Genomic DNA, 115,343 nt, shown 5'->3' with positions numbered 1-115,343 from the left:
TTGTGATCCTCCATATATGGGTGATGAGAAATGTTTTACTAAATATCATCACACTGATTTTACTCACGCTCATCAAATTGAATTAGCTCAAGCGTTAAAGGCATTAAACCAATCGCAAGGTAACCCGATTACCGTCTCTAATTCAATTCACGCCAAAGAGCTGTATGCCGACCTCGGTTTTATTATTCACGAGATTGATGCGCCTCGTTCTATTTCTGCAAATGGAAATCGCCAATCAGCAAAAGAAATTATCGCCGTATTGCCGGAGCTGTGCTGATGGAACAGGGCTATGTTGATATTCAAGATCCAAAAAATGGGGTGCATATTACTGGCACCCGTTTTGCTATCGTTTATTGGAAAAAACAATTTGGGTTAATTGAAGTAACCTTTATTGATGGTCGTGTGCGCCGTGAAGTGATTGCGTGGTATGACTCTGCGGTAAATGTGACGGCTGGCGTTGTTGGCGCACATGTGAGTCGTGTTATTTGTGCAGAAATTCAGTCTATCTCTGAATTGATAGAGATAATGACTCACGTTGCTAAACTGTGCGAAACAGCCATTGAAATTATTGATCCGAAGCGTTTAGGCGGTGTGCTGTAATGGCTAGCCGTCCGATTGATTTTTCTCAGCCTCCTGTTTCCTATCCTGCTGATATGCAATGGACATATTGGTGGAATGGGAAACAGCACGAACCGGTTGTTTATGAAAGACCGCTTACCCGTGAGCAATTGGCTCAGGGGCAAGCGATTTTATTCGATATTGAAAAGCTGCCTCGTTTTCTTAAATCCCGCTTATTTAAATACATCGAACATCTTAGAAAAGAGAAAACACCTAAAGAAGTTCATAACTGGCTGGTGTTTAAGTTTCATAAAAGTGTCTATCAGCGTTTGCAAGCTGTTAATGCGCGTTATGGTTTAGCGAAAGATAAGCGTCAATTCTTGTTAGATAGAGATTTTGATCAAGCCATGTTCTTTAATCGCTTGCCCGATGCGCATGACAAAATATTGCGTCATATGGCGAAGTCATTCGCGAATGCGTGTGACAACTTATTCGATGAATTAGCTGATCAGGCAATTGCTGAAAACAACGGTGATCGTGAGGTTTTACTTAACCTAAAAGTGATTAACCCTATTTACCAACAATTAGGACAGTTAATTACCTATTTGCATGTAACGCCGTTGTTTTGGGGGAAGGCTCAAAAAGGGAAATTAACACCCGAAGATGCACTATCAGGATTGAGTCGGTTAACGAATGAAGATTGGTGGTTTAAAAAGTTAAAAGCTCATCGTCAGCGTTGGCGTGAGTCTTTGCATATTGCTTTTGGTGATGTGAATTCAGATAAGACGCCTTACGCCAGTAAAAATGCAGTACGTGAAGTCAGAGCGCAACGTTTAGCAAATATGAATTATCTTGAAATGATGGATATTCAAGACGTTGAATCGGGTGATCGCTTTGATTTAATGGAAAAAGTATTAGCAAGTATCGCTAACCCTAAAATTCGCCGTATGGAATTAATGGCGCAAGCCGCAGGCATTCAAAAAGTTGCAGAAGAAAGGGGCGATATTGGTTTATTTATCACCTTAACCACACCTTCAAAATACCATCCCACCAAGCAAATTAACGTTTCTAAAGATGAGAAAAAGAAAAAAGTTCTCATTAACGAGAAATGGAATAACAGCGCATACACTCCGAAAGACGGTCAACGTTATTTAGTGAAAGTTTGGGCGAAAATTCGCACCGCTTTTAAAGATAACGATATTAACGTTTACGGGATTAGAGTTGTTGAGCCACATCATGATGCAACACCACATTGGCACATGATGATGTTTCTGGATAAATCTCAACGTGCATCAGCGATTGAGATCATGCGTAAGTACGCCCTTGAAGAAGATGGTGAAGAACGGGGCGCAAAGAAACACCGTTTTGAAGCAAAGCATTTAAATAAAGGCGGTGCTACGGGTTATCTCGCGAAATACATTTCAAAAAATATCGATGGTTATGCGTTAGAGGGTGAAGTTGATGACGAGTCGGGAGAGTTATTAACCGAAGTTGCATCAGCCGTTACCGCGTGGGCATCAACTTGGCGTATTCCTCAATTTCACATGTTTGGCTTACCGTCTAAAGGCGTATGGCGTGAGTGTCGCCGTGTCCGAGGTGTAAGTATCGCTGATAAGTTGGGTGATATAGCGGAAAAAGTAAGAGCGTCTGCCGATGCGGGGGATTTCGCTGCTTATATCGAGCACCAAGGGGGTCCTAACGTTAAGCGTAACCTACAAACGTTATTAGTCGCTCGTACTGTTGCCGATGAGCCGAACTCTTATGATGAAGAAGTGATGCGCGTTATTGGGCTATGTTCACCATTGAAAAGCGGGGATTTAGTAAAAACGCGTGAGCGTCAGTATCGTTTAGTCCGTAAATCTAAGCAGGATATTGAGGCAATTGAGCATAAGCGTAAGTCAGAAACGGGTCGTGTTTTGACTTTAAAAAGCGCGATCAGCGCGCCTCGGAGTCCTGTCAATAACTGTGGATCGGGCAGTTCACCTGATATTAAAAACCCACACGATAGGGGCTTAAAATCGCCCGTATGGGGGATTTCTGAGCCTGATGTTTTTGACCTACGTTCACAATATAGCGATTGGGAAAAATCATTTGGCGAGGTTTTAGTGCATAAAAAGGGTCAGCGAATAATTTCAACGGTGTCATTAAGTGAAAATCAGGCACGTTTGATACCTGAATTCAAAGCCTTTGCCGAAAAAATGGGGTTGGATTTACCACCAGACACAATGTGGTCAATGGTGATGAACGGTATGCGTCTTAATTATGGCGATGAAGTGATTTGGTTTGATGGTAGTAGGGTGCAGATTTCATCAAAGAAATAACAAATAACCATTTGAATTTTATAAAAATAATTAACGGTATCTTTAACTAGTTACCGTTAATTTTAGAATAAATACTTATATTTCAGCATAAGTTTTTAATAATGAATTGAAAAGTAGATCCGTTACATCTCTCTCATGTTTAGTTTCTATAGTTACTAATCCTGTTCGAGATATTTTAACTTTTCCTGAGTAGTTAGGATGTAGCATTGAAATATGAACTTTATCAATTCTGGGAGGTTTTTCATTATTGAATGATTTTTCGTAGTATTTTCGTAAATCTTTACTGCTTGAAATTTGCATTCTAGCTAAGGCATGTTCATCAACTTTTATTTGTGATAATTCTAGTTGAACTAGTTCTAAAGGAGTTATTTTTGATATTGAATTAACCCAGAGTAGAGGGTCAATATTCATATCGTCTAAACTAACACCTAAACCTAAAGCTTTTACCATATTTATAGCGAATGGTTTTAATGTTCTAGGTGGGTTAATTATAGCTATTATTGGTAATGCCTTTTCCGTGATATAAAATTCTACGATTCTATATTCAATACGTTCAAATGTTGTAGCCTCTCCATATAAAACAGGTATAACCTCTTCAGAAATTATTTTCTCAACAAATCTGCCTGTTACCTCATTATCTCTAACTTTATCAAATATAAATCCTTTTCCTTTAATATCAGTATAAGTTAATGATTTCATTTTTTGAACTATTTCTGTTATTGATAAGGAAACATTAAGAAACATCCACTTTATTTTCTTCATTTTCGCCTCCTTCAGATTTGGGGTTTAACTTTTTATATGCTTTTTCTGCAGAATCTTCGATTAATTTACCAATGCTTTTCTTTTCGATTTCTTTTGCACTTCTAGTTGTTACATTTAATTTACCTTTACTAAAGTTATTTATACCTTTTATATTATAAGCAAAGTCTGTACATAATTCTGAATTCTTAAAAAAAGCTTCTAGAATTATTCTATCTCCATTACTTGATGATGGAATACTAGCCCATGAAACTTTACTTATATAATAACCTTTCTTATGAAGATCAGAAAATATTGATGATGAGTTGACGGATTCTCCTTTTAAAACAGCTTTTTTAACATATCCAGTATCAATAGCTTCATCATCATCATTTTCAAAATCGTGATTGCTAAGCCGATTAACCTCTATATTATTAACATCTTCAACATCATACCCTTCAATACCATGCATTAGGTCATGAAAAAATTGACTGCGTAAATGAGGACTTGTTACTGAACGTAATTCTATTTCAAATCTTGATATTTCTTCATTTTTTATTGTAGCAAGTTGAGTTTCTATTAATTTTGCGAGTTCTTTTGCTTTCTCATTTTGAGGCATCCTTATGTCAACTTCATCCTTATTTATAGAAAAATCTAATTTAACACTTTTTTTATCAATTTGTCTGAGTGCGGTTCTAGATAAATCAATGTCATCATAATGTAATTCAACAGAAAGCCCCCCATCTTTTTTTGTTGTTATTTGAAATACTTCAGATTTTGTTTTTGGATAGCTTTTTTTAATTGTCTCTATAGCTTCTTTTATTTCTTTTTGATCAGTTGTTGTGGATAGAGATATTTTAGTTGAACTTTCTTTTGGGTCATAGGTCTGAATTCTATTTTTTATTTCTTGTAGATCAATAAATCCGTGAGGTAATTTACACACCTCTTCGATTAAAATCTCTTTATCTAATCTATCTGAAATAATAATTCCTTTTCTTAATAAAATATCTTGTAACATAGAAATTGTTATGCGTTTATGATGAAGCGCATCATAAATATTTTTTTCGGTAGCGTAATATAAAGTATTAGTGGAATTCATTATCTAATCCCCATTCCAATTTCTTCTAGGTTAAAATTAACAATAGTTGTTTCGCACATTTCCATGTTGATTTTTTTAAAGAAACGTTCTTGTTCACCTAGTAACCAGCAAGAACTATATTTCTTTTTAGCATTAATGAAATTTTGAGGTGCTTCAATGTGAGGATGAGCATGGACTAATCTGATATCTATCTTTTTATTTTCTGTTAGAATTTGAAAGTTTGATAGCATATCAAAAAAATATACGAACTCATCAACGCTACTTCCTTCTTGGTTATAGTATATAACATAGCCTTCTTCACGAATTTCTTCACCATAACTAAATGATTCATATTTTATGATAAGATATGATGAAGTCAGAGCTTCAATAGTAGCTGGAGTTGATTTATTTAAGGGGTGCTTTAATCGAGTTAGTGACATATCAGGGTAATAAAAATAATATTTATCAGGGTGTGGTAATTTACCTTCACCTGATAAATATTTAATATCAAAAGCAATATTTATCAAATCAAAAATTTTAAATGGATCAAGTAAATATATTTTCTGTCCTATAGGTAATGTTAATTTGGAAATATCAACATTTTTCATTATTGAATTATAAAAGTCAGCATCATATAATTGATCATGATTATAAAGAAATAATAATCCTCTAACATTAAAACCTAATGAGTCATCTTCCAGATATTTTTTTCGCCATTCTTCATTTGAATTAGCACATTCTACTGCTAAAGATAATGAAATTAAAGCAGACTCTACACCACCTTTTTTAATTGAATTTTTACTATAGCTTTTTAAGTCGGTATTTAAATATACAACTTCTTCTTCATATGGGTTTGTATAATAAAAAACAACATCACTTGGGTGAGTTTCTTTTTCATGGGCTTTAGTTTCACAAGGCCAGTTCATGTCCTCGCGAAGTGCTCTTTTCCATTTGAATACAGTGAATATTTTTTGAGTTATTAGATTAGCTACACGTTGGATTGCTGCTGTTTCTCCGCCAGCCATACAGACTCCTTAATGGTTGATTGTTTTTAAGAATAAATGATAACAAAAATTTATTAATTATTAATCTTATAAATTGAACTTCTATCTATTCTTAGATGTATATCTATTTTTTGCATGTGATTGCATAGAATTGCATAAGAAAAAACCTTTAATAAGATATCACGTATCATCCTAGTAAATAGTGCTTGAGAGGCCTATATATCTGCACAAAAACCGACACATTTAGTGCGCGGGCGTGGCGGGGTCACGATTGCGTTTTGAGGGGGTTAAAAACATTATTCCTCGCAAATTTCCGGAGCGTAGAGCGATTAAAACAAGAAAAAGATATCTGATGCCAAATAAATTACATGCGCTTAAAATGGATTGTAGGAGCATTGAATACGGGTTTAAAAGGGTGAAAATTAGGCGGATTCGCCTTATCAGGGGGTGAAGGGTATAATAGAATTGGGTCACTATTATTATTAGTCAGACCGATACTTATACCTTACAGGTAAAAAAATACCGCCAGTGTCGGCGGTATTGTTCTTTGTGCGGTGAGGTTACTCATCATCTAATGTGTACTTATCAAACTTAATCACTTCTTCACCTAGCCAATCATTAATCTGTAATATCTTGCTTTGCAGTGGCGCCAACTCATTACGAAAGAAAACCTTTGCCGCTTTTTCTACGTCACCAAAGCCCCCAGTATTTTGTGGAATGATCCCCATCATTTGAGGCGGTACGCGGTGAGCCGCTAACATATCGTCACGGCTGACATTCTTGATATTAAGAAATTCATCTTTTGCCGCAATCTCACTTAGTGGAATAACTTGTACCCCGTCTTTCTTGCCGTTCGGAGCATTGATAAGTAAATTACGAAAATTGCCGGGGCCTTTGGAATTTTTCATTGCATCACGAATTTTATCAATATCACTTGGCGTTTGTGAGGCATCACTAATGTATAAAATAAATCCGGCATGGCTACCATTACGATAATACTTAAGGCGGAATAGGGTAGCAGCTTCATTAAGTAACACTGACATGGTGGACGCCAGATATTCTGGTAACCCGTATAACTCTTGATTTAAATCGGGTTCGTATAACTGAAACACGCTACCGAGTTTAAACTCATAAGGCTGTGAGTCATAGCCATAACGCACAAACCAATAACTATCATCAGCAACACCACGGCGAGTATATTTTGCTAACGTTGGTGTGAGTTTTAATAAATTACCTGCCATATTATTACGTCGTTCAAGATAGGCATTGCCAAAGGTTAAAAAGTCGAGCGCAAACCGGCTAAAGTCTAACTTAGAGAGAAAACGGTTAGGCTGGAACGTACTCACTAAGATATTACGTTTGACATAAATCGCACTGCTATGATGAGTCGCCGCACGAAACAGTTTTGATAACCCATCAAAGCTAATCGGTGGCTCATACCAATTATCAATTTGCGCACACTCCAGATAATCAAAAATTTCTCGTTTATCTAACACCGGAACGGGATCACCAAAGGTAAAAGCTTCCATGCTGTTATTGGCGGTTGCCGTTTGTTGTGCTTTAAAACTTTTTTTATTTTTACGGCTCATCAATAAATCTCCACAATATTATTACTGTTCTCGGTGGTGCCAGTTAAGGGTTCGTTGAAGAGGGCGTGCATTGTTGCCCATGCAAGGTCAGCATGTCCGCTTTCTTCACTGCGTGAGGCTTCATAAGTAGGGCGGTTACCGCTTCCGGTGGTCGTACGGCGAATGGAAGTAAAAGACTGAATGATATCAACGTACTGCGCATCGAACTCTAAGCGTCCGTGACTAATCACGTCATAAGCTTTAATGACTAAAGCATTTTTGACATTCGGGTTATAAATAAACTCACGCGCAGCAGGAAAAAACTGGATGACATTTTGATAAACACCATGACCTAAGCCCGTGGTATCAATGCCCATATATTCCACATAGAAACGTTCGGTGATTTTTTTAATGGCGTCAGCTTGTGCGCGAAAATCCATGCCTCGCCATTGATGGCGTTCTAATATGCGGAATTTTCCTCCTGGTACTTTCGGCGGAGCGATAACCACACAACCGGCACTATCACCATTTTCACCGCCTTTGCTGGGGTCGTAACCTACCCAAACCGGATCATATCCATAAGGGCGTAGCGCTAATGGTTGAATGTCATCCCACACCTCCCAACTGTCCACCATGCAATTTTGCATCATGTTAAAGTTGAATAGGGATTCGATATCATCCATAAAGTGACACATTAACAGGTTGTTATATTCGTCTGGGCTATACTCTTTTTTGAGTTGCTCTAAATCGAATAAATCACAACCGCCTCGTAGTGCATCTTCAATATTGACGATTTGTCGCCATTGCCCATCCTCACATAAACGCCCATTGACTAACGCTTCATGTGAGATATCAATATCAACTCTGTCTTCTTTTTTGCGTCCACGGTTATATAGCTTGCCCGACCAAAACGGGTACGCTTCATGGCTCATGGTTGACGGTGTTGAAAAGTAGGTTTGTCGCCAATGTTTTTGTATGGCCATGCCCGAAGTGACTTTACGTAACTCCTGAAATTTAGGGATCCAAAAGGTTTCATCAAGATATAAATTGCCGTGATAACTTTGTGCTGTGCGGGCGTTAGTGCCGAGGAAATAGAGCGTTGCACCGTTACTTAACATCAGTGGGTCGCCTTTTAATTCAACATCAACCTCTAATGCCATTTTGATAATGTATTCACGGAACATATAGGCTTGTGCTTTACTGGCAGATAAGAAAACTTGATTACGTCCTGTGGTCAGTGCGTCAATAAAGGCTTCTCGCGCAAAGTAGAGTGTTGCGCCGATTTGACGGGACTTTAAAATATTGCGAATGCGATGATGACCGGCGCGATACCACACCTTTTGATATTCAAATAACTTATCACGAAAGATATCTTCCAGTTTTTCAATTTGTTCTTCTGAAAAGAAGTTTTTCTCTGGTTGACGGCGCTCGCCTTTATTGCGGTTGGCAATCTTAGGGTTAAGGTCAGTTTCATTACCGCCGTTTTGATATTTTCTGATCCGTGCCATGCGTTCAAGTTGACGCCCTAATAAGTCAATTTCTTTAAAATCTTTGCCTTCTTTGCTCTCTTTTAAAATCAGATGGCAATAACGCGCTTCAACAGTTAATTCTGCGCGTTCGGTTGGATTAATTTCATCCCAATTATCACGGCGTTTCCAACTGTGAATAGTGGACGCCTTTTCGCCTAGCGATCCCGCTATGCGAGCAATGCGGTAACCTGAAAAATACAGGTGCATTGCTTTTTTTCGGTTATCAATAGTCGTTGTAATAGCCATTGCACAATCACTATTTCTTGCTTAAGTTATGGCGAGTCTATCAACCGTCTGGAACGGATCCGCTGGCTTCCCTTTGTGCCATTTCTCAAACAAGCCTTATCCATTGTTTAACGCCCCTTTTAACCGACAACATACAGACCAACGAATAAACGGCAGTCTGGAGTAGTGCATGTCGAAGAAATCAAAACCGGTTCGTCTTTGTGTTGAAGGGGCGACAACGGACGGGCGTCGAGTTGACCGCGAATGGTTAACCCAAATTGCGAAAAACTTTGATCCCGCGGTTTATGGTGCGCGAGTGAATATCGATCACTATAACTATTCATGGGCACCACGCTTTGGTGATGTGGAATTGGTGTATACCGAGGAAATCAAAAAAGGAACACTAGCGGGTAAATTGGCATTATACGGCGTGATCAGTCCAACACCGGAATTAGTAGAACTCAATAAAAAACGTCAAAAAGTTTATACCTCTGTTGAAATCAACCCGAGTTTTTCAGATACCGGTGAAGCCTATCTGGTCGGTCTTGCAGTGACCGATAACCCTGCGAGTTTAGGCACTGAAATGTTGCAATTTAGTGCCAATGCACAAAGTAGCCCACTTTCAGAACGCAAACAAAGCAAAGATAACGTCTTTACTGCCGCAGAAGAAACGCATCTCGAATTTACTGACGAAAAGCCTGAAAACGATAAGCCGGGTCTTTTTAGCGTCATTAAAGAAATGTTTTCTAAAAAGCAACACAGTGATGATGCGAGATTTACCGATGTGCATCAGGCGGTAGAGCTGTGCGCCAAAGAAGTGCAAACCCTTTCAGCAGAAATTACCGCATTAAAAAACGCAGACCAAAGCGAAGCGGTAAAAGCACTTACGCAACAACTCACGGAATTAAAAGCCCAATTTGAAAATACAGACGCCTCGTTCTCGCATCGTCCGCCGGCAACGGGTGGCGAAAATAACGGTGAAGTGCTGACGGATTGCTAAGGTAGTGAACAAACCATGAAAAAAGAAACTCGTTTTAAATTTAATGCATATATGACGCAATTAGGGACAATTTATGGTGTCACGGCACAAGAGTTTAGCGATACCAAAGTACCAATTGAACCGTCTGCTGCTCAAAAATTAGAAACTACGATCCAGCTATCGGCGGAATTTTTAACGCACATTAATATTGTGCCGGTTGATGAGCAAGTCGGTGAAGCCATTGGTTTAGGTATCGGTTCGACTATCGCGGGAACCACTGACACAACAACAAAAGACCGTGAAACAAGCGATCCGATTAAGCTGACAAAAAATAGCTACCATTGCCAGAAAACCAATTACGACACCCACCTTGAATATTCGAAAATTGATATGTGGGCGAAGTTTGCCGACTTTCAAACCCGTATCCGCGATGCGATTATCCGCCGTCAGGCATTAGACCGCATTATGATTGGTTTTAATGGTACGCACCGTGCAGATAACTCTGATCGTACAAAATATCCCTTACTGCAAGATGTGAATTCAGGTTGGTTACAAAAAGTGCGAGAGCGTGCGCCAGAGCATGTGATGGGCAGTATTACGCAAAACGGTAAAACAACAGCCAAACCGGTTTATGTTGGTAAAGGGCGCGCGTATCAAAATTTCGATTCGTTAGTTCAAGACACCATTGATAAGGCAATTGATCCTGAATATCAGGACGATACTGGGCTTGTTGTGATTTGTGGGCGTAAATTATTAGCAGATAAATATTTTCCACTGGTCAATAAAGACCAAAATAACAGTGAAAAACTGGCGGCAGATACCATTATTAGCCAGAAACGTATCGGCGGTTTACCGGCTGTACGTGCGCCATTCTTCCCTGAAAATGCCTTTTTTATTACTCGTCTTGATAACTTGTCGATTTATTTCCTTGCGGATTCTCGTCGTCGCCAAGTGCTGGATAATGCAAAACGTGATCGCATCGAAAACTACGAGTCAGTGAATGAAGATTTCGTAGTTGAAGATTTTCGTGGTGTGGCATTAGTTGAAAATATCGTTTGCGAAAATGCCGAAGAAACACCACCCGAAACCACAGACATTATCGCCTCTGAAAATGACATCGTTACAGTCGATAAAGCGGTGACGAAAGAGACTCTGGTTGAATAAACGCTTACTGAAAATAAAAAGGCGAAATAATGTTATCTCCGTGGGAAAAACACCGCATGAGCCTAAATGCGCAACAGTCCACCCAATTGGGTGGGCATGTTAGTCGCAACACGAAAGGCTATCACATGATGCTGTTACGTCTTGCGACAGATAAAAAAGAACTAAAACATTTTCAGTCACGCGAACGCAAAGAAGCTTATAAACGCCATATATTAGCCAATTATCAGCCGTGGGTTGATGGGGCGTTGTCCGGTGGTAGCGGTGTGCAAGATGATGTCTTAATGACGATTTTGCTTTGGAAAATTGATGCAGGTGATTATGAGGGTGCGTTAGATATTGCCGTTTATGCATTAGCTAACCGTTTAGTGATCCCCGGTGTTAACCGCACCACGGGCACGGTGATTGCCGAAGAAATTGCCGATTCGGCAATGCGAGCGTATGCCGTGAAATCACCGGTATCTTTAGCAACGTTAGAGCGTACACGCGCCTTGACCGATGATGAAGATATGCCCGATGAAGTAAGAGCAAAACTCTACAAAATCTTAGGGTTAGTGCTACGCGATAATAATCGACCACAAGAAAGCTACTGCGTATTAAGTCGAGCCTTAGAGTTAAATATTAATGTCGGGATAAAAACCGAATTAAAACAACTCGATAAAGTGCTAAAAGCCCAGCGTGACGCTGAAAAAGCATTGTGACACCACGTCAGGGCGGCACGGAAAAAGCCACTCGCTTTCTTTCGTCCACCGCCCACCTATTTTAAGGTTTTCTTATGGATTATGTTTCTGCTAACCCTGTGCCACAAAAAGACGAAACCATTAAAAATAATGGTTTTTTCCCTGATATTCAAACTCGTGATTTTCAATTGCAAACTCGCGTCGATGGTACGGTGACACCGGAGCGACTAAAAAGCACGTTACTGAACGCCATAATTGAAGTGAATCGCGAGTTGTATCAGTGGCGCATTGGTCAATCTGTGAAAACATTAAAAGACGTGCCCGCAGAACAGATTAACGGTGAAAGTGAACTGATGATTTTATATCAGCGTGCGGTGTTCTGTTTTGCAAAAGCCAGTTTAATCGAACGTTATCGCGATATTGATACCACCGCACAAGGTAATAAAAAAGCCGACACCATGACACCGGTGATTGATGAAGTGTGGCGTGATGGTCAATGGGCTTTACAACGAATCAAAGGGGAAACCCATAACACGGTGGCGCTTATCTAATGCGGATTTACACCCAACAAGGGGATACCGTCGATGATATTTGTTGGCGTTACTTTGGTCAGTCATCCGGCATGATTGAGCAAGTGTTAGAGGTAAATCCGGGGCTGGTTGAATTAGGGGCAATATTACCCACCGGCACCGCGATTGAGTTACCTGATGCACCCCAACAACACAGCACCACACCGATTTTACAACTTTGGGATTAACCCCTTTAAGGGGAAAGGTATGAAGAAGATGCCCTATAAAGATCCAAATAATATGAATTGGCTGACAGCGTTATTAGTTAGCTTAATGGCGCTCTTTGGCAGTATCGCCAGTTATGCCAACAAGGTATTAAAAGGGGAACCGTTCCGCTTTGGCATTTTAATTGCACAAATTATTGTTTCCATGTTTGCGGGTATGTTTGTCCTGTTGGGTGCCAGTTATTTTCAATGGCAAATAGAGATAGCGGGTAGCTTTGCTGGCATGGCTGGCTGGTCGGGTGCTGCATTGGTGAGTGCATTAGAAAAACAATTCTTAAGGAAGGCATCAGGTGAGTAAATTTATCTTCAGTCAGCGCAGTAAAAATAACCTTATTGGCGTTAACCTGTTATTAGTGAAAATTGCTCATCGTGCATTAGAAATCTCTACGGCGGATTTTGCAGTAATAGAAGGTGTTCGCACACTTGAAAAGCAACAAGAAAACGTTAAAAAGGGCGTTTCAAAAACAGTAAACAGCCGTCATTTAACAGGCGATGCCATTGATATTTTACCCTCTGCCATTAAACCGGGGATGGAATGGCAACCGCATTTTTTTGAGCCAGTCTTAATGGCATTTAAACAAGCCGCAGATGAAGAAGGGCTGATATTACGTTTTGGTAAAAACTGGAAGCGTGATCCGACTTTATCCGTTGAAACCGGCTTTCCTGATTACCCTCATATCGAGATCCCATGATGAAAAGGAACGTACTGTTTATCATTGTCGCGGGCGTGATGGGCTTGCTACTGATATTTAAGTTTGATGCCTTGCTCACTGAGAATAGCCAGCTTAAGGGTGACAATCTCGCTCTTAAGCGAAATGTTATCAGTCATCAAGACGCTATTGAACGCTATCAGAAAGAACTTACTCGCTTATCAGAACTGGATAAAAAACACACAAAGGCGCTAACCGATGCAAAAAATGATATTAACCAGCTTAATGATGAGTTGCGCAATAATACTAAACGGGTGTACATCAAAGCCGATTGCCCCAACCCCGATAATCGTACCGCCGCCACCGCCGGCATGGGTGATGCACCCCCCGCACGACTTACCGAAACAGCTCAACAAGATTATTTACGTCTCCTCGAAATGATGGCAGAAAATAGGGCACAAACGGAATATTTGATTGATTATACAAACCGATTATTACAATACATCAATAAGTTAAACTATGAAAAAGCCTGCAAGCCTACGTGATACCTTAATTAATAAAGTGAGCTATTTAGGGGATAACCCCGATAGGCTCTACACCTTTATTGACGGTGGGGCGATTGTGGCAACCGGTGCCCGCAGTCAATCTTATGAGTATCAATACAATCTCAATATTATTATTGATGATTATCCCGGTGACCAAGATGTGTTAATGGCGGTGATCATTGGTTGGATTGAACAACACCAGCCTGATATTTTTCTCAATCCCGATAAACGGCAAAGTCATTTTACCTTTGATGCCTTTATTGATAGCAACCAGACCGCCAGTATTAGCATTGATTTAAAGCTGACTGAGCGTGTCCTTGTCAATGTGCAAGCGGATAAACTCATTGTTGGTGCCATTGAAGAGCCGGCTGATCCGTTTGAAAGTTGGGAGAGCGTAGCTCATGAACGCCAATGATTTCAGCCCATTAACCCAAGCATTAGCCGCTATGTTGGCAAAAGCGTCACCCAATGCCCGTAAAAAATTGGCCCGTGAAATTGCCCGTGATTTACGCAAAAGCAATTTACAACGTATTCGCGCGCAAAAAAATCCCGATGGAACGGCATTCACCAAACGCAAGGCCTCAACGGTTACCGTTCTACGAGGAATGAAATTTGTCTGGAAAGGGCAACCGCGCAGTTTAAAAAATTGGCGATTACGTAAAACGAAAAAGGGCGAGGTGATCACCGGCTATGATTTAGAAAAGAGAGCTGAACGTAGTTTTTATAAGCGCGATATTCTGCGTTTTATTGAAGTAAAAAAAGACAAAATCAGCACCGCAAAACCCAATAAACAGACTCGCATGTTTAAGCGTCTAGCCACCGCCCGTTATTTGCGCATGTCGGCTAATGATAAAGGTGTCTCCCTCTCTTTTGCCCCTCAAGTTGCGGGCATTGCTGCGGTGCATCATTACGGTTTAAAAGAGCGTGTGCGGGGTAAGTCATTAGAAATTCAATACCCTGAAAGAAAGCTATTAGGCTTTTCACCGGCAGATATTAAACATATCGAAAATCAATTACTGACATTCCTTTCCCGTTAATTGTCCTGTCTTTGAAACAATTCCAATCTCGTGAGTTTTTTTATTTCCCGTTGCACATTGCGAGTATGAATATCGCAGAGCTTATCCGAAAAATACAAAACTTGATCCGCACTGGCGTTGTGATTGATGTCAGTGCGGAAAAAGGGTGTCGAGTTAAAACGGGCGACAATGAAACTGACTGGCGCCCGTGGCTTACTGCGCGTTCCGGTAACTCGCGTTCATGGTGGGCGCCGAGTATCGGCGAACAAGTGTTATTGCTGTCAATCGGTGGCGATTTAACTACCTCGTTTGTGTTGCCGGCAATATTTAGTGACGATTTTTCAGAACCGTCAACCTCATTAACCGCCCATCGTCATGAGTATAAAGACGGTGCAGTAATTGAATATGAACCCGCAACCGGGGCGTTAATAGTCACGGGAATTAAAACTGCCGAGATTGAAGCCAGCGAGTCGGTCACGGTCACATCACCCGACATTACGTGTGTCGCAGAAAGCAAAATTACCTTAGATACCCCTACCGTTATTTGTACCAACAACTTAACCACGGGATCACTGACGGTACAAAAAGGCGGCACGATGACTGGCGATATTACCCATGTTGGCGGAAAAATGTCCTCTAATGGCGTGGTGGTTTCAGCCCATACCCACGGTGGTGTGCGTACGGGTGATGATAATACGGGGCAACCGCAATGAACTATCTTGGCATGAACAGCCAAACTGGTGAACGTATTACCGATATTGAGCACGTTCGCCAGTCGGTGAGAGATATTTTTAACACACCCATTGGTAGCCGATTGATACGGCGTGAATATGGCAGTTTGCTTGCCGATTTAATTGACGGCCCTGTTAACGCCAAGATGCGACTGCAATTAATGTCGGCGTGTTACACCGCGGTTTATCGTTGGGAGCCACGTATTGTGATGACCGCCATTGATATTCATAGCCAACACGAACAGGTGATTGTCGATATCACCGGCTATTACGCCCACAACCAACAACCGATTAATTTCTCTCTACCGGTGACATAACATGCCAGCGATTAACTTAAGCCAATTAACACCGCCTAATGTGATTGAGTCGTTAGATGCAGAACAACTCTTACGCGAACGCAAAACGGCGTTGATTGCTGCGATGCCAGTACATTTACTTAATGCGGTTGCTAACACGTTATCGTTAGAGTCTGAACCACTGACCAAGCTGTTAGAAGAAAACGTCTATCGTGAGTTGTTATTACGCCAACGAATTAATGAGTCTGCGCGTGCAGTGATGGTGGCGTATGCGAGAGGGGCAGATTTAGATCAGTTAGCCGCGAATTATAATTTATCGCGTTTAGTGTTACGCCCAGCAAATAACAAAACTATTCCGCCCTCTCCGGCGATTTTAGAATCTGATGATGATTTGCGTTTACGCATTCCCGCCGCTTTTGAGGGGTTAAGCGTTGCGGGGCCTGTGGGCAGTTATGAATTTCATGCCCGTAGTGCCGATGGTCGGGTGTCCGATGTGTCCGCGATCAGTCCAACACCGGCAAATGTCACTATTTCCGTGTTATCTCGTGAGGGTGACGGCACTGCATCGGAAGAATTGCTGCGCATTGTTGAACATGCGTTAAACGATGAAGATGTACGACCGGTTGCTGACCGAATCAAAGTGCAATCCGCCCAAATTATTCCCTATCAAATTGATGCGACGTTATTTCTTTTTCCGGGGCCTGAGTCAGAGCCGATACGTAAAGAAGCTAATCGACGTCTGACGCAATACATCACAGAGCAACACCGCTTAGGGCGTGGTATTCGCTTGTCGGCGATTTATGCCGCTTTGCATGTCGAAGGGGTACAACGTGTGGAATTAAAGCAACCCACCAAAGATGTGGTATTGGATAAAACTCAAGCTTCTTATTGCACCCAAAGTACCTTAACCATTGGTGGTTCGGATGAATAGCTTGTTACCGTCAGGCAGTAGCCCATTAGAAAAGGCGGCTGCTATTGCTTGCCAATCCTTGCAAACCTTACCCGTGCCATTGCGCCAATTATGGAACGCCAGCACATGCCCGGTTGAGTTATTGCCGTACCTTGCATGGGCTTGGTCAGTGGATCGATGGGATGAAAACTGGCCTGGATCCGTTAAGCGTCAAGTGGTGCGTGATTCGATGTTTATTCATCGACACAAGGGCACCATTGGTGCATTGAAGCGTGTCGGTGAGCCGTTAGGTTACATCATCAAAGTCACGGAGTGGTGGCAAACCGACGATCCGCCGGGCACATTTCGCCTTGATGTGGGTGTGCCAGAAAGCGGTATTACCCAAGAAATTTATGACGAATTAGAGCGTTTGATTGCCGATGCACGCCCCGTTAGTCGGCACTTATTAGGGTTATCCATCAACCTTGATTCACAAGGTGAGTTTTATCTTTCTGCCGCCACCTTTAGCGGTGATGAGTTAACGGTTTACCCGTATTTTGCCGAAGAAATTACCGTGTCTGGTGCGCCATTAACGGCGGTCGGAGTACACATTATTGATAAAGTTGAGGTCGCACATGAGCGCTAAATTTTTTGCCTTATTAACGACGATTGGTGCCAATAAACTGGCAAAAACCACGGCATTAGGCACCACCTTAAAAATTACCCAAATGGCGGTGGGTGACGGTGGAGGAACGTTGCCGACACCTGATACACAACAAACTAAACTCGTGGGTGAAAAACGTCGTGCGGGATTAAATACCTTATTTGTTGATCCAAAAAATGACGGACAGATTATTGCTGAGCAGGTTATACCTGAAAATGAGGGCGGTTACTGGATACGTGAGATTGGTTTATTTGATGATGAAGGTAGTTTAATTGCTGTAGGTAATTGCCCTGAAACCTATAAGCCCCAATTACAAGAGGGAAGCGGGCGAACGCAGACTATTCGAATGATTTTAACCGTTAGTCATACCAGATCCGTTGAGTTAAAGGTTGACCCCTCGGTGATATTGGCGACCCGTGAATTTGTGAATAATACGATTGAAACCGCATCAAAACAGATATTGGCAGAAGTGGGTGAAAATTATGTCACCAAAAACGAATTAGGTGCCGGTTTAAAGCGGGCACAGACCTTAGCGCATTTCGCTAACACCCGCGTACCTAACACTCGCAAAGTAAATAATAAGCCACTGATTGAGGATATTACGTTAACGGCAGGGGATGTGGGCGCGGCAACACTCGCACAAGTTAATGACATCAATATCGTAGCAAACGACGGAGTCCGTAAAGCTAATGCAGCACAGATAACGGCTAATGATGCGAAGAGCAAAGCCAATACCGCACAAACTACAGCAAACAATGCGAATACCAATGCTAATAGTCGAGTGCCTAACACTCGTAAAGTGAACAATAAGCCACTGATTGAGGATATTACGTTAACGGCAGGGGATGTGGGCGCGGCAACACTCGCACAAGTTAATGACATCAATATCGTAGCAAACGACGGAGTCCGTAAAGCTAATGCAGCACAGATAACGGCTAATGATGCGAAGAGCAAAGCCAATACCGCACAAACTACAGCAAACAATGCGAATACCAATGCTAATAGTCGAGTGCCTAACACTCGCAAAGTAAATGGTAAGGTGTTAAGTGCTGATATTGTATTGAATACAACAGATATTGGTGCTTACTCTACAAGCCAATCTGATGATAAATTTCAATTAAAAAATATGGCTAATAAGAGAGATAGAGGTTGGTGGAAATGTAGCCATACAGGGATTATTTTTCAATGGGGGAAATGGCATAACCCTTATAAAAGCAATGATATTGGTGGTGATAATAACATTCCTATTGCAAAAAATATTACAGAAACTTTTACTATCTCGTTTCCTAATATATGTACGATTATTATTCCAACCATCACAAATAGTGATACGAGAAAGAATATAAATAGTCCCAAAATAACCGTACACAGTTTTTCAAAAACACAATTTATATTTCAAGTGGATGAATTCTGGTCTGCTATTCAAGATTCTTTTATTTATTGGTTTGCGGTGGGGTATTGATATGTATTATTACAGTGCAAAAGAGAATGCTTTTTATCCAGAGGCGCTTAAACAAGATTATATAAATGCAAATACTTTTCCTGATGATGCTGTCATTGTTGATGATAAAGTTTGGTTAATATTTGAGATAAACCAGCCACCTATAGGAATGGTGCGAGTAGCAGGAAAAGATGGCCTTCCTCAATGGAATAAACATCCACTATTATCTCCCATTGAGCTAGTTAAACAGGCACAATATGAGCGCACATTACGTTTAAATGAAGTGAGTAAATATACACAGAATTGGCAAACCCAATTAATGTTAGGAATAATATCAGAAAATGATAAAGATAAATTATTAAAATGGATGAAATATGCACAATTGCTGCAAGCAATGGAAATAACAACAATAATAGATTTACATTGGCCAGCTAAGCCAGAATAGCCTTTGTATCACGTCTCAAACAACCTCATTTTCGTGCAATTTGCCCACTAATTTTTCATGCTATACGGACACAGTTATAGGAGTCCGTGAGTATGGCACAAGAATATCATCACGGTGTGCGCACCATTGAAATTAACGAAGGCACTCGACCCATTCGCACTATCAGCACCGCTATTGTTGGCGTGGTTTGCACTGCTGAGGATGCGGACGAAAAAACCTTCCCACTAAACAAACCCGTTTTACTGACCGATATTTTGCAATCTATCGGTAAGGCCGGAAAAACGGGTACCTTAGCCAGCACCTTAAAAGCGATTTCCGATCAAGCTAAACCCATCATCATTGTTGTGCGCGTAAAGCAAGGTGATAGTGAAGCGAAAACCACCACCAATATCATTGGTACTATAACCGCAGAAGGGATAAAAACAGGATTACAAGCACTGCTGGCATCACAAGCCAAGCATGGTATTAAACCCCGTATTATCGGTGTGCCCGGTTGCGATACGTTAGCTGTTGCCAAAGAAATTTCCGTGATTTGTCAAAAACTCCGTGCCTTTGGTTATGTTTCTGCTTACGGCTGTAAAAATATCAGTGAAGCGATTAAATACCGTGCCAACTTTGGTCAGCGTGAATTGATGGTCATTTTCCCAGATTTCACGTCATGGGATAGCACCACCAACAGTGAGTCAACCGCTTACGCCACAGCGCGTGCGCTAGGTTTACGTGCCAAGTTAGACAATGATATTGGTTGGCATAAAACGCTATCCAATATCACCGTTAACGGTGTGACGGGCATTTCTAAAGATATCTATTGGGATTTACAAGACCCCGCTACTGATGCCGGTTTACTGAATGAAAAAGGCGTGACGACACTTATTCGCCGTGATGGTTTTCGTTTTTGGGGTTCGCGTACCTGTTCGAATGACCCATTGTTTGCCTTTGAATCTTATACCCGAACTGCGCAAGTCCTTGCTGATACGATGGCAGAAGGGCAAATGTGGGCGATTGATAAGCCGTTAACACCGTCTTTGGCGCGGGATATCGTTGAAACCATCAACGCGAAATTACGTTCACTGGTCAGTCAGGGCTATTTGTTAGGCGGTGAATGTTGGTATGACCCGACATCAAATAGCAAAGAAGAACTTAAAGACGGCAAGCTCACACTGGATTATGACTATACACCCGTACCACCAATGGAAAATCTAATGTTACGTCAGCGTATTACCGATAAATACCTGATGGATTTCGGTAACAAAATTAAGGGGTAAATCATGGCGTTACCACGCAAGCTAAAGAATTTTAATTTATTTATGAATGGCACCAATTATGTGGGCGTTACTGAAGAACTCATGTTACCCAAAATCACCCGCAAGTTAGAAGCCTATCGCGGGGGCGGTATGAATGGTTCGGTACAAATTGATATGGGGCTTGATGACGGCGCGTTAGACAGTGAATTTACCCTCGGTGGTGCTGATATTGACGTTTACCGCCAATGGGGTGCATCGACCATTGATGCCGCACAACTGCGTTTTTGTGGTGCTTATCAGCGTGATGATACTGGCGAAGTGCTCGCCGTTGAGGTGGTTCTGCGCGGTCGTTATAGCGAAATTGACGGCGGTAACTGGAAATCGGGCGATAACACACAAACCAAAGTTACGGTAAAACCTACTTACTACAAGTTAGTGATGGACGGCCAAGAAATCATTGAGATTGATATTGTCAATATGGTGGAAAAAGTGGACGGTAAAGACTTATTGCAAGCACAGCGTGACGCGCTGGGGCTTTAATTAAATGCGGAAAAAGAACAATGGAAAAGCAAATCGAAGAACAAAACCAAGAGCAAATTGAATGGGTTGTTGTTAATGGCGACCAAGCCACGGTGACCTTAGAACAACCAATTATGCGCGGTGAAACGAAAATTGAAAAAGTGACGGTGCTTAAACCCAATTCGGGGGCATTACGTGGTGTGCGATTACAGCCCTTAATGGATATGGACGTAGACAGCATGATGCAGGTACTACCGCGCATTACTATGCCAACGTTAACCAAAAACGATGTGCTGTCTTTAGCCGCAGGCGACTTGGTAAACCTAAGTGTGCAGGTGGTCAATTTTTTATTACCGAAGTCGGTTATGTCCGATTCCCTAGCGAATTAACCACCGATGAACTGGCGGCAGATATTGCCGTCATTTTTCATTGGTCACCGGCAGACACCGGCAAAATGAGCCTTTCAGAATTATTGTCATGGCGCTATCAAGCGGCGAAACGTAGCGGACAACAGGATGAGTAATAACTTAACATTACAAGTTGTACTGAGTGCAGTTGATAAATTAACCGCACCGTTTCGCAGTGCGCAAGAAAGTAATAAACGATTGGCATCGGCAGTGCGCCAGTCGCGTGACTCGTTAAAAACTCTTAATCAGCAAGCCTCACAAATTGACGGCTTTCGCAAAATTAAACAGCAGTTAACCTCTACACAGCAAGCGTACCAATCCGCCACACAACGTGTTGCCACCCTCGCCAAAGAAATTGCCAACAGTGAAAATCCGACAAAAAAACAGTTAGAGGCATTTAAAAAAGCGCAACGGGAAGCGGGGCAACTCAAAACCAAGTATGAGCAATTACAGCAGTCGGCACAGCGACAGCGCTCGGCACTACAAGCGAATGGCATTTCCACTAACCAGCTTGGTCAAGCACAACGGCGACTTAATGGTGATATTGAGCGCACCACGCAACAGCTCCGCCGGCAAGAAAACCAGTTAAGGCGCAGTGCCGAACAAGAACGGCGTATGGCGGCGGCTAAATCGCAATATCAAAAGACGCTTGATGCGCGAAATAAAATGGCGGGTGCCGGTGCGACAATGACGGCAACTGGTGCGGGTATGTTGTATTCCGCGAAACAAACCTTAATGCCGGGGTATGAATTTAATGTAGGGATGTCAAAGGTGCAGGCATTAACGCGCCTCGATAAAAACTCTGATGAATTTAAGATGTTGCGTGAACAAGCGCGAGAGCTAGGCGCAACCACGGCATTTACGGCTAACCAAGTAGCGCAAGGTCAGGCATTCTATGCAATGGCGGGTTTTAAGCCTGAGCAAATTAAAAATGCTATGCCCGGAACGCTGGCAATGTCATTGGCGGGTGATATTGATTTAGGTACCACGGCAGATATCGGCTCCAATATTTTAACCGGTTTTAAACTCGACTCGGATCAAATGGGGCGAGTGAGTGATGTGTTAGTCGGCGCTTTTACTCGTTCAAACACCAGTTTGACCATGCTCGGCGACACCATGAAATACGTTGCACCGGTTGCGTCAGGGTTAGGCGTTGATTTAGAAACCGCAGCCGCCGCAACGGGCAAGCTGGGTGATGCCGGTATTCAAGGCTCAATGGCGGGTACTTCATTACGCGCTATTTTAGGTCGTCTTGCCCAACCGCCGAAAATGGCCGCTAAAGCATTAGAAGAACTCGGCATTAAAACCCGCGATGCAAAAGGAAACTTACGTGATTTCCCTGAATTATTAGCCGAGTTGGATAAGAAAACCGCCAATATGGGTAATGCGCAACGGGCGGGATTCTTTAAGCATATTGCTGGTGAAGAAGCTTTTTCCGCGTTATCGGTACTGGCAGAACAAGCGGGCAAAGGGGAGTTGCAAAACCTTGTGGCCGATTTAAAGAAAGCTAAAGGTGAAGCTCAAAAAGTCGCGGGCACCATGACGGACAACTTAAGCGGGAATATGAAAAACCTGCAATCTGCATGGGAAGATTTAGGTATTCAGATTTTTGACGGTATTGATAGCCCGTTGCGTCAGATATCACAAAGTATCACCCGTGTGATTTCTAAAGTCGGTGTATGGATGAAAGAAAACCCTGAATTGGCTAAGACGCTGACGATAATCGGTTTAGCGATAGCGGGCATTATTACCACGCTCGGTATTCTCTCGTTATCCATTGCTGCAATGTTAGGGCCATTGGCTGCCGCAAAATTAAGTCTATCAATTTTAGGCATTAAAGGCGGTGGTGCGTTAACACTGTTATTAAAACCAATAAAATTATTAGGCAGTGCATTTTTATGGTTGGGTAAAGTCATGTTAGCTAACCCTATTTTATTGGCTATTGCTGCTATTGCTGCTATTGCCGGCGCGTTTTATCTGATTTATAAAAACTGGGATAAGATTGAGCCGTATGTCACTAAAGTGTGGGAGTCTGTTAAACAGCGTACCGCTATTGTATGGCAGGCGTTAAAAGATACGATTAATAGTGCATGGGAAGCCATTAAATATATCTTCTTTAACTGGACGATACCGGGCTTAATTGCAAAACATTGGGATAGTCTTGTCGGCTATACCAAAACCGCGTGGGCATCGGTTAAATCTGTGATTTCGGGAATATGGGAAGGCATTAAAACCTTTTTTATGACACAAACGTTACCCGGAATTATTTATAGCAATTGGGATCAAATCGTTAAGTACACCCAAGAAAAATGGGAATTTCTTAAAACAACGATATCCACTAAATGGGATGAAATTGTCGAAGATACTAAGGCACTACCAGCTAAATTTTTGCAGTTTGGTAGTGACCTGATTGATTCCATTATTCAGGGAATAAAAAACAAATGGACGGGCTTTAAAAATAGCATTGGTGGGTTAGCAATAGCAGCGAAAGAAGCGCTGATACCTGACTTTATGAAAAGTGATGATCCTAAAGTGCAGTCTGCGTTAGATCCTTACAATAGCAATTTTGCCGGTATGTATGATTCAGGGGGTTATATCCCACGTGGTCAATTTGGTATTGCCGGCGAAAATGGCCCTGAAATTGTCGAAGGCCCTGCAAATATCACCAGTCGTAAACATACCGCCATGTTAACGACTGCCGCATTATCGCTAGGCAGTGCCTTTTCATTACAGGCACAAAATGCGCCATTGCACCCGCATAGTTTACCGATTGAAAACTATCGCACGGCACCAGCTAATGTGAATATTCAACAACAGCGTTATCAAGGCGCGCCGGCACATTATGAAATTAATATTTATCCTCAACCAAACCAATCCGCGCAAGATATTGCACAGCTTGTTATTGCGGAAATTGAACGTCGTGAGCGTAACAAGCAAGCACGATTAAATAGCCGTTATCAAGACAATTATTCAGACAACGAGGTGTGGTAATGATGGCAGCACTTGGGGTATTTGTGTTTGAGTTACGCACCGTACCTTATCAATCGCTACAAAAACAACAAGCATGGCGACATGGTTTTACTCAACGTGTCGCACGCCGACCAGCACAACAATTTATTGGCCCTGATACCGATGTGATTACGTTATCGGGTGCGCTTTATCCCTCATTAACCGGCGGTAAAGTTTCATTGTTAGCGTTGGAGTTAATGGCAGATAGTGGTAAAGCATGGTCGTTTATTGATGGTACAGGCACCATTCACGGTATGTTTGTGATCACCGATTTACAACGGACTCACACCGAATTTTTCCAAGATGGTGCTGCCAGAAAAATTGATTTCTCGCTGACATTAAAACGGGTGGATGATTCCATCAGTCAGATGTTGGGAGATTTAAGCGACCAATTAGGCATGATGGCGAACGGTGCCGGTGAAGCCATTAAAGGGGGTTTATCATAATGTTACCAGAAATGATCACCGGTAAAAGTAGCACGCCGGCTTTTGTGTTAATTGCCGGTGATGAAGATATCAGCGCCAAAATTCAGGGGCGATTAATTTCGCTTTCATTAACGGACAATCGGGGCTTTGAAGCTGACAGTCTTGATATTGAGCTAGATGATTCTGACGGCGCATTAATGATGCCAAAACGGGGTGAAGTATTGACCTTGCATCTTGGTTGGCAGGGTGAAAACCTTATTCATAAAGGCTCGTTTACGGTCGATGAGATAGAGCATTCAGGTGTACCGGATAAAATGACATTGCGCGCTCGTAGTGCCGATTTTAGGGCAACGCTGAATGTCCGCCGTGAAATGTCTTACCATCAAAAAACATTAGGCGATATCGTTAGAACCATTGCAGGGCGCAATAATGTCACGGCGGTGGTTGATCCTGGTCTTGATATGGTAAAAATTGAACATATCGACCAGACCAATGAATCAGACGGCAGTTTTTTAACCCGCTTAGGGCAATTGAACGGTGCCACCGCCTGTGTTAAAAACGGGAGTTTGCTGTTTATGGTGCAAGGGGGCAATACCACCGCCAGTGGTCAAGCATTACCGCTAGTACAAATTATCCGCAGTGTGGGAGATGGGCATCGCTTTTCATTGGTGGATAGAGGCGCTTACACCGGTGTGACCGCCAATTATTTAAATACCCGTAAACCGCAAGAGAAAGCACAGTCACAAATTCGCCGTAGAAAACCGACCACCGATAAACCGAAAAAAGAAGAAGAAAAACAAGGGGAGTATCTTGTTGGTGAAGAAAGTAATGTAATGGTGTTATCTCACACTTACGCAAGTAAAACCAATGCCGAACGTGCCGCTAAAGCCGCGTGGGAAAAAATACAGCGAGGCGTTGCCTCTTTTAGTATTACCCTTGCGAAAGGGCGTGCAGATCTCTTTCCTGAATTGCCGGTACAAGTGAGCGGGTTTAAGCCTGAGATTGATGAAGCCTATTGGACGTTGGTCACCGTAAGTCATTCACTGAATAATAGCGGGTTTACCACCTCGTTAGAATTAGAAGTTAAAAGCAGTGAGATAGATATGGATAAGGAATAGTGCCTGTGTATAATTACAGGTAATTTCCACATCATAAAGAGGTAACCCGTTTATGATGATTTGTCCTGTTTGTGGTCATGCCGCCCATACTCGTAGTAGTCAGCAAATATCTTCCGATACCAAAGAACGTTATAACCAGTGCCAGAATATCAATTGTGGCGCGACGTTCGTCAGCCATGAAACCGTAACGCGGTTTATTTCAAAGCCTCAATTGATTGAGACAGTTGTACCACATGGAGAGCAAACCATGTTGAATTTATGATATTCGTTAAGAATTATTATTGCCAACGTTTATAACGTATTACGTTTTTAAATATAAATACTATAAATGAAGTAAACCTCAAAAGGTTACATTTTATATATTGAAAATGATATATATAAAATGTAACCTTTTATTTTTAATAATATATATTGGAAGTAAAATGTTTAACGCGACAAATCTTTTAAAATCTAAAAAAAACTATTTTATTTTAGTTGGTAAAAATGGTAGTGGGAAAAGTAGAATGTTGAATCAGTTGGCAGAAGAACAGCATGATTTAGGATATAATACTGTGGCTGTATCAAATACATTATTTGATAAGTTTCATCTACATCCAACAAGTCTTACTTACGATTATATCGGCAGTAAGTTAGGTAGAAATTATCCAGAACAAGCTATAAAAAAAACTTTTTCTACTAATAGTATAGATAAAATAAAACGTGTTTTTTCTGTTTTAGATCATATAGGTTATAATCCAGAAATTGGAATAAAAATAAATTTTAGAAAAAAATTTAAAGAATCAATGAGATATTCTAGTTATTTAGGTAATATTAATGAAAATATTCCTGATGAATTAGGTAGAGCAATTGAAAAGGCAATGCATCAGACTGGTTATGGCCATAATGCTGTTATTCGATTAACTCCTTATGACAATGTGTTTGATGAAGGAGGCTTTAGTTTTTATTTGATTTTACTTAAGTACGAAAAAATATTAAAAAGAGCTAATATAATATCAGGTATAGAAATTTATTTAAATAAAGGAAATAAATTATTCCCTTTGAGTCAAGCAAGCTCTGGAGAATTATCTTTTATTGCTTTACTTGTTCATATTACATTTTGTGTATGTAATAACTCTTTTATTTTTATTGATGAACCTGAGAATAGTTTGCATCCAGAATGGCAAAGAAATTATTTTAATTTTTTAAAGGGTGCCATTGGATATAATCAATGTAAAGTTGTAGTAGCAACGCATTCTCCTCTTATAATAACTTCAGTTTCAGACGATAATCAATTTGAGGTTTATAAAAGTGAAATAAATGGTTTTAAGAAAGTTGATTACTTTAGCGATAATGCTGAAGAATTGTATATTGATTACTTTGATACATTAACACCTAAAAATAGAGAATTATCTAATCGATGTGTTGATATTATAGATCAACTAGATATTGGGAAAATAACATTAGGGTCTGCAAAAAAAAATATATCAAACTTTATAGATATGACAAATAATTCAGCTCAAAAAGAATTTCTTAAGGGAGTAAATATATTGCTTGAAAAAGTTAATAATAAGAAAGGAATAGCTAATGAGTGATATTTCATTTACTGGTGAAGAAATAGAATTAATGAAAAATGCTATCGCAAAAGGGCATCAATTTTGGGGATCTGAATCTCTAAAAGATCTAAAAAGAAAAATTAAAAATTATTTAAGACAACATCAAGTGGAATGTTGTTGCTATTGCTCTAGAAGTACAGATGATGAATTTAATATGGTACTCGATATAGAGCATATTATACCAAAATCTAAAATAGTATCTGAAATGTTTGAAATGAGGAATTTAGCTGTATCTTGTAAAAGATGTAATATGAGAATTAAAAAAGAAGATATTTCATTTATTAATGAAGATTTTGAGTCTTTTAAAAATAACATTAGTTATTATCAATCAGAAAAATATAAATTTATTCATCCGAACCTTGATGGATGGGATGATCATCTGATTTACCTGGTGCAGCAACAAAATAGAAAAAAAATAGTTTATTATCAGGTTGTTGGTGGTAGTAGCAAAGGTGAATATACAAAAAACTATTTTGAATTAAGTAAGATACAGGTAAATACATTTGATGAAACTCAAGGGACTACTGGCAGAAAAGAACCTTGTGACGTCAATATTGCTAAAGAATTTTCTCAATTAGTGGCTTTGGTGTTGGATGAATAATAAATTTTATCAAAGTCAAAAGTCTCTCTTTTGAAGTAACCCCCAATAATTGGGGGTTACTTTACCTTGTAATAACTTAACGCTAGTTGCTACCAAAATTAGTATTTATTCATTTACTATTAATTCATTAAAGAATTTATCAAAGCCTTTCTTACCGCTATCGTCATAACGTAATTCATTAAACTGTTTTGTAAATGAACAATTTTCATCAATTAAGTCATTCAATGAATTTATTGGAATATATTTCTGAGTAATTTTTAACGCTTGATCTTTAGTGAGTGTAGTTGTGTATTCAGGGCTATCTTTAAGTTTTTGGTGATTATCATTATTAATTAGGTAAGACACTACCGTCACATCATTATTATTTGTATTGATAAATGTACGTAATACTCCATAAATAAGAGCGCGCTTTGCTAAATTATCTTTTACATCGGTTGGATCATTATCGTAAGCAGTTGCTGATAATCGAATTTTTAGAGGCGATTCACTGATGATTTCAAACGCATTAGTATCAGAAGGATAGTCTCCAAAATCTTCCATCATGCTTGTGACGGTAGGATAAATAGCATTTTTATTACTGCATACAAAAGAATAGATTATTTTTTCTTTAGTTTCGGTGATTTGATTGTCAGGAATACCGGGCGAAAAATTAACAATTCCAATGATTGATAAAACAAAGGTAACGAGAAAAGCAATAAATGATTGTTTGCGGCCTTTTAACTTGATAATACTAGGTTTTATCATGCCTAGAGTTATACAGATAACAGATATTAAAAATAAAAAAATTGATACAATAAATAGAAATTCCATGTTTTTTCCTTTCTGACGATAAACAGAATAACCTTAAGAATTTCTAATGATGAGGCACAAAATGTGGTAAGTAAAGCCTCTCTTGCAAGAGGCTCTCTGAAATGTGGTCAACATGTGGACATTGACGCTGATTAAATCCTTTTATATCAGTCTATTAAAGCTATTTAAAACGCCTCACTCAGCGCCTTTGATTATTTAATTCGCACCACTGCAAAATAAGCAAATCTAAAATAATCAATATGTTATACAGAAAGGCGTCTTTTTTAAGATGCCTTTTTTTGTACATAAAATGAGTGATTCATAAATCTAATTCAGCAAAAAGTTATACTCATCGTTATAAAACACTCTGTGTTATCATCCTTTCTGGTCGTTAATCATAGAGATGTTTAAATGGATATAAATAAAAAAAGTTACCTGCAAATCGCTCGCGTAGTGGTGTTTTCGCTTTTATGCTCAAGCGCATTTTCTGCAAATGCTAAAATAGAAGTGCGTGATGAAACTTTGTTTGAAGCGCATCAGCGCTTTAAAACTAATATTGTGAACGATAGTTTTGATAATATTGATCCACCTTGGGAAGCGCCACCAGAAATATTTAATATTATTAAATACCCGGCAAAGCAAGGGGATATGTTTGCATATCTAACACCTCCACCAGAAAATAAAAGCATTAAATTGCCTGCTGTTATCTGGTTAAATGGCGGTTATGGTGGAATAGGTGGTGATGATTATTTCTGGCAACCCAAACCTGCTGATAATGACCAAACGGGTGCAACTTTCCGTGATCCAAATATGGTATTAATGATACCTTCATTCCGTGGAGAAAATACTAATCCCGGCCGTTATGAAATGTTTTATGGTGAAATTGAAGATTTAGAATCAGCAAGAGAATATCTAGCTTCTCTTGAGTATATTGACCCTAAACGTATCTACGTTGTAGGGCACAGTACTGGCGGAACCCGTGCATTATTGGCAAGTGAATATAGTGATAAATTTAGAGCCGTCTTTTCATTAGGTGGAATACCTGATCTTGAATTACGAGCAGCAGGAAACATGATTGTTGAATTACCATTTGACGAGAATAATAAAGAAGAATTTAATGTCCGCTCAGTATATCGTTATATTAAATCTATAAAAAGCCCAACCTTTTATTTTGAAGGCCGTGGTTATTTTTGGGATGAATTTAATGAAATTCGAGAAGTTGCGATGGTGAATGATATTCCATTAAAAATATACAATATCAAATACGGCGATCACTTTAATATCATTGTTCCTGTATCTAAACTAATTAAAGAGAAAATTTTACTAGATACCGATACTACTAAAGAGAGTAGTATTCAATTCAGTAATGCTGATATTAAATGGATAAATAAACAAGTTAGATAAATTAACTATAGTATTTTCTAATGGGAATTTCTGTAAATCATACAGAAGTTCTTATATTACAATAAAACCACTCTTTTATTTAAGCGACAAAAGAGTGGTTTAAGTAAGATTTATATATGATTATCTTAATTAATTTCTACAAAATTAACCTGCAAATCCATCACACAACGCTTGCAATGTGTTAATCATTCTTCCCATATGGAAACCATCACAAGTCGCATGATGTACTTGTACTGATAATGGTAATAAAATCTTACCATCAACTTGGTAAGATTTCCCCATGGTAAAAATAGGGGGATAATAATCCTTAACATTGGCGATATTAAGGTTAAAACCATCAAAACTTATCCAAGGTATCATTGATATACAAAAATGATTTTCAGGATGATGAGGTTTGGCTGATAAAGCTAAATTATCTTTGTAATACTGATAATCTTGCTCGTATCGTTGTAAAAACGTCATCCAATCTTCACTATATTCACTCCAAATTTCAGAAAAAGTTTCTGTTTCTTGGTGAAAAAGAGTATAAGCAGGATTTATTTGATCCCATATAATCAGCTCATCATCTTTTATTGCCATTCTCGATTCAGGATAGCTATTGACTGTTTTAGCTATCAAGAAAATTAATGTGGGATACAGCTTAAGATTTTTATTAGTTAATATTGTTTTTAATAATGTAATGTCTAGCTTAGTTGTTAAACTAAAGCCACATTGCAAGTTATGACGATAATGAAGGAAATGTTCCTTTCTATTCCATTGTTCTAAATCTACTTTTGTATAATTCATTTAATAAGCCCTTCTTGTTAATTTAAAGTTTTTTAACGAAGAAGGGCATCTCTGGTTGTTTGAATAGGCATCACATAATCCTTATTTTTATTGAAAGCTTGTTAAGTTTAATACAATTTACTTTTATCTCATATGATTGAAATAGCATTATAGAGTAATATGATAAAATAGACTTAATAAATCATGAAGTGACTTATGCTATCAACTAAATTATCGTATCAATGGAAGCAAAAAAAACGAGCAAGGTTATCATTTTTAGGTGCAGAATTAGTTTGGTCAGTTTTATTAGGTGTTATTCAAACACTGCTTTATCAAGGATATATTGTACTTTATCCAGAAGATGCAGGTCTTGCCCTTCAAAGTACGTTTTATTACCAATTTTCGTTTAGCCTATTTGGATTAATGGAAACAATGTTTATTATTATCCAAATCTACATATTTACACTTATTTTATCCCAGAGAATAAGAGATATCGGAATAAAATATCCAGTAGCCATTTCGTTTGTTTTTACTGCCGCTTCATTATTATTAATGCCATATACGCTAATTTATTCACCCAATATTATGATGTTGCTCTCTTTCATTATACTAATTGGTTATCTTGTTGCTTTACTTGCACCTTCTGCGCATAAAGTGGATATTGATACCTATAAAGATCTAAAAGAGAAAGAACGTAACAATAAAATTGTGAATTAAAGTAAACATAATTAGAATATAACAATAAAGAGAGCACCAAAAAGATGCTCTCTTTTGTGAAACAGATTAAGGTAAGGCATTAATTTATTACGATAAAATATCAATAGTGCCTTTTTGACCATCTATTCTTACTGTTTGTCCATTCTTTAATATATTCAATATATTACGGACCCCCATAACAGCAGGTAAACCTAATTCCCGAGCAGTTACTGCCCCATGTGATAATGGGCCACCACTTTCTGTAATAATGCCTGAAGCGCGATAGAAAAGTGCAGTCCATGCTGGGTTTGTGGTTCTTGCTACTAAAATAGCGTTTTGCGGAAATTCTGCAAAATTCTCAGGACCATGAACCAAATAGACTTTACCTTCAATAATTCCAGCACTGCCCGCTAATCCTTTTAATAGATGTTCATTAGCAGTATCGACGACATCATCGTTTTTTTCACCATAAACCCATTGTGGTGTCGTTGCTTGAGCTTTTAAATAACCCGTTTTATTTTGATAAATATGCGAACGTAATGCATTCCAATTTGTTAATTCATCAGTATTTATTGCGTTAGCAAGAGGTTGCTCATTAGCAAAATAGATATCCATTGGGTCATCCAAAATACTACGAATAACTAATCGTTCTCCTAATGCTTTTAATCCTCTACGCATTGGCAAAGCAAGACGTGTGGTTTGATAATGCTCTAAATCATCTAATGCAGTATAAACGCGTGCGAGTCGAATAATCTCTTGTAAGAAAAAACGTAACTCTTCTGGAGCATCAGAAATAATAGCAAACTCAGTTTCTGATTGTAGAATTTTTTTGCTAAGTGGATCTTCTGTTCGTTTATCATCAGCTAAGTCAGCCATTGCTTTAATTTGTATTAAAACAATATGCGGTGCATCTAACCAAGTAGGATGATATGCATCAAAATCTAATTCTCGATGTCCGTGATTAGTGAGGAATAGAGTAAATTGCTGATAAAAACAAGGATCAATAGCAGCAAGTTCTTTCATTATAGAACTAGGTTCTATTTTCTCTAATGCGTTAAGTAATACTGAATGCTGACGTACATAACGAGAAAGAGCCCAAAGTTCGGCATTAACTTGTCCTGTTTTAGTGTCAGACATTGCAATTAAATTATCGAATGCATTATGCGCGTACTTTTCTTCTTTAAAGAAAAGTTTTAATAATGCCATCAAAGCAGAGTAAAGTGAGCGCTGAGTTAATGATATCGCGATATTAGGTAAGAAATAGTCAGATCCTAATTTATTAATACGTTGTATATAGTCCCATAACTGCAATAAATTTTTATCTTCTAATGGTTCATTCATTAACGCACCAATAGAGATTAAATATTTATCTAAATCGCGCATCCATGTTATTGGTAATTCTTGCACCCAACTAAATTTTTGAGCAATTTCAGGTAACGATTTTAATAGAGTAGGTAAATCATTCATCATTGAAGTAGGTAGGCGATTGCTATATAAAGAAACCGCATTCTGGTTACCATAAATATAATAGTCCTGTACTCCAAACCACTTACCATTAAAAGAAGGTAACCCCATAAGATTAAGGCTAAAGTTTAATGATGAATGAAATCCTGCTTCACACATATCCCATGTTAATGGGGTTATTGGATTAGGAAAACGTTCTGCTGATTCTTCTCTTGTCCAAATAGGTGCAATTTGAGTTACATTACGAGATTGTAAGAGCCAGAGTTTCCCATGATGAAATGCCCATTCAATATCTTGCGGAAAATCAAAATATTTCTCAGCTAAAATTGCTAACTCAGCAACTTGTTTGCATTGTTCGTCGTTTAATGATGCTGTATTTTTTCTTTCGTTATCAATGGGTAATATTTTAGTCCCATTTTCCACCATCACAATAGCATTTGTTTTTTCAGCAATAGTTTGCTGTTTTAAGGTTAAAGAATCTCTGTCGATAAGGTACTCATCGATAGGCTCTTCACCTGCAACAACTGTTTCACCAAGGCCAAAAGCAGCATTAATTAATACTGTTGAAAGTGAGCCTTGAACAGGATCTATAGAGAATGCGACACCCGCTGCTTCATTTTTTTGAACATCAACCATTCTTTGTAAAACAACAGCCATAGAGGCTTGTGAATGAGATAAATTTAAATGTTGGCGATAAAGCATTACATGAGTGTGCCACAGTGAGGCATAACATTGGCGAATAGCGTCAAGCAACATAGGTAATGTTTTAACACCTAAAAGCGTATCATGTTGTCCTGCAAAAGCGGCTCCTGGCATATCTTCTAAAGTACCGGAGGATCTGACTGCTAAAGGCGTATTATTTAAATCTAACTCATCAAGCATTAAACCTAATGCATAGGTTAAATTTTCAGGTAAAGTGGCTTGCAAGATAACTTGTCGAATTTGATGACTTATTATTTTAATATCTTGATCTTGTGTTGATAAGAGATCATTAATTTTTGGCAGTAATGGCGAAATAAATAATTGATATGCTTGGCAAGATAAAATCAAACCATCAGGAACAGGTAGCGATTGAATTGTCTTGGCTAAACTAGCTCCTTTTCCACCGCTTATTTGTACATCAGTAGCAGTAGGATCGTTAATCTTATAAATGAGTTCCATAAATGACCTTATTATTTTTACACGTAAAATAAAGTACAAACAGCGCTAGTAATGCACCACAAATAACATCAATACCATAATGATAATGTAGGTAAACCGTAGCTAAGATAAGTCCCATAGCGATAGGAAATAAACAATAAGCTATTTTTCGATAACCAGAAAAATAGCAAAAACCAACGATGTAAATTGTTATTCCGGTATGTAATGAAGGAAATACATCCATTCCGGTAATACCTTTATCAACTAACTTTGTTAAAAATAGCGTCATTGCTCCTGTGTGAACGGGGTAGGTAAAATCCATAGGGAAAGCGGTATAGGGCCCTGCTGCAGGTATTGAAAAATACCCAATAAAACCCCAAAAATACATTAACATTAAGCCAAAAAAATAATTGTTTGTATGTGTTGGCTGACGGATAAAAAAGAAAAATAATGCACTACCTATAATTAAAAAATAGAAACTAAAATAGCAAAATGCGAGCAATTCACTTAATAATCCTGATTGTATAGAAATAGACCACTCTGGTAGGCTTTTACCAAACCATAAGAATTTATCCAATTTATATAAAATAGAATCAAAATTTTCTTGATATAAACCGCATCGAATAGATTTAAAAAGCGGAAATATTGACCAACAAGCTATTAATTGCAGTAAGCCAAACCAATAAAATCGAGGAGGTGATGCGAGATTTCGGTTTTTATATCCAATATAAATGAGTAAAAGCCAGAAAAATAAACCGGAAATAATAGCGGGTAACATATCTACCGCATTAAGCAACCAGCTAGCATAAGTACCCAATGACCAAATGATAAATAATTGGATAGAAAATAACTGATTAAATATTTTTTTTGTTTTAGGTACTAACATATTTGTGAACCTTTAGTTCTTATGATCTTCAGTCCTATTAATGCACTAATAAGGCTTACACTGATAAATAATGGTGAGAAAAATAATAAGATAAAAAGTATAGGTAACCAAATAATAGCAGCTAAACTTCCTCCTATAATTTTAAAAAAACTTACTGTATTACGAGCATCAGCAAAACGAGAAGCAATAAGAGCACTAAATAATATCGGAAAAAGAACAAACATAAAACAAAAAGAAATATAACGCCAAGTTTTTATAGAATGAGGAATATTATTCTCTATATTTTTATTTGAGTCCTTATATTTAATTAGATTATTTTGATAATCAATAAACGACTCAGCAAAAGAATCTCCCTTGATTTTTCTATTATAAGCATAATTTGATGTTTTTTTGAATAAGTCAATATCAGGGCAATTAACAGAAATATTATTTAAAGCAAGAGATATATCCTGATGGATATTTTGTTCCCACTCTCTTGATGTTAAATCGCCTTGTTGAGGAATAATAATATTATCGCCTATATACAATTCGACTTCAGAGCTAAATTTATCTGGAGCAAGATAAAACAGCCCTACTGGAACAATATCAAAAACGATGCCTTCATCGAGTAGCGATCTAATTATTCGTGCAGCACCTCGTTGATAAGGCAGGGGTTTGTAACCCCATTCACTGCTACCTTCAGGAAATAATAATAAATCACCGCCGGCTTTGATATGTTCTACTGCCGCCTCTGAAGGGCTAGAAAATGCATTTGAATTAATACCAAAACGAGCCCTATCTTTTTTTCTAACAACAGGAATTCCTGTAAAAAATGCTCTCATTAACCGACTATTTAGTAACTGTATTGAAGCAAGAGCTTGTGCTTTAGGAAATTCTTTTAATACTATATAAGCGTCAAAAGCACTGTTCCGATGACTACAGATTATCAATTTAGGATGTATATCTTTTGATGATTTTCTATTATGGTAAATAGGATTAACGTTAGAAAAATAAATTTCTCTAATACTTTTTGAGACCACCTGATAATAAATAGGAAGTGGTGAGCCCGCAACAAACTGAGGTGTATTTATTGTTGAAGGTAATATTTTAGTAGGCATGGAATTTCCTTATTTTATTCCTTCTACAGAAACATATCATGTCATCTAAAAAATTCACACAGATTTATTGCAAGAAGAAATGGCAATGAAGTAAACGATGAGTTATATAAATTATGCTAATTAACTTTTAACGCTTAATTCTAATGATGAGGTGGAAATGGAAAAAACTCAACTTAGATTGGCAGAACCGCAGGAGGCTAAACGATTATGGTATCTACGAAATCAAGCACTGAGGTTTGGCTGTGAGAATGTGTATTCGCCGACTATTTTAGCAGCTTGGACTCCTGATGAAATGCCAGAAGGTTATCGAAAAGCGATTATTGAAAATCCATTTTATGTTATTGACTATGAAAAACATCATATTCCTGTCGCATCAGGTTTTTTGGATCTTAAAACAGGTTTTGCTGAAGCCATTTTTACATTACCTGAATATATGGGAAAAGGTTTTGCTAGTTTGATCCTGAAACAACTTAAATCAGAAGCGAAAAAAAGAGGGCAATTACAATTATTATTGGATTCCACACCTAACGCAGTGCTTTTTTATTTAAGACAAGGTTTTAATGTGTTGGAAGAACGTGAGTATTATTCAAGTTTGACTAAAACAAATTTACACTGCTATAGAATGTTTATTGATCTAAATACGGAATTGATAGATTAACGTTTAAATTAATCATAAAAAGACTGTTTGTTTCTAATACTATTGATATATAAAAAGCTGTTCTTAAAGTGCGATAACCTATTTATTTTCTTGATTTTTTGAGTTGGCTTTTATATTTTTGATCAAAAATAGTAATTTCTTTGTTGTTGCTATATTGTAAAAAAATAGAACATTTTTAGAGTGATAAAAATTATGCAAAACGTGTTATTAACGTTATGGCCATTATTTGCATTAATTGCGCTAGGAGCAATCTTAAGAAGAAATAAAATATTTGAGCCTGCATTTTGGGTTGGGACTGAAAAACTCAATTACTTTTTACTATTCCCTGCGTTACTGATAAATAGTTTGGCAAAAGCACCTTTGAGCGATCCCCAATTATTTCATCTTGCTGGTGCGATTTTTTCTGTTGTGATAACTATCACTATTTTATGTGTAATAATTAAAAAAATTACAGGATGGAATGCGGGTCGATTTGGCGTCATTGTTCAAGGCAATATTAGGTTTAACACTTATTTAGGATTAGCCATTGTTGCCGATCTATTTGGTACATCTGGCTTAAGTATCGCAGCACTAATACTAGCAATACTTGTTCCACTATCTAATGTTACTTCTGTACTATGTTTAACAGCAGGACAAAATGTAACTTTACGTCAGCTAATTTTACCCATTATAAAAAATCCACTGATTATTTCTTGTGTTATAGGGATTATTATTAATTTATCAGGTATTGGTTTACCTTTGGGCTCAGATCAATTTCTCAAATTATTAGCGGCGACAAGTTTACCTTTAGGGTTGATTTGTATTGGGGCTGCACTGCATATATCAACACTAAAAGCAGAGAGTAAGATGATCTGCATTAATACCATCAGTCGTTTAACTATTGTACCTATTATTGCATATGCAATTGCGAGCGTATTAGAGCTATCATCATCAGTCACTGTATTAATGGTTATTTTCTTTTCTATTCCAACAGCACCTACCTCTTACATTTTAACAAGACAACTTGGTGGTGATTCTGAGCTAATGGCAGGGACTATTACTGCTCAGACCATATTTTCTGCAATTACTCTGCCTATTGTTTTAGGTTTGTTATCAGGGAGATTTTTTGAAACATTTATTTAAATAACATATTCTTTGGATTGGATTGATCATAATTTAGTGGTGTTTTTTTATATAAAAAAATCATGTTATTTATTATCTTTATTTTTCATTTATTTTAAATGGAAATAAAAATTAATATGAAAATATCAAATGCAAGCATTAGCCAGAAAAAAATAAATAAATTAGCAAATAACTCGCCATCTAATGTAATGAGTATTTGGGAGAAAATAAAAGATTGGTTTGGACTCAGTCAGGAAAAAAAAGTATTAACTTTAATTTATAATATTTATTTTAACCAAGAAGCAACAATTTTAGAAAAAAGTAGAGATTTCTTTAGTCTAAAGAAACTTGCTGGAGAACAGTATAAAAATAATTTTAAACATATAGTAGATGGGAATGATATGCAATATTCCATTGATTTTAAAGATGGGGCTATTCGATTTCGCAGTGATATCACACCATTTATTGAAAATATAAAGAATGAACTTAATTTTGATTTACAAAATGAGAGTAATAAATTTTTAGAAATATTTATTAATGATTATTATGATAAAAAAAATTATGACGCAGAAGATTATAAGAAAAAAGTTATTTCATTTAGAACGGCTCTGATGAAACTCATCAATAAAAAGAAATATTATCCCAACGAAAAGAAATTTTCTCTTGATATCTTTGAGCAAAAAAAATCATTTAATGATAAATATAACTATTTGAAAGAAAACAGCAAAAAATATTCAGTTAGCATTAATAAAGATAAATTAATAGAGAAGCTATATAATCCATTGAGTTTGGATAAGCAAATAGAGCTTAGAAAACAGGTAGAGGTCGACATTCCAAGATGTGATCTAAAATACGATAATGAAAATATAACTGATATTAATTCATTAGAAAGTAAGTTAGCTTTACCTAATGGAAAAGATATTTTTCTCATTTTTGAGTTGATTCATCAAGGTATTTTTCCAATAATAAAAGATTCTTTTGATAAATATGAACCTATTGCTTCAATGTATTCAGCCTTTACAGGAAAGACATCTATTGATATAAAAAATAATGAAGGTGTATATGCTATAACTATTAACAATAAAAAAGAAATTAAAGAATCTGATATTGAAAAATTGATTCAATTATCAGATTTTATTTTAAATGATTTTGATTATGATTCTATGAAATTATATATTGATAGTTTTATCGATGATCCTATAACAAAGAAAAAGGTAGATGCAGCATTAGAGCAATATAAAAATACAATCATGGAAAGAACAGAAGATAGTATTGGTGATAAATTTAATTATGAAAAAAATAGATTTCTTCTGCTAGAGGAAGAGATAAATGTAAAATTTGAATTTAATCCTTCTCAAGATAAGGGATTAACTATTTCTACTGACGAAAGTAAAGTTGAATATAGTTTATTAAAATCTTGATTGGGATAAGCAGAGCTTCTTGCTATGATGTAAACAAATTAATAATAAGCAAGAGGCTCTTTTATGTCACATCCTCACAACCCTGAAATTAATAAAATAATCAGTAAGTTAAAACAACAATATCAAAATGCTGTAGAAGCATTACGCAATGCAATTATTGATTATGCGCAAGATGGAAAATTGCCGGATATAAAACAAAGAGCCGAAGGATTATTTTCTTATCCTCAATTAACCGTTTATTGGTATGGTGAAACAAAAACAGAGGATAAAACAAGAGCCTATGGTCGACTACCTCAATCAGGTACTTATTCAACTACTATTACTAACCCAAGTTTATTTGAAAATTATTTAGCAGAACAACTGCAATTAATTGCAGATGCTTATCATGCAACATTTGAAGTTAGTGCATCAAAGCAAGAAATTCCGTATCCATTTGTTATTGATGGAACGGGTATTGGCTTTGATAGATTAATGAGCGCCTCTCTAGCTAAATATTTTCCAACAACAGATCTCTCCAAAATTGGCGATGAGATAACAGATGGCTTAATTTGTGATAGAGAAGTATTACCTCTTTCTCATTTTGATGCGTTACGAACCGATTTCTCTCTTGCTCGTTTAAAACATTACACTGGCACACCACCTGAAGATGTTCAACCCTATATTTTATTTACTAATTATAATCGTTATGTTGATGAATTCGTTCGTTGGGCAAGTGAACAAGTAGCGGATGAAAATAGTCCATATTGTGCACTTTCTTGTGCTGGCTTTCAGCAAATTACGGCAGAAACAGTTGATCCTGAAAAATTTATTTCTGACTTAACGTGGAAGAAATATCAGATGCCGGCCTATCATTTAATTGCTAAAGAAGGCCCCGGAATAACATTAGTTAATATCGGTGTAGGGCCTTCTAATGCAAAAACAATTTGCGATCACTTGGCGGTATTACGCCCGCATGTTTGGTTAATGATTGGTCATTGTGGTGGGTTACGAGAAAGCCAATTAATTGGTGATTATGTATTAGCTCATGCCTATTTACGTGATGATCATATTTTGGATGCTGTATTACCGCCAGATATTCCTATTCCTAATATTGCTGAAGTTCAACGTGCTTTATATGATGCAACTAAAATGATCAGCGGAAAGCCGGGGCATGAAATAAAACAGAGATTAAGAACAGGGACAGTTGTTACAACAGATGATCGAAATTGGGAATTGCGTTTTTCTGCATCAGCAAGGCGGTTTAATTTAAGTAGGGCTGTTGCAGTTGATATGGAAAGTGCAACAATAGCGGCACAAGGTTACCGTTTTCGCGTTCCTTATGGCACTTTATTATGTGTATCAGATAAACCATTGCATGGTGAAATTAAATTGCCTGGTCAAGCGAACCATTTTTATGAAGGTGCAGTATCTGAACATTTACAAATTGGCATACAGGCTATTGAATTATTAAAAGAAGAAGAAGATCGTTTACATTCTCGTAAATTAAGAACATTTAACGAACCGCCATTTAGATAGTTACATATAAAAGAACAAGAACATAAAAACACCCAATCTAACAATATAATTGGGTGTTTTTTTATGCTATTAATCTGAAGCTAATCAGCAGTAGACAGGACGTTTATTAAATAAATTAGAAACGCAAATGACGTGCAGCTTTTCTTAAACGATCATTACCACGTCTATCATAACGCTGAGTAGTCATTATGCTTGCATGCCCCATTGCATCTTTTACGGTGACAATATCTTCACCATTATCTAGCATCGCAGATGCAAAAGTTCGGCGTAAATCATGAGGGGCAAATTTATCAATTCCACTTTCTTGCTGACGAGTTTCTAAAATAAAATAGATAGCTTGGTCGGTAATTCTTTCATCAGTAACATCATCAAATCGACGAATTCGTGTGAATAAGGGGCCATTTTGATCGCCTCTAATTTCATCAGTCCAAAGTTGAACTCTATCCCAAGTATCGTCAGGCATATAAGAAATTCGTTCTTTATTACCTTTTCCTCGAACAATAAATGCTTGATCGCGAAATTGAATATGTTCGTAATTAAGTGCCACAATTTCTGAACGACGTAATCCACACCCTAATAACACACTTAATATTGCAGCATCTCTTAATCCTTTAGATGAATTATCTTTTTCACAACAGCGAAATAAAGTACGAATTTCTTGGCTTGTTAATGCTCGACCTTTTGGTAATCGACTACCTCGAACAGATTTAACCTGTCGAATATGTTGATAACTTTCCGTATCTATTTGTTTCATTGTCCAAGCTTCTAAAGCAACACCTTTTAAAGCAGCAAGATAAGTATTGATTGTTGCTGGTGCTTTATTGGCATCCGATAACATATCAATAATTGCTTGAATATGATGACGGCGAAGGGCACCCCATTGGCAATTTTTTAATGAAGAAAATCCGATCATCCGAGCAACTATAGTCAAAAATGATCCCATTGTCTGACGACTACGTTTTGAACCTAAACTCATTAAATAAGCCAATGCCGGATTATTTTGAGCCGGTGATGTAAAAGTTGCATTTAGATCTAATAGCGACTGTTTTTCTAAATGTACTAGCGATGTTTCAGGGGTGTTTTCTTGATCGCTGTGGTGATTTTCCACTGTAATTTCCTTATTAAATCAACATAACCATGATGAATATTCTAACAGATCTAAATATTAAAAAGTCTACTTTTTCAAAGGATCATTTTAATAAGTAGAATGGATCTAGTCTATTTTTAGAGCAGGTAGAGTGTTATTTGTACTGCTATAGTTCAGATAATAAACAGGGTAAGTTAATCTAAAATAGAATGATCTAAATGAATGGGAAAATTAGTAAAGAAAAGGTCGATGAATAGACTAAGACAAGGACTTTAAAATAGATAATGTACCCTAAGATTTTAATCGTAATTTTTAAAATAGCATACGTAAGTTAAAAATTAGGGTACAAAAAATTATTAATCTTTGTAGATTGCTACTATTGGTTTTCCATCATTACCAACAGTACCTCGATACATTCCTTCAGAATTAAAGGACATGGTGTAGTTTCCTGATTTATCTAAAACAATAACACCACCACTTCCATCAATAGCTTTAACTTCATCTAATGCATTTTTTGCAGCTTGTTCTAATGGAAGTTTTTGATATTTTACTTGGGCGGCAATATTAAATGCAGTTAATGTTCTAATAAACATTTCACCCGATCCTGTTGCTGATACGGCAACAGTTTCATTATCTGCATAATTTCCTGCTCCAATAATAGGGGAATCACCAACGCGTCCATAACGTTTATTTGTCATTCCACCGGTTGAAGTTCCCGCGGCTAAATTACCTTGTTTATCTAATGCAACTGCACCAACGGTGCCATATTTATAATCGTACATCATAGGGTCAATAAAAAGTGCAGCAGTTTTACCGTCATGATCTAAAACCACAGTTTCTTTTTCTATCGCTTTTTGTAATTGTTGCCAACGATGCTCAGTTTTAAAATATGAAGGATCAACAATAGCAAGACCTTGTTCTTTAGCAAAAAGATCTGCTCCCGTAGAAACCATTAATACATGAGGACTTTTATCCATTACAGCTATTGCTGCATTAATAGGATTTTTTACTGTAGTAACACCAGCTACAGCTCCTGCTTTACGCGTTTTGCCATCCATAATTGAAGCATCAAGTTCATTTCGGCCATCGTGGGTAAAAACTGCACCTTTACCCGCATTAAAAAGAGGCGAATCTTCCATAATATTTATAGATTTTTGTACTGCTTCAATACTTGTACCGCCACTATTTAGTACGGCATATCCTGCATTTAATGCTTCAGTCAGCTTTTGTTTATATTCTTTTTCTTGTTCTGGAGTGATGGTATCTTTAGTTATTGTTCCGGCACCACCGTGAATAACTAAACGGATAGGGGGTTCGGTATTGGCTAAAACAGATGAGGCAAAAAGAGTACAGAGAGTGATGGTTGCGAGCTTATACTTAATACTATTCATATAAACCTTCTTATTTTTATTGAAATTAATTTTGTTTTTTATATTACTAGCCATCGATATTGTTATAGGGTAATTATTAACTACAATAATTAATATATAAAAAATTTACTTCACATGTGGTCTGATCACTAATTATTTTCTTACTGATAAATATTAAACATATCTTTTTTGTAAAAAATAAAATTAAATTAAAAAATATTTCTAGAATGTTATTTTAAATGTTGATTTTATATTGAAATATATTATTAATTAAAATTATTTATTTTATTGCTAATTAAATTTAATAAGGTTTTTTTTAAAAAATAATGGGCTGATATTAGGGGTTGATAAACTTTCCACTCAATCTATATATTAAATATATAAATCATTAAGTTAGATGTTTATATTTTTATGGTATCCATGAGTGATTATTTCCTTGGGTTCTAAATGTAATATACCTTCTGTGTCATATACAAATTGTGTGTTTTCTCGAATAATCAAAAATAGATAACGATTATGTGATAAAAGCGCTACATTAATTTGACTTAACGCTCTATGATGAATGTAATATATTTTATAATTCATATGGTTATCTTTTATTTTTTGCATTGGATAAATTAGCTTTATTAATATAAATGAACTATTTTTAACGTAGATAAAAAACAAATTATAATTTTTCTTGCGTTGTTTAACTATTTTTTTACATACAGTAATACACACAAAATATTGATGTAATTTATGGCAAAAGGAAGGTTAAATAATTTATATGAAAAATCAAAAAAAGAATCGATTTTTTGTTTACAGTATTGGGCTTATTGCAATAGCAGCGGCGGGCATTTTCTGGTGGGTATCTCAAACACCGGCACTTCCCGAAGGCTTTGCTCAAAGTAATGGGAGAATAGAAGCAACCGAAATAGATATTTCAACGAAAAGCCCGGGACGTATTGACTCTATACTCGTGCAAGAAGGAGATTTTGTTAAAGCTGGCGAGATATTAGCTAATATGGATACCCGAACATTAAAAGAACAACTTCATGAGGTTCAAGCTCAATTAAATCAAGCCAAAAGTAGTGTTGTCACTGCTGAATCTGCACTCTCTCAACGTCAAAGTGAACAACTTGCCGCTCAAGCGGTTGTTCGGCAACGAATTGCCGAATTAGATGCTGCACAAAAAAGACTTAACCGTTCTCGTGCGTTAGTAAAAACTAATGCCATTTCTATTCAACAACTTGATGATGATATAGCAAGAACAGAAGGCGCAAGAGCTGCCGTTGAAGCTGCTAAAGCGCAGGTAACAGCGGCTATTGCTGCGATTGATTCTGCAAAAGCGGGCATTATTCAAGCAAAAACCAAGGTAGATGCTGCAACTGCCAGTGAACGCCGAATTCTTGCTGAACTGGATGACAGTGTATTAAAAGCCCCACGTAATGGCCGAGTTCAATATCGTGTTGCAGAACCTGGCGAAGTTTTAGGTGCTGGCGGCCGCGTCTTAAATATGGTTGATCTTAGTGATGTTTATATGACCTTTTTCTTACCTACCGAAGCCGCAGGTAAAGCTGCTTTAGGAAGTGAAGTTCATATTATTTTGGATGCTGCACCACATATCGTTATTCCAGCCAATACAACTTATGTTGCTAGCGTTGCACAATTTACGCCAAAAACGGTTGAAACAGATAACGAAAGATTAAAACTGATGTTTCGTGTTAGAGCTCGTATCGCTCCAGAATTACTAGAAAAACATTTGGAATACGTGAAAACAGGTTTACCCGGTCGTGCTTATATTCGTTTAGATAACAACCAAAATTGGCCAGCTGAATTAGAGGTGAAATTACCACAATGAGTCAAACGATGAGAACGGAAAGTCATTCTCATATCATTGAACTGACTCATGTATCCCAACATTATGGTGATACTTTGGCTCTTGATGATGTGACATTGGCAATTCCCGCTGGAAAAATGGTGGGATTAATAGGGCCTGATGGTGTCGGAAAATCGAGTTTAATTTCACTTATTTCAGGAGCAAGAGAAATTCAAGAAGGACAAGTTATTGTTCTTCAAGGTGATATGCATGATGCTGATCACCGAAGAGCGGTATGCCCTCGTATTGCTTATATGCCCCAGGGATTGGGTAAAAACCTGTATCACACACTTTCTGTATTTGAAAATGTTGATTTTTTTGGTCGACTTTTTGGGCAATCAAAACAAGAGCGTGCAGAACGTATAAATGACTTACTTGAAAGTACAGGATTGGCCCCGTTTCGTGATAGACCTGCAGGTAAACTTTCAGGTGGCATGAAGCAAAAATTAGGGCTTTGTTGTGCACTTATTCACGATCCTGAATTACTTATTCTTGATGAACCTACTACTGGGGTAGATCCATTATCAAGAGCTCAGTTTTGGGAGTTAATTAATCGTATTCGAAAACGTCAAAAAAATATGAGTGTGTTAGTTGCAACGGCTTATATGGAAGAAGCTGAACGTTTCGATTGGTTAGTGGCGATGGATGCGGGAAAAATTTTAGCAACAGGTCATGCTGACGAATTAAAAAAACAGACTAATACTGATGAATTAGAAGCTGCATTCATTGAACTTTTGCCGGAAGAAAAACGCAAAAACCACCAAAAAGTGATTATTCCTCCACGAGATAAAAGTGATGACGACATCATTGCAATAGAAGCGCAAGATTTAACAATGCGCTTTGGTCAATTTGTCGCTGTTGATCATGTAAGTTTTCGTATTCCTAAAGGTGAGATTTTCGGATTCTTAGGCTCTAATGGTTGTGGTAAATCGACCACAATGAAAATGTTAACCGGGTTATTAGAAGCAAGCGAAGGGCGCGCATGGTTATTTGGTCAAGAAGTGGATCCTAAAGATATTGAAACACGAAAACGTGTTGGTTATATGTCGCAAGCTTTCTCACTTTATAGTGAGTTAACTGTTAAACAAAATCTTGAATTACATGCCAAACTTTTCCATCTCCCAGAAGAAGAGATATCCCAACGAATCAAAGAGATGAGTGAGCGATTTAATCTCACTGAAGTTGAAGATATGATGCCAGATGGCTTGCCATTAGGTATCCGTCAGCGGTTATCACTTGCTGTCGCGGTTATTCACCAACCTGAAATGCTGATATTAGATGAACCGACGTCGGGAGTTGACCCTATAGCTCGTGATATGTTTTGGAACTTGATGGTTGATCTTTCTAGACGTGACGGTGTCACTATTTTTATATCAACTCACTTTATGAATGAAGCAGCGCGCTGTGACCGAATGTCATTGATGCATGCGGGTAAAGTATTGGTTACAGATACGCCGAGTAATTTAGTTAAAAATAGTCAATTTGATACATTAGAGGAAGTTTTTATTGATTACCTTAAAAAGGCTTCTGGTGAACAAGAAAATCCTGATCTTGAAGATAAAGAGCTGCAACTTCCTGCATCTAGTATCGAAAGTACAGAACAAGCATTAAAACAGCGATTTAGTTTACGTCGATTATTTAGTTACAGTATTCGTGAAGGGATGGAATTACGTCGAGATCCAGTACGTTTGACGTTAGCACTTTTAGGTACAGTTATTCTTATGTTTATTATGGGATACGGTATCAGTATGGATGTCGAAAATCTCCGTTTCGGTATTATGGATAGAGACCAAACAGGCTTAAGCCAAGCATATAGTCAGAATTTATCTGGTTCACGTTACTTTATTGAGAAAGCACCTATTACTGATTATGACCAACTTGAACGCCGCTTACGTAGTGGCGATATTACGGTTGCCGTTGAAATTCCACCTAATTTTGCTCGCGATGTTGCCAAAGGGCATACGGTAAAAATTGGAGTTTGGATTGATGGCGCTATGCCAAACCGCGCTGAAACAGTCCGCGGATATATTCAAGCAATGCATTTAACATGGATGCTTGATATGGCGATGCGTCAACCAACAAATATGGTAGATAAACTAGCCCCCATTGATATTGAAACTCGCTATCGTTATAACCCTGATGTGAAAAGTTTACCTGCGATTGTGCCGGCCGTTATTCCTCTGCTATTAATGATGATACCCGCAATGTTAAGTGCATTGAGTGTAGTACGTGAAAAAGAGTTAGGTTCAATCATTAATCTGTATGTGACCCCAATAACCAAAACGGAATTTTTATTAGGAAAACAATTACCTTATATTTTATTAGGTATGTTTAACTTCTTTATGCTGTGCATACTCTCTGTTTTTATTTTTGGTGTGAGCTTTAAAGGAAGTTTATTAACTCTCACTTTAGGTGCATTACTCTATATCACTATTGCAACAGGTATGGGGTTATTAATTTCATGCTTTATGAAAAGCCAAATTGCAGCTATTTTTGGGACATCAATTATGACCTTAATACCCGCAACGCAATTTTCGGGTATGATTGATCCCGTTTCATCTCTTGAAGGTATTGGCAAATGGATAGGGCATATTTATCCAACCTCTCACTTTTTAACCATTACCAGAGGTACGTTCTCTAAAGGATTAAATCTCTTTGATTTGCCTTGGTCTTTTATTCCTTTATTAATCACAATCCCCATTGTTATTGGGCTGAGTGTCTTTTTCTTGAAAAAGCAGGAGGCTTAAATGTGGCGCACTATTCAAAATGTATTTAATCTTGGAATAAAAGAGTTACGAAGTCTTTCACGAGATAAGGCGATGCTAGCTCTGATTGTGTTTGCTTTTACCGTCTCAATTTATTCATCGGCAACTGTAACTCCAGGATCTTTACATCATGCTCCTATAGCAGTTGCTGATCAGGATAAATCACAGTTATCTGCACGCATTGTTAATAGTTTTTATATGCCGTACTTCTTACCACCAGCAGATATTACGCCAGATCAAATCGATGGTTTTCTAGATAGAGGAACTTATACTTTTGCTCTAGATATTCCACCTAATTTTCAGCGCGATTTACTTGCAGGCCGTAAGCCAGAAATACAGGTTAATATTGATGCAACACGTATGAGCCAAGCATTTTTAGGGAATAGCTATATCCAAAGTATTGTAATGGGTGAAGCAAAAACCTTTTTAGCAAAAAATAGATCAAATGATCCACTTCCTGTTGATTTAGAAGTCAGAATGAGTTTTAACCCCAATCTTACACAGTCTTGGTTTGGTTCAGTTATGGCAATTATCAATAATATCACGATGTTATCGATAGTTTTAACCGGCGCAGCGTTAATTAGGGAACGAGAGCATGGCACTATTGAACATTTATTAGTGATGCCTGTGACTCCCTTTGAAATAATGCTTTCTAAAATTTGGTCGATGGGACTTGTGGTTTTATTAGCTTCAGCTATGTCTTTGGTTTTAGTCGTAAAATCGCTATTGAATGTGCCTATTGAAGGGTCGGTTTTATTGTTTATGTGTGGTGTCGCATTAAGCTTATTTGCGACCACTTCTATTGGGATTTTTTTAGGTACCATGGCACGTTCGATGCCGCAATTTGGCTTGTTAATGATCATGGTTTTACTCCCCTTAATCATGTTATCAGGGGGAATGACATCACGAGAAAGTATGCCTCAGTTCGTACAAAATGTAATGGAAGCAATGCCAACGACACATTTTGTCACTTTAGCTCAGGCAATTTTATATCGAGGTGCTGATTTCTCTATTGTTTGGCCACAATTTATTATATTAATTGTTATTGGCTCTGTATTTTTCAGCTTAGCATTATTGCGATTTAGAAAAACAATCTCAGCTATGGCATAAAACGATAACCGATCCCCGTTTCTGTTATTAGGTGAGTAGGACATGTGGGGTCGGTTTCAAGTTTTTGACGTAAATGCCCCATATATATACGTAAATAGTGACTATGTTCAACAAAGTTAGGTCCCCAAACGTGAAGCATTAAATGGCGTTGAGTTAATACTTTTCCGCTGTTATTAACTAATTCACTTAATAAACGAAATTCTGTTGGTGTTAAGTGAATGGCTTCTTTTTTACGAGTCACCGTCCTATTAACCCAATCAATAGTAATATCGCCAAAAGAAAACTGAGTATTTTCGTTTTCTTGTTTGATTGTTCGACGTAATGATGCCCGCACCCTAGCTAATAATTCACTAATGCCAAAGGGTTTAGTCAGGTAATCATCTGCACCTGCATCCAAGGCTTTAACTTTGTCTTGTTCTGAATCTCTAGCAGAAAGCACAATAATTGGCGTTGCACTCCATTGACGAAAATCTTGAATAAAGTGGATCCCATCTTTATCGGGTAATCCAAGATCAAGAATAACTAAATCTGGTTTTCTTGATGCAGCTTCCATTAATCCCCGCTGGCATTCTGATGCTTCATAAACACGAAAATCTTCGTTCTCTAGAGCGAGCCGAACAAAACGTAAAATTTCTTTTTCATCTTCAATAATCAATATGTTATAAGGCGTCACGGGTTTGCTTCAATCTCATCAATATTAGGAAGTGATTTTAAAGGTAAAACAAAGTGAAAGCTTGCTCCACCTTTTTCATTGTTTTCTGCCCAAATAGAACCTTCATGTAAACGAATTATGGCACTACAAATTGCTAATCCCAAACCAACTCCTGGAATAGCAGATTCTTTCACTGCTCGAGAGAATTTATTAAAGATGATTTGCAACTGTTCTGTAGGAATGCCATTGCCTTCATCCCAAATTTCCACATGAATTTGTTGTTTCTCAATCGTGGCTTTTAATCCCAATCTTGTGTTGAATTCAGTATATTTAACCGCATTCTCTAGTAAGTTTGTAATGACTCGTTCAATTAAATTGCTGTCACAATAGAGCAATAAATCAGCTGAAATATCAATTTTCAAAGGATGTTTGTCGAGCAAATAAGAAAGAGAACGTACCGCACTACCTACGATTTCTTGCAATGAATTCCATTGTAAATTCACTTGAATTCCACCAGATTGAATTCGTGCCATATCTAACAGATTATTAACTAATCGAGATGTAGTAAGGATTTGTTGGCGTATTTGATTAACTTGTTCTGTATGTGCTGAACCTTCAGCACTTAAGTCGAGTAGTAAAATTTCGGATTGGCCAAATAATACTGTTAATGGTGTTTTTAAATCGTGTGAAAGTGCTGCTAAAAGTGCATTTCGCAGCTGCTCACGCTCTATATTAATGCGTGATTGTTCCGCTGTTTTTGCTTGTTGTAGTCGTTCAAGGGCATTAGCAATAAGACCATTAAAAGTCTGCAATAGCTGTTGTTGTTCAGGAATAAGTAATTGACGAAGGTTATTCGGTTCAATGGCCAAAATAGCCAATACTTGTTGCGATGCGGTAATTGGGTGTAATTGATAAGGAACACTTGGTAGTGTATCCGTGCCCGCACCCGCAATTTGATCTTTATCGCAACACCAGCGAGCTATAGCTTCATCAATAGGCAAATGTGCCATACCTTCAGCTTGAAATGGAACCAGTGCATCAGTTTCATTTTTAGTAAGAAGACAAACTTTGGCATCAAAAGCACTAGATAAAAAGTGATAACTTGTGCGTACCACTTCAGGCAAAGTGACTGCTCGGCTTAATTCTCGGGTCATTTCAAATAAATGTCGGGTACGTTGCTCTCGATAACGTGCAACACGCGTTTGATAACGCATTCCGGCAGTTAAATTACCAACCACTAACCCCACAATTAGCATGACAGTAAATGTGATCAAATACTGCATATCTAAAACGGCCAGCGAAAAATGAGGCTGCACAAAGAATAGATCAAAACTAATAACGTTGATTAAAGCTGCAAAAATAGAAGGGCGACGACCAAAAAATAATGCAATTAAAACCACACCTAATAAATAGAGAGTAACTAAATTGGCCTTATCTAATGCCAATAAAAAAGTGCGTGAAAATAGGGTTATCGCTAAACATAGGGCAATAGCGGTGAGATAACCTTTTAGATCTTGCCGCCATCTATCATTTTGTAATTGTGGAGTTTTAGTATGATAACGTAAATCTTCATCTGTTAACGCCACACTAATAATATGCAAATCGGGGGCATACCGAGCCAATCTTTCAGCAAATCTCATGCGTATCCAACGTTTGAGCCATTGCCATTTTTGATATGAACGCTGCCCAATAATGACTTTACCTAAGTTATGTTCTCTGGCGTAACGAATTACGGCTTTTTCAGCTTGATTATCTGAAAGGATCGCAGTTCTGGCGCCAAGATGCTGAGCTAATTTAAGTGAATGTAAAATAGCGCGACGTTTATTTTCACCTATTTGATGTAGTTTGGGCGTTTCTACATAAATTGCATGCCATTGACAACCAAATGCAGCAGCATAACGCGCCGCGGTACGCACTAGTTTATCATTCCCACCATGTGCACCAAGGCATACCATTAAACTATCTGTGGTATGCCAAACAGGAGCAGAACCTTGGCTATCACGAAATTCTTTTACTTGTGTATCAACGCGATCTGCCATTCGACGCAATGCTAATTCACGCAGAGCAATCAAATTACCCTTGCGAAAAAAATGCTCAATAGCACGTTCTGCTTGTCCGGTAAGATAGACTTTTCCTTCATGTAACCGTTGTTGTAAATCATCGGGTGGTAAATCCACCATCACGACTTCATCAGCTTGGTCAAAAATATAATCAGGAATTGTTTCTTGAACACGAATACCTGTAATACTGCCTACAATATCATTAAGACTTTCAATATGTTGAACATTAATTGTCGCTAAAACATCAATACCAGCTTCTAATAACTCTTCAACATCTTGCCATCGCTTAGGGTGCCGACATTTGTGAGGATTACTAAATGCGAGCTCATCCATTAAAATCACAGCGGGATGCCGCGCTAAAGCGCTGTCTAAATCGAATGCGGTGAGTTTTCTACCGCGATGGTGAATACGCAGAAATGGCAATATCGGCAGTCCATCTAATAGGGCTGCCGTTTCTTGGCGCTGATGCGTTTCAACCACACCTGCAAGTACATCAATACCTTGCTGATGTAAACGTTGTGCCTCTTGCAACATAGCGTAAGTTTTACCAACACCCGCACAAGCACCGAAGAATATTTTTAACCGCCCACGAGTTGACGTTTTTGTCAGAGCAAGCAAATCATCAGGATCAGGGCGTTGCCATTGTTGTTTATTTTCCATTTTATAGCCCACTCATTGGCTTTTGTTTTTCAAGCATTAACTTATCAAGCGCTTGATTCAATGTGAATACATTAACTACTGGCTCTCCCATAAATGAAATAAACGGTGAAATAGTATTGTCTTTAATTAGCTGGTTAATTTCATTCCTAGTCAGGTTTCTTTGATGAGCAATAGTATCAGCCTGATAATAAGCCGCTTGTATTGAAATATGAGGATCAAGCCCACTCGCTGATGCAGTAACTAAATCGACAGGAACAGCTTGATGATTATTAACTGTTTTTTGCCATATTTGCACTCTTTGTGTTACTGCATTTAATAATAATGGATTCGATGGTGCGAACTGACTAGCACCCGATGCCATACTGTTATAAGGCAATTCTGCTGTCATTGATGGGCGACCTTGGAAATAATCAGTACCATAGAATTGCTGACCAATTAATGTCGAGCCAATAAGCTTATCATCTTGATAAATCAATGAACCATTAGATTGCCACGGGAAAAATAAGTTGGCTAATCCAGTAACTAATAAAGGATAGGCTAATCCAGTGATAAGTGTGAGTAATAACATCATCACCAGTGATGAACGAAATAAATGCATATTCAACCCCTTAAAATCCAATAAAAGCTAACAACATATCGATAATTTTAATGCCAACAAAAGGCACTAGTAGCCCACTTAATCCATATAAAGTAAGGTTACGACGCAATAATGAATGCGCTGAAACGGGGCGATAAGGCACACCTTTTAATGCTAATGGGATAAGAAACACGATAATTAACGCATTAAAAATGACCGCGGATAGCATTGCTGATGCAGGTGAGTGTAAATTCATCACATTTAGCATATTTAACTGAGGATAAGTCACCGCAAATGCGGCTGGAATAATGGCAAAATATTTTGCTATATCATTGGAAATACTAAATGTTGTGAGTGCACCTCGTGTCATCAACATCTGTTTACCAATATGGACAACTTCAATTAATTTGGTTGGATTAGAGTCTAAATCAACCATATTGCCGGCTTCTTTTGCCGCTTGAGTACCTGAGTTCATTGCAACAGCAACATCCGCTTGTGCTAATGCTGGCGCATCGTTAGTACCATCGCCAGTCATGGCAACTAGGCGGCCTTCTGATTGATATTGGCGAATTAATGCAAGTTTTGCCTCGGGTGTTGCCTCGGCTAAAAAATCATCTACTCCAGATTCAGCAGCTATCGCCGCCGCCGTAAGATGATTATCGCCTGTGATCATTACGGTTTTTATTCCCATTTGACGCAGTTGGGCAAAACGCTCTTTAATACCACCTTTAACGATGTCTTTTAATTCAACAACACCAAGAATTTTTTGATTTTCAACCACAACCAATGGCGTACCACCGGTTCTAGCAACTTGTTCAACAATCGTGGTCACTTCATCAGGAAAGCGGCTATGGCTTACTTCAACGTAGCGACGAATAGCATCAACAGAACCTTTACGAATAAGACGTTCGCCAAGATTAACGCCACTCATTCGGGTCATGGCTGAAAAGGGAACAAAAGAAGCGCCAAGAGCAGTTAAGTCTCGTTCACGTAAATTAAATCGCTGTTTAGCTAGAATAACAATACTACGACCTTCAGGTGTTTCATCAGCCAATGAACTTAATTGTGCAGCATCTGCCAGTTGTTGTTCTGTAATACCAGAAAGAGGAATAAAACGAGAAGCTTGACGGTTGCCTAATGTAATAGTGCCTGTTTTATCAAGTAACAAAACATCAACGTCACCCGCAGCTTCAACAGCACGTCCGCTAGTTGCAATCACATTAGCATCTAACATGCGGCTCATACCGGCTACGCCAATAGAAGAGAGCAATCCACCTATAGTTGTTGGAATTAAACAAACTAATAAGGCAATTAGTGTTACAACAGAGATAACTTCACCACTGTTTTGATATTCCACTGCAAAAACACTAAATGGATACAGTGTGGTACAGGCTAATAAGAAAATAAGCGTTAAAGCAGTGAGTAAAATAGTTAATGCAACTTCATTAGGTGTTTTTCTACGTTTTGCGCCTTCGACCATACCAATCATTCGGTCAAGAAATGAATTACCGGCTTCAGCAGTACAGCGAATAATAAGCCAATCAGATAAAACACGAGTACCGCCAGTCACGGAAGAAAAATCACCACCAGATTCACGAATAACAGGTGCAGACTCGCCAGTAATTGCGCTTTCATCTACAGAGGCACCCCCTTCAATGACCTCGCCATCACAAGGAATAATTTCACCCGCTTTAACTAAAACAATGTTGTCTTTATGTAATGACAGTGAATCAATGATTTCTTGAGTCGCATTAATATCAGCACTTTGTAAACGTACTGCTTTTGATGACTGCTTAGCGCTTCTTAAGCTCGCTGCCTGAGCTTTACTGCGACTCTCAGCTAAGGATTCAGCAAAATTAGCAAACAATAAAGTTATCCATAACCACAATGTAATATGAAAAGTAAATCGACTATCACCTTGGTTATTACTAGGGAAATATCCCAACAGCGACGCTAGCCAAAACAAGGTGGTTAATATTGCACCAATATAAACAATAAACATAACGGGGTTACGCCATTGGGCTTTTGGTGTACATTTTTTTACTGCATCAGCGAAAGCAGATATCATCATTTCGCGGTCAAAAATCTGTGTCTTTTTCACGATATGTCTCCTTATTTCGCCCAAAATGATTGTAAATGTTCAGCAATAGGGCCTAGTGCTAACGCAGGAACAAAAGTAAGTGCACCAATCATTAAAACAGTGAGGATCAGTAATACAATAAACAGCGGAGATGTTGTTGAGAGCGTGGCTAAACTTTCAGGTTGGCGTTTTTTAGCGGCTAGGCTACCAGCAATGGCAAGAACAGGGATCATCACACCAAAACGACCTATTAACATCGCAAACCCAAGTAACAAATTATAAAAAACTGAGTTTGCATTTAAGCCAGCAAAAGCACTGCCATTATTATTTGCCGCAGAAGTTAGCGCATAAAGCACTTCGCTAAAGCCATGAGCGCCTGGATTTAAAATTGCTTCGCGACCTACGTCAGTAAATAGAGCAAGCGCGGTACCGGTTAATATGACAGCAGGTGAAATTAAAATCGCGACAGCCACCCATTTCATTTCAGCCACACCAATTTTTTTGCCTAAATATTCTGGTGCACGACCTACCATTAAGCCCGCAATAAATACAGCCAATAATACGTAGAGGATCATACCGTAAAAGCCAGAACCTACGCCGCCAAAAACCACTTCGCCCGTTTGCATCAACCACATAGGTACTAATCCTCCTAGTGCGGTTAATGAGTCGTGCATGGCGTTAACCGCACCACAAGACGCAGCAGTTGTGACCGCAACAAAGAGCGCGCTACCAATAATGCCAAAACGACTCTCTTTGCCTTCCATATTGAAGGTGCTATCAGCCCCCGCAAGTGTGAACTCGGGATTTCCTTGCCATTCGGCATATAAAATGACGCTAACTGCAACAATAAAAATTAATGACATCCCCCAAAGCAGTGTATAGCCCTGGCGTTGTGCGCCACTTAAGCGACCAAAAGCAAAACACAATGCGGTAGGTAATAAAAATATTGCGAGTATTTGTAGAAAATTACTGAGTGATGTTGGGTTTTCATAAGGATGTGCAGAGTTAGCAGCGAAATAACCACCACCGTTAGTTCCTAATAGTTTAATCGCTTCTTGTGAGGCGACAGGTCCCATTGGTAACCATTGTTGCTGTCCATCAAGACCGCTACTGAGTAATGCGGGATGAAAATTCTGTATCACTCCTTGGCTAACAAATAGTAATGACCAAACAATTGCCAAAGGAAATAGAACATAGAGCGTAATACGTCCTATATCAATCCATGCATTGCCTAATAAGGTGCAAGATGATTGGGTTAATGCCCGAATAAGAACAAAGGCCACCGTAATACCCGTGGTTGCAGAAAGGAAGTTTTGCACCGCTAGTCCCATCATCTGACTTAAATAACTCACAGCAGTTTCGCCGCTATATGCTTGCCAGTTAGTATTTGTCACAAAACTTATTGTCGTATTTAATGCTAAATCCCAATTCATATTAGGAACAGATTGAGGATTTAAAGGTAAATAACCTTGGTTTATCAATATAATAAATAGAAGCACAGCACCCATTAAATTAAATATAAGTAGGGCGAGCATGTAGTGATACCAACTCATGGATTGAATAGTTTTACCTGCTGTTTTAAACCCACAGCAGCGCCAAATAACTTGCTCTGTTTGTGTTATCCAATAAGGTAAGTCGCCTTCAATTAATCGAGCAAGATAATTACCTATAAGTTTTCCCATGATTAACAATGTAATCAGAAAAACAGCAATATATATCAACGCCGTTGTTTCCATTTTTAAAATGCCTCTGCATGAAATAACACATAAATAAGATAAGCAGTGAGCAAGGTAACTAACGCCACAGCACCGAATATCAACATCAGAATGTTCCTTGTACTATTTTGATTCAATGAGCGTACTTAAGGAGCTGTAAAGATGTTGATAAAAGAGAGATGAGCGGTGTAAAAAAAGTATAAAAATGGCGTTAAATAAAACAAAAAAACCAGCCATTAGGCTGGTCTAAAAATAAACTTACAGGCTATTTTAGCAAAATAGTTGTTTCTGAGCTGGTGTTACATTTAAAACAGATTGCCAATTTTTTAGCGTTAATGTTGCCAGCGTTGCTAATCCTTCATAATAAGGAAATGCACCTTGTAATGACAACTTCTCTAAATAACGATAAGCCCAAGGTAATAAATGCTCAGCTAATAGCTCATTTAATTTTTCAGGGCGAGTTTCAGCAATCCACGCAACCATCATAACCACTAAACCAAAATGATCTTCAGGTTCATTTTGGGTCAGGGCGATATCAATGCCGTTTTCTAACATCCATTCGCGTAAATCTAAGGTGGAATTACCAAATAACACATTTTCATTATCTAAATAAACAGAACCCCAAGGTGGTGCGGGTAATGCATAGGGGCCGATAAATAAACGCTGATAAGCTTGTGCTAATGTTTCATCATTTAACGTGGTTTGCTCAAGTAATTTAGCAATACCTTGTTTCTCTTTATCGTTACCATAAGGCCATTCTACAATCCAATTACCACTAGAAAGTAGTTCAACAATGTCATTGTTTTCAGTCGGAGGGTAATAAAAAGCGGCACCAAGAATGCGTGCTGTCAGAGAAATATCTGTAATAATTTGTTGTTCCATAATATTTTTATAATCCGCTCAAAGTTATTACTTTTACTATAGGCGATTTCTTATCTGAAGATAATGACCAAGATTAAAAAAGCGCAGAGCTGTAAAAAAGAAAACCGCCACAATAGTTAAAAAGCCAGTGCTCAAAACTATTATAGCGGTTTTACTAATAGAGTAATGTGCTATTAGCCAACAACAGCCATGCCGACTGTCATGTGTAAACCATAGAATACGCCACGGCCGATAAACTCGCCGGTAAATACTAAAATAAAGCCCAATGTCATAATAGCAACAGAAGGATTATTTTTGCGTAGTAATGGCGTTATCCAGCAACCTAAACCGAGCACTAAAGCAATAAGTTTTAGCCCCATTAAGAAACCATAATCAGGCACTAAATCAACCGCTTTTTGTACTGAGGTTTGAATTGAACCTAATTCAAAGCCTTGAGATATTGCCACTACCGCACTAATCACTACAGCAATAACGCTGAGTAATGGCAAAGAACTCACGCAATTTAAGTTAAAACCAGCAATTCGCATTAACAATGCAGCAAGAATTGGCCCGCCAATAAATGCAGTAAGGATAAAGTTGAACGTGGTGTAACTATTGTTCCAAGTTGGCACGGTATCAATTTGGTAAACACGAGAGATAGCAATGATAAATAACACAGCTAATACCATTACTAATACAAGCCATAATTTACCCAATGCTGCTGGCATTTTATTTAATACAGCAAATAACCAATAAAGCCCACCAAGTGCAAAAAAGGTTGCTCCACTAGCAATCTCATTACTTAGTGATGATTGTCCAAACCGAATAAATGAATTAAAAGCACGCAAAGGAGAACCCATATGCATCATTGAGAGTAAAAAACCAATGCCCATTAATACCCAAAGGCCAAACATGCTGTAATGGACTTTACGATTAAGTTCGGCCGGTAATTTACCCGAGAGGATAGCTAGACCCATAATGATAAAGGCACCCGCAACACTTTGACCAATAACCGTAAAAAACATTAGTGGCCATTCATGTAATCCCATTCCCATCTTAAACCTCCTCTGGGTTTGCCAGGTGGCCTGATGTATCTCCCACAGGGCGGCTATTGGCATTTAATTTAAGTACAATATTTGGATGAGTATATTTAGCCGCAGGCAGTGGTGCAATTTCAGCTAAGTCACCATATTTAGCGCGCAGTTCTTCTATCGGTGCCATATCGAGTGCACGTAGTGGACAAGAATCGACACAAATCGGTTTTTTCCCTTCAGCAACACGCTCATAGCAGCCGTCACATTTGGTCATATGACCTTTTACTTCATCAAACTGAGGAGCACCATAAGGGCACGCCATATGACAATAACGACACCCAATACAAATTTCTTCATTAACAACGACAAAGCCATCTTCACGTTTATGCATCGCACCACTTGGGCATACTTTTGCACAAGCAGGATCATCACAGTGGTTACAAGAGATAGATAAGTAATAGGCGAAAACATTTTGTGTATATACGCCATCTTGCTCAGTCCAATCACCACCCGCATATTCATAAATACGGCGAAAATTCACTTCAGGAGATAAATTTTTAAAATCTTTGCACGCGAGTTCGCAGGTTTTGCAGCCGGTACAACGACTTGAATCGATATAAAAACCATATTGCGTTGACATAACCAGACTCCTTACGCCTTGACGACTTCAACAAGATTACTGTGAGAAGGATTACCCTTAGCAAGTGGAGAAGGGCGTTGGGTCGTTAACACGTTAATGCTACCTGCGTGGTCAATACGATTGCTATCTGGGTTGTACCATGCACCTTCACTTAATCCGACAACACCTGGCAGAATACGAGGCGTTACTTTGGCATTAATTCGCACCTCGCCACGACCGTTATAAATACGTACTAAATCACCCTGTTTAATACCGCGTTTTGATGCATCAACGGGGTTTATCCAAATTTCCTGTGGACATGCGGCTTTTAATACATCAACGTTGCCATAAGTGGAGTGAGTACGTGATTTATAGTGGAACCCCGTCATTTGTAATGGGTATTTTTCCATTGCCGGATCGCCATAACTTTCAAATCCAGCAGAATAGACTGGCAGCGGATCGATAACATCATCAGCAGCTAATTCCCATGTCGCTTTAATTTCAGCAAGTTGAGAGGAATAAATCTCAATTTTACCTGATGGCGTTGTCAGTGGGTTGTTTGCAGGATCTTCACGGAATTTGCGATAAGCGACATGGTGACCTTCTGGGTCACGTTTTTTGAAAATACCCTGAGCACGAAATTCTTCAAAGGTAGGTAACTCTGGCAGCGCTTGACGAGATTGCTCATAAAGATGGCGTAACCACTCTTCTTGAGTTCGGTTTTCAGTGAATTTCTCACCAACGCCCATACGCTTAGCAATTTCACTCGTCATTTCATAAATATTGCGACTTTCAAAACGCGGTTTAATCGCTTGATCGGCAAAAATAACATAAGCCATATTACCCGCTGATGCATCCATACAGAAATCCATCTGCTCTGAAGCGGTACAATCCGGTAACAGAATATCTGCATATTTGGCGGATGCGGTCATATGGTTATCGATCACCACAATCATTTCGCATTTTTTATCGTCTTGCAAAATATCATGAGTACGATTGATTTCAGAATGTTGATTAACTAAACAGTTGCCGGCATAGTTCCAAACCATTTTAATCGGTACATCAAGTTTATCTTTTCCACGTACACCATCACGCGTTGCCGTCATTTCAGAACCACGTAAAATAGCATCCGTCCACATAAACATCGAAATACTTGTGGTTACTGGATTTGTGAATGTAGGCATTCTAACAAAAGGAATACTATATGAGCCTTCGCGAGCCCCGGTATTACCGCCGTTAATACCAACGTTACCGGTTAAAATCGATAACATTGCAATAGCACGAGAGGCTAATTCACCATTAGAACGGCGTTGAGGCCCCCAACCTTGAGTAATATAAGCCGGTTTGGCACTGGCAATTTCACGCGCTAATTTCACAATACGAGAGGCTGGAATACCCGTGATTTGCGCTGCCCATTCTGGCGTTTTTGGTTGACCATCAATCCCATCGCCTAAAATATAAGCTTTATAGTGACCATTTTTAGGCGCACCTTCTGGCATTGTTGTTTCATCATAACCAACACAGTATTTATCTAAGAATGGCTTGTCTACTAAGTCTTCTTTGATCATCACATAGGCGAGGGCATTAACCAACGCGGCATCAGTACCAGGACGAATAGGGATCCACTCATCTTCGCGGCCTGCACCTGTATCGGTATAACGTGGGTCAATAATAATCATGCGAGCATCCGACTTTTCACGGGCTTGCTCAACATAATAAGTGACACCACCGCCACTCATTCGTGTTTCGCCGGGGTTATTACCAAACATCACGACTAATTTAGAGTTTTCAATATCTGAAGGGCTATTGCCATCAGCCCAGCCGCCATAAGTATAATTCAGTCCAGCGGCAATTTGTGCAGTACTGTAGTCACCATAATGGTTTAAGTAACCACCACAGCAATTCATTAAACGAGCAATGAGTGTTGCACCCGGTGGCCAAGATTTTGTCATGGTGCCACCTAAGGTACCAGTACCATAATTTAGGTAGATAGATTCATTACCATAATCTTTAATAAGGCGCTTCATGGTGTCAGAAATAGTATCAAAAGCTTCATCCCATGAGATGCGCTCAAATTTACCTTCACCACGTTTACCAACACGTTTCATTGGATAACGTAAACGGTCTGGATTATATACTCTGCGGCGCATAGAACGGCCACGTAAACAGGCTCTGACTTGGTGTAATTCATCGTAAATATCGTTACCCGTATTATCTGTTTCAACGTATTTAATTTCACCATCAACAACATGCATACGTAACGGACAACGACTACCACAGTTTACGGTACATGCACTCCATACCACTTTTTTATTACTGACTGATGTTTCGGCTCCCTGTTCTGCCGCGATAGCTTGACTGAAGGGGAGTGACAACCCACCCGCAGTTGCGACTAATCCACCTGCTGCACCCGCTTTGACAAAGCCGCGACGAGATAAAGGGGTGGAAAGTAACGCCATCTCTTTGATGTTTTTCATACATTACTCACTTGATTATTTATATTTTTAAGAAGGAATAGAAGATAAAACGGCTTATAGATAAATAGTTATTGTTATTCTTGTTAAAAAATAAGCGACTTAACGTAGGTGATAAAACCCAACTGTTAATGTGGATACTACTTGTATATAAAAAGCGGTAGTTGTTTTACATCAAAGAAAAGTGATTTATTACAAGCGTTACCACTTTTTTAATTAACCCTAAGTTTTTGTATTATTTATATTTAATCAAATGATTTATTTGGTTATATATAAAAATATATAACGATTAGTAATGTATCTTTATATTGAGAGCAAGAATAAGTACGATAAGTAACTATCTATTATTCTTAGTTTTTATTCTTCCATTTGATATTTTTATCAATAATTACAATTTACTTTTTTAAACTATAATTATTTAACAAACTTTTAATTCCACCTAGCTAAACAAGTATAATTATGTTTAGCTAGGTGGTAATTTATCATGGTTATTATATTTAACAAATGAACATTTCATCATCTATTTTGTCGCTTAGATCACAAAAACACCCCGTTTATTAGTATTTGTATTGCTATCTTTAATAGGTTTTTATTTAATCAAGTTATTAGCTAAACCGGTTTAGTTTTTATTTAATAAATACGCTAAATTGGTTTGCAAACAAAAATAAGACTGACCGAGGTTATTATGAATATTGAAAATGTGGCTCGCCAACTTGTACCTTTACTAGGAGGTGCTGAAAATATCGCCAGTGCTGCACATTGTGCAACACGTTTAAGGTTGGTGCTTGTTGATGATTCTAAAGCTGATAAAGAGGCAATTAATAAACTAGAGGGAGTAAAAGGCTGCTTTAGCAATGCAGGGCAAATTCAGATAATTTTTGGTACTGGGTTGGTTAATAAGGTTCATGCGGCATTTATTGCTGCTGCTGGTATTGGTGAGTCAACTAAATCTGAAGCTGCTAATATCGCTGCAAAAAAATTAAACCCTTTTCAGCGTATTGCAAGGTTACTCTCTAATATCTTTGTGCCTATTATTCCTGCCATTGTTGCTTCTGGTTTACTTATGGGATTACTTGGTTTAATGAAAAGTAATCAATGGGTAAGTTCAGATAATGCTCTCTATATCATGTTAGATATGTGTAGTTCTGCGGCATTTATTATTTTACCTATTCTGATTGGTTTTACTGCCGCAAAAGAGTTTGGCGGAAACCCTTACCTTGGAGCCACTTTGGGGGGGATCTTAACTCATCCCGCATTAACCAACGCATGGGGTGTTGCAGCGGGTTTTAATACTATGGACTTTTTTGGTTTAGAAGTTGCCATGATTGGTTATCAAGGCACCGTATTCCCTGTATTACTCGCAGTTTGGTTTATGAGTGTGCTAGAAAAACAATTACGTAAAGTTGTTCCTAATGCCTTAGATTTAATTATTACCCCATTTTTAACCGTCATTATTTCAGGTTTTGTTGCTTTATTAATTATCGGGCCTGTTGGTCGTTTATTAGGTGATGGTATTTCATTTGTACTTAGCACCTTAATAACAGAAGCAGGTTGGTTAGCTGGAATTGTATTTGGTGGTTTGTATTCAGTTATTGTTATTACAGGTATTCATCATAGCTTCCATGCTGTAGAAGCAGGGCTATTAGGTAATCCAAATATCGGCGTTAACTTTTTATTGCCAATATGGGCGATGTCAAATATTGCTCAAGGCGGTGCTTGTTTAGCGGTTTGGTTTAAAACTAAAGATCCCAAAATTAAAGCTATCACAATACCTTCGGGTTTCTCCGCGATGTTAGGCATCACTGAAGCCGCGATTTTTGGTATTAATCTACGTTATGGTAAACCTTTTATTGCTGCGCTTATTGGTGGTGCTGCTGGTGGTGCGTGGGTTGTAGCTTCCCATGTTTATATGACCGCAGTAGGATTAACTGCAATTCCAGGTATTGCTATTGTGCAAGCAGGTTCAATAATTAACTATGTGATTGGTTTAACTATTGCATTTGCAACAGCATTTATCGTTTCACTGTTACTTAAATATAAAGTGGAGTCTGCATAAATGAAAAATAATAAAGGGTTATCCGCTATTTTACAGGCGGTAATGAGCCATAGTGTAATGGCGGTAAAAGATAAATATTATCCACGTTGGCATTTAGCACCCATTACTGGGTTATTAAACGATCCCAATGGATTTAGTTTTGATGGTAAATATTACCATCTTTTTTACCAGTGGAACCCTTTATCTTGTGAACACCGCAATAAATGTTGGGGCCATTGGCGTTCTAAAGATTTAATAACTTGGCAGCATCAACCCATCGCATTAATGCCCGATGAAGTTTACGATAAAGACGGTTGTTATTCAGGTAGTGCTGCAATGAATAACGGTAAATTGACGCTGTGCTATACAGGAAATATAAAATTTAGTCATGGCGGGCGCAGTGCATGGCAATGTTTAGCTGTTGAAAATGAACAGGGTGGTTTTGATAAATTAGGGCCAGTATTAGGACTTCCTGAAGGTTATAGCGGACATGTTCGTGATCCGAAAATTTGGCAATATCAAAATCGTTGGTATATGGTTCTAGGTGCTCAAACCTTAGATAATCAAGGAAAAGTATTATTATATACCGCACCTGATCTTTATCAGTGGCAGTTATTAGGTGAGTTAGCTGGGAGTCATTTAGGGGGATTAGGTGATGCTGGCTATATGTGGGAATGTCCCGACCTTTTTGAACTTAATGGTGCTTTTATATTACTCACATGCCCACAAGGAATTAAACCAGAGGAAAAAGATTTTTTAAATACGCATTCAAGTGCTTATCTTATTGGTCATTTTGATTACAACACTCATCAATTTTCTCATGGTGAATTAATTGAATTGGATGCAGGGTTTGAATTTTATGCTCCTCAAACTACGCTGGCGGCGGATGGAAGACGAATAATGTTTGGTTGGATGGGTGTTCCTGATGGAGAGGAAATGTATCAACCCACGATCATTAATGGTTGGATCCATCAAATGACATGTCCTCGTGAACTTGAAATAAAGCAAGGAAAATTGTACCAGCAGCCGATAAAAGAGTTACAACAATTAAGAAATAAACAACAGCATTGGCATGGGATTGCAGATAATGCACCAGAGTTACACGATTTTTCAGTAGAATTAGATATTCAACTCAGTGGTGGTCTCTCTATTTATTTTTCCGATACGCTAGAACTGATTATTGAGAAAAACCAAGCCATATTAAAGCGGCGTAGTTTTAAAAATGCTCAATGGCATTCGCGTTATTGGCAATATCCTGTAACACAGCTTCAGATATTATGTGATAGCTCTAGCGTTGAAATATTTTTCAACAATGGAATAGGTGTGATGAGCAGTCGTTTTTTTGCATCAGAAAAACAGCAAATTAAATTTTCTGGGAAAGAGAAAATTACACTAACTTACTGGCGATTAAACGATGCCTTGGTAAAATAAGCGAGCTTAAATATCGCACCCTGAAGGTTGTTGAGTACAAAATAAAGTGAAAAAACAAAAACGGATCACCATTACTGATATTGCAAAACTTGCTGGCGTTTCTAAAACGACGGCCAGTTTGGTACTTAATGGACGAGGCAAAGAGATGCGTGTGGCAGATGAAACCATCCTACGCATCACATCTATTGCACAGCAATATCAATACCAACCTAATATTCATGCTCGTTCCTTACGTGATAATCGTAGTTATGCATTAGGATTAGTTATTCCAGATATAACTAACTATGGATTTGCCTCAGTTGCCTACGAATTAGAAGTATTGTGTCGCGAAGCAGGTATTCAATTATTAATATCTTGTACTGATGAAAATGCAGCACAAGAAACATTAGCAATAGAACATCTTCTTTCACGACAAATTGATGGACTGATTGTTGCCTCATGCTTGCAATCAGATTTTGAATATCAGCGTTTAAGTCAGCAAATTCCTGTGGTGTTATTCGACCGTTACTTTGAAGGCACAACACTACCTTTTGTTGCAACTGATGCCATAACAGCAACACAACAACTTATTGCTGATATAACATCCATTGATCAACCCAGCTTATTAGATGAATTCTATTTTTTAGGTGGGCAATCCACACTTTCGCCAACAAAAGACCGTCTATTAGGTTTTACACAAGGGTTAACACAAGCTGGTGTTAACCTAAAACCAGAGTGGATCATTCATGGTCATTATCATCCCAGTTCAGGATATGAAATGTTTGGCTCTCTTTGTGCCAGATTAGGACGCCCACCCAAATTTGTATTTACCTCCGCTTGTGGCTTGCTAGAAGGTGTATTACGTTATTTAAGTCAAAATAAAATTTTACAACAGTCCGTATATCTCGCAGGTTTTGATGATCACTACCTTTATGATTCATTATCTGTGCCAATAGATACTATTGCTCAAAATAACCCTGCATTAGCATCACATTGTTTTCGACTGATTATGGCGTTGATTAATCATAATGATTTAGAAACACACCAAATATTTATTCCTGCTGAAATTCGTAAAAGACATTAATAAATGAGCAATAATTAATTTAACTCATTGGCTTAAAATAAAATTTTAAGCCTTTCTATTTTGGATCAGCCTCAAAAAATGATTAATATGCCCAGTAAAAACAGCATAAATATAAACCATTTTTATTTCCCTGAGTAAAAGACACAAAAAAGTAACATTATGTAATCGCATTTAGCTTAACTTTCTGATAATGATTATCTAGATAATTTCAGACAGGAAGGCAGGGAAATGGAACAGATAGACAATAAAAAAGAAAATAATAAAGAAAACAGCGTTAATAGTGTTTTTTGGTTGGGCGCTTTACATGCATTACCATTGTGTCTTGCAGTTGTACCCTGGGGAATATTAGCGGGATCAATGGCTGTTGATGCAGGTCTAACATTTGCACAAAGTGTTGGAATGTCTGCAATTATATTTGCAGGCGCTGCTCAGTTAGTAACATTAGGATTAATCACTTCTGGCGCAGGCATTTTAACTATTATTATTTCGGTTTTTTTCATCACGGCACAGCATTTACTTTACGGTTTAACCTTACGGCCACATGTTGCTCATTTAAAATGGTATCAACGTATCAGTATTGGTTTTTTATTAACTGATGAACTGTTTGCTGTATCTATGCAGCAAAAAACAAAACTAACACCCGCTTATATGATTGGTGTTGGACTCTGTTTTTATATCGTATGGGTGGGTGTCAGTATTATTGGCATTTTTATGGCAAGCCAAGTCTCTAATTTAGCAAGTTATCATCTGGACTTTTCAATTGTGGCAACTTTGCTAGCTATCGTTATTCCGTTAATTAAGACATTTAGCACCTTAATTGGGGTAATTGTTTCATTTAGTCTTTCTATTCTTTTTAGTTGGTTAAATATAGAAGGCGGTGTGGTTATTGGTGGGCTTGCAGGAATGTTTATTGCTGTTTGTGTAGCAAGAGTAAGAGGAGAGTAAAAATGACATGGACATTACTGTTAATTTTAGCACTGATTATTTTCCTTTTACGTTATTTCTTTCTTGAACCAGCAGTACCAGTAAGATTACCCGCAGTTATCAGACAAGCTTTAGGTTATTCTGCACCATGTTTATTAACCGCTATTTGTGCACCTATTGTATTACTGGAAAAAGGGCAGTTTAAAGGAGTATGGGATAATCCTTATCTTTGGGGAACGCTATTATGTATTGTACTAGCGCTAAAAATACGCAATACCTTAATTATTGTTTTATTAACCTTAGCCGGATTTTATCTATTAAATTATCTATTTAATTAAATAGTGACTTGTTAGCTAATCTAGTTAGCTCGTGAAATAAATAAAAGCAGCATTAGCATAAAACTGATGCTGCTTTATTGTTTTTCCGTTAAAACTATTAAGACAGAAGATGTCCATATTGTGCTAAATCGACATTACCACCACTAATAATAATGCCAATTTTTTTCCCTGTTAATTTATCATCAAGCTGGCGAGCCGCGGCTAAACTTAAGCATCCCGTTGGCTCAACAACTATTTTCATACGTTGAGCATAAAATTGCATCGCGGATATTAACTCTTCATCAGTTGCAGTTAAAATATCATCAACATCTTTTTTAATAATATCAAAAGTATAATTACCTAAATGCTGTGTTTGTGCTCCATCAGCAATTGTTTTAGGTGTATCAATATAAACAATTTCACCTTTACGAAATGATTGTTGGCCATCATTTCCAGCCTGTGGTTCTACCCCAAATATTTGACAGTTTGGTGAAAGTGCACGAGCTGATAATGTTGAACCAGAAAGTAGCCCCCCACCTCCCAGTGGTACAAATAACATATCTAATTTACCCACTTCTTCTATCAGCTCTTTTGTTGCAGTACCTTGCCCAGCAATAATATGAGGGTGATCATAAGGTGGAATTAATGTTAGTTTTTCCTTTTGTGCCAGTTGGCGACCGATTTCTTCGCGATCTTCTGTATAGCGGTTATAAGTAATAACGCGTCCACCATAACCTTTTGTGGCAGCCATTTTCGCTTTAGGTGCGTCTTCCGGCATGATAATAGTTGCAGGAATACCTAATAATTTAGCAGATAACGCAATGGCTTGAGCATGATTGCCAGAAGAAAAAGTCACTACGCCATTTTTACGTTGTTGTTCACTAAACTGCGATAACGCATTCATTGCACCACGAAATTTAAAAGCGCCCATACGTTGAAAATTCTCACATTTAAAATAAAACTGAGCACCTGTTATTTCATTTATTGTACGAGAGGTGAATACTGGCGTTTTATTAATATAAGGTAATATGCGCTGGTGAGCGTTTATTACATCTTGGTAAACAGGGGCTGATAATTTATTCATACACAAGGCTCCTTAATCACTATTGCTTCAATTTCAATCTTACTACCGAAATGCAGCTCTTTAACACCAGCCACTAAGCGAGCGGGCTTATGTGATCCTATCCATTGTGCATATAATGTATTTACAATTGGCCATTCGTTAATATCAGTAACATAAACTTTGACCTGAGCAATATCGGTCTTTTGTGCATTTATTCCGATCAGACAAGCATTCAGATTTTCTAGTACCTGAGTAATCTGCTTTTCTATTTTTTCATGTGCTAATGGTTTTCCATCGTTATTGATAGGAAGTAACCCCGAAATAAAAGACATATGATTAGCAGTAACTACATGAGAATAATGCCCACCAGGTGATGATAGGGCTTCAATATTTTGTTGTATAAGGTGAGAGGTCATTTTCTTATCCTACTTTATTTAAGATAGGTAAAGCATACACTCAATTATACATAATGTCTAATATTAGAATTATAATACAATTAATGCTTTTTTATTTAATTATCAGATTTAGGAGAAATAATATTTTCACTTCGTTTACTTATTGCTTTTAACACTAAATTTTGTATCTTTTGATGTAACTCGTTAAAGAAGGCTAAGGGAGTTTCATTATCACAAAGTAGAATTCCGTAGATATTTTTTGCTATTTCATAGTACAAGTCTCCTTTTATTCTTGATAGTTTTAAATTATTATTTTCACCAGCATTTATCTCTGACAATATGCTTTTAAAGTTAATATTTGATTCTTTTTTTAAATCTTCATCAATTTTTAGTGAATTTATTTTATCTGTAATAACATTATCAAAAGAAAGAGATTGAACAATAGAGGTTTGGGTACATTTACTATCTAACTTTATATTATATATTTTTTATTTCTTCAAATATGTCTATTCTTTCATCATGAGTCAGACTCTTCTCTTTAGTTAGGGGAAGTTTATCAATCTCTCTATTAATAAAGGCAGAATGTAGTGTGATTTTTTCTTCTACTTTCCAATCTTTTACCATTTTATCTATATCTATAGCATTATTATTTTTAATGGTATTTGGGCTTAATTTTACAGTAGCAAGTAACATCATTACAGCTAATCTTTGAGTAGCATCCTGAATATTAATTTCTACTGATTTATTTTCATAATTTAATGTCATTAATGTATTTTTCATACTCCTAATTTTTTCCAATAACTCCTGATAGCTAGAAACGCGTTCAACATTAAATGATGTTAATTTATTTGATACTTTATTTGAAACTAGATTAAGTCTCATTTAATTACCCTAATGTATAAGCCTAAATTAACATTAATTATTAATTTAATTTGAAAACACTTCTTTAAGAAATTAATCTAATACTGTTTTCTATATCCAATAAAAAGAATGAACTTTGTAAGAACTCAACTAGGTATAAAAATAAAAAGGGTGCTAAAAAGCACCTCTTAGTGATGGATAATTAAAGTATCAAGTTAATAAGAGCGACGAGTAATCTTCCATGCAGTATAAATTGCAACTAATGGAGCTAATGCAAGGAATAAAAATAAAGCAGATGCAGAAGATGAAAGCCCCTCAGCCGTATCGCTATTAAAGCCATTTAAATTAACAATCATCCCAGCAAAGGCGGAACCTAGCGCGGTAGCAAATAATTGTACTGTGGTAATTGATGCACCAGCAATGTCTTTATCTTCTTCACCAGCAGCTTGCAATATACGTGTGAGTAAATGTGGCCAACCAAAACCGATACCATAACCAATAAAAAATAAGCCAAATAGAATAATAGTGAGCATCATTGTATTATCTGTTTGCAGTATTGGATTAGGAATTGCCCATGCTAATACCAGTAAACCAATAAAAACAATAATAGGGCCACTAAGGATACTAAAGCGCATTTTAGCCCCTTGCCAACTTGCACTCATAACTTCAGCAACAGTCCAACCTAATGCCATTAATGCGCTCATATAACCGGAAGCTAAAGGTGTTTGACCATGTAAACTTTGCAAATAATAAGGAACAAAAACTTCACAAGTCATACCTATCGCAAGTAATGAGATAGTGATATATAGCAATGCGTGTAACGAAAATCCTTTAAAAGTATTGGCTGGTAATAAGCGAACAGATAAGTGTTTTTCAAAAAATATAAGCACAGCAATTAAAGCCAAAACGGCCACAATACTGAGTAAATTAATAGTAAGAGACGATGAAAGACTTCCTGATGAAATAAGTAACACTGCGATAGTTAAAATAATTAATTGTAGATAAGGTAATGGCTTCTTCGTATTTTTTCGCGAAGTTTCTTTATTTTTAGGCAAGATAAACCATAAATAAATACCATAAAAAATCATCACTGGTAACATAATACCAAAGGCATAACGCCAAGCATCTAGCTGAGCAAAAATACCACCAACAGCTGGGCCAATAAGCGTTGCAACACCCCACATTCCTGAAATTAATGCCATTGCTCTAGGCCAAAGTGCCTGATCATATACAATATTTACCATAGCATAAGCAAGGGCAAATAAAATACCACCACCAAGCCCTTGAACAAATCGGCCTATTAGCATCGTTTCCATTACTGGAGCGATAGCACATAACAAACTACCAATAAAAAACAGCAGCGTTGCAATTAAATAAGCACTTCTAGCACCGAGTGAACTTAATAATCTAGCTGATAGAACTGAACCAATAATAGATGCCGCAACAAACAGCGTTGTATTCCATGCATATAAACTGATACCACCAATATCATTAACCACTGAAGGTAAGATCGTTGTTGCCATTAAAATATTAACAGCATGGATAATCACACCAAAAGAGAGTGCAAACGAGATAGCGCCATTTCGCCCAGAAAAAAGATCGCGCCATTGGCTATTGTTATTAGGGATCATGACAAAAATATCCTTCTTATTATTGCTATTCCGACATAGCTTCGTTAAATTAACAAGATAAAACTTGGATTAATAAATACTGAGCCAGCTAATATGTCAAGAAAAAACTTGGAAAATAATTATCCCGCACAACGCACTGTCGGAGATAAAATATTATTTCTGATTAAAAAACATGGGCCTATGCAAGCTAATGAGGTTGGTCAGCGACTAGGTACTAGCAGCGAAGCTGCAAGACAACAATTTGTAAAATTAGCGAATTTAGGATTTGTTGAAGCGATTACAGAGCCAAGAGGTGTTGGTCGTCCTATTCAATATTGGCATTTGACTGAATTAGGACAAAAACAATTTCCTGATACTCACGCAGAATTAACAGCACAAATTTTATTAACCATTCGTGAAGAGCTGGGTGAAAGCGCAATAGAAAAAGTGATCCTTGCTAGAAAAAAACAGAGTTATGAACGTTATATGAGTGCAATAAAAGAGGCTGATGAACTAACAGAACGCCTTGATATTTTAGCGAATATTCGTAGCCAAGAAGGTTATATGGCACATTGGAAGCAAGTTAAAGATAACGAATTTCTTTTTATAGAAGATCACTGTCCAATTTGTGCAGCTGCAAAAGTGTGTCAGGGATTTTGTAATGCAGAACAAACACTTTTCTCTGAAACGTTAGGTGTTGAATTCGAACGAGTTGAATATATTCTTGAGGGCGCAAGACGCTGCGCTTATCGTATTGTTATTTAACCACAATGCAAAATTAGTACAACAGAACCACGTAAAATGTGGTTCTGTTGTTTTTCACCCAACATTATTTAAGTGAAATCGCAGTTGCTTTCCATATTCTTTGCATATATTCCGTTACAGCTCTATCAGCAGAGAAGTAACCCATTTGACAGATATTAAGTGCAGACTTTCTTAGCCATGCATTTTCATCATGATAAAGTGCATCGGCTTTATCTTGTGTATCGACATAACTACGATAGTCAGCTAATACTTGGTAGTGATCACCAAACTCAATCAAACTATTAAATATCGATTTGTACTTATCAGGATCATTGTTATTAAAAAAGCCGTTTGCGATTTGATTAAGTACTGTATGCAATTCAATATCTTCATCATAATAGCGACGAGGTGAGTAACGTTGTCTTAGCTCTGCGACTTCTTGGGCGTTATTACCAAAGATAAACATGTTATCAAAACCAACATGCTCACCAATTTCGATATTTGCACCATCCAGAGTACCTATGGTAAGTGCACCATTAAGGGCAAATTTCATATTACCTGTACCTGAGGCTTCAGTACCAGCTAGCGAAATTTGCTCTGATAAATCAGCCGCTGGGATTATTTTTTGCGCTAAGCTAACACCATAATTAGGAATAAAAATAACTTTTAATTTATCTTTAATACGCTCATCATTATTAATAATAGAGGCAATATCGTTGATAAGACTAATGATTTTTTTCGCATTATAGTAAGCTGATGCCGCTTTACCACCAAAAATAAAAACGCGAGGTACCCAGTTTTTTTCTGGATTTTGTAAAATACGGTTATAACGCGTAATAATACCAAGTACATTGAGTAATTGACGCTTATATTCATGAATGCGTTTAATTTGTACATCAAATAACGCATCAGGATTAATAGTGATGCCCATCTTTTGCTGGATCAGTTTCGCCAAATTCTGTTTATTAATACGTTTGGCATCTTTTAATTGGTGTAAGAATTTAGTCTCTTTAACTAGTGGCATTAATTCACCCAATTGTTCTAAATTAGTCCGCCAACCTTCACCAATATAACTATCAATAACATTGGAAAGAGGAGGGTTCGCTAATGCCAACCAACGACGAGGTGTAATACCGTTAGTAATATTGCAGAATTTCTTAGGATATATCATAGCGAAATCCGTGAAAAGTGACTGCACCATTAATTGGCTATGTAATTCAGAAACACCATTAACTTGATGACAAATAATCACTGCTAGCCACGCCATGCGAATATTTCGCCCATTATCTTCATCAATAATAGAAACCCGGCGTAATAAATCGTTATCATCAGGAAATTGCGTTTTAACTTGTTTTAAAAACTTGTCATTAAGTTGGAAAATGATTTGTAAATGACGAGGAAGTGCGCGGCCAATCATCTCAACAGGCCAAGTCTCAAGCGCTTCACCCATTAACGTATGATTAGTGTATGAGAATATACAAATAGTTTGTTCCCATGCATCATCCCAACTCATTGCGTGGTTATCAATCAGCTGACGCATTAATTCAGGAATAGCTAGAACTGGGTGTGTATCATTCAGGTGAATGGCTATCGACTCTTTTAAGTTATCAAAGCGATTATGCAGATGATAATGGCGCTGCAAAATATCTTGAACTGATGCGCTAACTAAAAAATATTCCTGCTGTAAGCGCAGCATTTTGCCAGACAAGGTAGAATCATCAGGATAAAGGATTCGTGATATATTTTCAGAGCGATCTTTCGCTTCAGTCGCTTCCAAATATTCACCTTTATTAAACTTACCCAAGTTAAGCGCGTTGTTGGCTTTTGCCGACCATAAACGAATGGTATCTGTTGCTTGAGTATTATATCCAGGAACTATGGAATCATAAGGTTGAGCAACAACATTCAGAGTATCAATCCAAAGACTTTTATCGTTTTCTTGTTGCAAACGACCACCAAAATTAACTTGAAACTGGGCTTCGTGGCGAGGAAATTCCCAAGGATTACCATTTTCCAGCCAGTTATCTGCTATTTCGTGTTGTTCACCATTGATGATTTTTTGACGAAACATTCCGTATTCATAACGAATACCATATCCCATAACGGGATAACCTAAAGTGGCACAAGAATCGAGAAAACAAGCAGCAAGACGACCTAAACCGCCATTCCCTAACCCCGGGTCGGGTTCAAGATCGATTTGTGACCCTAAATCAAGCCCTAACTCAAGTAGCGCTTGTTTTACTTCTTGATAAACCCCTAAAGAGAGCATGGCATTTGTTAAGAAACGCCCCATCAAAAACTCCATAGAAATATAATAAACTTGTTTAATTTTCGGTGAGATTTCTGCTTTAGTCGATTTTAACCAACGTTCGACTAATCGGTCTCTAATGGCATAAGAAGTCGCATTTAACCAATCAGATTCGGTGGCATATTCAGGAAATGTGCCAACAATAAACATAAGTTTATAGACAATAGATCGTTTAAGGGAGGCAATATCTTTATCTGGTGATAAATAATCGAATTCACATAAATTTTTCATTATAAGTCTCTTTACTACTTTTTATTCAAATAGACATCGTATCTATAATCGCTGATACAGTGCCGCATAAGTGTTTGCAGCCGTTTCCCAACTAAATATAGTTTGGCTCATTGCGTCTTGTTGCACTTGTTTCCACTGTTTTGGCATTGACCATAAAGTGAAGGTACGCTCAATTGCAGAGCGTAAGTCGTCTAATGTCGTTTCATAAAAAACAAACCCCGTTGCTTGATGTCGTGCCAGATTTTCTAATGAGCAATCATGTACGGTGTCAGCTAAACCACCAGTATGTCTTACTAAGGGTAAGGCTCCGTATTTCAAAGCATATAATTGAGTTAAACCGCAGGGCTCAAAGCGACTTGGCACCATAATGACATCAGCACCAGCAATAACTTGATGAGAGAAACTTTCATCATAACCAATATGAATAGCTACGTTTTGTGGGTATTGTTGTTGAGCATTTAAGAATGCGGTTTCAAGATCATTATCACCCGTGCCAAGCAACACAAATTGGCCACCTTGTTCAACAATATCAACAAGGGTCGCTAATACTAAATCAAGACCTTTTTGAGAGGTTAAGCGACTAACAACAGCAAAAAGAGGTGCGTCGTTATTGATAGGTAAACCACATTTTTTTTGGAGAACTGACTTATTTTCACTGCGTTTATCGAGTGATTTCACACCATAACGATGCTCAATCAGCGTATCTATGACTGGATCCCAAATCGCCTCGTTGATACCATTTAAAATGCCACTAAGGCGCTGCTCATCATTACGTTGCTTTAATAAACCCTCTAAACCATTACCAAATTCATAGGTGGTTATCTCTTTAGCATAAGTTGGGCTAACCGTTGTAATGTGATCCGCATAAAACAGACCCGCTTTTAAAAATGAAATTTGCCCGTAATATTCCAATCCATTGATAGAAAAACAGTCGTCTGGCAACTCAAGTTGATGAAGATGATGGGGGGAGAATTCGCCTTTATAAGCAAGATTATGCACAGTAAATACAGATTTTGCTGCGTAATGTTTTACTGCTAAATAAGCACATGCAAGCCCTGCGTGCCAATCGTGGGCATGAACAATCTCAGCTCGCCATAAAGGATCAAGTCCCGCAGAGAGCTCACTGGCAACCCAACCTAGCAGGGCAAAACGAAAAACATTATCATTATAGGCGAGTTGGTGCTTGTCGTGATAAGGGCTACCTGCACGCTGATAAAGATAAGGAGCATCAATAAGGTAAAGATCAACACCTTGGTATTGCCCATAAAGTAAGGAAATATTTCCAGCAAAAGTATTAATATTAATGACTAATTTTAAGTCGGCAATATTATCTTTAATTGCAGGAAATGCAGGTATTACAACCCGTGCATCTAAACCTATTCGTTTTTGTGCTAAAGGAAGAGAACCCATAACATCAGCCAATCCTCCTGTTTTTAGCAGTGGAAATAATTCAGAGCAGCAGTGGAGAACATTCACGAAAAAGCCTCCTCATTTTGCGGTTTTTGCTTGTTTTCTATTTCATTGGATATTGTGCTGTTAGGTGTTGCGTTGTCAGGTGATGTGTTGTAACGCGTTGTTTTATCTTGTTTTTCAGATTCTTTTTGAGCCAATTGTTCAAGCATTTCTCGAGTAACTAATACAATACCTTCTTCAGTACGATAAAAACGTGCCGCATCTTCTTGTGCATTCATTCCAATCACAGTACCTTCAGGGATAGTACAACTACGCTCAATAATGCAGCGTTTTAAATAACAATGGTGGCTAACGGTTACGTCTGGCAAAATTACAGAATCTTCAATATGACAAAAAGATCCCACTCGTACTAATGGGAATAAGACAGCAGAATAAAGTGTTGACCCGTTGATAATACAGCCATCAGCAATCAATGAGTTCATCATTTGACCATGTTCGTTATGATTATCTTGTACAAATTTTGCGGGTGGTAATGGCGTCATAAAAGTACGAATTGGCCAATCTTTCGCATATATATCAAGCGCAGGCGTCACAGAAGCTAAATCTAAGTTTGCAGACCAATAAGCTTCAATGGTTCCTACATCACGCCAATAAGGCGGTACTGATGGATCTGAACTCACACAAGAAAGTTCAAAAGGGTGAGCTAATACATCACCACGTGCCGTAATTTTGGGAATGATATCTTGGCCAAAATCATGATGAGAATTAGGATCAAGACTATCTTCTTCTAATAAATCAAATAGATATTCTCTATCAACCACATAAATACCCATACTGGCTAAAGCATGTTCGGGATCACCAGGAATACAAGGAGGATTTGATGGTTTCTCTAAAAAGTTGAGTACTTTACGGTTTTCATCAACATCCATAATTCCAAATTGGAATGCATCTTTTTTAAGTACAGGAATACAAGCAACGGTAAATTTTGATTTATTTTCAAAATGATCAAGTAATAAACGCGCATAGTTCATTTTATAAATATGATCACCGGCTAAAATCACCACATATTTAGCATTATAACTACGAAGAATATCGAGATTTTGATAAATAGCGTCTGCTGTGCCCATATACCAATGTTCAGTATTTTTACGCTGTTGAGCCGGTAATAAATCCACAAATTCATTCATATCTTCATTAAAAAATGACCAGCCACGTTGTATATGCTGAACCAATGAATGCGATTGATATTGTGTAATTACACCAATACGACGGATGCCAGAATTGAGGCAGTTTGATAATGTAAAATCGATAATACGAAACTTCCCACCAAAAAAGACTGCCGGTTTTGCTCGTTTTGCTGTTAACGCTTTTAAGCGTGTACCACGACCTCCCGCTAAAATGAGTGCAATTGCATCCTTAGGAAGTTGTTGTGCCAACATCAATTTTTGGCCTTGTTCTGTTGTCATCATAGTTATAGCACTCCAATCAAATTACTCAGTCTGGGAGGAAATCGTTGGTAACTTCTCAGCGCAAGGCTGAGGATAAAAAACGCGACTTCGCCAGAGCGTGATACTGCTAGGTTGTATTTCACATTGCTGTTTTTGTGTTGGATAACACCGCGGCCAATTTGCGGTATCTAGCAAACAAGACCATTGACCTTGAGGTAAAGAAAAAAGGGCACTATTTCGTAATGGATTAATCATCAAAATCCATTGCTGAGCTAAAACAATTTGTAATGGAGAAGGTGGGAGTTGTTGCCAATCTTCATTGCTAATTGGCTCACCATGTTGGTTTAACCAAATAATATTTTGGCTATTACTTTCCCACCACTCTAGAGATTGCAATGGGATAATTTGGCGGCGTAATTCAATAAGGTGACTAATATAATCTGTTAGGTTATAAGGTGGTTGAAACCATTTTATCCAACTAACTTTATTATCTTGGCAATAAGCATTGTTATTACCGTACTGTGTATTACCTAATTCATCGCCCGCTAATAAGTGAGGTGTACCTCTAGAGAGCAGTAATGTGGCAAATAAGTTTCTTATTGCATGTAATCTGAGGTGTTCTATTTTATCGTTAACAATCAAACCTTCCTCACCAAAATTCACACTGTAATTGGTGTTATGCCCATCTAGATTTGATTCACCGTTTTCTTCATTATGTTTATTTTGATAACTAACCAAGTCGCGTAATGTAAAACCATCATGGCTAGTCAGCATATTAATGCTGGAATATGGCGGCCTACCATGTTTATGATATAGCTTGGCTGAGCCAGTAATAATGTCGGCAAATGTAGCAATAGAGACATCTCGCCATAACCAAAAACGACGAACAACATCACGATAAGTATCATTCCACTCAGTAAATGGAACAGGAAAATTACCGACTTGATAACCATCAGAACCCAAATCCCAAGGTTCTGCGATAAGCTTAATACGAGAAAGTAGCGGATCTTGACGTATGGCTGTTAATAACGGTGAATGCACATCAAAATAAGGTACTCTGCCAAGACTCGTTGCTAAATCAAATCGAAAACCATCAACATGATATTCGGTTACCCAATAACGTAAACAGTCCATAACCCACTGAACAGTTTCGGGACGATTTAAATTAAGTGTGTTTCCACATCCAGTCCAATTTTGTGCTTTATTCTCATCGTTTAACCAATAATAAGCCTGATTATCAATGCCACGTTGTGCAACAATATAACCTTCAGTTTGATCACTTAATTCTGCCGTATGGTTAAATACCACATCTAAAATAACTTCAATATTAGCTTTATGTAGGCGCTTTATGGCTTCTCTAAATTCATCCATAATATTGCGACCCGTGTTTGAATAATATTGTGTCGCTAAAGCAAAAGGTGCTAATACGTTATAGCCCCAATAGTTTTTTAATCCAATATTATTAAGATGAGGCTCAGTTAAGTGATATTGAACGGGTAATAGCTCCAGAGCGGTGATACCCAATTTTTGCAAATGGGATATAAAAGCAGGGTGTCCTAATGCAGCGTAAGTACCTGCAATGTCATTAGGAATATCTGGATGAAGTTTCGTCAGTCCTTTTACGTTTCCTTCATAAATAATAGTTTCTGACCATGGTGTATTTAAACGCTGATAGGTTTCTTTCTCTTTATAAGAATGACAAAAACAGCCACTATCATCTGTAATAATACCTTTGGGCATCATTGCGCTATTATCATGCTCTAACACATTAAAAACAGAGGAAGTAAAGGGTAGCGTATTATCAATAAGTTCTGTAACTTGTTTGGCATAAGGATCTAGCAATAGCTGTTGTGGTTGATAAAACAATCCATGTTCGGGATCCCACTTGCCCTCTACACGATAACCATAGTGTAAACCAGGCCCTGCACCGGGTAAGTAACCGTGCCAGATATGGCCCGTTTTACCGGGTAGTTGATAGCGGATCTCTTTGCCTGCTTTATCAAATAAGCAAAGTGTTACTTGAGTGGCATTTTCACTAAATAATGTGAAATTGACACCATAGCCATCATAATGGCTCCCCATAGGAAAAGGACGACCATAATCTAATGACATATTAATCCTTTACTGTTAAATAAAGTGTAGCAAGTGGCGGTAAAGTCAGTGTCAAAGAGTTAGGCTTGCCATTGAATACCTCTGCGATTGTATTTATTTCACCTAAATTTCCAACATTGCTTCCATTATAAAATTCAGAATCACTGTTTAGGATTTCCTGATAAGCACCAGCACGATAAACACCAACAACATAGTTATGATGCACAACTGGCGTAAAATTGCAGATAACGACGACTTCATTACCTTGTTTATCACGACGACAGAAAGCAAAAACGGAGTTGTCTTGATCATCAACGGTTAACCATTCAAAACCGTTTCGATCAAAATCACATTCATAAAGTGGGGTATGAGATTGGTAACAATCATTTAGATCACGAACTAAATGCTGCATACCTTTATGGGGACTTTCAGGATTTTCTAATAGATGCCAATCTAAGCTACTGTCATGGTTCCATTCACGCCATTGTGCAAATTCACATCCCATAAAAAGCAATTTTTTACCCGGAAATGCCCACATAAAGGCAAGATAAGTACGTAAATTAGCGAATTTTTGCCAATCATCACCGACCATTCGGCCGATTAGTGAGCCTTTACCATGAACGAACTCATCGTGAGACAAAGGGAGGACAAAATTTTCGTTATAGGCATAGAGCATACCAAAGGTCATTTGATTATGATGGAATTTCCGATAGATAGGATCGAGCTGCATATAAGACAAAGTGTCATGCATCCATCCCATATTCCATTTGTAATTAAAACCTAGCCCGTCATCATCAGGAGGCAGTGTTACACCAGGAAAATCGGTAGACTCTTCAGCTATGGTTATTGTACCTGAGCAATTTGTACCCAATAATTTATTGGTATGGCGAATAAAATCGATAGCTTCTAAATTTTCACGGCCACCATGTTTATTGGGGATCCATTCACCTTCTTTGCGGCTATAGTCGCGATAAAGCATTGAAGCTACGGCATCAACTCGGAAACCATCTATTGCAAAGTGTTCATGCCAATAAAGCAAATTACCCGAAAGATAATTCATTACTTCATTACGACCATAATTATAAATTAAGGTATTCCAATCTGGGTGAAAACCTTCTCGTCTATCTGCATATTCATACAGAGCAGTGCCATCAAAACAGCGTAAGCCGTAGTCATCTTCAGGAAAATGACCGGGAACCCAATCTAAAATCACACTAATGCCCGCTTGATGCGCTGTTTCAATAAAATCACGAAAATCCATTGGCGAACCAAAACGGCGAGTGGGCGAATATAACCCTAATGGTTGATATCCCCATGAACCATCAAAAGGATGTTCGTTAATGGGTAATAATTCGATATGTGTAAAACCCATATCTTTAACATAAGGAATTAATTGTTCTGCCAGTTCGCGGTAACTTAACCAACTTTGATCATCAACATGGCGACGCCAAGAACCTAAATGCACCTCATAAATAGAAATAGCAGCATTACGCTGATTCGCGTGTTGGCGCGATAACGGCATAGATTGAATGGGAGGTAAGGTATTAATAACAGAGGCAGTTTCAGGACGAACTTGCGTTTCAAACGCATAAGGGTCAGCTTTAAGATGACGCTGCCCATTGGTATCTAAAATGGCATATTTATAGCGCTCACCAAGCTGTGCTTGCGGGAGAAAAAGCTCCCAAATACCACTTTCACGGCGTAAACGCATAGGAAAACGACGTTCATCCCAAAAAGAGAAATCTCCCACAACACTGACACTTTGTGCATTAGGTGCCCATACGGCAAAAGAGATACCACTAATATCTCCTAATGTAACGGGGTGTGCACCTAAGCATTGATAAGGACGAGAATGATGACCTTGAGTTAAAAACCAGATATCCATTTCTTGAAGCAACACGCCAAATCGATATGGGTCTTCAATAATGTCTTGGTCATTTTGCCAAGTAACAGCTAAACAGTAAGTAAAACTGCGCTTACGTCTAGGAATAACACCAGAATAAAAACCAGCAGGGTGCTTTTGTTCTAATATAGCAACCTTACGGCCATTTTTTTTATCGATAACACTTACAGCGGTTGCATCGGGTAAAAATACACGGACTTCTAACCCAGTAGATGTTTCATGCATGCCAAGTAGAGCAAAAGGATCAGACTCAAACCCATTAATCAGTTTTTCTATTGCTTTCTTCGTCACGGCTACAGACATCTCATCGTCCTTAGTTGCCAGCAAAATAAATTAGTAAACTTTATTAGTTGATATCAGCATAGAACGTGGATTTAAGTTAAACAATAAGTGTTTATAACTGATTATATAAAAATTGAATAATAAACATACGTGAAATAGCGTGCATTTATATTGTAATTAATTGTATTTATTTGGTTTTAAATCTAATGACAGGTAAATTCTTCGAATAATTAAAACAGCACGATTAGCTTTTTTAATCGCGAGAATAACGCATGAAGCATTAGTTAATTTTAATTAAATAAATAAAATAAGCGTTAGTCTATATACTAAAAAAGTTAGAGAAAGTATATTTCATTACAGATTTTTGGCTTATTTCATTAGTAAAATTAACTTTTCTGTATTGTTAACCATTGTTCAAAATCAATATGTGTTTTTGTTTTTTGAACACCAAGAGGCGTTAACGCATAGTAGCAAATAGGGGCAATTTGAATTTCAGGAAATAAGATCTTTAATCGGCTATCACTAATATCATTTGATAAAATAGAAAGTGGGCCAATTCCAATACCTAATCCATCTAAGATTGCCTGCAAAGAAATATGAAAATGGTCAAATCGATAATGACGAAAAAACTGCTCATTTGTGTTGAGTTTTGCCTTAGTTAGCCATTGTTGCCAGTGCCCAGGCCGAGTTAATGTATCAATAACAGGGCAGTTAAAAACATCCCTCAATTCAGTGACGTTGTAACGTTTTAATAGTTTTTCAGAGGCCACAAGGCAATGAACATCATTAAGAAAAGCAATAGATGAATATTCCTGTTGTTGAGGATGTGGACGAATAATCAAATCATCATGACTAATTAAATGAAATCGCTCACTATTTGCTGATGCTATTTGGATATTCGCATTAGGATATTGCTGATAAAAATCCTCCATTCGAGGAATTAACCATTTAAGACACAACGTTGTAGGCACACTAATATTAAGAATATCGTTTTTACCTCCGTTACCATAACGAAAACCAATATCATTTAATTTATCAAAAACATCACTTAACTCTTGCGCCAGTGTTAATGCATAAGGTGTAGGAACTCTCCGTAAGCCTTGTTTATAAAATAGAGATACTCCAAACCATTTTTCTATCACCTGAATATGTCGACTAATTGCCCCATGAGTGACACACAATGTTTGAGCTGCTTCAGTAAAACTTTGACTATGACAAGCAACAAGAAAAGCTCGCAGTGAAGGCAGGGGGGGGAAATTTTTCATCATAATATTCTCATTATCGCTTTCTTATTAAAAGTCACAGTATTGTGACATTTTATCACAGGCAAAAATAAAGAAGATAGGTATGATACTTTTCTTTAACTTATTGAACTTAAAGGATGATAATGAGCTTTATTGCTGTGATTTTATTAGCAGTATTTTCTGGGGTAATTAGTGGTGTTGTGGGAACGGGCTCATCTATTTTACTTATTCCAGCACTAACTTATGTATTTGGTGCTAAAGAGGCTGTCCCTATTATGGCGTTAGCTTCTGTTATGGGAAATTTATCACGTATTTACTTATGGCGTCATAGTATTCGCTTAAAACCATTATTTTATTATCTATTACCTGGTGTTCCTGCCGTGATCCTTGGCGCAAATACATTATGGTTACTGCCTGAAAAGTGGATTAATATTGGAATGGGGTTATTTTTTATTTTTATGATCCCAATTATTCATTTATTACGCCGTCATCAAATTAAAATGAAAACCTACCAAGTTATTATTTCAGGTGCTGTTGTTGGCTATTTAACGGGGGTTGTGTTCTCAACAGGCCCACTTACAATACCTATATTTTCGGCATATGGATTAACGTTAGGCCCATTACTTGCTACAGAGGCTGCTGCTTCTTTTATTATTTACCTTACAAAAGCACTGACATTTAGCCAGTTAGGTGCCGTTGATAGTTTTATTTTAATTAGCGGTGTATTAGTCGGCGGTGGATTAACATTAGGAAATTTTTTAGGTAAAAAGCTTGTACTAAAACTTACGCCAAAACTATTTCAATGGTTACTTGATAGTATGTTAATTTTTGCGAGTGGTTCTCTATTAATCAATGGTTTATTTTCATAATTAAGCAATCAACGCATTATTGCGTTGATACTGATGATTAAATCTATTTTTGCCATTATTTATCTTATTGTTCAGATAGAAAGGGCGAAATTAACATTAGTGATATATCAGCTAAAGGAATAAGTGAATCTACCGATGCTCCAGCTCTTGCTCTTAACGAAATTGAGTGCAAGAGTGCAACAATACCTAATGCAATAGAGTGAACATCTACAGTTTCTTTTAATTCTCCCATTTCGCGGGCATCTTTTAAGACATCAATAACTTGCTGTGTTTGCGCATTAATAACATCATTAAGCATCGATTGAATTGCAGGATCTGCGATTTCAGTCACTGCGGTTGAAAGCACCATACATCCTGTTAATCCCTCACTATCAGTATAAAAACGAATAGCTGACAAAAGATAACGCTGTATTCGCACTGCAATAGTATCTTCTGGAGAATGCTTTTCTAGTTCATGATAATAACGTGTCGCTGCAATATGATTAAAACGCTCAATAGCTTTTGTATAAAGTGCGGCCTTATTGCCAAATGCTGAATATAAACTGGGTTTATTCATTTGCGTTTCAATAACCAAATCATCCATTGATGTGGCTGTAAATCCTTTTCTCCAAAATAATGCCATAATTTTATCAAGTGCAGCATCACTATCATAACGACGAGGGCGACCTTTCTTTTGCATTTTGTACCATCTAGTAAGAAATGTATTTACTCAGTATAGAACAAATGTCATTATTTTACTAACCAGTACAAAATAGGGAGAAAGAAATGAATAAGCATGAAATGATTTATGGAAAAAATATGGCTTCAATTATTGAGCTTGTTGAAGAGGGGCGGAAACAACAACTTAACCCATTAAAGATAGGTATTTTTATTTGCCCTGGTTTTATGCCTATGGATATTAATGGCGCACAATCTGTATTTACCATTGCCAGTGCTGAGATCTACTTTATTTGGAAAAAGAAAGAGTTAGTCGAAGGTTATATTGGTTGGCCAACAATGCCAACAATGACCTTTGATGAATGTCCTGAAGATCTCGATGTCTTAGTTGTGGGAATGGTGCCTCCAGAAATCGTTGAAGATACTGAAACTTTGGCTTTTTTTGCCAATATTGGTCGTAAAGCGCGCTATGTTATTGGTACATGTTATGGTTCTTTAGTACTAGGAGCTGCGGGTTTATTAAATGGTAAAAAAGCAACCAGTAACACAAATGTGGTACCTATGCTGCCTGATGTTGGTGCAACGGCTGTTGCGGGGAGTGATGTCGTTATTGATGGAAATATTTATACATCAGGGCCAGCCACCGGGTCATTTGACGCTTCTTTATTGGTATTAGAGCAGCTATTAGGAACTCCTTTTGCGCAATTAACAGAGCTGGCAATTGAGTATGATCCAAGACCTCCTTTTGGTACTGGCTCACCAACACTGGCAGGGCCAGAGATGACAGCAATAGCGCAAACACTGACAGCGAAATTGAATCAACAATTTCACCAATCAGCCCGCAATGGATTCAAAAAAACAAGGTTAACTGAAAATAATTAAGCTAGGATGCTATCTTTAGCTGTTTTATGCATTTAATCTTTGGAGTCATTATGACTGAATACGAAAAAATGGTATCAGGCCATCTTTATCACGCAAATAAAGAAGAAAAACTGCAACTAATAAGAACAAAAGCGCGCGAAATTATTTATGATTTTAATCTCACTCGTCCTTCTGAAGATGCGAAAAGAATTAATTATTTAAAACAGCTATTAGGAAAAACAGGAAAAAATTTTTATATTGAACCACCATTTCATTGTGATTACGGTGAATTAATCGAAATTGGTGAGAATTTTTATTCTAATTTCAATTTGACTATTTTAGATTGTGCACCAGTAAAAATTGGCAGCAATGTGATGTTTGCTCCGAATGTAAGTCTTTTAACTGCAACCCATCCTATCGATCCTGAAATACGCAGCAGTGAGCTTGAATATGCACTTCCCATTACTATTGGTAATCATGTTTGGTTAGGAGCAGGATGTATCGTTTTACCTGGTGTTACTATTGGGGATAACTGTGTTATTGGTGCAGGAAGTGTAGTAACTAAATCTATTCCAGCCAATTTCGTTGCTGCTGGTAATCCCTGTCGCGTTCTTCGACAGATTGGAGAAAAAGATAAAGCTGATGCTCAACAACGAAACTATAGGTAATTTTTCACATAAATAAAATATCAGTAACTTATTATTTAGGCTCAACAATATCCAATAAACATATCTAGTTGAGCCTAAGAATATTATTACTCTTTAATAAAACTCAAATAATTAAAGAGTGGTTTAAACCCAAATTTTCGATACAACTCTAAACCATCAGCTGATGCATCTAAAAAGCAGCGCTCAACACCTTGCTCACGACAAAACTCTAAAACATGTGTAATTAAGTGCGTTGCATAGCCGTTTCCTTGGTAATTAATATCTGTTCCAATATCATCAAAACGTGCTAGGTTTTCATGCAAAGTTAACGTTAATGAAGAAACGGGAGCACCATCTACTAATAATGCGTAGTGAAAAATATTGGCGCCATTATCTAATGCTTTTTGATGATAACGAATATATTCAGTAATAATTGTATCTTCATCACCATTATCACTCACGGGAAATGCTGTTTTTAATGGATGAGCCCATTGTTCTAAATTATGGTTAGTTAAAATAATGTCGCATGGACTATTTTTATAGTTAGGGTACGTCGCTTCTGATAGCGTTAAATACATCGCTGTAGTCATTCCGTCGCCACTATAACCTGCATTTTTAATCATAGTGTCAAAATCAGGTAATAGAGATTCTGGAAAAACTAAAATATGTCCTTTTTTCTGAGAGGAAAATAGGGTACTAGCTTGTTGAAATGCGCTTTCTGTTGCACCTTGGCGAAGGTAAATAAAATTAAAAATAGGTGCATCCATTGGGGTCATAAAGCAGTGAGTGTGATCACCAATACGAATATTATTTTCGCAAATTTCAGACCAAAAGGCTTTTTCTATAATTTTAAATTCTTTATACAGTTGTGCATCCATAATGGTTCTCTAGATAAATCGCGATAAGCGATAAGGGGTAAGCATAGGGTTCGCTTTTTGGTGTATCAGTTCTTGTGCAACTAATTCACACAATAAAGGTGACAGTGTCACGGCTGCATGCATAGTAACAATATATAGTCCCTGAAAGGGAGACACAGGACCAACAATTGGCATTTCATCTTTGGGCATAGGCCGTTCACCAACTGAGACTTGTGTAATCGTTAGTTTACCGATATCTGTAAAATTATCATAAAAAGTCTCTTTCGCACGTTGCGCAATGTGCTCAGGGTGATGTTCATCACTATTATCAATGTAATCTTCTGCTGCAATAATCTCATTTTGAGCCAAATGACGTAACTCCATTTCTGGCGTAGAAATAATACAGGGTAAAAATACATTATTAGCAGTATAGGTTGTTTTTAATAAAATACTTGGTGATGCATATAGAGGTAAATCAATCTGTTGTGCAGATAATAGCGGTAAAGCGCCAGTACCAGCAGTTAAAATAACATAATCACCATATAAATCGCCTTGGGCTGTTTTAACACCAATAATTTGGTTGCCTTTACGTAAAAGTGCAATGACTTCATTATTCTCACTATATTTAACTCCCATATTTTGAGCTTGTTGAAGTAATATTTTGATTACATGTAAAGGATCTACTGCACCTTCATTCATCGCAAATGCTGCTAATTCGGGTGGATTACTAAGCTGAGGTACTTTTTTAATAAGTTGTTTTTTAGTTAGAGGTTGAACATTAAAACCGGCTTGATTATGAGTTTTAATAAATTGCTCAGTTTCACTTTCAGAAGACATCCAACTTATTGCTCCAGACCAATCTATATTGAGTAGACCTTGAGTTTGTTTATCAAGCTCTCGCCAGCTGTTAATTGAATCCGCACGTAATTGTTGATAAGCATCAGGACGTCCATAAGAAACATTTAGCCAAGCAAAAGAGGCACTCGTAGCACCAGAGCCAGCCGTAGATTTATCAAGTAAGATAACCTGCATATTACTCATTTTTGCTAAGTACCATGCCTGCATTACACCGACAATACCTGCACCAACAATAATAATTTTCTTTTGAAAATGCAGTTGTTGTGCTTTGTTTGGTCTCATTTCAATTTCTCTAGTAACAAAGGTTATAAACCCTACATACAATAGTAAAAACGATACAGACTAATCTTTTTAACAAAAAGGATCTTGTTTATTCTATCACTATTCGTGCTAATCAATCATTGCAGATAACAATAAAATTATATTTTTCAATTACTTATAAAATAAAAGCCATCTAATAACACATGATAAATCAGAAATAAAAAAACAATAGCTTAATACTCTATAACATAAAACAAACAATAGGATATTATTGCTATATTATACTTAAAATATAGTTTTTATAACTAACTTTTAAAAAAATATCAGATTATTAGCCTTTAAAAAAGATAATAACAGCACCGTACTATAACAATGGTTAAGCTTAGATTATTACTCTTAATTTGAATGTAGCAATAGACTATACAACTGCCTTTTAGTTTGATTATTAGAATATAAATCTTATTTATATTTATAATAAAGATTATTGTTTTACAAATTTATTAACGTCGATATGATAGCTCACATATCCAGCATGTCATTTTAATTTAAAAAGGCGTCATATGTTAGAAAATATCGGTATTTCAAATATTTGGACATACCTTTTAGGCGTTATTTTTATCACGTTAGTCCCTGGACCTAACTCGATTTTCGTCCTAACTTCCAGTGCGAAGCATGGCGTAAAAGGGGGGTATAAAGCCGCTCTTGGTGTTTTTACGGGTGATGCATTATTAATCTTTTTGGCATTTTTGGGGGTTGCTTCATTAGTCAAGACTTCACCCGTCTTCTTTATTATTATTAAATATGCAGGTGCTCTTTACTTAACTTATTTAGGATTAAAAACCCTATATGCAACGTTTCAAAAGAAAAAAGAGACAGCAGAAGAGGTCTCAGTAGAAGCAATAAAAGCAAAAGATGGTTTATATGTTAAAGCTCTATTTTTAAGTATGCTTAATCCTAAAATGATTATTTTTTATGTGTCATTTTTTATTCAATTTATTGATCCTAAATACGAAAATGCGGGTATTCCATTTTTTGTATTAGGCGTAATTTTAGAAACTTGTAGTATGCTGTATTTATCTATACTTATCTTTGGTGGTGTCGCAATTACTAATAAAGTTAAGCATAACAAACGACTAGCTTCATTATCTAACAGTTGTATTGGCGCCGTATTCTTACTTTTTGGCGCTAAATTAGCTTTAACAGCTTAATGCGACAATTTAGATATCAGGTCACTGCTTAATTAAGTAGTGACCTTTTTTGCTTTCTATATACACTTATATTTATTTTATAACCACTTCTAATATAACGTTATAAGTATCTGTTTTAATAATTTTATTAATTTTTAAATCTGCTTGATCTAATAAATTATTAAATTCATCAACTGTTCTCTCTCCTGACTCAGGGAAAGCACTCATACAAAGAATATCCATATACTTCGCAGTGTCTGGTATGTTTTTCTTGAAGATAACAGGTTCTATAATAAGAACTTTAGAGTCAGGCTTCATTGCTTTTCTAAAATTTTTAAAGAAAGTAACGGCACTGTTATCATCCCAATCATGAATGATGTATTTAATTAAATAAATATCTGATTCAGGGTAGTCACCAAATAGATCTCCTTCAATTAATTTCCATCGGCTATCATCACCTAATTCTGTTAATCGAGTTCTTTCTAATACATGTTTACGATCAAATAACTGTCCTTTTAATGTTGGGTTAACTCTCAATACTTCTAATAATAAACCACCTAATCCGCCGGCAATATCTGTAACGACTTTATTTTTAGGAAAATCATAATGTTTTACTATAAAATAATTTTCTATTTTTGAAAGCGAATTCATACCTACCTGAAAATCATGATCTTCTCTCACATTATCTTGCCAATATTCATAGAAAGACATGCCATATAAATTTTCAAAAGCAGGATTTCCTTGAACAGATTCAACAACATCTCCTACAGGGCGCCAAAACGTTTCATTCGTTAACATTAATATAGAGTCACGCAATGTATATTCATGATCACTTAGTAAAAAATGTCCCGCCGGTGCAAGTGAATACGTTAACCCCTCTGATTCATAAAAAATATTTTCAGAAGCTAATATTCTTAATATCCTATTTAATGCCAATGGTAATGAATTTGTTTCTTTGGCTAATTCATTTACACTTTTTGGACCATCTTTAAGTAAATCTGCAATTTTTAATTTTGCAGCTGCTCTTAATGCTGCTGGAATAGCAAATAGCATTGTCTTTTTTATTAAATCTATAGCAGCAGCTTTATTTTTTAAATCAAAGGTATTATTATTCATGTTATAAAATCCTAAGGTTATTAAATTAAAAATGTTAATTTATACATTAAATATAAATTAATTAAATTATAGATGGTTATTTTGTTTGCATGAGTTTATTTTTAATTTCCGTAGAGTCATTAGTGATATAATAAATTAATTTATAATTATCGAGTAAAACATAAAAGATATATTTTTTATAAATATTATTTTTTAGTTATAGTTTTATTTATTACTAATTAAATTTTTATTATTGCTTTAAAATCAAAAGTATTTCTCAAATTAGTCTCTTAATCCTTAATAACAACTATGGCAAAATTGCATCACTTTACAGGATATTACCTTTAAGAAATGAATAACATATTGTTATTTAAGCAATAAAATAACCAAAGGATATTTATGCGACTCAATTTTCCCTTAATTGCTCTTGCAATGGGTGCTTTTGCTATAGGTGCAACAGAGTTTTCACCAATGGGAATGTTACCTCTTATTGCTCAAGGGCTAGACATTTCAATACCAACAGCAGGTATTGCAGTTATAGCATATGCAACGGGTGTTATGATTGGTGCACCAATTATGACTTTACTACTTAACCGATATTCGGTTCGTAAAGCACTAACTATATTAATGGGGTTATTTACGCTAGGTAATATACTTTCAGGATTATCTCCTGATTTTATATCGTTATTATTATCTAGGATTATTACTAGCTTAAATCACGGTGCTTTTTTTGGTATCGGTGCAGTAGTCGCAGCAAGTGTGGTTTTACCTCACCAAAGAGCTAGTGCTGTTGCTGCAATGTTTATGGGATTAACATTAGCAAATATTGTTGGTGTGCCTCTAATGACATGGTTAGGGCAAACAATAGGATGGCGGGGGGCTTTTTTAGCTATTGCCACACTAGGTGTTATTACTATTGCTGCACTACTATTTAGCTTGCCAACAATAGCCAGTAGAAAAGAAACCAATATACGTAACGAATTAAAAGCACTCACCAAAACGCCGGTGTTATTAGCACTTTTAACAACCGTATTGGGTGCAAGTGCTATGTTTACGCTATATACCTATATTGCGCCCATTCTAATTAATATTACTGATCTAGCACCTGAACGTATTATTTTTATGTTAGTTCTTATTGGGATAGGATTTACGTTAGGTAATTATTGGGGCGGAAAAGCAGCAGATAAATCATTAAATAAAGCACTTATCTCTCTTTTCCTATTACTAATTATTAGCATGATGGTTTATCCATTAGTTACAAAAACAGAAATTGGTGCTGGTATTGCTTTAGTTATATGGGGATTTGCTGCATTTGGTTTAGTCCCACCAATTCAAACAAAAGTAATGTTACTTTCTAAAGATGCGCCTGCACTTGCATCTTCAGTCAACATTGGTGCTTTTAACCTTGGTAATGCAATAGGTGCAGCGGCTGGCGGAGTGGTATTACAAATGGGTTTAGGCTACTCAATGGTACCGATTGCTGGCGGAATTATTGCGCTATTAGGATTATTATTAGTGTTATGGCAATGTCGCCGAGAATGTCACTAGTTAGGGTTAATGGTACATAATACAAAACTAAATAGCCTAACATTTATGTTAAGGCTATTTAGTTATAAAAAATTACCTTATTAGCAAGAAATGGAGTGCTATAAAACCCTATTGTCAGCCTATACTGAGTACAATCCGTTATCTTAATTGAGATGCTACATGTATTTTTGTTATGGTGAAAAAGAGATAAATACGCTAAAGCGGCGAGATAAACGCTTCGCTGGATTAATAGAGCGAATAGGTGAAGTTAAACGTCCACTCACACCTGATTTATTTACTGCATTAGTTAAAAATATCATTGAGCAGCAAATTTCCGTTTCAGCTGCCATAACCGTAAATCAACGACTATTAGATTTATGTTTGGGAGAATATACACCTGAACGCATCATCCAATTATCTGTAATTGATATTCAGCAATGTGGCATGACAATGCGAAAAGCGGGGTATATTTTAGGTATTGCTGAAAGCGTGCTAACAAGGCAATTAAATTTACACCAAATACCAACGTTAACAGATAAAGAAATTATACATACATTAACCCAATTAAAAGGAGTTGGTGTTTGGACAGCTGAAATGATGTTAATTTCTTCATTAAATCGACCTGATATTTTAAGTTGGGGCGACTTAGCTATTCAGCGTGGAATTATGCGTCTTTATCGCCACAAAACACTAGATAGAACACGCTTTGAGCGTTACCGCAAACGCTATTCACCTTATGGTTCTACAGCATCACTTTATTTATGGGCTCTATCTAAAGAGCCTGAATAAATGAGCAATAATCGGAGTGTACGACCTATTTTTTACGTTAATAATGTATCTGACATCCTAATTTGAGTTTTAATTCGAGAGAAAAGCGATGATGGAAGATAAACATAATCAACTTATTGAACAAGCTTGCCGCTTTATTGAAAAAAATAACGGTGATGTTTCATTGGCTCGCATTGCTGAGCATATTATGGTGAGTCCGTATCATTTTCATCGTTTATTTAAATCTATTATAGGAATAACACCAAAATCTTATGCTAATGCTTATCGCCAACAGTTAATAAAAAAAGCGTTATCTGAAAATTCACGAATTACAGATGCTATTTATCAATCAGGTTTTAATGCCAATAGCCGTTTTTATGAGAATGCTTCAGCAATATTAGGTATGACACCAACCGATTGGCGTACTGGTGGTGAAAATATTGTCATTTTTTTTGCCATAGGTATTTGCTCCTTAGGAAATATTCTTGTCGCTCAAAGCGAAAAGGGAATTTGCGCGATAACTTTAGGTGACGATGCTGATAATTTACTTGTCGATTTACAAAAGCAATTTCCCCACGCTGAGCTTATTGGAGCCAACAAAGAATTTGAACAAATCGTAGCTCAAGTTATTGGTTTTATAGAGTTTCCCTTACGGCCATTATCTTTACCATTAGATATTCAAGGAACAATTTTTCAGCAAAAAGTATGGAAAGCATTAATGGAAATTCCTTTTGGTTACACGGTTACTTACCAAGATATTGCGAATAAAATTGGTTCTCCAAAAGCTTATCGAGCAGTCGCTAATGCATGTGGCGCAAATAAATTGGCCGTTGCTATCCCTTGTCATCGAGTTGTAAGACAAAATGGTGAGCTATCGGGTTATCGCTGGGGAATTGAGCGCAAAGCAAAGTTGTTGCAAAATGAGCAAAAATTAATAAGTAAATGACGCTATCTTAAAAAACGGTGTTAATTCAACACAATCCCTCAATAATAAAAATTCTCATGGTAAGATAATTATTAAATTATAATTTCTTTGTGAGTCAATATATGTTTACTGTTCCAACTGAAATCACGTTCTTTGAACGTTTAATACCTTCTATTCTTTCAGAAAACAAAGTCATTACTATTCGAGATGAGAGTGAAAGCCATTATATACCAGGCTCTGAAGTTGAATTATTTGCTAATGAGCATCGGACTCACTATGGAAAATTAAAAATTTTATCCGTTTCTAAACTGCAATATAGTGATATAAATGAGTATCATGCACAGCAAGAGGGCATGGAATTATCGGTATTAAAAACACTAATTAAAGAAATTTATCCCACTACTGACTCATTATATTTAATTGAATACCGATTAATAAAATAGTGCTCTTTAAACCATAAAAGAAGGGAGCCTATCAGCTCCCTTAAGTTAACCAAGCGTATTTAATTCAGATTGAGAAATTGCTTTAATTGCTTAATTTCGCTTTCCCATTGTACTTGTAAAGCAGGTTTTTGATGGCTTACTTTGCGAGCACGATCTGCTGTCAGTTTTTCTTCAAGTTCAATTAATTGTATTAATTTTTCATCTTCATCATGATTAACAGATTGATTTTCTAGCTGAATATTAACAACATCGCTAGCACTTGCATCTAGCTTTTCTTGTTGCGAAATAAGCTGATAAATTATTTCTATATCATGATGTTCAGTTAAAATACCGTTATGAATATACCAAAACCGATTACAGCTATTTTCAATAAGTGCTCTATCATGGCTTACTAATAATATACCGCCAGAAAATTGACGAATTTGTTCTGCCAGTGCCTGTTTTCCATCCATATCAAGATGGTTAGTTGGTTCATCGAGCATTAATAACGAGTATTTAGCCAAACTTAACCCAATAAATAATAGCCGAGCACGTTCGCCACCACTTAAAGAACTCACAATTTGGCTATGACGAGAATAAGAAAACCCCGCACTAATAAGTGCCATTTTTCTTTGCTCATCTGTCAATGCAACAAAAGGTTTCAGGGCATCAATAAGAGTATCACTATCAATAAGTTGAGCCATTCTTTGGTCGTAATATCCCAATTCAACACGAGGATGAAGCCTAATAGTACTTTCGCCATCCGTTTTAATGGTTTTCATCGCCCAAATCATTCTTAATAGTGATGATTTTCCCGTTCCATTAGCGCCAATAATTGCAACTCGATCACCACTTTTAATACGTTGATATTCAACGTTATATAACATAGGCGCATTATTAGCAGGGGTAACAGACAACTGGTTTAATTCACAAAGCCTATCTGCTCGTAATGAAATACCAGAAAGTTGTAGAACCCATTGATTACCTTCGGTTATATCAACTTGATCGTCTTTTAAACGAATAATCTGTTTTTCCATTTGTTTAGCTTTACGGGATAAGTTTTCATTATCATAAACATGCCCCCAGGTTGCTAATTGCTTAGCACTTTGCGCAATACGATCAATTTCATTTTGTTGAGCTTCACGCCGATGTTGCGCACTAATATCTTGTTCTTCTTGTGCTTGTCGCGCTTGAGAACAGGGCAGACGAAATAATGACAGCATTTTATTTCGAATAATCCATGTGCAATTTGTAACCTGATCTAACAATGTATTATCGTGTGAAACCAAAATAAAACTACCACGCCAATTTTTAAGAAATGACTCTAACCATAAAATGGTTGGAAGATCGAGATGGTTGCTCGGTTCATCTAATAGCAATAAATCAGGATCAATAATTAACGCTCTGGCTAATAATAAACGAGTGTGTTGACCTCCACTTAATTGTGATATTAATAACGTTTTTTCATGTTCTTTAAAACCCATTTCAGTTAATAGCAAATCGGCTCGCCAACCTTCAGATAATCTGTATTCTTCAGGTAATTTATGAAGGGTCGCATCCATTAAAGTTACTGACTGTAACTCATTAGGTAAATGTTGCTCTATATAAGCCATAACGGTTTTATTCGCGATGGAAATAGTACCTTCACTAGGAGATAGTTGATTTGATAGCAGTTTTAATAACGTACTTTTTCCACAACCGTTATAGCCAATTAGACCTATTTTCTCACCTTTAGTCAGAGCGAGTGAAATATTATTTAGCAATAAACCGTGGTTATTATGAAAAGACAGATTTTGTGTAGATAATAATGTGCTCATAGCTTACTCATTTTTAGGCGCAAAAACGCCTGGGCATTATCAAGCGATAACCCTGTAAGCTGAGGATAGGTAATAATTAACGTCGCTCAGGCAGGTTAACGCAGTAAAAAACTGTGAGAGCCTGAGCTATTACGATTACCAAAGAAGTGTGAATATTCGATTAGATCACACAACAACATAATTAGCCTCCTTATTTAAATTAATGGGTTGATAGGTAGGCTCATTCTAGCAAAATGATTTTCGTTTTTACAATATATCTTTTGTACAAAATAGTGTCATTTGGTGTGGATATTTAGAATTTATAAAGCAAGATGAAAATAATCGGTCTATAGAAAAATCCCTACCGTTTATTGCTTATTGCGATTTTATGATTAAGCGAAAAGCTAGCTTGAAAATGATTTTTTCAGGACAAACTCGAATGTGTTCCAACTTTTTTTAATTGGATTAGTTCTTTAATTTTTTTATCAATCTCTTCAATTTTAAATTGAACTATATTTCTATCAATTTCAGGTATTTTCTGATGTTCACTGGGTTATGTTATTTCATTTAATGAAAAATAAGCTTGCTGAGTTAAAGATATTCATGCTAATCGAGTGAGGAACTCTGGATGATATACTCGCTTTAACTCTTTACGACCAATACCTTTTTTTTATAATAACGGATTGCAGATGAGGCTAGACCGGTTGATTGGGATACTTCCGTAATATCCATTTTGGTAAGCTATTTTTTTTCTATTTTTGTGCTCATCCCATATTCGATAGCATTGTTGCCCATGTAAGGCTATTGCAAAGTAAAATAGTGATTTTTTAACGCGCTAAATCATAGAATTTCATCATTTTATCGTAATTTTTCGCAGATAAGAACTATCTGCCTACATTGGGCGTTTTGAACATGATATATTGCTATCTATTCGCTATAGCTGTCCTATAAAAGGTTAGAAAATGAGTAAATTAAGAGTCGCTATTATTTTTGGTGGAAAATCCACTGAACATCAAGTTTCACTTCAGTCAGCAAAAAATATTATTAACGAATTAGATAGAACGAAATTTGACCTCTGTTTAATCGGCATTAATGAACAAGGCCAGTGGCATGAATATTCAGAGACTGATTATTTATTAAATAGCGATAATCCTAAAACCATCTCATTAAGTAAACCACTGCGTGCTGTTGCAATTATTCCTGGTAGTACAAAAAACCAATTTATTGCCCTTGAAGATGGCAAAGCATTACCTCAAATTGATGTTGTTTTTCCAATTGTCCACGGCGCTTACGGTGAAGATGGTACATTACAAGGCTTATTACACATGATTGATATGCCTTATGTTGGACCAAATATCATTAGCTCTGCTGCTTGCATGGATAAAGATGTTACTAAACGTCTACTAGATGGCGCTGGGTTAGCGGTTGCTCCGTTCATTACTGTGATGAAACATCAAATTAATGAGATTTCTTACAACGAAACCGTGCGCCAATTAGGTCTTCCTCTTTTTATTAAACCAGCAAATCTAGGTTCTTCTGTAGGTATTAGTAAGGTAAATAACGAAGCAGAATTTAATGCAGCACTGACTATGGCATTTGAATATGATTTAAAGGTTATTGTTGAAAGTGCCATTGTAGGCCGTGAAATTGAATGTGCTGTTTTAGGAAATGAAACCCCTGAAGTTAGTCCTTGTGGAGAAATCGTATTAAACGACGCATTTTATGCCTATAACACAAAATATATTGATGATGATGGAGCTAAAGTTATTGTGCCTGCAGTAATCAATGACGATGTCAGTTTAAATATTCGTCAAACCGCACTGAAGGCTTATCGTGTATTAAATTGTTTAGGTATGGCGCGTGTTGATGTGTTTTTAACTCAAGATAATCGTGTAGTCATTAATGAAATTAATACACTACCTGGCTTTACCAATATCAGTATGTATCCGAAATTATGGCAAAGTGCTGGTCTAGAATATAAATCGCTTATTACTAAGCTGATTGAGTTTGCACTTGATTACCATAAAAAAACATCAGTATTAAAAACAAAATGTGAGCTTTAATTAACAAAACATATTTAAAATCCTCGCCTAAAATAGGGCGAGGATTATATTAATTTATACATTAAGCATATTTTCGTGATCCTGCGACACAAAAAATAACTGCTATCGTCACTAATAACATAATAATATTTACTGATTCATTAAGTAATGTTGCTGCCAGTGCTAAGCCAAAAAAGGGTTGTAATAATTGAAGCTGACCAACGGCTGCAATCCCACCTTGAGAAAGACCTTTGTACCAAAAAATAAAACCTATTAGCATACTAAAAAGCGAAACATAACCTAATCCTACCCATGCTGAAGTTCCGATAACACTTAATGAGACTGGCATCAGAATAAAAGTAAGAATAAACATAATGGGTAATGAAAAAATTAATGCCCAACAAATAACTTGCCAACCGCCAAGTGATCTCGTTAATGTCGCGCCTTCTGCATAACCTAATCCACAAACAATTACAGAGGCTATCATCAATATATTAGCGCTAATAGATGATGTACCACCTTGAGATATCGCATATCCCATTACTAATAAACTACCAATAATAGAAAATAGCCAGAAAATAGGGCGCGGTTTTTCACCACCGCGTATTACCGCAAATATGGCGGTTGAAAGCGGTAATAACGCTAAAAAAACTAAAGAATGTGCAGATGTCATTTCCTGTAGCGCAATTGCTGTTAATAAGGGGAAACCAACAACAACACCTAAAGAGACTACGGTTAATGATATCCATTGTCGTAGTGTAGGTAGTGTTTCTTTATAAAGTAATAACATGCCAAAAGATAATAGCCCAGCAATTGTTGCTCTTGCGGCTGTAAGAAAAAGAGGATCAAACTCAAGTACCGCCGCTTTTGTGGCAGGTAGTGAACCACTAAAAATTAGCATACCAATAAAACCATTTATCCATCCTCTTTTTCGTTCATTTTGACTAACTTGCTGCATAAGTGATCCATTTTTTATTATGATTAATATTTAATAAAAGCAAAGAGTTATATTTTTCTATGCTTAGGATTATATGTAGTTTATCTACATGTAAACGTGTAACTTGCTGTGCTTTATATTATGGAGCACAATCATGACAATCAAATAATTGTCATGGATACAATTTCTATGGTTCAACCACGCTATAAATTATTAGTTGATAAATTTGCTGAAGATATTCGGGATGGAAGACTATTACCGGGTACTCGCTTACCAACACATAGAAAATTAGCTGCAGAGCATAAAATGTCGCTAGCTACTGCAAGTCGAGTTTATTCTGAACTAGAAAATATGGGGCTAATTAGTGGAGAAACCGGAAGAGGGACATTTGTTAGAGAATTATCGTTGCCAGCAAATTATGGCATAGAAAATCCGGCTGCCGCCGATATGTTAGATTTAAACTTTAATTATCCATCATTACCTGTTCAAGCAGAACTTCTCCGTAGTGAATTAAAGCGACTTTCAACTTCTGGTGAAATAGAATCTCTTTTACGTTATCAACCTCATGGCGGTAAAACACATGAGAAAATAATTATTTCTAACTATTTAAATAAACGAAATATTACAGTAAAACCTGAAAATATAGTTATTACGAGTGGTGCTCAGCAAGCTATTGCACTCACTTTGCTCGGTTTATTAAAACCCGGGGATGTTATTGCTGTTGATGCATTAAGTTATCCCGGATTTAAACTTGCTGCATTAGCCCATCATTTAGAAATAGTAGCAATACCTATCACACCAACAGGAACTGATTTTGCAAAACTGGAAATATTATGTAAACAGAGGGCAATTAGGGCATTATATTGTATGCCGACGCTACATAATCCGATGGGGTGGGTTTTAACTTTAGCCCAACGCCATCAGTTAATTAATTTGGCACGAAAATATCATTTTCTTTTAATTGAAGATGCAACTTACTCTTTTCTAGTTAAAAAATCACCACCAGCAATTGTCACGCTAGCACCTGATATTACTTGTTATATTTCTGGATTTTCTAAAAATGTAGCATCTGGATTACGTGTCGGATTTATAGTCACCCCCCCCAAAAAAACTTTATTAATAGAACGCGCAATGAGAGTAACCACTTGGAATACTCCGGCCTTAATGACATCTATTGTTTGCCATTGGATACAGGAAGGAACAGTTGATAAATTAGAAACGTTATTGCGTAAAGATGCTCAACTACGACAAAAAATGGTTGATGATATTTTTAAGGAAATGATAATAATTCGTCATCCTTCCTCTTATTTTTTATGGATCCCATTACCTGATAAAACAAGAGCCGATCAAATAGTTGCTGCACTACGTCGTTTGCATATTTCGGTTGCAACAGCAGAACCTTATGCAACTACACCTTATATTCCTCATGCTATTCGTATTGCATTAGCGTCTATTGATCTCAATTTATTGCATGATGCATTGACAAAAATTCGTGATGTTATTGAATATCATATAGACCTATAGAGCGTCATTATTCAAACTGCAGAGAAAAGGGAAATAATACAATGGAAACCCGACTCAAATGTGCACTAATTTATGATTTTGATGGAACGCTAGCTAAAGGAGATTGTGCACAACATGGTGTCATGCCTAGCTTAGGTATTCAATCACCTGAAGAAATAGGCTTATTTTGGCAAGAAGTAAAAAAACGAGCCAAAGAAAATGATGGCGATGAAATTTTATCTTACCTTGGTGTATTAGCTGAAAAAGCAAATATCTTAGGTTCAGAACAATTAAGTAAAGAAAATCTGAGAAAACACGGACAATCTATTCCTCTGTTTAAGGGCGTCAAAGAATGGTTTGAACGGATTAATGAATATGGCCAACAGCATGGTTTAGACATTAAACATTATATTATTTCAAGCGGATTGACTGAAATGATAAAGGGTTCAGCTATTGGACAACAGTTTGAGCAAATTTATGCTTGTAAATATTACTATTCGGCTAATGGCAAAACAGCATTATGGCCAGTATTAGCCATTAATTACACCACAAAAACTCAATTTCTTTTTAGGATAAATAAAGGCATTGGCAATGCTTGGGATAATGAAGCAGTAAATGAATTTATCGAATTAGAAGAACGAGATATTCCTTTTGAACGAATGATCTATTTTGGTGATGGCGATACAGATATTCCATCAATGAAAATGATCCGCTATCAAGGCGGTTTTTCACTTGCTGTATTTGATATAGATAAGTGGAAAGAACCAAAAACACAAAATAAAGTGCAAAAATTAATTGCAGAAGAACGGGCCAATTATGTACTTCCAGCAGATTTTTCAGAAAAAAGCCAATTAGATGTCACAGTTAAAGGACTATTAAAACTATTTGAACGAAAAAATAGAGTAAATACGAAATAGGATATTAATTTCATTTAAATAACCCCAAAGTAAGATTATTTTTTAAAACCAACTTAAGTTAGTTGGTTTTTTGATTAATTTATATTAAAAACATATTTATTATAAATAAAGATTCAAAATAATCACTGTAACTAAATTAATTCAACTAAAAGTGATAGAGGAAAATAGCTTATTTAAGGTCGATCTTCATCGAATTGTTACTCAAAAAAATCGCTACAATCTTAAATAATTTACTTTAAGGTGAAAGTAAATATTATTCAGTCATATTTTAGTTAATAGATGGGTGGTATAATGAAAAAACTTATTTTATTAAGCGCAATATCTGGTGGTATATTATTTTGGTCTATACATATACAAGCAGATAATTTTGATTGTCGTAATGCGGCAACTCAAATAGAAATAAATCAATGTGTTCAACTCGATTTTCAGCAGCAAGATGATGAACTTAATCGCATTTATCAGCAATACCATGAAAAACTCGATAACATTCGTAAAGAACAACTAAAACAGGCTCAAGTTGTATGGATAAATTTCCGCAATCTCTCTTGCCAGTATGAAGCCGACTATTATCAAGGCGGTAGTTTAGCACCAATGGTATACAGCAGTTGTTTAAAAGATAAAACTAAAGAACGTATTAGCGATCTTAAAAACTACATTGCTTTATATTAATTTTATTCTAAATTAAATTAAAATTTTTTTGATATGTTCTTTTTTGTAATAAATAAAAACCTATTTTTAGATAATAATTTATTTATTAAATAAAATAGTTTTGTATTATTTTGAAACATAAATCCCCTTGACTAATCATTGCTACAAAGTAGTCTGATGCGCAGATCACAAATAAAGAAGAAATCAATACAATGAATAAGATAAAGAGGCTTGGGGTAGGGTTATTTTTTACATTAATACCATTTTCAGCAATGTCTTTTGATATTGGTCTGAAATATGGTGTTAATCTTATCGATTTTGATGGGGACGGTATTGAAGACATAGTGATTAAGTCTAGAAGAGCCTTAAATAGCACCACAACTGTAGATATGGTCACGGTTTATATAAAAGGTAATGACGACAGAACTTATATCGTTCCCTCAATCTACGCTAATGCGTCAAGCCTGTATGATAGCTATATAAAAGATACTAATATAAAAATCTCTGATTTCAAATTTATTGAGAAGAAAGGCTACGTTATTCTGTTAAGTTTAGAAAAAATTGGTAACAATTTGTTAAACCCTGCACCTATTCGATTTTCTAGCTACAGAATAGCAGAACAAAAAAACAATAATGAAGAGCTGTATAGGTGGAAATTCTCATCTCACTGTGTTACAGAGGTAGATTATCTTAGTGTAGATGAAGCATTTTCTGACAGCTGTTTTAATAAAATAATTAACGAATAAAATATATAAAAAAAGTCAACCACTCCAATTATGATTAGTTTATTTTCTCCTTATAAAACAATACATTATAAATGTATTGTTAATATTCCTTTTTTTATGTGCATAGACTACTTGTATCATTTCTAGTTCCTTGTTATTAATCTATTACTAAGATATTTCTTATGTTGGAATATTTGCTGATAAATTCGTTTTTATCGTGGCCTGTTTAAAGAGGGAGATATGAAGGAAATTATTACGGGTTTACTTCTAGCCTCAATAACGCTATTTACCGTATCTTGTTCTCAAGAAGATGAGAATAAAGTAAAAGTGGCAATTAATACTGGACCCGATCAAGTAATTTGGGAAGAAGTCATCCGGTTAGCAAAGTTAACTGAAGGATTAGATGTTGAAGTTATTGCTTTTAACGATTATGAGCTTCCCAATAAAGCATTAGCAAATAAAGAAGTAGATGCAAATGCGTTTCAATCAATTCCTTATCTTCAAACTCAAATGAAAGAGCATAATTATAAATTTCATATTGCCAGCAAAACCTTTATATTCCCGCTTGCAGCATACTCCAAAAAAATAAGTGACATTAATGAATTAGAGATTGGCGGTCATGTGGCTATTTCAAATGAAGCAAGTATGAGAGGCAGAGCGCTATTATTATTAGCAGAAAATCAACTCATCACGTTAAAAGAAGGTGTTGGATTTTCACCTACAATTGAAGATATTGTTTATAATCCTAAAGAGCTCTTTTTTGTCGAATTTGATACACCGAAACTAACAGATGCACTGAACGACCCAACAATTAGCGTTGCTTTTATTAATAACAATTTTTCTTCGCAAATGGGATTATTAGCAACACGTGATGGTTTGATTTTAGAAAATAAAACTTCACCTTATGTAAATATTATTGTCACTCGTGAAGATAATAAAAATGATGAAAAAATCAAAAGACTCATTAATGTTATTCAATCACGACAAATCGAATTAAAAGTAAAAGAAATGTATAAAGGCGATGCTGTTAGAGCTTGGTGACACTATGTTTTATATGCTTTTCTGTATCTAATCGAAGGTAAATTGATATGTATTAATCTATTTGCCTTTTAAGCTATTTGCTTTAAAACCAACCATAACTCCCGCTGGTGATAAATATTTTTATTAGTGAAAGTTACTGCTTTTGAGATACAGCTAAGTAGCTAAATTTCGATAAAAATAATTTTTACGATATTAAACCTCAATTACGTAAACAGTGATAGCAAGTTTATATAACTGCTAGTTTTTACTCTTTATAAAACAATCTAACAACGTGAATTTTTTTCAGTATGATAGTGCATCCTTTACTAACTAGAAGAAAGAAAAATGGCTAATTCTCAATTAGAAAAACAATATATTGGATCGCATAAATTATCACCAGAAACATTAATGATGAGTTACGGTTATGATCCACTACTATCAGAAGGTTCAGTAAAACCGCCTGTATTTTTAACCTCAACATTTATTTTTAAAAGTGCAGAAGAAGGTAAAGCCTTTTTTGATACGGTGAGTGGAAGAAAACCTTTACCTGAAGGTGAAAAAGCTGGATTAGTTTATTCTCGTTTTAATCAGCCAAATAGTGAGATTGTAGAAGATAGACTCGCTCTTTATGAGAACACAGAATCATGTGTACTGTTTTCATCAGGAATGTCGGCAATAACAACGACATTAATGGCACTAACTCAACCTGGTGATGTCATTTTGCATTCTCAACCGCTTTATGGTGGAACAGAAACATTAATTGCCAAAACACTCGCTAAGTTTGGTATTCAAGCAACACCTTTTACTGATGGTTTAAATATTGACCTTATTCAAGAGCAAGCTAAAAAGGCGAGCCAGAAAGGGCGTGTAGCCGTTATTTTTGCAGAAACACCAGCAAACCCAACCAACTCATTAGTTGATATTACTGCGTTAAAATTAGTTGCAGATAATCTTGAACAAGTTCAAGGCTATCGTCCTCTTATTGTTTGTGATAACACCTTATTAGGACCTGTGTATCAACGTCCTATTGAACAAGGCGCGGATATCTCTGTTTACTCGTTAACAAAGTATGTCGGTGGACACTCAGATTTAGTCGCAGGTGCGGCAATGGGATCTCGCCAACTAATTAATCAAATTCGCCTATTAAGAGGTGCCATTGGTACTCAACTCGACCCACATTCATGCTGGATGCTAGGTCGCTCTTTAGAAACTTTGCAAATACGCATGGAAAAGGCAAATCAAAATGCTTTATTAGTTGCACAATTTCTTCGTGACCACAAAAAAGTAGCGGCCATTCACTATTTACCTTTCGCTGATAAAGCTTCAGCTGAAGCAAAAGTATTTGCTAAACAGTGTACTGGTGCTGGATCAACATTTTCATTTGATATTCAAGGTGGAGAAACTGAAGCTTTCCGTTTCCTTAATGCAATGAAAATTTTTAAACTTGCAGTTAGTCTTGGAGGGACAGAATCATTGGCGTGCCACCCTGGTTCAACAACACATTCAGGTGTACCTATCGAGTTGCGCCATAATATTGGTATTCAAGAGACGACAATTCGTTTATCAATTGGTATTGAAAATCCTCAAGATTTAATTGCAGACTTAGCTCAAGCTTTAGATGTTGCTTAATTTTCAGCCTATTATAGGCGAATAAAAAACACCAGAACACTAAGTTTTCTGGTGTTTTTTTCTTTACTGCTGTTATAAGTGTTTTTGTATTTCTATCCATTCATCTCGAGTAAGACAACTGATATTCTCTGTTTTAACTTCATTTAAAAATTCAACATATTGCTTTTCAATTATATGACGATGTTTAAACCCGCATTTTTCTTGGACTTTTTTAGATTTTTCATTATCTGCAAAATAGCCACACCATAAGTTATCTAATTCTAAATTTTCAAAGGCATAGTGATTTATTTCTTTCACCGCTTCAGGTATTAAACCTTTTCCCCAATAAGGTACGCCAATCCAATAAGAAACTTCAGCATCGTTATCACCAATAGAAAAATTACTATCTTTTGCAAACGATAAACCAATTAAACCTATTGCAAGATCATCATCTTTTAGTGTCACTGCATAAACTTCATCGCGCATAAAAATAGTGCGAATTATTTCGGTACTTTCTTCAACATTTTTATGGGCTGGCCATCCAGCAATAGGGCCTATACGTTCATCTTTTGCATATTCATATAAGCTTTCTGCATCTGATTCTTGCCACGGACGTAATACTAATCTTTTTGTTTTTAATACTTTCATTTTAATAACTTACCAAATTATAAAATAAACAGTTTATTGTTTATTTTGCTGATTTAAGATAAGGGCTATTCTAAATAGTAGTAATAAAAATTTGAATGGTAAAAAGCAGACTATTTTGGTACTTTTGACAACTAAATGAGATATTAATTTTATTCGTCAAAAATACCAACTCATTATTTATGAATAAACCTAATACTGATAATCATTTTATTTTAAATAAGTACATTTATGTTAAGCCAAACGTTATTAAAACTAAATGCAGCAGCATCATCAAATAAATCACCACATCTTATTGTGGGTGAAAGTAATATGCTTAATGAAATAGGCTATCCACTACCATTATCTTATATTGTGTTAATGGTGTGTTTAGAAGGGCAAGGTATCATTAATATAGGTTTTCAACACTACGCGATTAAGCCTAATGATATTTTGATATTAGGCGATGACACAATAAGTATTCTGTTAAAACGAACAGCTAAATTTCGTCTTTTTTACTGTTTTATTGATAAATCTTTTGCCTCAGAAATTGCTTATTCACTTTCTAGTACTTTGTTTGCATTTCTCCATGAACATCCTATCTGCACCCCTAAAGCAGAACAAGTTGAAGCGTTAAAATATTGGATAGCACAAACAAAATATATACAAAAGAATTATCCTGAACACCAGAAATTAATGCTACGAAATCACTTACAAAATCTCTTTTTTGCGATAACTGAATCTATTCCGACTCATTTTTCTATTGCTAAAAAAGAGTATTCCCGCAAAGAACGTCTTTGTTGGCAATTTTGGGAATTGATTGGAACATATTGCCACCAGCATCGCGATGTGGCTTTTTATGCAGATTATCTTAGTATTACTCCGTTTTATCTTTCGCAGATAACAAAACAGTTTTTTAATGATACGCCTAAGATATTGATTAATCGTCAAGTTATTCTTGAAATAAAGGCTCTGTTAACTCATACTGCGTTATCAGTAAATGAGATCTCATTAAAACTTAGTTTTGATGATCCCTCTTATTTATGTCGATATTTTAAACGAGAAACAGGTAACTCTTTATCAGGTTATCGTCGGCAATATCAAAGACAATAATGTACTAGGTTGTCTTTATTGTTTTCTTTTTATCACTTTAAATTTAACTAATAGGAGGGAAAATTTTGAGAAAATACCACCATACAGACCGAGGAAAATATATTTTTTGAGGTTAATTTTTAATTTTTATTAAGAAATTACTATGATTTATTTTACTTCCGACACCCATTTTTGCCACTCTAATATTCTCAACCTTTGTCATCGTCCTTTTAATAGCATCAGTCATATGAACGACTCATTAATCCATAATTGGAATGCTTATGTAACGGATCACGATGAGATTTATATTCTTGGAGACTTTCTTTATCGTGGAACAGGTAAAGATGCTAACCGTATTTTGCATAGGTTAAATGGTAAAAAATATCTTATTCGAGGAAACCACGATAAATTTCTTGAAGACCCTGATTTTGATGCCTCAGCATTTAAGTGGGTTAAAGATTACTATGAGCTTGATTATCAAAAACGTAAAATAGTCATGTTTCATTATCCAATTTTAGAATGGCCAGGTTTCTTTCGTGATGCAATTCATTTATATGGTCATGTTCATAATTCAGGCAAAGATCCATCTCAGCGTAAACGTTTAGAAATATTAGGACAAAATGCAATTAACGTTGGTGTTGATGTGAATGATTTTTTCCCGATAAGTATTAATACAGTACTAAAGCGTGTATCTAAATAAAAATATATTCAAATGAATATTTAATACTTTGTTAAGTAACATTAAATTATCTAGTCGATGACGTTGACCGAAGTCATCAAATAGTGAATAAGTAATAGGTGTACCACAAATATGATAAATCCTTGTTGTTGATTTCTGCTAATTTCAGAACCATAAGAAAAAAGATCAACGACAAAGGTAATTATTGTGAGTAATAAATTACACCCTAATATCACAACAGATGCGAATCAAGCAGTGGCTTCTATTGCTTATCGTTTAAATGAAGTTATTGCTATTTATCCAATCACCCCAAGTTCAACAATGGCGGAATATGCAGATCGCTGGGCGGTTAATAATCAACCAAATATTTGGGGTGATATTCCGCGCTTAATGGAAATGCAATCTGAAGGTGGGGCGATAGCGACAGTTCATGGCGCATTACAAACGGGTGCATTAGCTACCACATTTACCTCTTCTCAGGGATTATTATTGATGATCCCATCACTTTACAAAATAGCAGGGGAACTAACACCATTTGTACTGCATGTTGCTGCTCGTACTGTTGCGACGCATGCACTATCTATTTTTGGTGATCATTCTGATGTTATGGCAATCAGGCAAACAGGTTGTGCATTACTTTGTGCTAATAGTGTGCAAGAAGCGCAAGACTTTGCAGTTATTGCACAAATAGCCACCTTAAATAGCCGAATTCCTTTTGTTCACTTTTTTGATGGATTTCGCACTTCTCATGAAATGAATAAAATTATTTCTGTCACTGATAATGAATTAAAACAACTAATTCCATATCAAGCAATAAGCGCCCATCGCAAACGAGCATTATCACCAGAAGCGCCTGTGATCAGAGGAACTTCTGCAAATCCAGATACTTATTTCCAAGCCAGAGAAGCTTCAAACCCTTGGTACGATCAAGGTTACCATCACGTTGAAGAAGCAATGGCTTTATTTGCTGAAGTAACAGGGCGCTCTTATCAACCCTTTGAATATTATGGTGATCTTAAAGCTACTCGCATTATTGTATTAATGGGATCGGCCGCTGGGCCTTGTAAAGAAGTGATTGATATGCTCAATACACGAGGTGAAAAGCTTGGTCTGCTTTGTGTTCATCTTTATCGTCCTTTTTCAGCTCAGCATTTTATTGATGCTATTCCTACTACTGTTGAATCTATTGCTGTGCTAGATAGAACCAAAGAACCGGGTGCTCAGGCAGAGCCTCTTTATCTTGATGTAATAACCTCATTAACAGAGGCTTATCAGCAAGGTGAGCGAGAAACTTTACCGCTAACTATTTCTGGTCGTTATGGATTATCGTCAAAAGAATTTGATCCTGATTGCGTTATGGCGGTATTTAAAGAACTACAACAAATAAAACCTAAACGTCGTTTTACTGTAGGAATTTATGATGATGTAACAGGTTTATCCCTTATGCCTGTAGAGGCTAATTTGCCTAATCGTCATCAACTTAGTGCTCTATTTTATGGTTTAGGTAGCGATGGTTCTGTTTCTGCTACTAAGAATAATATTAATATTATTGGTAATAATACATCTCTTTATGCTCAAGGATATTTTGTTTATGACTCGAAAAAAGCAGGCGGATTAACTGTTTCTCATTTAAGAGTTAGCCAACAGCCGATTCATTCAACTTATTTAATTAAACAAGCTGATTTTATTGGATGCCATCAATGGCAATTTATCGATAAATATCAAGTAGTAGAAAAATTAAAAGTAGGGGGGATATTACTGCTAAACACCCCTTATTCAGCAGAGTTGATTTGGGCTAAGTTACCGCAAGAAGTGCAAGCACTACTAATAGAAAAGCAAGCTCGTTTATATACGATAAATGCTTACAAAATTGCGCGAGAATGCCAATTAGGTGCACGTATTAATACCGTAATGCAAACTGCATTTTTCCATTTAACTGCACTTTTCCCTAAAGACGATATTAACCAATATTTAACTAAGACAATTACTCAAAGTTATCAAAATAAAGGTGAAACGCTAGTTAATGCAAACTTAGCCGCGGTTGCACAGACATTATCTGCATTACAGGCTGTACCTTTAGGGGCTATTTTATCTGAAAGCCCGTATAAATCGCCAATTGTCGCTGATAATGCACCTAATTTCGTCAAAAGCGTCACTGCAATGATGATAGCTGGATTAGGTGATAATTTACCTGTTTCTGCATTTCCGCCTGACGGCACATGGCCAACAGGAACAACACAATGGGAAAAACGCAATATTGCTGAATTTATTCCGGTGTGGAAACCCTCACTCTGCACACAGTGTAATTATTGCGTTGCAGCATGCCCCCATGCAGCTATTCGTGCGAAAGTAGCCAAACCAGAACAACTGGAAATGCGGCCTGCCACATTAGAAAAGCTCCCCGTAAAATCGCGTGAAATGCGAGGATTAGAGTATGTTTTACAGGTTGCTCCTGAAGATTGCACAGGTTGCAACTTATGCTATGAAGTTTGCCCTGCTAAAGACAGGCAGGATCCGTCAATCAGAGCTATTAATATGATTGAAAAGCTGAATGTATTAGAGGCTGAAAAACAAAACTTTGCTTTCTTTGAACAGTTACCTGATTTGCATCCTTCTGAATTAGAAAAAATTGATATAAGAACCTCACAACTTATCACGCCACTATTTGAATATTCTGGTGCATGCTCTGGCTGCGGAGAAACCGCTTATATCAAACTATTAACTCAACTCTATGGTGACCAATTATTAATTGCTAATGCAACAGGGTGCTCGTCTATTTATGGCGGTAATTTACCTACTACGCCATATACCACAAATAGTGAAGGCAGAGGGCCAGCTTGGGCTAATTCATTATTTGAAGATAATGCCGAGTTTGGGCTTGGTTTTAGATTGACTCTGACTCAACATCAAAAACGTGTTGAGCGGCTATTAAATAGATTTGCAACAGAAATACCTGAAGCGCTTTATCAAACACTGACGAATACCACCAGCAGTAATCAAGATAAACGCCATGCTGTAAATGAGTTATCACTATTATTAGGTAAAAGCAGTGATCCTCAAGCCAGAGAATTACTAACAGATGCTCATTACTTAATGAAAAAATCAGTGTGGATGGTCGGCGGAGATGGCTGGGCTTACGATATTGGTTTCGGCGGTTTAGATCATGTACTTAGCAGCGGCGAAAATATCAATGTACTGGTATTAGATACACAATGCTACTCAAATACAGGAGGGCAACAATCGAAAGCTACTCCAATGGGGGCGATAACTAAATTTGGTGAAGATGGAAAGAATAAAGCTCGCAAAGATTTAGGTATTACGATGATGATGTATGGCAATATTTATGTTGCACAAATAGCCATTGGTGCTCAAATGAATCAAACAATTAAAGCGATTCAAGAAGCGGAGGCATATCCAGGGCCTTCATTAATTATTGCTTATAGCCCTTGCGAAGAGCATGGTTATGATTTGGCATTTAGTTATGAGCAAATGAAACAGCTTACTGCTTCTGGTTTCTGGCCACTATATCGCTTTGACCCACGTCGAGAACAAGAGGGGAAAACACCGCTAATATTAGATTCTCGCGCACCCAATCAAACTATTTCTGCGGTGCTAAATCAAGAGCAACGTTTTAGCCGTTTATTTAAAATCTATCCTGATAAAGCAACGACACTTATTTCTCAAACTCAAAAAAATATTGAAAAGAAATATGCTTTATTAAATTTACTGGCTGAAAAAACAGCACAGGTAGAATAAGTACAAATCCTATTTATCCTAATAATAAAAGACACCCAATAGGGTGTCTTTTATGTTGCCTCTATTTTGCCTTACAAAACAATTGCCGTTCTTTTGCTTGCATTCATTCCTTGTATCATACAAAACCAAGCTAATGCAGCAACCCCCATTAAAATAGCAAATAAAGATGTCGGCGGTAGTGAGGTTAAAATATATCCACTCGCTAATGGGTTAAGTGCAGCACCTAACCAACCTAATGATTGAGCAGAAAAATAACTTGCTTTCATTCCTAAAGGCGCAATGTTATCAATCATCATATATTCGCCAGGTGCGTAAATTAATTCGCCAAAAGTGAACACTGCAATAGCGAGCGCCCAAAAAAACAAATTATCACCCGCCAACATAAAGCCACCCAGTCCTAACATAAAAAAGAGGGTACCTAATGTCATTAATTTACGTAGCCTATCTGCGGTAACGTGTTTACCAACAATATATTGTAGAGAAACCACAATGGCCGCATTAACGGGTAACACGACAGCAATAACGGTTTCTGCTAATTTTGCATCGTAAACCACTAAGATATATTGTGAAATACAAGATGCAAAAGATCCAAAAGTTAATGTGCCAAAAAAAGTAGAGAGCACAAACCAACTTAATGCTCTATCTTTTAACATTATTTTTGGATCCCATTTAACGCTATTTTCTTCCCCACTATTGGTGGCTTTAGAGCGCTGAACAAAAAGTTGAATCACAAAAAGAGGAACAGTGGCTGAAATTGCCGCTAACCAAAAAGGAAGTTGAGTACCATACATTAATAACAGGGTACCGATAGGTGGTCCTACCGTCCATCCCATATTAATAAAGGTATAATTTAATGAAAATATTTTTGGTTTAGCAGAAATCGAAAGTGTTTCAGCAAAATAAGCTTTTAACACGGTTGAAAAAACCAAATAAGAGCAGTTAATTACAGAAAAGAATATAACTACCAAAACGGTGCTATTAACCATCGGAATAGCAGCAAATCCGATAATAAAAATAGCGATAGCAATTAGCATGTAAAGTTTTTTTTCAAACTTATCCGCTAACATACCGAAACCAAGACTAAAAAAGATCCCTGTTGTCAATGCTATTGACATAGCAATACCAATATCATCAACTGCCATTTGGTATTGCCGCGATAAGTAAATTGCCATAAACGGCAATGTTGCACCTCTTCCTATAGTGAGAAGAAGTGATGAAAACAGCAATGCAGTTGTGGAGAGTGTTTTTTTCGAGAGCATATTATCTTTATTTTAATTATTTGAATTGTTTAATTATATTTAATATTTTTGTGCTTTTTAAACGACTGAAAAATAGTCATATCTAACTGTGTATTAATACATGAGTTATTGATGACTGTATAGTTTAAAAAATATGAAAAAGCTCTTTTTGGCATCGTATTTTTTGCAGTTTTTCTTACCAAGAATTTATTATCCCATTTTTGATAACAGTGTTTATCAGATTTAAAACTATCCTCTATTAACCATTTTTTTTAGACTGAGACGATTATTTATTGTTTGTTATTGCTATATAAAGCATGAGGTTTGTTATGTCTTATATTCATCTTGGATTTGAAAAGCCAATTGTAGAACTAGACGAAAAGATTGATGCGTTACTTACATTTAAACAGTCTCAAGACGAACCTACAGGGATTAATTTAGATGAAGAGATTTCTCGTTTACGACAAAAAAGCCTCTCATTAACACGTTCTATTTTTGCTGATTTAGGCGCTTGGGAAATTGTGCAATTAGCTCGCCATCCGATGCGACCTTATACATTAGATTATATCAACGCTATTTTTACTGATTTTCAGGAACTAGCGGGTGACAGAGCTTATGCCGATGATAAAGCTATTGTTGCTGGATTAGCGCGTTTGGATAACATGCCCGTTATGATTATTAGTCAACAAAAAGGCCGCGATACCAAAGAAAAAGTTCGCCGCAATTTTGGTATGCCATCACCCGAAGGGTATCGTAAATCACTGCGCCTAATGAAGATGGCGGAACGTTTTCATTTACCTGTTATTATTTTTATTGATTCGGCGGGTGCTTATCCTGGTGTTGGTGCTGAAGAACGAGGACAAGCAGAAGCTATTGCACGAAATATCTTAGAAATGTCACGCTTAAAAACGCCTGTTATTTGTACTATTACCGGAGAAGGCTGTTCTGGTGGCGCATTAGCTATTGGTGTTGGTGATCGTGTTAATATGTTGCAATACAGCACTTACGCTGCAATATCGCCAGAAGGTTGCGCCTCTATTTTATGGAAAAATTCTGATAAAGCCCCATTAGCGGCAGAGGCGATGGGAATGACAGCACCTAAATTACTATCATTAGGAATTATTGACGCTATAATTCCTGAACCTTTAGGGGGCGCACATCGTGAATATCAACAAGCCGCAGAGTTTCTCAAGCAACAACTTCTTATTGATTTGGCTCAGTTAAAATCATTATCAATTGATGAATTGCTAGAGGATCGTTATCAAAAATTAATGTCCTACGGTTACTGTTAATTCTTTACGGTTAAATAAAAATGGATGTTACACTGCCTATATCAAACAACAAAAATATGATAGGCAGTGATAACGTTATGCAGATTGACCTTAATTTATTACGTATATTCTTAGCTGTTGCAGAACAAGGGCAATTTGTGGGCGCAGCACGCCAACTATCAATTCCTACCTCTAATATTAGTCGTGCAATAAAACAACTTGAACAGCAACTTAGTTGCAAATTAATCGATAGAACGACTCGACAAATGCGGTTAACAGAGCAAGGAAAAACGCTCTATCAACAAGGAAAAAAAACACTCACCGAACTTGATAGTACGGTCTGCCAAATTACTAGTCATGGCCCATTAACAGGAACTTTTCGTCTAACTATTCCTAGCGAATATGGCAGCGAACTACTTGCTGATATTTTAGCGAATTTTGCTGCACTTCATCCTAAGCTTATTATTCAATGTGATACTCAGCTGATGCCTCGTAATGTTATTAACGATGATATCGACTTACTATTAACTTTTCATCGCGGTAATTTATCTGATAGCAGCTATCATTCTCGTGTAATAAAAACATGGCGTAGTGTTGTTGTGGCATCAGATAAATTATTAACTAAAACAGGAACACCAACAGAAATAGAGCAACTGAGTCAATTACCTTGTATTTCAAGTTTAAGTGCACTTGAAGGACAACCTTGGATATTTATTGATAAAAATAAACAGCCAATAAAAATAAATATTAACAGTCGTTATCGCGTCAATAGCGCTATTTTAGCTAAATCGGGTGTATTACAAGGATTAGGTTTTGCAATATTAGCTGAACATTGTTGTATTGATGCAATAAAAGCAGGAAAATTGCGGGCAATTAATTTTCCTCAACAACCCGCCTCGATAGATCTATTGGCCATTTATGCTAGTCGTAGTTCACTTTCACGTAATATTGAAGCATTTCTTGATTATTTATCTGAACATTTATAATTATAACCTCTAGATTTAATTATTCAGTAATTTGCTGATGAACTGTTTTATTACTTACCTTTGATGGGTAAAGCACCACTAATAAGGTAAGAAAACAAGAAATACCCGCAGTTGCAATTG

Annotated in this window: 103 protein-coding genes and 1 pseudogene (2 of these 104 cut by a window edge); 64 read left to right on the top strand and 40 right to left on the bottom strand. The window is 36.8% G+C overall.

Annotation, left to right across the window (positions count from 1 at the left end; translation table 11 throughout):
* The 3 genes in view from PH4a_RS15830 to PH4a_RS15820 are tightly spaced (each overlapping or abutting the next) and all read left to right on the top strand, a layout consistent with a single transcriptional unit that may run on beyond the window.
* Positions 1–277, top strand: the 3' end of a protein-coding gene (locus PH4a_RS15830) for a DNA adenine methylase (RefSeq protein WP_129041121.1). It extends 563 nt beyond the left edge of the window; the window shows 277 of its 840 coding nt (coding positions 564–840); the start codon falls outside the window, past its left edge; its stop codon occupies positions 275–277.
* Positions 277–600, top strand: coding sequence for a DUF5405 family protein (locus tag PH4a_RS15825; RefSeq protein ID WP_129041120.1), 324 nt, complete (start codon positions 277–279; stop codon positions 598–600). The genes PH4a_RS15830 and PH4a_RS15825 overlap by 1 nt, the downstream gene beginning before the upstream one ends.
* Positions 600–2,879 (top strand): replication endonuclease, encoded by a 2,280-nt coding sequence (locus tag PH4a_RS15820; RefSeq protein WP_244212905.1) that lies wholly within the window; start codon positions 600–602, stop codon positions 2,877–2,879. Before PH4a_RS15825 ends, PH4a_RS15820 begins: the two co-directional genes overlap by 1 nt.
* A gap of 75 nt (positions 2,880–2,954) precedes the next feature.
* Here the strand turns inward: PH4a_RS15820 and PH4a_RS15815 are convergent, their stop codons facing one another.
* The 5 genes from PH4a_RS15815 to PH4a_RS15795 all read right to left on the bottom strand — a co-directional run bounded on the left by PH4a_RS15815 (position 2,955) and on the right by PH4a_RS15795 (position 9,042).
* On the bottom strand, positions 2,955–3,641 hold the full coding sequence (locus PH4a_RS15815; protein WP_109910897.1) for a hypothetical protein: 687 nt from the start codon (positions 3,639–3,641) through the stop codon (positions 2,955–2,957).
* Complete coding sequence (locus tag PH4a_RS15810) at positions 3,613–4,716, bottom strand: hypothetical protein (protein WP_129041118.1); 1,104 nt, start codon at positions 4,714–4,716, stop codon at positions 3,613–3,615. The genes PH4a_RS15815 and PH4a_RS15810 overlap by 29 nt, the downstream gene beginning before the upstream one ends.
* Entirely contained in the window at positions 4,716–5,720 is a 1,005-nt protein-coding gene (locus PH4a_RS15805) for a PD-(D/E)XK nuclease domain-containing protein (RefSeq protein ID WP_129041116.1), read from the bottom strand. Before PH4a_RS15805 ends, PH4a_RS15810 begins: the two co-directional genes overlap by 1 nt.
* Before the next feature lie 539 nt (positions 5,721–6,259).
* Positions 6,260–7,288 (bottom strand): phage portal protein, encoded by a 1,029-nt coding sequence (locus PH4a_RS15800; protein WP_129041114.1) that lies wholly within the window; start codon positions 7,286–7,288, stop codon positions 6,260–6,262.
* A complete protein-coding gene (locus tag PH4a_RS15795; RefSeq protein ID WP_129041112.1) occupies positions 7,288–9,042 on the bottom strand; it encodes a terminase ATPase subunit family protein in 1,755 nt (584 codons plus the stop codon). The genes PH4a_RS15800 and PH4a_RS15795 overlap by 1 nt, the downstream gene beginning before the upstream one ends.
* Positions 9,043–9,211: 169 nt before the next feature.
* On the opposite strand from PH4a_RS15795, the gene PH4a_RS15790 reads away from it, so the two are divergent.
* From PH4a_RS15790 to PH4a_RS15665, 26 genes are all read left to right on the top strand, one after another.
* Entirely contained in the window at positions 9,212–10,021 is an 810-nt protein-coding gene (locus PH4a_RS15790) for a GPO family capsid scaffolding protein (RefSeq protein WP_129041110.1), read from the top strand.
* A 15-nt stretch (positions 10,022–10,036) separates the two neighbouring features.
* Positions 10,037–11,164, top strand: a complete 1,128-nt coding sequence (locus PH4a_RS15785) for a phage major capsid protein, P2 family (RefSeq protein ID WP_129041108.1) — start codon at positions 10,037–10,039, stop codon at positions 11,162–11,164.
* Positions 11,165–11,193: 29 nt separating this feature from the next.
* Positions 11,194–11,862 (top strand): phage terminase small subunit, encoded by a 669-nt coding sequence (gpM, locus tag PH4a_RS15780; protein ID WP_244212904.1) that lies wholly within the window; start codon positions 11,194–11,196, stop codon positions 11,860–11,862.
* A gap of 74 nt (positions 11,863–11,936) precedes the next feature.
* The gene (locus tag PH4a_RS15775; RefSeq protein WP_129041103.1) at positions 11,937–12,392 is read left to right on the top strand and encodes a head completion/stabilization protein; all 456 of its coding nucleotides are present in this window, start codon (positions 11,937–11,939) and stop codon (positions 12,390–12,392) included.
* Positions 12,392–12,598 carry a tail protein X gene (locus PH4a_RS15770; RefSeq protein WP_129041101.1) on the top strand — a complete coding sequence of 69 codons (207 nt, stop codon included), beginning with the start codon at positions 12,392–12,394 and terminating at the stop codon, positions 12,596–12,598. Before PH4a_RS15775 ends, PH4a_RS15770 begins: the two co-directional genes overlap by 1 nt.
* Before the next feature lie 19 nt (positions 12,599–12,617).
* Positions 12,618–12,932: a phage holin family protein gene (locus PH4a_RS15765; RefSeq protein WP_129041099.1), complete on the top strand. Its 315-nt coding sequence runs from the start codon at positions 12,618–12,620 to the stop codon at positions 12,930–12,932.
* Positions 12,925–13,326, top strand: coding sequence for a M15 family metallopeptidase domain-containing protein (locus PH4a_RS15760; RefSeq protein ID WP_129041097.1), 402 nt, complete (start codon positions 12,925–12,927; stop codon positions 13,324–13,326). Before PH4a_RS15765 ends, PH4a_RS15760 begins: the two co-directional genes overlap by 8 nt.
* On the top strand, positions 13,323–13,829 hold the full coding sequence (locus PH4a_RS15755) for a lysis protein (protein ID WP_129041095.1): 507 nt from the start codon (positions 13,323–13,325) through the stop codon (positions 13,827–13,829). Before PH4a_RS15760 ends, PH4a_RS15755 begins: the two co-directional genes overlap by 4 nt.
* On the top strand, positions 13,804–14,244 hold the full coding sequence (locus PH4a_RS15750; protein WP_129041093.1) for a phage tail protein: 441 nt from the start codon (positions 13,804–13,806) through the stop codon (positions 14,242–14,244). Before PH4a_RS15755 ends, PH4a_RS15750 begins: the two co-directional genes overlap by 26 nt.
* A complete protein-coding gene (locus tag PH4a_RS15745) occupies positions 14,231–14,866 on the top strand; it encodes a phage virion morphogenesis protein (protein ID WP_129041091.1) in 636 nt (211 codons plus the stop codon). The genes PH4a_RS15750 and PH4a_RS15745 overlap by 14 nt, the downstream gene beginning before the upstream one ends.
* Before the next feature lie 65 nt (positions 14,867–14,931).
* Positions 14,932–15,558: a phage baseplate assembly protein V gene (locus PH4a_RS15740; RefSeq protein WP_129041089.1), complete on the top strand. Its 627-nt coding sequence runs from the start codon at positions 14,932–14,934 to the stop codon at positions 15,556–15,558.
* Positions 15,555–15,893, top strand: coding sequence for a GPW/gp25 family protein (locus tag PH4a_RS15735; RefSeq protein ID WP_129041087.1), 339 nt, complete (start codon positions 15,555–15,557; stop codon positions 15,891–15,893). The genes PH4a_RS15740 and PH4a_RS15735 overlap by 4 nt, the downstream gene beginning before the upstream one ends.
* Before the next feature lies 1 nt (position 15,894).
* Positions 15,895–16,803 (top strand): baseplate assembly protein, encoded by a 909-nt coding sequence (locus PH4a_RS15730; RefSeq protein WP_129041085.1) that lies wholly within the window; start codon positions 15,895–15,897, stop codon positions 16,801–16,803.
* The gene (locus PH4a_RS15725; protein WP_129041083.1) at positions 16,796–17,407 is read left to right on the top strand and encodes a phage tail protein I; all 612 of its coding nucleotides are present in this window, start codon (positions 16,796–16,798) and stop codon (positions 17,405–17,407) included. The genes PH4a_RS15730 and PH4a_RS15725 overlap by 8 nt, the downstream gene beginning before the upstream one ends.
* Positions 17,397–18,887: a phage tail protein gene (locus PH4a_RS15720; protein WP_244212903.1), complete on the top strand. Its 1,491-nt coding sequence runs from the start codon at positions 17,397–17,399 to the stop codon at positions 18,885–18,887. Before PH4a_RS15725 ends, PH4a_RS15720 begins: the two co-directional genes overlap by 11 nt.
* A gap of 1 nt (position 18,888) precedes the next feature.
* Positions 18,889–19,311: a tail fiber assembly protein gene (locus tag PH4a_RS15715; protein WP_164971552.1), complete on the top strand. Its 423-nt coding sequence runs from the start codon at positions 18,889–18,891 to the stop codon at positions 19,309–19,311.
* Positions 19,312–19,403: 92 nt separating this feature from the next.
* On the top strand, positions 19,404–20,576 hold the full coding sequence (locus PH4a_RS15710; RefSeq protein WP_129041079.1) for a phage tail sheath protein: 1,173 nt from the start codon (positions 19,404–19,406) through the stop codon (positions 20,574–20,576).
* A gap of 3 nt (positions 20,577–20,579) precedes the next feature.
* Positions 20,580–21,095, top strand: a complete 516-nt coding sequence (locus PH4a_RS15705) for a phage major tail tube protein (protein WP_129041077.1) — start codon at positions 20,580–20,582, stop codon at positions 21,093–21,095.
* A 20-nt stretch (positions 21,096–21,115) separates the two neighbouring features.
* Positions 21,116–21,463 carry a phage tail assembly protein gene (locus tag PH4a_RS15700; RefSeq protein WP_129041075.1) on the top strand — a complete coding sequence of 116 codons (348 nt, stop codon included), beginning with the start codon at positions 21,116–21,118 and terminating at the stop codon, positions 21,461–21,463.
* Entirely contained in the window at positions 21,424–21,597 is a 174-nt protein-coding gene (locus PH4a_RS18505; RefSeq protein ID WP_129041955.1) for a GpE family phage tail protein, read from the top strand. Before PH4a_RS15700 ends, PH4a_RS18505 begins: the two co-directional genes overlap by 40 nt.
* Positions 21,590–24,472 carry a phage tail tape measure protein gene (locus PH4a_RS15690; RefSeq protein ID WP_129041073.1) on the top strand — a complete coding sequence of 961 codons (2,883 nt, stop codon included), beginning with the start codon at positions 21,590–21,592 and terminating at the stop codon, positions 24,470–24,472. The genes PH4a_RS18505 and PH4a_RS15690 overlap by 8 nt, the downstream gene beginning before the upstream one ends.
* The gene (locus tag PH4a_RS15685; protein ID WP_129041071.1) at positions 24,472–24,936 is read left to right on the top strand and encodes a phage tail protein; all 465 of its coding nucleotides are present in this window, start codon (positions 24,472–24,474) and stop codon (positions 24,934–24,936) included. The genes PH4a_RS15690 and PH4a_RS15685 overlap by 1 nt, the downstream gene beginning before the upstream one ends.
* Positions 24,936–26,033 (top strand): phage late control D family protein, encoded by a 1,098-nt coding sequence (locus PH4a_RS15680; RefSeq protein WP_129041069.1) that lies wholly within the window; start codon positions 24,936–24,938, stop codon positions 26,031–26,033. Before PH4a_RS15685 ends, PH4a_RS15680 begins: the two co-directional genes overlap by 1 nt.
* 52 nt (positions 26,034–26,085) lie before the next feature.
* Entirely contained in the window at positions 26,086–26,295 is a 210-nt protein-coding gene (locus PH4a_RS15675) for an ogr/Delta-like zinc finger family protein (RefSeq protein ID WP_129041067.1), read from the top strand.
* Between the two features lie 160 nt (positions 26,296–26,455).
* Positions 26,456–27,604 (top strand): AAA family ATPase, encoded by a 1,149-nt coding sequence (locus PH4a_RS15670; RefSeq protein ID WP_164971551.1) that lies wholly within the window; start codon positions 26,456–26,458, stop codon positions 27,602–27,604.
* Complete coding sequence (locus tag PH4a_RS15665) at positions 27,597–28,226, top strand: HNH endonuclease (RefSeq protein ID WP_129041063.1); 630 nt, start codon at positions 27,597–27,599, stop codon at positions 28,224–28,226. The genes PH4a_RS15670 and PH4a_RS15665 overlap by 8 nt, the downstream gene beginning before the upstream one ends.
* Before the next feature lie 105 nt (positions 28,227–28,331).
* Here the strand turns inward: PH4a_RS15665 and PH4a_RS15660 are convergent, their stop codons facing one another.
* A complete protein-coding gene (locus PH4a_RS15660) occupies positions 28,332–29,036 on the bottom strand; it encodes a hypothetical protein (protein WP_129041061.1) in 705 nt (234 codons plus the stop codon).
* A gap of 390 nt (positions 29,037–29,426) precedes the next feature.
* Here PH4a_RS15660 and PH4a_RS15655 point away from each other — a divergent pair, with 390 nt between their 5' ends.
* On the top strand, positions 29,427–30,419 hold the full coding sequence (locus PH4a_RS15655; RefSeq protein WP_129041059.1) for an alpha/beta hydrolase family protein: 993 nt from the start codon (positions 29,427–29,429) through the stop codon (positions 30,417–30,419).
* Positions 30,420–30,563: 144 nt separating this feature from the next.
* Here PH4a_RS15655 and catA read toward each other — a convergent pair whose 3' ends face one another.
* Positions 30,564–31,205: a type A chloramphenicol O-acetyltransferase gene (gene catA, locus PH4a_RS15650; protein WP_129041057.1), complete on the bottom strand. Its 642-nt coding sequence runs from the start codon at positions 31,203–31,205 to the stop codon at positions 30,564–30,566.
* A 195-nt stretch (positions 31,206–31,400) separates the two neighbouring features.
* Here catA and PH4a_RS15645 point away from each other — a divergent pair, with 195 nt between their 5' ends.
* Positions 31,401–31,901: a hypothetical protein gene (locus tag PH4a_RS15645; RefSeq protein WP_129041055.1), complete on the top strand. Its 501-nt coding sequence runs from the start codon at positions 31,401–31,403 to the stop codon at positions 31,899–31,901.
* Between the two features lie 87 nt (positions 31,902–31,988).
* Here the strand turns inward: PH4a_RS15645 and PH4a_RS15640 are convergent, their stop codons facing one another.
* From PH4a_RS15640 to PH4a_RS15630, 3 genes are read right to left on the bottom strand one after another with little or no spacing between them, the layout of a single operon-like run.
* Positions 31,989–34,505: a PEP/pyruvate-binding domain-containing protein gene (locus PH4a_RS15640; protein ID WP_129041053.1), complete on the bottom strand. Its 2,517-nt coding sequence runs from the start codon at positions 34,503–34,505 to the stop codon at positions 31,989–31,991.
* Positions 34,489–35,370 carry a phosphatase PAP2 family protein gene (locus PH4a_RS15635; protein ID WP_129041051.1) on the bottom strand — a complete coding sequence of 294 codons (882 nt, stop codon included), beginning with the start codon at positions 35,368–35,370 and terminating at the stop codon, positions 34,489–34,491. The genes PH4a_RS15640 and PH4a_RS15635 overlap by 17 nt, the downstream gene beginning before the upstream one ends.
* Positions 35,364–36,467 (bottom strand): 1-acyl-sn-glycerol-3-phosphate acyltransferase, encoded by a 1,104-nt coding sequence (locus PH4a_RS15630; RefSeq protein WP_129041049.1) that lies wholly within the window; start codon positions 36,465–36,467, stop codon positions 35,364–35,366. Before PH4a_RS15630 ends, PH4a_RS15635 begins: the two co-directional genes overlap by 7 nt.
* Positions 36,468–36,624: 157 nt before the next feature.
* Here PH4a_RS15630 and PH4a_RS15625 point away from each other — a divergent pair, with 157 nt between their 5' ends.
* The 4 genes from PH4a_RS15625 (at position 36,625) to PH4a_RS15610 (ending at position 41,162) form a co-directional block, all read left to right on the top strand.
* Complete coding sequence (locus tag PH4a_RS15625; protein ID WP_129041047.1) at positions 36,625–37,125, top strand: GNAT family N-acetyltransferase; 501 nt, start codon at positions 36,625–36,627, stop codon at positions 37,123–37,125.
* Positions 37,126–37,317: 192 nt separating this feature from the next.
* The gene (locus tag PH4a_RS15620) at positions 37,318–38,247 is read left to right on the top strand and encodes an AEC family transporter (protein ID WP_129041045.1); all 930 of its coding nucleotides are present in this window, start codon (positions 37,318–37,320) and stop codon (positions 38,245–38,247) included.
* Between the two features lie 116 nt (positions 38,248–38,363).
* Entirely contained in the window at positions 38,364–39,647 is a 1,284-nt protein-coding gene (locus PH4a_RS15615; RefSeq protein ID WP_129041043.1) for an SGNH/GDSL hydrolase family protein, read from the top strand.
* Between the two features lie 63 nt (positions 39,648–39,710).
* Positions 39,711–41,162, top strand: coding sequence for an AMP nucleosidase (locus tag PH4a_RS15610; protein ID WP_129041041.1), 1,452 nt, complete (start codon positions 39,711–39,713; stop codon positions 41,160–41,162).
* 115 nt (positions 41,163–41,277) lie between these two features.
* Here PH4a_RS15610 and PH4a_RS15605 read toward each other — a convergent pair whose 3' ends face one another.
* Positions 41,278–42,270 (bottom strand): tyrosine-type recombinase/integrase, encoded by a 993-nt coding sequence (locus tag PH4a_RS15605; protein WP_129041039.1) that lies wholly within the window; start codon positions 42,268–42,270, stop codon positions 41,278–41,280.
* Between the two features lie 335 nt (positions 42,271–42,605).
* Complete coding sequence (locus PH4a_RS15600) at positions 42,606–43,640, bottom strand: isoaspartyl peptidase/L-asparaginase family protein (protein ID WP_129041037.1); 1,035 nt, start codon at positions 43,638–43,640, stop codon at positions 42,606–42,608.
* A gap of 745 nt (positions 43,641–44,385) precedes the next feature.
* Here PH4a_RS15600 and PH4a_RS15595 point away from each other — a divergent pair.
* From PH4a_RS15595 to PH4a_RS15585, 3 genes are read left to right on the top strand one after another with little or no spacing between them, the layout of a single operon-like run.
* Positions 44,386–45,459 (top strand): HlyD family secretion protein, encoded by a 1,074-nt coding sequence (locus PH4a_RS15595; RefSeq protein WP_129041035.1) that lies wholly within the window; start codon positions 44,386–44,388, stop codon positions 45,457–45,459.
* Positions 45,460–45,467: 8 nt separating this feature from the next.
* Positions 45,468–48,224 carry a ribosome-associated ATPase/putative transporter RbbA gene (gene rbbA, locus PH4a_RS15590; protein ID WP_164971569.1) on the top strand — a complete coding sequence of 919 codons (2,757 nt, stop codon included), beginning with the start codon at positions 45,468–45,470 and terminating at the stop codon, positions 48,222–48,224.
* Positions 48,225–49,352 carry an ABC transporter permease gene (locus PH4a_RS15585; RefSeq protein WP_129041031.1) on the top strand — a complete coding sequence of 376 codons (1,128 nt, stop codon included), beginning with the start codon at positions 48,225–48,227 and terminating at the stop codon, positions 49,350–49,352. It abuts the gene before it with no gap.
* Here PH4a_RS15585 and kdpE read toward each other — a convergent pair.
* The 9 genes from kdpE to dmsA form a co-directional block, all read right to left on the bottom strand.
* Positions 49,342–50,025, bottom strand: a complete 684-nt coding sequence (kdpE, locus tag PH4a_RS15580; protein WP_064719968.1) for a two-component system response regulator KdpE — start codon at positions 50,023–50,025, stop codon at positions 49,342–49,344. The genes PH4a_RS15585 and kdpE overlap by 11 nt on opposite strands.
* Positions 50,022–52,724: a two-component system sensor histidine kinase KdpD gene (gene kdpD, locus PH4a_RS15575; RefSeq protein ID WP_129041029.1), complete on the bottom strand. Its 2,703-nt coding sequence runs from the start codon at positions 52,722–52,724 to the stop codon at positions 50,022–50,024. Before kdpD ends, kdpE begins: the two co-directional genes overlap by 4 nt.
* 1 nt (position 52,725) lies before the next feature.
* On the bottom strand, positions 52,726–53,322 hold the full coding sequence (kdpC, locus tag PH4a_RS15570; RefSeq protein WP_064719966.1) for a potassium-transporting ATPase subunit KdpC: 597 nt from the start codon (positions 53,320–53,322) through the stop codon (positions 52,726–52,728).
* Positions 53,323–53,332: 10 nt separating this feature from the next.
* Positions 53,333–55,402 carry a potassium-transporting ATPase subunit KdpB gene (gene kdpB, locus PH4a_RS15565; protein ID WP_129041027.1) on the bottom strand — a complete coding sequence of 690 codons (2,070 nt, stop codon included), beginning with the start codon at positions 55,400–55,402 and terminating at the stop codon, positions 53,333–53,335.
* 11 nt (positions 55,403–55,413) lie between these two features.
* Positions 55,414–57,117 carry a potassium-transporting ATPase subunit KdpA gene (gene kdpA, locus PH4a_RS15560; RefSeq protein WP_129041025.1) on the bottom strand — a complete coding sequence of 568 codons (1,704 nt, stop codon included), beginning with the start codon at positions 57,115–57,117 and terminating at the stop codon, positions 55,414–55,416.
* Between the two features lie 249 nt (positions 57,118–57,366).
* Positions 57,367–57,978, bottom strand: a complete 612-nt coding sequence (dmsD, locus tag PH4a_RS15550; protein WP_129041023.1) for a Tat proofreading chaperone DmsD — start codon at positions 57,976–57,978, stop codon at positions 57,367–57,369.
* 173 nt (positions 57,979–58,151) lie between these two features.
* Positions 58,152–59,012, bottom strand: a complete 861-nt coding sequence (locus PH4a_RS15545; RefSeq protein ID WP_129041021.1) for a DmsC/YnfH family molybdoenzyme membrane anchor subunit — start codon at positions 59,010–59,012, stop codon at positions 58,152–58,154.
* A gap of 1 nt (position 59,013) precedes the next feature.
* Positions 59,014–59,631, bottom strand: a complete 618-nt coding sequence (locus PH4a_RS15540) for a DMSO/selenate family reductase complex B subunit (RefSeq protein WP_109406099.1) — start codon at positions 59,629–59,631, stop codon at positions 59,014–59,016.
* An 11-nt stretch (positions 59,632–59,642) separates the two neighbouring features.
* Complete coding sequence (gene dmsA / locus PH4a_RS15535; RefSeq protein ID WP_129041019.1) at positions 59,643–62,087, bottom strand: dimethylsulfoxide reductase subunit A; 2,445 nt, start codon at positions 62,085–62,087, stop codon at positions 59,643–59,645.
* A gap of 682 nt (positions 62,088–62,769) precedes the next feature.
* Between dmsA and PH4a_RS15530 the strand changes: the two genes are divergently transcribed.
* The 5 genes from PH4a_RS15530 (at position 62,770) to PH4a_RS15510 (ending at position 67,875) form a co-directional block, all read left to right on the top strand.
* Positions 62,770–64,140, top strand: coding sequence for a sucrose-specific PTS transporter subunit IIBC (locus tag PH4a_RS15530; protein ID WP_064719963.1), 1,371 nt, complete (start codon positions 62,770–62,772; stop codon positions 64,138–64,140).
* Positions 64,141–65,550, top strand: a complete 1,410-nt coding sequence (locus PH4a_RS15525) for a sucrose-6-phosphate hydrolase (RefSeq protein ID WP_129041017.1) — start codon at positions 64,141–64,143, stop codon at positions 65,548–65,550. It abuts the gene before it with no gap.
* A 46-nt stretch (positions 65,551–65,596) separates the two neighbouring features.
* A complete protein-coding gene (locus PH4a_RS15520; protein WP_129041015.1) occupies positions 65,597–66,613 on the top strand; it encodes a LacI family DNA-binding transcriptional regulator in 1,017 nt (338 codons plus the stop codon).
* Positions 66,614–66,841: 228 nt separating this feature from the next.
* A complete protein-coding gene (locus PH4a_RS15515) occupies positions 66,842–67,558 on the top strand; it encodes an AzlC family ABC transporter permease (protein ID WP_082918414.1) in 717 nt (238 codons plus the stop codon).
* A 2-nt stretch (positions 67,559–67,560) separates the two neighbouring features.
* Positions 67,561–67,875: an AzlD domain-containing protein gene (locus tag PH4a_RS15510; RefSeq protein ID WP_064719960.1), complete on the top strand. Its 315-nt coding sequence runs from the start codon at positions 67,561–67,563 to the stop codon at positions 67,873–67,875.
* Between the two features lie 97 nt (positions 67,876–67,972).
* On the opposite strand, the gene PH4a_RS15505 is transcribed toward PH4a_RS15510, so the two are convergent.
* From PH4a_RS15505 to PH4a_RS15490, 4 genes are all read right to left on the bottom strand, one after another.
* Complete coding sequence (locus tag PH4a_RS15505; protein WP_129041013.1) at positions 67,973–68,938, bottom strand: threo-3-hydroxy-L-aspartate ammonia-lyase; 966 nt, start codon at positions 68,936–68,938, stop codon at positions 67,973–67,975.
* Complete coding sequence (locus PH4a_RS15500) at positions 68,935–69,333, bottom strand: RidA family protein (RefSeq protein ID WP_129041010.1); 399 nt, start codon at positions 69,331–69,333, stop codon at positions 68,935–68,937. The genes PH4a_RS15505 and PH4a_RS15500 overlap by 4 nt, the downstream gene beginning before the upstream one ends.
* Before the next feature lie 456 nt (positions 69,334–69,789).
* Complete coding sequence (locus PH4a_RS15495; RefSeq protein WP_129041008.1) at positions 69,790–70,194, bottom strand: hypothetical protein; 405 nt, start codon at positions 70,192–70,194, stop codon at positions 69,790–69,792.
* Positions 70,195–70,388: 194 nt separating this feature from the next.
* Complete coding sequence (locus PH4a_RS15490) at positions 70,389–71,804, bottom strand: MFS transporter (protein ID WP_129041006.1); 1,416 nt, start codon at positions 71,802–71,804, stop codon at positions 70,389–70,391.
* A gap of 93 nt (positions 71,805–71,897) precedes the next feature.
* Here PH4a_RS15490 and PH4a_RS15485 point away from each other — a divergent pair, with 93 nt between their 5' ends.
* Positions 71,898–72,548 (top strand): helix-turn-helix transcriptional regulator, encoded by a 651-nt coding sequence (locus PH4a_RS15485; RefSeq protein ID WP_129041004.1) that lies wholly within the window; start codon positions 71,898–71,900, stop codon positions 72,546–72,548.
* Between the two features lie 64 nt (positions 72,549–72,612).
* Here the strand turns inward: PH4a_RS15485 and glgP are convergent, their stop codons facing one another.
* The 6 genes and pseudogenes from glgP to PH4a_RS15455 form a co-directional block, all read right to left on the bottom strand.
* Positions 72,613–75,066 carry a glycogen/starch/alpha-glucan family phosphorylase gene (gene glgP / locus PH4a_RS15480; protein WP_129041001.1) on the bottom strand — a complete coding sequence of 818 codons (2,454 nt, stop codon included), beginning with the start codon at positions 75,064–75,066 and terminating at the stop codon, positions 72,613–72,615.
* 42 nt (positions 75,067–75,108) lie between these two features.
* Positions 75,109–76,542, bottom strand: coding sequence for a glycogen synthase GlgA (glgA, locus tag PH4a_RS15475; RefSeq protein ID WP_129040999.1), 1,434 nt, complete (start codon positions 76,540–76,542; stop codon positions 75,109–75,111).
* 119 nt (positions 76,543–76,661) lie between these two features.
* Positions 76,662–77,948: pseudogene (gene glgC / locus PH4a_RS15470) on the bottom strand (glucose-1-phosphate adenylyltransferase); the annotation flags it as partial.
* A 21-nt stretch (positions 77,949–77,969) separates the two neighbouring features.
* Positions 77,970–80,039, bottom strand: a complete 2,070-nt coding sequence (glgX, locus tag PH4a_RS15465) for a glycogen debranching protein GlgX (protein WP_129040997.1) — start codon at positions 80,037–80,039, stop codon at positions 77,970–77,972.
* A 1-nt stretch (position 80,040) separates the two neighbouring features.
* Complete coding sequence (gene glgB, locus PH4a_RS15460; protein ID WP_129040994.1) at positions 80,041–82,224, bottom strand: 1,4-alpha-glucan branching protein GlgB; 2,184 nt, start codon at positions 82,222–82,224, stop codon at positions 80,041–80,043.
* 365 nt (positions 82,225–82,589) lie between these two features.
* Positions 82,590–83,471, bottom strand: coding sequence for a LysR substrate-binding domain-containing protein (locus PH4a_RS15455; protein WP_129040992.1), 882 nt, complete (start codon positions 83,469–83,471; stop codon positions 82,590–82,592).
* A gap of 119 nt (positions 83,472–83,590) precedes the next feature.
* Here PH4a_RS15455 and PH4a_RS15450 point away from each other — a divergent pair, with 119 nt between their 5' ends.
* Positions 83,591–84,316: a sulfite exporter TauE/SafE family protein gene (locus tag PH4a_RS15450; protein WP_341868132.1), complete on the top strand. Its 726-nt coding sequence runs from the start codon at positions 83,591–83,593 to the stop codon at positions 84,314–84,316.
* A gap of 64 nt (positions 84,317–84,380) precedes the next feature.
* Here PH4a_RS15450 and PH4a_RS15445 read toward each other — a convergent pair whose 3' ends face one another.
* On the bottom strand, positions 84,381–84,995 hold the full coding sequence (locus PH4a_RS15445; RefSeq protein ID WP_129040988.1) for a TetR/AcrR family transcriptional regulator: 615 nt from the start codon (positions 84,993–84,995) through the stop codon (positions 84,381–84,383).
* Between the two features lie 86 nt (positions 84,996–85,081).
* On the opposite strand from PH4a_RS15445, the gene PH4a_RS15440 reads away from it, so the two are divergent.
* Positions 85,082–85,855 carry a DJ-1/PfpI family protein gene (locus PH4a_RS15440; protein ID WP_129040986.1) on the top strand — a complete coding sequence of 258 codons (774 nt, stop codon included), beginning with the start codon at positions 85,082–85,084 and terminating at the stop codon, positions 85,853–85,855.
* Between the two features lie 50 nt (positions 85,856–85,905).
* A complete protein-coding gene (locus PH4a_RS15435) occupies positions 85,906–86,502 on the top strand; it encodes a sugar O-acetyltransferase (RefSeq protein ID WP_129040983.1) in 597 nt (198 codons plus the stop codon).
* Between the two features lie 86 nt (positions 86,503–86,588).
* Here the strand turns inward: PH4a_RS15435 and PH4a_RS15430 are convergent, their stop codons facing one another.
* On the bottom strand, positions 86,589–87,359 hold the full coding sequence (locus tag PH4a_RS15430) for a GNAT family N-acetyltransferase (RefSeq protein ID WP_129040981.1): 771 nt from the start codon (positions 87,357–87,359) through the stop codon (positions 86,589–86,591).
* A 9-nt stretch (positions 87,360–87,368) separates the two neighbouring features.
* Complete coding sequence (locus tag PH4a_RS15425) at positions 87,369–88,478, bottom strand: NAD(P)/FAD-dependent oxidoreductase (protein ID WP_129040979.1); 1,110 nt, start codon at positions 88,476–88,478, stop codon at positions 87,369–87,371.
* A 539-nt stretch (positions 88,479–89,017) separates the two neighbouring features.
* Here PH4a_RS15425 and leuE point away from each other — a divergent pair.
* Positions 89,018–89,665 carry a leucine efflux protein LeuE gene (gene leuE / locus PH4a_RS15420; RefSeq protein WP_064719944.1) on the top strand — a complete coding sequence of 216 codons (648 nt, stop codon included), beginning with the start codon at positions 89,018–89,020 and terminating at the stop codon, positions 89,663–89,665.
* Positions 89,666–89,737: 72 nt separating this feature from the next.
* Here the strand turns inward: leuE and PH4a_RS15415 are convergent, their stop codons facing one another.
* The gene (locus tag PH4a_RS15415) at positions 89,738–90,760 is read right to left on the bottom strand and encodes a methyltransferase (RefSeq protein ID WP_244212901.1); all 1,023 of its coding nucleotides are present in this window, start codon (positions 90,758–90,760) and stop codon (positions 89,738–89,740) included.
* A 378-nt stretch (positions 90,761–91,138) separates the two neighbouring features.
* Between PH4a_RS15415 and PH4a_RS15410 the strand changes: the two genes are divergently transcribed.
* The 4 genes from PH4a_RS15410 to yqfB all read left to right on the top strand — a co-directional run bounded on the left by PH4a_RS15410 (position 91,139) and on the right by yqfB (position 94,402).
* Positions 91,139–92,287 (top strand): MFS transporter, encoded by a 1,149-nt coding sequence (locus tag PH4a_RS15410; protein WP_064719942.1) that lies wholly within the window; start codon positions 91,139–91,141, stop codon positions 92,285–92,287.
* A gap of 159 nt (positions 92,288–92,446) precedes the next feature.
* Complete coding sequence (locus PH4a_RS15405) at positions 92,447–93,055, top strand: DNA-3-methyladenine glycosylase family protein (protein ID WP_129040977.1); 609 nt, start codon at positions 92,447–92,449, stop codon at positions 93,053–93,055.
* A 91-nt stretch (positions 93,056–93,146) separates the two neighbouring features.
* A complete protein-coding gene (ada, locus tag PH4a_RS15400) occupies positions 93,147–93,980 on the top strand; it encodes a bifunctional DNA-binding transcriptional regulator/O6-methylguanine-DNA methyltransferase Ada (protein WP_129041950.1) in 834 nt (277 codons plus the stop codon).
* A gap of 101 nt (positions 93,981–94,081) precedes the next feature.
* Positions 94,082–94,402, top strand: a complete 321-nt coding sequence (gene yqfB / locus PH4a_RS15395) for a N(4)-acetylcytidine aminohydrolase (protein ID WP_064719940.1) — start codon at positions 94,082–94,084, stop codon at positions 94,400–94,402.
* A 59-nt stretch (positions 94,403–94,461) separates the two neighbouring features.
* Here the strand turns inward: yqfB and PH4a_RS15390 are convergent, their stop codons facing one another.
* Entirely contained in the window at positions 94,462–96,198 is a 1,737-nt protein-coding gene (locus PH4a_RS15390; protein WP_129040975.1) for an ABC-F family ATP-binding cassette domain-containing protein, read from the bottom strand.
* A 941-nt stretch (positions 96,199–97,139) separates the two neighbouring features.
* Between PH4a_RS15390 and ddlA the strand changes: the two genes are divergently transcribed.
* A complete protein-coding gene (ddlA, locus tag PH4a_RS15385; RefSeq protein WP_129040973.1) occupies positions 97,140–98,240 on the top strand; it encodes a D-alanine--D-alanine ligase in 1,101 nt (366 codons plus the stop codon).
* Between the two features lie 61 nt (positions 98,241–98,301).
* On the opposite strand, the gene PH4a_RS15380 is transcribed toward ddlA, so the two are convergent.
* Positions 98,302–99,177 carry a DMT family transporter gene (locus tag PH4a_RS15380; RefSeq protein WP_129040971.1) on the bottom strand — a complete coding sequence of 292 codons (876 nt, stop codon included), beginning with the start codon at positions 99,175–99,177 and terminating at the stop codon, positions 98,302–98,304.
* Positions 99,178–99,345: 168 nt separating this feature from the next.
* On the opposite strand from PH4a_RS15380, the gene PH4a_RS15375 reads away from it, so the two are divergent.
* The 6 genes from PH4a_RS15375 (at position 99,346) to PH4a_RS15350 (ending at position 105,598) form a co-directional block, all read left to right on the top strand.
* Positions 99,346–100,680 (top strand): aminotransferase-like domain-containing protein, encoded by a 1,335-nt coding sequence (locus PH4a_RS15375; RefSeq protein WP_129040969.1) that lies wholly within the window; start codon positions 99,346–99,348, stop codon positions 100,678–100,680.
* A 41-nt stretch (positions 100,681–100,721) separates the two neighbouring features.
* Positions 100,722–101,576: an HAD family hydrolase gene (locus tag PH4a_RS15370; protein WP_064719930.1), complete on the top strand. Its 855-nt coding sequence runs from the start codon at positions 100,722–100,724 to the stop codon at positions 101,574–101,576.
* Between the two features lie 291 nt (positions 101,577–101,867).
* Entirely contained in the window at positions 101,868–102,245 is a 378-nt protein-coding gene (locus PH4a_RS15365) for a lysozyme inhibitor LprI family protein (protein ID WP_244212899.1), read from the top strand.
* A 191-nt stretch (positions 102,246–102,436) separates the two neighbouring features.
* On the top strand, positions 102,437–102,970 hold the full coding sequence (locus tag PH4a_RS15360; RefSeq protein WP_129040964.1) for a carbapenem self-resistance protein CarG family protein: 534 nt from the start codon (positions 102,437–102,439) through the stop codon (positions 102,968–102,970).
* A 219-nt stretch (positions 102,971–103,189) separates the two neighbouring features.
* Complete coding sequence (locus tag PH4a_RS15355; RefSeq protein WP_129040962.1) at positions 103,190–103,990, top strand: MetQ/NlpA family lipoprotein; 801 nt, start codon at positions 103,190–103,192, stop codon at positions 103,988–103,990.
* Positions 103,991–104,314: 324 nt separating this feature from the next.
* Entirely contained in the window at positions 104,315–105,598 is a 1,284-nt protein-coding gene (locus tag PH4a_RS15350) for a cystathionine gamma-synthase family protein (protein ID WP_129040960.1), read from the top strand.
* Positions 105,599–105,670: 72 nt separating this feature from the next.
* Here the strand turns inward: PH4a_RS15350 and PH4a_RS15345 are convergent, their stop codons facing one another.
* Complete coding sequence (locus tag PH4a_RS15345; RefSeq protein ID WP_129040958.1) at positions 105,671–106,225, bottom strand: GNAT family N-acetyltransferase; 555 nt, start codon at positions 106,223–106,225, stop codon at positions 105,671–105,673.
* 228 nt (positions 106,226–106,453) lie between these two features.
* Between PH4a_RS15345 and PH4a_RS15340 the strand changes: the two genes are divergently transcribed.
* From PH4a_RS15340 to nifJ, 3 genes are all read left to right on the top strand, one after another.
* Positions 106,454–107,314, top strand: coding sequence for an AraC family transcriptional regulator (locus PH4a_RS15340; protein ID WP_129040956.1), 861 nt, complete (start codon positions 106,454–106,456; stop codon positions 107,312–107,314).
* Between the two features lie 142 nt (positions 107,315–107,456).
* Positions 107,457–107,993, top strand: a complete 537-nt coding sequence (locus PH4a_RS15335) for a metallophosphoesterase (RefSeq protein ID WP_129040954.1) — start codon at positions 107,457–107,459, stop codon at positions 107,991–107,993.
* A 186-nt stretch (positions 107,994–108,179) separates the two neighbouring features.
* Positions 108,180–111,728 (top strand): pyruvate:ferredoxin (flavodoxin) oxidoreductase, encoded by a 3,549-nt coding sequence (gene nifJ / locus PH4a_RS15330; RefSeq protein ID WP_129040952.1) that lies wholly within the window; start codon positions 108,180–108,182, stop codon positions 111,726–111,728.
* Positions 111,729–111,799: 71 nt separating this feature from the next.
* On the opposite strand, the gene ydeE is transcribed toward nifJ, so the two are convergent.
* The gene (gene ydeE / locus PH4a_RS15325) at positions 111,800–112,987 is read right to left on the bottom strand and encodes an efflux MFS transporter YdeE (protein WP_129040950.1); all 1,188 of its coding nucleotides are present in this window, start codon (positions 112,985–112,987) and stop codon (positions 111,800–111,802) included.
* 308 nt (positions 112,988–113,295) lie between these two features.
* Between ydeE and accA the strand changes: the two genes are divergently transcribed.
* Positions 113,296–114,258, top strand: coding sequence for an acetyl-CoA carboxylase carboxyl transferase subunit alpha (gene accA, locus PH4a_RS15320; protein ID WP_129040948.1), 963 nt, complete (start codon positions 113,296–113,298; stop codon positions 114,256–114,258).
* Between the two features lie 77 nt (positions 114,259–114,335).
* Positions 114,336–115,223: a LysR family transcriptional regulator gene (locus PH4a_RS15315; protein WP_129041948.1), complete on the top strand. Its 888-nt coding sequence runs from the start codon at positions 114,336–114,338 to the stop codon at positions 115,221–115,223.
* Between the two features lie 19 nt (positions 115,224–115,242).
* On the opposite strand, the gene PH4a_RS15310 is transcribed toward PH4a_RS15315, so the two are convergent.
* A protein-coding gene (locus PH4a_RS15310) for an MFS transporter (protein WP_129040946.1) crosses the window boundary here: on the bottom strand, positions 115,243–115,343 show its 3' end. It continues 1,402 nt past the right edge of the window; 101 of the gene's 1,503 nt are visible here — the last part of the coding sequence; its start codon lies beyond the right edge, outside the window; it ends in the stop codon at positions 115,243–115,245.

The organism is Proteus hauseri, from assembly GCF_004116975.1.
Taxonomy (GTDB): domain Bacteria; phylum Pseudomonadota; class Gammaproteobacteria; order Enterobacterales; family Enterobacteriaceae; genus Proteus; species Proteus hauseri.
This window is presented reverse-complemented; position numbering and strand designations above follow the sequence as displayed.

Bases quoted from the DNA above. Each gene is read 5' to 3' on its own strand.
- PH4a_RS15410 (WP_064719942.1), top strand. From the start codon at position 91,139: ATGCGACTCAATTTTCCCTTAATTGCTCTTGCAATGGGTGCTTTTGCT.
- dmsA (WP_129041019.1), bottom strand. From the start codon at position 62,087: ATGAAAAACATCAAAGAGATGGCGTTACTTTCCACCCCTTTATCTCGT.
- kdpC (WP_064719966.1), bottom strand. From the start codon at position 53,322: ATGCATTTATTTCGTTCATCACTGGTGATGATGTTATTACTCACACTT.
- PH4a_RS15665 (WP_129041063.1), top strand. From the start codon at position 27,597: ATGAGTGATATTTCATTTACTGGTGAAGAAATAGAATTAATGAAAAAT.
- PH4a_RS15415 (WP_244212901.1), bottom strand. From the start codon at position 90,760: ATGAATAATAATACCTTTGATTTAAAAAATAAAGCTGCTGCTATAGAT.
- PH4a_RS15440 (WP_129040986.1), top strand. From the start codon at position 85,082: ATGAATAAGCATGAAATGATTTATGGAAAAAATATGGCTTCAATTATT.
- PH4a_RS15610 (WP_129041041.1), top strand. From the start codon at position 39,711: ATGTCACATCCTCACAACCCTGAAATTAATAAAATAATCAGTAAGTTA.
- PH4a_RS15745 (WP_129041091.1), top strand. From the start codon at position 14,231: ATGAACGCCAATGATTTCAGCCCATTAACCCAAGCATTAGCCGCTATG.
- rbbA (WP_164971569.1), top strand. From the start codon at position 45,468: ATGAGAACGGAAAGTCATTCTCATATCATTGAACTGACTCATGTATCC.
- PH4a_RS15545 (WP_129041021.1), bottom strand. From the start codon at position 59,012: ATGGGAATGGGATTACATGAATGGCCACTAATGTTTTTTACGGTTATT.
- ddlA (WP_129040973.1), top strand. From the start codon at position 97,140: ATGAGTAAATTAAGAGTCGCTATTATTTTTGGTGGAAAATCCACTGAA.
- PH4a_RS15725 (WP_129041083.1), top strand. From the start codon at position 16,796: ATGAATAGCTTGTTACCGTCAGGCAGTAGCCCATTAGAAAAGGCGGCT.
- PH4a_RS15670 (WP_164971551.1), top strand. From the start codon at position 26,456: ATGTTTAACGCGACAAATCTTTTAAAATCTAAAAAAAACTATTTTATT.
- PH4a_RS15765 (WP_129041099.1), top strand. From the start codon at position 12,618: ATGAAGAAGATGCCCTATAAAGATCCAAATAATATGAATTGGCTGACA.
- ydeE (WP_129040950.1), bottom strand. From the start codon at position 112,987: ATGCTCTCGAAAAAAACACTCTCCACAACTGCATTGCTGTTTTCATCA.
- PH4a_RS15350 (WP_129040960.1), top strand. From the start codon at position 104,315: ATGGCTAATTCTCAATTAGAAAAACAATATATTGGATCGCATAAATTA.
- PH4a_RS15640 (WP_129041053.1), bottom strand. From the start codon at position 34,505: ATGGAACTCATTTATAAGATTAACGATCCTACTGCTACTGATGTACAA.
- PH4a_RS15365 (WP_244212899.1), top strand. From the start codon at position 101,868: ATGAAAAAACTTATTTTATTAAGCGCAATATCTGGTGGTATATTATTT.
- PH4a_RS15455 (WP_129040992.1), bottom strand. From the start codon at position 83,471: ATGATGAAAAATTTCCCCCCCCTGCCTTCACTGCGAGCTTTTCTTGTT.
- PH4a_RS15485 (WP_129041004.1), top strand. From the start codon at position 71,898: ATGTCAAGAAAAAACTTGGAAAATAATTATCCCGCACAACGCACTGTC.
- PH4a_RS15680 (WP_129041069.1), top strand. From the start codon at position 24,936: ATGTTACCAGAAATGATCACCGGTAAAAGTAGCACGCCGGCTTTTGTG.
- PH4a_RS15735 (WP_129041087.1), top strand. From the start codon at position 15,555: ATGAACTATCTTGGCATGAACAGCCAAACTGGTGAACGTATTACCGAT.
- PH4a_RS15515 (WP_082918414.1), top strand. From the start codon at position 66,842: ATGGAACAGATAGACAATAAAAAAGAAAATAATAAAGAAAACAGCGTT.
- PH4a_RS15775 (WP_129041103.1), top strand. From the start codon at position 11,937: ATGGATTATGTTTCTGCTAACCCTGTGCCACAAAAAGACGAAACCATT.
- PH4a_RS15510 (WP_064719960.1), top strand. From the start codon at position 67,561: ATGACATGGACATTACTGTTAATTTTAGCACTGATTATTTTCCTTTTA.
- dmsD (WP_129041023.1), bottom strand. From the start codon at position 57,978: ATGGAACAACAAATTATTACAGATATTTCTCTGACAGCACGCATTCTT.
- PH4a_RS15815 (WP_109910897.1), bottom strand. From the start codon at position 3,641: ATGAAGAAAATAAAGTGGATGTTTCTTAATGTTTCCTTATCAATAACA.
- PH4a_RS15335 (WP_129040954.1), top strand. From the start codon at position 107,457: ATGATTTATTTTACTTCCGACACCCATTTTTGCCACTCTAATATTCTC.
- PH4a_RS15435 (WP_129040983.1), top strand. From the start codon at position 85,906: ATGACTGAATACGAAAAAATGGTATCAGGCCATCTTTATCACGCAAAT.
- PH4a_RS15405 (WP_129040977.1), top strand. From the start codon at position 92,447: ATGTATTTTTGTTATGGTGAAAAAGAGATAAATACGCTAAAGCGGCGA.
- PH4a_RS15505 (WP_129041013.1), bottom strand. From the start codon at position 68,938: ATGAATAAATTATCAGCCCCTGTTTACCAAGATGTAATAAACGCTCAC.
- PH4a_RS15380 (WP_129040971.1), bottom strand. From the start codon at position 99,177: ATGCAGCAAGTTAGTCAAAATGAACGAAAAAGAGGATGGATAAATGGT.
- PH4a_RS15340 (WP_129040956.1), top strand. From the start codon at position 106,454: ATGTTAAGCCAAACGTTATTAAAACTAAATGCAGCAGCATCATCAAAT.
- PH4a_RS15500 (WP_129041010.1), bottom strand. From the start codon at position 69,333: ATGACCTCTCACCTTATACAACAAAATATTGAAGCCCTATCATCACCT.
- PH4a_RS15645 (WP_129041055.1), top strand. From the start codon at position 31,401: ATGCTATCAACTAAATTATCGTATCAATGGAAGCAAAAAAAACGAGCA.
- PH4a_RS15805 (WP_129041116.1), bottom strand. From the start codon at position 5,720: ATGGCTGGCGGAGAAACAGCAGCAATCCAACGTGTAGCTAATCTAATA.
- glgB (WP_129040994.1), bottom strand. From the start codon at position 82,224: ATGTCTGTAGCCGTGACGAAGAAAGCAATAGAAAAACTGATTAATGGG.
- PH4a_RS15390 (WP_129040975.1), bottom strand. From the start codon at position 96,198: ATGAGCACATTATTATCTACACAAAATCTGTCTTTTCATAATAACCAC.
- PH4a_RS15525 (WP_129041017.1), top strand. From the start codon at position 64,141: ATGAAAAATAATAAAGGGTTATCCGCTATTTTACAGGCGGTAATGAGC.
- PH4a_RS15770 (WP_129041101.1), top strand. From the start codon at position 12,392: ATGCGGATTTACACCCAACAAGGGGATACCGTCGATGATATTTGTTGG.
- PH4a_RS15685 (WP_129041071.1), top strand. From the start codon at position 24,472: ATGATGGCAGCACTTGGGGTATTTGTGTTTGAGTTACGCACCGTACCT.
- PH4a_RS15800 (WP_129041114.1), bottom strand. From the start codon at position 7,288: ATGAGCCGTAAAAATAAAAAAAGTTTTAAAGCACAACAAACGGCAACC.
- PH4a_RS15375 (WP_129040969.1), top strand. From the start codon at position 99,346: ATGGTTCAACCACGCTATAAATTATTAGTTGATAAATTTGCTGAAGAT.
- PH4a_RS15345 (WP_129040958.1), bottom strand. From the start codon at position 106,225: ATGAAAGTATTAAAAACAAAAAGATTAGTATTACGTCCGTGGCAAGAA.
- PH4a_RS15585 (WP_129041031.1), top strand. From the start codon at position 48,225: ATGTGGCGCACTATTCAAAATGTATTTAATCTTGGAATAAAAGAGTTA.
- PH4a_RS15720 (WP_244212903.1), top strand. From the start codon at position 17,397: ATGAGCGCTAAATTTTTTGCCTTATTAACGACGATTGGTGCCAATAAA.
- glgP (WP_129041001.1), bottom strand. From the start codon at position 75,066: ATGAAAAATTTATGTGAATTCGATTATTTATCACCAGATAAAGATATT.
- PH4a_RS15360 (WP_129040964.1), top strand. From the start codon at position 102,437: ATGAATAAGATAAAGAGGCTTGGGGTAGGGTTATTTTTTACATTAATA.
- PH4a_RS15630 (WP_129041049.1), bottom strand. From the start codon at position 36,467: ATGCCTACTAAAATATTACCTTCAACAATAAATACACCTCAGTTTGTT.
- PH4a_RS15710 (WP_129041079.1), top strand. From the start codon at position 19,404: ATGGCACAAGAATATCATCACGGTGTGCGCACCATTGAAATTAACGAA.
- PH4a_RS15355 (WP_129040962.1), top strand. From the start codon at position 103,190: ATGAAGGAAATTATTACGGGTTTACTTCTAGCCTCAATAACGCTATTT.
- PH4a_RS15495 (WP_129041008.1), bottom strand. From the start codon at position 70,194: ATGAGACTTAATCTAGTTTCAAATAAAGTATCAAATAAATTAACATCA.
- catA (WP_129041057.1), bottom strand. From the start codon at position 31,205: ATGAATTATACAAAAGTAGATTTAGAACAATGGAATAGAAAGGAACAT.
- PH4a_RS15530 (WP_064719963.1), top strand. From the start codon at position 62,770: ATGAATATTGAAAATGTGGCTCGCCAACTTGTACCTTTACTAGGAGGT.
- leuE (WP_064719944.1), top strand. From the start codon at position 89,018: ATGTTAGAAAATATCGGTATTTCAAATATTTGGACATACCTTTTAGGC.
- PH4a_RS15635 (WP_129041051.1), bottom strand. From the start codon at position 35,370: ATGTTAGTACCTAAAACAAAAAAAATATTTAATCAGTTATTTTCTATC.
- PH4a_RS15615 (WP_129041043.1), top strand. From the start codon at position 38,364: ATGAAAATATCAAATGCAAGCATTAGCCAGAAAAAAATAAATAAATTA.
- PH4a_RS15820 (WP_244212905.1), top strand. From the start codon at position 600: ATGGCTAGCCGTCCGATTGATTTTTCTCAGCCTCCTGTTTCCTATCCT.
- glgX (WP_129040997.1), bottom strand. From the start codon at position 80,039: ATGTCATTAGATTATGGTCGTCCTTTTCCTATGGGGAGCCATTATGAT.
- PH4a_RS15370 (WP_064719930.1), top strand. From the start codon at position 100,722: ATGGAAACCCGACTCAAATGTGCACTAATTTATGATTTTGATGGAACG.
- PH4a_RS15675 (WP_129041067.1), top strand. From the start codon at position 26,086: ATGATGATTTGTCCTGTTTGTGGTCATGCCGCCCATACTCGTAGTAGT.
- PH4a_RS15825 (WP_129041120.1), top strand. From the start codon at position 277: ATGGAACAGGGCTATGTTGATATTCAAGATCCAAAAAATGGGGTGCAT.
- PH4a_RS15700 (WP_129041075.1), top strand. From the start codon at position 21,116: ATGGAAAAGCAAATCGAAGAACAAAACCAAGAGCAAATTGAATGGGTT.
- PH4a_RS15660 (WP_129041061.1), bottom strand. From the start codon at position 29,036: ATGGAATTTCTATTTATTGTATCAATTTTTTTATTTTTAATATCTGTT.
- PH4a_RS15690 (WP_129041073.1), top strand. From the start codon at position 21,590: ATGAGTAATAACTTAACATTACAAGTTGTACTGAGTGCAGTTGATAAA.
- PH4a_RS15810 (WP_129041118.1), bottom strand. From the start codon at position 4,716: ATGAATTCCACTAATACTTTATATTACGCTACCGAAAAAAATATTTAT.
- PH4a_RS15425 (WP_129040979.1), bottom strand. From the start codon at position 88,478: ATGAGACCAAACAAAGCACAACAACTGCATTTTCAAAAGAAAATTATT.
- PH4a_RS15730 (WP_129041085.1), top strand. From the start codon at position 15,895: ATGCCAGCGATTAACTTAAGCCAATTAACACCGCCTAATGTGATTGAG.
- PH4a_RS15540 (WP_109406099.1), bottom strand. From the start codon at position 59,631: ATGTCAACGCAATATGGTTTTTATATCGATTCAAGTCGTTGTACCGGC.
- PH4a_RS15620 (WP_129041045.1), top strand. From the start codon at position 37,318: ATGCAAAACGTGTTATTAACGTTATGGCCATTATTTGCATTAATTGCG.
- kdpA (WP_129041025.1), bottom strand. From the start codon at position 57,117: ATGGAAACAACGGCGTTGATATATATTGCTGTTTTTCTGATTACATTG.
- gpM (WP_244212904.1), top strand. From the start codon at position 11,194: ATGTTATCTCCGTGGGAAAAACACCGCATGAGCCTAAATGCGCAACAG.
- PH4a_RS15740 (WP_129041089.1), top strand. From the start codon at position 14,932: ATGAATATCGCAGAGCTTATCCGAAAAATACAAAACTTGATCCGCACT.
- PH4a_RS15490 (WP_129041006.1), bottom strand. From the start codon at position 71,804: ATGATCCCTAATAACAATAGCCAATGGCGCGATCTTTTTTCTGGGCGA.
- PH4a_RS15625 (WP_129041047.1), top strand. From the start codon at position 36,625: ATGGAAAAAACTCAACTTAGATTGGCAGAACCGCAGGAGGCTAAACGA.
- PH4a_RS15445 (WP_129040988.1), bottom strand. From the start codon at position 84,995: ATGCAAAAGAAAGGTCGCCCTCGTCGTTATGATAGTGATGCTGCACTT.
- PH4a_RS15430 (WP_129040981.1), bottom strand. From the start codon at position 87,359: ATGGATGCACAACTGTATAAAGAATTTAAAATTATAGAAAAAGCCTTT.
- kdpD (WP_129041029.1), bottom strand. From the start codon at position 52,724: ATGGAAAATAAACAACAATGGCAACGCCCTGATCCTGATGATTTGCTT.
- PH4a_RS15785 (WP_129041108.1), top strand. From the start codon at position 10,037: ATGAAAAAAGAAACTCGTTTTAAATTTAATGCATATATGACGCAATTA.
- accA (WP_129040948.1), top strand. From the start codon at position 113,296: ATGTCTTATATTCATCTTGGATTTGAAAAGCCAATTGTAGAACTAGAC.
- PH4a_RS15655 (WP_129041059.1), top strand. From the start codon at position 29,427: ATGGATATAAATAAAAAAAGTTACCTGCAAATCGCTCGCGTAGTGGTG.
- ada (WP_129041950.1), top strand. From the start codon at position 93,147: ATGGAAGATAAACATAATCAACTTATTGAACAAGCTTGCCGCTTTATT.
- PH4a_RS15315 (WP_129041948.1), top strand. From the start codon at position 114,336: ATGCAGATTGACCTTAATTTATTACGTATATTCTTAGCTGTTGCAGAA.
- PH4a_RS15705 (WP_129041077.1), top strand. From the start codon at position 20,580: ATGGCGTTACCACGCAAGCTAAAGAATTTTAATTTATTTATGAATGGC.
- PH4a_RS15715 (WP_164971552.1), top strand. From the start codon at position 18,889: ATGTATTATTACAGTGCAAAAGAGAATGCTTTTTATCCAGAGGCGCTT.
- PH4a_RS15595 (WP_129041035.1), top strand. From the start codon at position 44,386: ATGAAAAATCAAAAAAAGAATCGATTTTTTGTTTACAGTATTGGGCTT.
- PH4a_RS15750 (WP_129041093.1), top strand. From the start codon at position 13,804: ATGAAAAAGCCTGCAAGCCTACGTGATACCTTAATTAATAAAGTGAGC.
- yqfB (WP_064719940.1), top strand. From the start codon at position 94,082: ATGTTTACTGTTCCAACTGAAATCACGTTCTTTGAACGTTTAATACCT.
- PH4a_RS15450 (WP_341868132.1), top strand. From the start codon at position 83,591: ATGAGCTTTATTGCTGTGATTTTATTAGCAGTATTTTCTGGGGTAATT.
- PH4a_RS15795 (WP_129041112.1), bottom strand. From the start codon at position 9,042: ATGGCTATTACAACGACTATTGATAACCGAAAAAAAGCAATGCACCTG.
- PH4a_RS15755 (WP_129041095.1), top strand. From the start codon at position 13,323: ATGATGAAAAGGAACGTACTGTTTATCATTGTCGCGGGCGTGATGGGC.
- PH4a_RS15600 (WP_129041037.1), bottom strand. From the start codon at position 43,640: ATGAATAGTATTAAGTATAAGCTCGCAACCATCACTCTCTGTACTCTT.
- PH4a_RS15790 (WP_129041110.1), top strand. From the start codon at position 9,212: ATGTCGAAGAAATCAAAACCGGTTCGTCTTTGTGTTGAAGGGGCGACA.